This window comes from Niastella sp. OAS944 (assembly GCA_024809215.1).
In the GTDB taxonomy this organism is placed as follows: domain Bacteria; phylum Bacteroidota; class Bacteroidia; order Chitinophagales; family Chitinophagaceae; genus Niastella.
Genome location: JANUBW010000009.1, coordinates 57672 through 173014, shown reverse-complemented (window position 1 = coordinate 173014; position 115343 = coordinate 57672). Strand labels below are relative to the sequence as shown.

The following is a 115343-nucleotide window of genomic DNA, read 5'->3' as shown; positions in this document are numbered from 1 at the left end:
GAAAGGTGCTTACCACCGGTGAACTGATAGCCATGCAATTTATTTCCACGGCCATCTTCAACCCATTACAGGAGCTTGGAAATTTGATCATCCTTTACCGCGAAGCCGATGCCTCATTAAAAAGCTTCGACAGGCTTATGAATAAACCCATTGAACACCGGCCCGAAAACAGTATAGAGCTTGGCAAACTCGAAAGCCTGCGATTTGAGCAGGTGGTATTCAAACACAAAACAGCCAACTATAACGCCATAGATGGTATTTCATTTACCATAAAACCAGGTGAAACCATTGCCTTCGTTGGTCCTTCGGGGTCGGGCAAATCAACGCTGGTAAAATTGCTGGTAGGGTTGTATACGCCGGTTGAAGGCAACATCTACTTCAATGGCATCAACTCAAACCAAATAAGGTATAACCCGTTAAGAAGGCAAATTGGATTTGTAACACAAGACACGCAATTGTATGCCGGATCCATCAAAGACAACCTGTTGTTTGTAAAACCCAATGCTACAGAACACGAGATTACAGAAGCATTACGAAAAGCATCAGCCTCGGGGCTTATTGCAAAAGCTTCGCATGGGTTGAATACCATTCTTGGAGAAAGCGGCATGAAACTTTCGGGTGGTGAAAAACAACGACTCTCTATTGCCCGGGCTTTGTTGCGCCATCCAGAGCTGCTGATATTTGATGAAGCCACTTCGGCGCTCGATTCATTAACAGAAGAAGAGATATCCTCCACCATAAGGCAAATATCAGAGAGCCGGCAACAAATGACCATTCTTATTGCCCACCGGTTATCGACCATTATGCATGCCGATGTTATTTATGTGCTGGAAAAAGGGACAATCTCAGAGACCGGTACGCATAATGAATTATTACAACAACGTGGTTTGTACTACTCCATGTGGCGCCAGCAGGTTGGCGAACGCCGGTAAAAACATTTAATACACCCTTATAAACATTTGAAGAAGCATAAATGGCTATTGGTCCGAATTAACCTGTTTTGCATACAGTTTCGCTGTTTTTTTGCACGATACTAAACAAAACCAGGAGTTCATATATGTATAGCTATTTATTGAAAGTAGTAACTGCTGCAAGCCTGTTACAGCTGGCAGGCCATGTTGTTATTGGCCAGCAAAAGAAAGAAGGCTCTTTTTTAGGAAAAACAAATATTCATGCCCTTATAGAAGCTGCGCCACCAGTACCTTCCAATGCATCGGAGGCGCTTACCCGCAGTTTTGGCGCAGACGTCAATACCGTTAGTGGCGCAAAACTCACGGAATACTACAAACCATTTTACGATAAAATAGAAAGCGCACAAAAACAGATCAATCTTTTTTATGGCAATAAGATCCAGCAGTTCAATGAACAGCAGGGCGATGAAGGCATGCGCAAAATGGCAACGGCCGAGGTAGACCGTAATCCCATTGTAAGCAGAATGGGCGGTGCCGATAAAATATCGAAGATGAGCGAAAAAGAAGCCGAGGCAGCCGCCATGGAGGCTGCAGCCGAAATGATGAACAGCAATGCCGGCCAAATGCCCGGTATGAATGCCATGATGCAGAAATACATGAACGATAAGGAATATGCGGCGAAGTTTGATAAGATGAGCGACAAACAAAAAGAAGCCGAAATGAAAAAGTTCATGGAAGCCGAAAAAAAAGGCAGCAGTACTGCAGCTGTGCCAACAGACCATAGCAAATTTGAAAAAGAACAGGGCGAAGCCAATAAAATAAAAACAGCCATGGAGATCAACGATGCCATTACCAAAATGTGGCAGCAATTGAGCCAGATACAAACAGCTGTTGAAAACAACATCATTACATTAAAAGCCAGCGCCGGCAATCATGCTGAAATTGATGAAGCGCATCAAAAGGCTTTTAAAAAGCTGCCGAAAATTGTAATGGGTGAAGCTGGTTTAACCTACGACCCCGCAAAAGTGAAGGAACTTATGTTAAACACCGCAGCCAAACACCGCGCCCGTAGCGAGTATGAGTTAAGCCAGATACGTATATGGGTCAACGACCTGAAAGCAAAAAGCAAACTGGTGGTAAATGATTACAACGATTTCCTGTCGAAGTATTCAAAAAGCATCAATGGCAATATGAAAGACATGTATAACGGCACGCATACCGAAATACCGGTGGTAAACTTTGAAATGACGTTGATAGATGCGGCTGCCAAACTGGGCAAGTTCAGCGAAAACGCCACCAAAGATGCTGCCATGGTAGAATACGACCAGCGTCAAAAAACCAGTCCTTATAAACCCTAACCGACCATACATTAAGCAGGCCGGAACTTTCTCCCGCGCCTGCTTTTTATTTGATACTTAAGATCCAGTTTATATTATACCTGTCTAATACACTTATCAGCTTATCGTGATTCTGGCTATAAGCGCTTTTTTGATCAGATAAGAAACTGGTAAATCTGTCCCTCTCATTCAACGAAGCACATTCAACCAGTATACTGATATTATTTCCAATCACTATTCCTGCATCACCGGTTAAATCGGTAGCCACTAACTTAAAATAGTTATTGGTAAGCGTTGCACTGATCACTACATCACGCATTTGTTTATCGAGGTACATGCCGCTATATTCATCGGCCATGGTTTGCAGCAACAGGTCGCCGCCAAAACATTTTTTATAATATTTCAATGCCTGGGCGCACTCACCGCTAAAGGTGAGAAAGATGCCAAACCCTCGCTTTTCATCAGTCATCACAATAAAGTTTTATTTCACATACAAATGTAAAAACCTGCCGGCTAGCGAAGCGTGGGCAAAAACGACAAGTTAAGGGGTTGAACGTGACAAATGGTTTAGTTATATTTGGGGTCAAACTTATACCCAATGCAAGTATCTGTTTTTGTTCCTGAATGTGCCGTTATAGAAGCGCTAACGCCGGCGTACCGGACATTCAAAACGGCCAATGACTTTCTGAAGTCAATAGGAAAAGAGCCCATATTCAAGGTAGAATATGTAGGCCTGCATGAATATGTATCGGCCAACGATGGTGAGTATTCTATAAAAACAGATAGGTTGTTAAAAGACGTTAGCGAAACCGATCTGCTGATAGTGCCACCTGCCTATGGCGATATTCTGGAGGGTATAGCAGTAAATGCTGAGGCCATCCCCCACTTTCAACGCTTATATAAAAAAGGTTGTAGTATTGCCAGTTTATGCATTGGCGCCTTTTTGCTGGCAGAAACCGGTATACTGAATAACAAAAAATGTTCAACCCATTGGGCCCATATCAATCAATTTAAAGAAAGGTATCCCAGTGTTGAGGTGGTTGATGGGGCCATCATTACAGAAATAGATAATATTTACAGCAGCGGCGGTGCTACCAGCTTATGGAACCTGGTTTTATACCTGGTTGAAAAATTTGCCAACCGCGATATAGCAGTACTTATTTCCAAACATTTTGCATTGGATATCGACCGGAACAGCCAGGATGTATTTGCCATATTCAAAGGGCAACGGAACCATACCGATAACGAGATCCTCAGCATACAGGATTTTATTGAAAAGAACTATAACGAAAAGCTCACCATCGACGTATTGGCTGCAAAGATCAATGCAGGCCACCGCACCTTTGAACGCAGGTTTAAACAAGCTACTAACAATACGGTAAAAGAATATGTACAACGGGTTCGCGTAGAAGCCGCTAAACAATTCTTTGAAGCATCGCAAAAGAATGTAGTAGAAGTAATGTTCGATGTAGGCTATACCGACACTAAGGCCTTCCGCGACATTTTCAAAAAAGTGACCGGTATAACGCCTATCGAATACAGGAATAAATACGCTAAGGTTTCTGCAGAAATTTAGATCTGCTTATTTAAAAGCGTTTGGGGCAAATTTTGCAATTATGCCATGTTTGTTTTTATTGGCCTCGCTTGAGATATAGATATCGCCGCTTTTACTAAAGCAGATGCCTTCGGGTTGCGGTAAGATATTCTTATCTAATTCATATTTGGATATAATATTACCTTTCGGATCTGTAATGAACAACCTTGCAGAAGGGCCATCTAATATAAAGAAGTCGCGGGTGCCGGGCTGAATGGCAATTTCAGAAGGTTTTATTTCTGACTTCTCTTTTTTCTTTTTCTTACCCTTGCCATTCTTTTCCTCAGTATCATCAACGCTTACCTTGTCATCAATATAACAAACTGCGGTTGTGCTCATTTGTTTGGTCTTAAGATCGAAACTGTAAATACCCTTTTTGTCACTTTCGTGCAGGTCTTTTGTTTTTACGGCAACCAGTAACCTGTTATTATCACTATCGAAACATATTGATTCGGTCTCATTCTCTGCTTTTAGCGGCAGCTCATAGGTTTTAACGTGTGGCGCCTTCCCTTTTTGTGGCTGCACCTCGTACAACATACCGTCTGACCTTAGAACAAAGTAGGTATTTCGTACCAGGGCCAACCCTTCATAGTCACCCTTGCCGGCAAATTCTATAGTTTCATCAACAGTTTCACTTTGCAGATTATAGATGAAAATAAAGCCATCGTTATCCTGTATACAGGCCATACGAACATCGTCAACGAATACATTTCCCGAAATTTCTTTCAGCTCCTTTGGCATCTTCCACTCCTGTTTATCTTCAGGCAGCAGGGGTTTGGGGCCGGTAGTTGTTGAACGCACTTCAGTTGCCTGTTTGGGTTTGGGCTTAAAAATGTATTTCATGTAATAGTAAAACCCGCCTAAAAACACAACCGCTATAATACTAAGCCATATGGCTTCCTTTTTTGACATACTTATAGATTTAAGTCTATTTGAAACAACAACATTCATTTCAAACAATTGGTTTAAAACTTTGTTCCAGCCTGTTAAATATTACTTTGATTACCAGGGGCCTGCAATTTGCATAGCTAAGGTCTTATTCATACCCAATTACCTGAATTTTAAAAATATTTTAATGAGTAAAGAACATGTATTTAGCCGCCGGAACTTTATCCTGAATACAGGCAAGGCCGGACTGGGATTAGTGCTGGCCACACCTGCGCTGGCATCGCTGGCAAATAATAACAAATCTATTACCATTGAGGGTAGCGATATCGGCTGGCAGCAATCCCCCCTGGGCTATGCGTACAAAGCGCTGGAACCGGCTATAGACGCCACTACCATGGAAATTCATTATAGCAAACATGCCGCCACGTATGCCAAAAGCCTGGGTGAAGCGGTAAAAGACGAACAGGTAAATACAGGTTCAACGCGTATAGAAGAACTGCTGAGGAATATCTCAAAGTACTCCCCCAAAATGCGCAACAATGCCGGCGGGCATTATAATCATGAATTATTCTGGAAATCGCTAAAAGCCCCTTCGGGCAGTAACGCCCCTACAGGTAAACTGGCCGAAGCCATCACCAAAGACTTCGGGTCCTTTGATGCATTTAAGAACCAGTTTAACGAAGCAGCCAAAACCCGCTTCGGCAGTGGCTGGGCCTGGCTGGTGTTTACAAGCGATAATAAGCTGGTGGTTACGTCTACCCCTAACCAGGATAATCCGCTGATGAATGTGGCTGAAGTAAAAGGCATACCTGTTTTAGGTTTAGATGTTTGGGAACATGCTTATTATTTGAAGTATCAGAACAAACGGCCAGATTATATTAATGCGTGGTGGAGTGTGGTTGATTGGGAGAGTGTGGGGAAGCGGTTTCCGGCTTAAATACAATATATTCGTGTGACAGCCGATAAAACATGAGCGATAATTACTATGAGATGCACGCAGAAAACCTTTCTCACTTCAAAGCAGAAACGAGAAAGGCTTTTGCTACCATTTGCAACAACTTTGGGTTTCAGGAGGAAACCACTCCCCTTTCTGATACCGCCAATTTATTTCAGCTAACTTTTTCCAATAGTAAGATCAGGATCATTGTAGAAGGTATAAACTGGGGAATGAACGCCACCGTTCATATAGGCATAAACGAAAGCGGTGCTGCATTGTACAGCATTCATCGGCTGTTAAAAGAACGAAAACCCGAAGAACCGGTTACAGGCAGTCAGGTTGATCAGCTGTATGGTTATGCCCAATACCTGCTTACTAATGCAGCAGATATATTTCAGGGTGACACTCATTTTTTGGATAAATTGGAAGCTATAAGAAAGCAGGAGAAAGAAGACGCAATGAAAATCATAGAGGTGGAAAATGCCAGAAAGTTGGCGGAAGGATACATAAAGATAGAAACCTCTTATGGCGACACCATCTGGCGAAAGCCACGCCCCTCTTTATCTCCATTCAAAATAACTAAAGATAAATTTCCAAATTGCATTGAAGTGATCTTCAACGAAAGCGATCTTCTTTCTGGCGGTGCCCCAACAATCATTACCGAGTGGAAAGCCGAATTAGATTCAACAGTAATAAATGGCGATGTCATTTGCGAGGTAAGCACCGATAAAGTGTCGATGGAAGTTATTGCACCGCAAACCGGTCAGCTGGTTTGGCTGTTGGAAGAAGGTATTGCACTTCACGCCTCCCCCTGTATTGCACTGATAGTTCCGGTTTAAGACCTCACTTCAAAATGTTCTGTCTTCCGCTCCCGGCCATTGATAATGATCGATACTTTATGCAATCCCGGATAGTATGTGCGCGTAGTGATCATTTTAAAACTTTGCTTGCGCATGATAGTGGCTTTCTCCCCCGCCTTAAATTCCCTTTCGCTTATCTTAAATACTTTCTTTGAATGGGTTCCGTTTTTTCTCAGGTAATAAATACCATATTCAAGTCGAACAATCAGAGGCCGGTCATGTTTATTGTGCAGACTTACGGTAAACTTAAGATCTTCACCAATACGTACACGATCGGTACTCACATTATAGCTCAACAATTTAATATTGGTATTATCGCCCAAATTAAAGAGACCTAACACTTCCGCATTACCCTGCTTTAAAAGCGTTCTGCACCCATGTTTAACAATGGCATTGGTTTCTTTGCTAAGCCCTAACCATGCCTTTGCGGTTTTTATAGCCAGCTGCGGGTGATCTTTTGCCAGGTCGTTGAGGCAATTGGCCACACTTTTGCGCACCCACTCCGATGGATCGTTCTTTAATTTCTCCAACACCACCAACACTTCCTGCGGGTTCTTTTTAAGCGCTGGTACTGCCAATCCCCAGGGCAAACGTGGCCGCATGCCTTCACTGGCCAGGCGCCGCACTTTATGGTTTTCGTGATTGGCCCATTGTTGCATTTGGGCGATCATGGCTTCCGTGTATTTTAACAGGAAAGGCCTTACGGCAAATTCACAGCTTACGAATTGGGTGGTAAACTCCAACGCCTCAACAGATGTGGCGTAATCGTCGATGCCATAAGTTTCAATGTAGTCGGGAAGAAACATGTACTCCAGCTTATCTTCACCCAGGTTCAGTTTCCTAAAACTTACAATGGCTTTTTTCAACACCTTAGCGGCTTTGGCAAAATTGGCCGGTAAAAACTGATGCAACACTACAGAGGTATGCCGCATCCGCTCTTTTAATTCTTTGGTCTCAAAACCGGGGGCATAGATCTTCTTTATAAAAGCCTTCTTATCAAAGCCGGGCACAATGGAGGCAAACACCTCACCTATTTGGTTATAAAAGGCCCGCGAGTAGAGTTCTTTAAGTAAGGACATACTGTTTTTATTTGACAGCCACAAAGTAAAGCATCCGGAGTGACAACCCTATGTCAGGAGGTATAAAAAAAACCGCTCCGGCTAACCGGAACGGTCTACTTCTACACATCAGGTGCCATTGGGTAGATACAGGTACAGAGAGGGGTACAGGTTAAGGTTACAGGATCTCTTCCAATTTCTTTAAAAGGTTCTCGCCGCGTAAATGAACGGCCACCACTTTTCCTTGCGGATCTATAAGATAATTCATGGGAATGCTTTGTATACCATACAGCTTTCTCATATTCTCACTTTCTTCTTTTGTAAGCGTGGCTACCTGTGTCCAGGTAAGTTTGTCTTTAACAATAGCTGCCACCCAGGCATTGCGGTCGCCCGGCTTTTCGAGCGATACGCTGATCACGGTGAAGTTTTTGTCTTTATACTTATCGAAAGCTTTTATTACCGTTGGGTTTTCGGCGCGACAGGGTATGCACCAGCTTGCCCAGAAATCGAGCAACACATACTTGCCTTTGAATGAAGATAACTTCACCGGGTTACCTAAGGTATCGTTCAGTACAAAATCTTCAGCCGGTTTACCGGGGCCTAACTTAAACGCCGTTTCAATTAACTCGCCCAGTTGTTTACCAACAATCGTTGTCTTTAATGGCGCAGCCAGTTTTTTGTACAACGCCAACATGCCTTCTTTATCTTCTGCCAGCGACTTGGCCGTTACTCTTTCCTGTAACAGATCGAGCGATACCTGTGATGCAGGATTTGCTTTCATGAAAACCAGTTCAACGCTATCGATCTCATGTTTGCTTATATCATTAGCGGTGCGTTGTGTTTTTGCCAGTACCGAATCGCGTTTAATGATTGCATCCAGCATGGCATCATAAGTAGTCTTCTCTTTTTCCTCAAATGGCTTAAGCTTTGCCTGCAGTGCCTGAAAATCTTTTTGCGATTTGCCGGGCGCTTTTATAACAGCTTTGGGTAATGGATATCCTTCTATGATCACCTCGCCACCTTCAATAAAAAACTCGCATTTATCTGAAGTTCGCCAGGGCTTTGGCTTCCGCTCTTCTTTGGTTGTACTGATAGACAAAGACGTTCTGGCAGGATCTTTCACCGTTCCGTTGAAGGTAAATACGCCATCCTTTACAGGGGCAGTAGTATATATTTTCTTTTCGCCGTTGAAATAGTTCAGAAATACCTTCTCCCCATTCCTGGAGGTATCTTTCAAATTCCATTTTATTGTAAACGCGGTTTGTGCAAAAATGGAAATTGAGCTTCCGGTTAGTAACGCAAATGCAATTAGAGACTTTAGCTTATTGTTCATAGTATAAGATTTGATTAGTTTGTTCCTCTCCAGTTCATGTCTTTAATTTTTATCAGGCCATCCCAGTCACTTTTGTCAACCGGGGTAATATCCACGTAGTTCGGATTGGATCCTACTATATAACGGCGCAGCCTGCCCTTAGTAGTAGCATTATAGGTAGCAACATATAATGCATTGGTGCCGCCATCGATCTGGGTATCGAATTTAAGCATGGTTATTTCATCGGTCGATAGTTCGGGGAACTGGTAGAATTTCTCCAGCCCTTTGTTGTAATCGTATGCATATAACCTGTTACCAACTGAATAAAATATCACAGGGCGTTTTGATGAGAACGCATAGAAGTTGGCTTTATCAAAATCGGTAGCAATGGGCGATACCGTAAACAGATCGCGCTTGACCGGTGAAGCACCGTTTGCATAAAACTGATAAATATAATGTTGGCCGGTATTGTCTTTAACAATGGCGAATGAATTGCCATTGGTTGAGCCATAGTCGGTGTTACGCGTATTTTCCCCATATACCAGGCTTCGGTTCTGTGAGGCCAGGTTCCAGGAGTAACTATCGGTTGCTCCATCGGTCATTGTTGTAGAGTAATCGTAAGCGAAATTGGAATACGACATAAAACGCTGGTTTTCGGGATCGAACCACATAAATGCTCCCGAACCATAATTAATTACAGGATACCAAAAGTAGGGCGCTGCTTTGATGCGTTTGGGATAATTAGTTGATAACCGGTTGATGGGGTTGCCATAATAATCGCCACCGGTTAAAAATGAATGCGTAGCAAAAATATCGCCATCGGTAGTGATTGCCGCCCGGCAAAAGGTTGTAGGTGTAATCGTAGTGCTGGAACCAGCCCCCCCAGCTCTATCTTTTACCTGTGGCATAATAACAACAGGGGTAATAGCATCCCTGTTTATTTCGTTGGTGATACAAATATTGGCGAACTTTCTTGAGGTACTTCCAGCCATGGTATTACGGTCAAGATAGTAGGAGCCACTTTTTGTCAATACCCAAAGCCGGATTATATTGGCATTGGTATCACTTCTGCCACCCAGCATAGCAAAACTCATAGGATCGCGCAGGGTAGGCAAACCGCTTTTACTTAACATATTGTGGAATACGACCGTGTCTTTTACCATCGAGATAAATTCCGCTTCTGCATTGCTGTTATCGTCAGTACCTATGAGCAGCAGTCCTGTTGATAATAATGTGCTCACGGTTAATTTGGCACCTGCTTTAAATGCAACACCTGAAGCTTTGTCTATTACCCTTAACCAAAGCCTGTAATCATCAGCCGCCCTAACATTTATCCTTGTATCGAGCACTGGCGACCTGCCTAGGGTGTCAATGATAGTTGATTCGCCCTTGGTCAATATCCAGTAACAATTAACGGATGAAATGTCATTGACCTTCGTTTGTATATTGGGCGCAATATGCAGATCGGTGCCTAATACATATGTATAGCTGGCAGCTATTCCGCTGATCTGTACGTCATTAATGTCGTGATAGTCATAATTTCCCTTGTCTTTATAACAGGCCGAAAGGAAAGGTATGTAAGCAGTAAGTATGATTATGAAGGATCTTTTCATTGTAATTTTTGCTTTTAAGATTACGGATACGGTACACCAACGATGGAAACCCATGGAACGTTACCCACAAACATTAACCTGCCATCCTCTTCTTTCACCGGCGTGCCGGCATTGAACTGTTCAATCAGGTAACGTGCCATTTCCTGGGTAATAAGGCTTTGCAATACAAGCGGCATCGTTTCGGTAGAAGCAAAACTGTCATAAGTAAGACTGAACAGCCTATACATCAGTTCTATCTTTTTGCGGGTAAAACCACCCCATGAGCCCTGGTCGCGGTTAGTGGTGGCATTTACTGAACCGGGCCATATTTTCGGTTGTACAATATAGTCGTGTACGATCACTGTATGTATACTGTTGTCGAAAGCCGTGTCGGCGGGTGTAAGTGTGCCTTTACCAAGTTCGGGAATGGCTTTCCAGTTGGGAAAGGCAATACCAAAATCGCTATTGGCTACCAGCCTGAGACCGATCTTTTTACTGGTCGTTTGCAGGTCCTTTGATCGTTTTATTAGCAAGGGAACATAGGCAACAGTAGCATTGGCCGGTACCAGTATCTCTTCGGGCAGCGGCGCATAATGTACATTCTCTATTGCTGTTGTACTATCAGGATTGATCTCTACTTTAAAATAACGGTCCTTATCTATTACCCGCCCGGTGAACATCACTTTTATATTAGCGGTATATTCAGTTAAGGTACCGGCCACCTTTACCAGTTCCACGTTTGTGAATGGGCGATAAGGCCATTCGCTGTAAACCGGAGAACCCCATTGCTGCGCAAAATAAACTCCTTCCAGCCCCTCATAGGTCTTCATCTCCTTTTCACAGGATGCCAGCGTGAAACCAAATACCAGCATTATCGAATAGTATATGATCTTTTTCATTATATAAATTATTTGCTTTTATATCAATTGGCAATAGACAATAGGCAATACACGAAACTCCCGCCCCCCTTGCCAATTGTCAATTGCCTGTTGTCAATTGGTTCTGTTCGACACTTCACTTACCGGCAGCGGCACCACATAATTGAGCAGGGAAACTGTTTTTGTGAGACTTACACCTTGACCCCATTGATGATTGGGCAGGGTTGTCATAGCGTTTCGCTTGTAATAAAAGAACATCTGCCCTTCACCGATCATCTCTTTTCTAAACTCGTTCGTTATAAAGTCTTTTAATTGAGCCATGGTGGTTGGGTTCAGGTTAACGGCATTCTTTGACAAACGCAACTGGTTAAGATAGGCCTTCCCTTCATCAACCGTATTGCTGCATTCCGCTGCCATTAAAAGGATCTCACCCATTCGTATCAATGGCATCATGTTAGGGCTGGGATTGTAAGCCCCATATGAAAACTTTATATGCGTGAGGTACTTATTTGCGGGTGTCGAAAGTATTATCCATGATTTTTTGCGGTGGTCCCGCCCATCGTCAAACATTAAATTCAGGCGGTCTTCATTATCATTGTAACTATTAAAACTCAACCTCAGATTCTCCTGAATTTCGGGTGAGAAATAAGTATTATAAAGAGTTTGCCGGTTGGTTTTGTATAACCCGAATATAACCTGTGTTCTGAACATATGATCGAAATCGGCAGCTGTTATTTTTGAGGTATCGGTTTCAGGAGTAACCACTAAGGGGAATATGGGTTTGGCAGGATTAAGCGTTTCTGAAAGTAGCTGTCTTGCCTCCTCCCCGGCCTTTGTTTTGTCCTGCATCCACAGGTAAGCCCGGGCCCGTAATGCTTTTACTGCATAATAGTTCAGGCGGTATTGCCGGTACTGCAGGTCGTTACTGCCGTTGGCGCCGGCGCTATGCCGAACCCCATCAGTAATAACCGGGTCTACATCTTTTAATAAAGCAGCAGCGGCGTTCAGGTCATCTATAATGTGCTGCATTACTTCTGCAGAACCAAGCAGGGCCGATGATTGTGGGCGTGATGCGGTATTGTATGGAATGCAGGGCTTGTCTTTATCGGCCTGCGAATAAATGGGGCCAAACAACCGCAGCATGTCAAAATGCAGCATGGCCCGTAATGCCAGCGCTTCTCCTTTTACAAGGCCAAAGTAAGGACTGGTCAATACACCATTACCATCTTCACCACAACGCTCAATAATCACATTGCAGTTAAGAATAAGCTCATAAGACTTCTTCCACATATTATCGAAAACTACTTTGGGCGTATCAGCTGTAAACTCCCAAGTGGCATACTGGTTATACTTGTGTGTGGTAGAGTTCATCACATAATACTGGGCCATTATATCGAGGTTACTCACGGTCATCTTATCGCCATAAATAGCAGGATTGGTCAGTTCTATATATATTCCATTCAACGCATTCAAATACCCTTGCTGGGTAGAATAAAGCTGATCTTCTGTAAGCCGGTCATTGGGCTTTACATCGATCCACTTTTTGCATGCACCCAATAAAACAACAAGCAATAGACAATAAGCAATAGGCAAAGGTGCAATAGTGCGGAATGTCCGACTATACGCGGGCTTTGCCAATTGCAAATTGTCAATTGCCAATTGGCTTTTGCCAATTGACTTCAGTATCTTAAAAATGGAAACTATCTTAATTTTCATATTTAGTTTCATTTATAACAATTGGTTGTGTCATTTAAAATCTTACCCCTGCTGAAAAAGATACAGAGCGGGCAAACGGATAATCAATACCGCGTTCGTTCTTTACGGTTGAGATCCTGAAAATATCGAACGCATATACCCTGAAGGTCACTGATGATGCTCTTACTCTTTTCAGCCAGTTTGCAGTGGAATTTTCATACCCTACTGAAATAGTTTCGCCCGACAGTACATTGTTGTCCTGTACAAACCGTGAGCTCATTGGGTTATTGGCGATATCAGTTATTGCTTTGAATTTGGCGTTATCACCAGGCTTTTGCCAGCGATCATACAAGGCGCGTTTATCCTGGTTCAACCCACGGTTTTGAGCAGTAATGTGCTCCACTTTATCGAACAGGGTTTGCGCGAATATTTGTCCGCCTAGCCGGTAACGCAAGCCTATGTTGGCGTTAAAACCTTTGTACGAAAAGGATGTACCTATAATCCCTTCCAGGTCGGGATCGCTGTTGCCTACCACCTGTTCATCGCTGTAATTGTGAACGAAGGTGAGGTCGCCTCCTTTGGTAACAAATACTTCACGGCCGGTTGAGGCATCGATGCCATTTGAGCGAACGGCCCACAAATCACTTGGACTGCCGCCATCATAATAGCGGACCATGCTCGCTCCCTGATTTTTTTTATTGAAGTCGGCAAGCGCATTGCCAAAACCACGGTACTCCGATTTAAGCCGGCGTCCATTCAAATTCACTATCCAGGTGGTATTCTTTTTCTGTATCATTGTATAACTGGCCACAATAGTATATCCTGTTTGTTGCAGTCCACCCAGGTTACTGGTAACCGTGGTGGCTCCGGCAGAGGAAGGCAAACTGGCAAATACCAGCAGCGGGTCGGTGGTCTTTACAAAGTAATCGGCATTGATGCGCAAACGGTTCTTTAAGGTTATCAGGTCCATACCAATATTGCGGTCAATTGTCTTTTGCCATTTCAGGTACGGGTTTCCGTTGTTCGTTATCATTAAACCGGGGCCAAAAGGATTGCGGTTGGAGTTATTATACTGGTATACCCGCGTTGATACGTAATCGCTGAAGTTCTGATTACCAGGGTTACCTATTGATGCACGAAAACGCAGGCTGTTCATCCAGTCGAGTGAAGGTTTATCAAAGAAAGATTCTTTATGAACGTTCCAGGCAAGGCCCATTGACCAAATGGTGGTAAATTGTTTGTTGGCGCCGAAAACAGAGGCGCCGTCTGAACGAATGGTAGCATCTAACAAATAGCGTTCATCAAATGCATAACCGGTATTCAGGTAATAACTGGCGCTGCGTTTGGTTGCTTCCCGGTCAACAGGGCGGCTGTCGGAATAGTCATAGGCAAAAGCGGCATTGGGAAAATCTTCGCCCGTATACCCACGCACATCAAACGTACTGCTAACGGATGCTACCTGGTTCAACCGCGTACCCGCCACTGCGTTCACCATGTGTTTACCGGCAAACAGTTTTCCATAGGTAAGGGTAAAATCGCCATCGTAATTGTTTTGCCGGGCGTTCGACTCACTGTACGTGCCCCGCAGTAATGCGTCAGTGCTGGTAAATTCTGAATTAAAAGGAGAGCGAAACCTTTCATCATGCGTGCTCACACGGTTAATACCAACACGGGCCCTGGCCCTCAACTCGTTCAGGATGCGGTACTCGAGCTCAAAGTTGTTGGTGAAGCCCTGTGATTCAGACTTATCGATGTTATTATTTTGTTGATCGTAAAGCGGATTGTAATAAGTTTCAGTTTGGGTAGGTGCACCAAAATAGGCCGAATACTGGAATGTATACAGCACTTTATCAATACCGCCCGCGTCATTGTATTTTCTGAAATAAGGATTAGCGCGGGAGAACTGCGAGAACGCCACTTTTTCGCGGGTTACATTTAAGATATCGATGCTTAATGAGTTGGTGGCAGACAGGCGGCCTTTTCTATACATGAGGCGCACATTCCCCTGCGTTACCTTACGGCCCGAACCTTTCATTACACCCTGGTTATCGCCATAAGAAAGTGTTACGCCATAGCGCAGGTTGGCATCGCCACCTTCAGCAAACAGCGTATGCCGGTGAAACAATGCTGAACGCAATGGTTCATTCATCCAGTAAGTGTTTACACCACGCTTTACTTCAGCCAGCAATTCATTATACTTTTTGTCTGAAGCATCAGTAAGGAATGATCCATCGGGCCGGCGTGAGCCCAAAAATCCTGACAGTTTCTCAAACTCCAGTTTCTCTTCAGCATTCATCAGGTTATAATCACTGAGGTCGGGCATGCTGTAGGTACCGTTGGCAGTATAATTCAACCGTAACTTACCGGCCGTTGGTTTTTTCGTTTCCACCACCACTACCCCATTGGCAGCCTTTGAACCATAAATAGCGGTTGCCGCCGCATCTTTCAGCAGGGTAATACTTTCAATACGGTCCATACTATAATCACTGATAACCTGCAGCGTGCTTTCAAAACCATCGAGAATGAACAATGGCTGGTTGGGGTTGGTGCCATACTGTTCTGTTAAACCTATAACACTGCTTTTACCACGCACCTCAATATCGGGTAAACGGTTAGGGTCTGAACCAAAGGTGGAGTTCTCTATAATAGCAAAAGAAGGATCGAGTGTTTTTAATGCCTGCAACGGGCTTTGGTTACCTACTACTTTAAGCTCTTTAGCGGTGAAGGTTGTTGAAGAACCGGTAAAGCTTTCTTTTTTACGCTGGTAAATACCGGTTACCACCTGGTCTTTCATAGAGGTTATACTCTGTGCCATTTTAATGGTAAGTACATCGCTGGCCCTTACCCGTACTTCCATTTGCTCGTAACCCACGGCTGAAACAACAAGTACCTGGCCGGTAGAAGCGGGAATTGCAAATACACCTTTGCTATCGGCAGCAGCGCCTCTGAACATACCTTTCACCATTACGTTAGCGCCGGCTATTGGTTCGCCGGTTTCGGAAGTAATTACGCCCCTTATGATGCGGGTACTGTCTGCCGGAGGAACATCTGTTTTAGGGGTCTCCGCTACATTTGCAACCACCGCTTTACGGAAAAGGAAAATGGTTTTTCCTTCAATGCGAAAGTTCAGCAACTGGTCTTTCAATGCCGTTTGCAGAAACTCTGTAAGCGGCATGTTTTGCACCGAAAGCGTTACAGGCTTTGTATTGCTCAACAGTTGCCTGTTGTAGAAGAACACAAAACCGGTTTGGTCCTCAACTTTTGATAACACATTTTTTAACGACTGTTCCTTCGCATGCAGGGTTACATTCTGCGAGAAGGTGTTTGCCGAAACGGTCATCGAAGTGGCAAAAAGAAAAAAGATTACAATTCTCATAGCTTTTAGCATTGTAGCTGTGAGCAGTAATGAAGCGCCGCGGGGCTTTGCCTGGATCAGGTTTTCCGCACTACGCCGGTTACAGGGCGCATGTGGAAAGGGTTTGGCTAACAAAAAAGGCACGTCATACTGACCACAAGTAGCAGTTTTGGGCATACTTTTGTTGCAGTTTGGTTGATTAAAAAAATACTTACACGGTGTTTACAAAATCGACCCGGCTTTTATGCCGCCCCGATTGCAGTCGGGGCGGTTTTGCTTAGGTCAATTGGGTTTTTCAATTTTTCATGGCTGTACCTGAAACTATTAGGGCAATACAATCAGTTTGCGGCCTTCTAATCTGAAATGAACATCCGACTCCTGCAGGGACTTCAACAAACCCTGCAAGCTTACATCGTTACTCATTTTGCCGCCAAACTTTATATCGGGAACATTTTTTTCGTACACTACCTGTATATCGTACCAGCGCTCTATTTGCCGCATCACTTCTTCCAGACTGGCATCTTCGAAATTGAAAATGCCGCGCTTCCAGGCTACCACCTTATCTACGTCTGCATCGGCAACCTTTAATTGCGAGTCGGTAGTTATTACTGCCTGTTTGCCGGGCGTTAAAACAACGGAAGCTTTATTACCATTTGCAGGCAGGTTCATTACTTTTAAACTGCCTTCAACCAGCGTTGTTCTTACAGCTGTTTCGTTTTCATAAGCATTCACATTGAACTGGGTGCCCAGTACTTCAATCTCGGCGCCCGGCTCCGGCTCCCCCCTGCCCCCCCCCGGTGGGGGGGGAATAGTTATTCTAAAAGGCATTGAGGTATTTTTCGCCACTTTAAAGTATACTTCACCACTCACTTCAACTCTTCTTTCATTACCTACAAATGCAGTAGGATAACGAAGGGAGCTGGCTGCATTCAGCCACACCTTGCTGCCATCGGGTAATATCAGTTGAAACTGGCGGCCCTTGGGTGTTGAAAGGTTATTGTACACCGGCGTGATTGAGCCTGCATCTTTATCATAAGTAAGCGCGCCGTCTTTCAGTGTTACCCGGGCGCCGTTCTGAGTGGCTACTATCCCATTTCCCATACTATCAAGCACTACCTGGCGGCCATCGGCCAGGGTCAATATAGCGCCATCGCGGCCAGGGGGGATATCGGCCGTTTTAACTACCGGAGTAGTGTTGCTTTTACCTTTATTCATTATAAAGTAAGCAGCGCCAGCCACTACCAATACAATAGCAGCAACGGAACTCCAGCGCCATAGCCCATTCATTTTGCGAACCGGAGCTGCCATTATTCCCTGCCTGATCTTCGAAAGAATAATAGCTTCATTATTACCTGTGGTTTCAGTGGATGCATATAATAATACGAGCTGACGAATTTGTTCTTCATCGTTAACAGTGGCAAACAAGCGGCGGTTACGGTCACTTTGCTGAACCCAATGGTCCAATTGCTCCTGCTCAGGCTGCGAAAGGCTGCCTTGCAGGTGCTTTATTAAAAGGTCGGTAAGGTGTTCAATGGAAATCATATGGGTACACTACAATCGTGCGTCCCAAATCAACCAGTCGATTATTAACTTTTTTTTACTTTTTTTAAAAGGCGGGAAGATCAGAGCAGGTCTTTGTATTTAAGCAGTACAACCAGGGGGGCAATCAGCAGGTCGTTACCCAGCGCCAACTGTAATAGTTTCACAGCCGTTACGCGCTGATTGGTAACAGTTTGCGATTTAATTTGTAAGCGTTCGGCGATTTCGCCGGTCTTTAATCCATCGCGGTAAGAAAGCAGAAAGATCTCCTTCATGCGGGGTGGAAGTTTATCAACTTCAGCGTAAATACGCCTAACCAGTTGCAATTGCACCTGCTCTTCATAAAAATCGCCCTGCTCGCGATCGGCAAGCTGGTGCAATAGTTCTTCGCGCCGGCTGGCCTTCATTTTCCGGTGTTTGAGCAGGTTAAAACATTTATTGCGAACGGTTACATATAGGAATGCCGCAACGGCATCGATGGTGGGAAATGTATTGTTTTGCTGCCACAACTGAACAAAAGATTCAGCAGTAAGGTCCTGCGCCTCCTCAATTTCTTCAACAAATTTTTGAGCAAACCAGAATACACGCTGGTATAAATGCCGGTACACGGTGGTGAATGCCTCTTCGCTCCCATTACGGAACTGTTGCATCAGTACAACTTCATCCTGTATTTCATTCTCTATCAATGCCAAATCGTACGGATAATTCCGTTAAAAAGGTTCTTATTACAATTTTAAATATAGGACAAATAATAGGCTAATGGTACCAGCAGGAACGTGCAAGATAATAATTATTTAAGATGGAAGAAGGGAAAGGGTATTTTCATTCGCGACGTTGTTTGTTGTTTTCCGGTCGTTGCCGGCTTGCAGCGGTGCATTGTTTTGTTGTTTTCCCGACGTTGCTGCGCTGTTACGATGCATTGCTGACACGCTACATTGCACTGCCAGATGTTTTCTGATCGTTGCAGGCTTGATACTTCACATAAGCAGATGTTTTCTGATCGTTGCAGGCCCGATACTTTGCACAAGCAGATGTTTCCTGGTTGTTGCAGGCTTGCTTCCTGATCGTTGCAGCGCGTTTCCTGGTTGTTGCAGCGCGTTTCCTGATCGTTGCAGTACTGCAATGAGTCATTGTTGTACTGCTATCAGGTAATGTTGCACTGCAATGAGTCATTGCTGCGCTGCAATGCGTCATTGCAGTACAGATACGTCACGCTGCAGCTTGCATCGGCCAAGGAACGCGCCTGCTACGACACGTTACAGCTTGCATTGACCAAGGCACGCGCCTGCTACGCGACGGTGCAGCTTGCACATGCCAAGGAACGCGCCCGCTACGTCACGGCGCACCTCGCTTCCTGGTCGTTGCAGCTCTGCAATGAGACATTGTTGTACTGCAATGGGTCATTGTTGCGCTGCAATAAGGCAATGTTGTACTGCAATGAGTCATTGCAGTACAGATACGTCACGTTGCAGCTTGCCTCAGCAACCTCTAAGTAAATACACGTAATACCCGCCAACCCATTTTATTGTTCCCTTAACATTTATAGCAAAACAACTCATCCTCATTTCTTTTTCACTCTTACACCTAGGTCGTTTTTTCGGGTCGCACTAAGAGCTATTGCCTAATTGCAATAACCAACCAGGGTTTCATATCAGAAATGTGCTTTGCGCGCAGTTATATTTGCATCAGAAACGAACGAACAAAGTAATCCGAACAAAAGAGTAATCCGAGTTACTCTGTGAAAACCAAAAAAATCAATAACCTCAAATGAAAACTCAAATGCGTAACACTGCAAAATTTATCCGTACAAATCAACGTATCCTTGCCGCAACCTTATTAATGGCCTCATTTGCATCTTGTCAAAAAGGAGTAATAGAACCAGCCGCTCCTGCTTACGACGAAAGCGCTATGAATGCTAAAGTTTCAGCAAAAGCAACTGGTAACCTGGTTTGGAGCGATAACCTGGAAGGCAGCACTTTCTTCAGCACCGTACCAAGCGTGCAAACCGCCACTTCTTATGCTATCACCACTGTAACAAACCCCGTTTATCAGGGTTCTAAAGCCGCCCGTTTTGAATTAAGAGATACTGACCCTGAAAACCATAGCGGTACAAGATCTGAAATTTCGTTCGACGATCCTACAAACCTGAACCGCTGGTATTCTTATGCGCTGTATGTACCATCTGCTTATTATAAAGCTGATGCCGAAGATGAGATCATCACGCAATGGCACCAGGGCGGCAGCTTAACACCCGCACTTTGTTTAAGAGTAAAATCTGACAAACTGTACATAAGAATACTTGGTACTACATGGGTTGAACTGGGTAACTGGGATAAAGATGCATGGCATGCTTATGTAATGCACGTTAAACACTCTTCAGGTTCTGATGGTTTAATTGAGATCTGGAAAGACGGTGTAAAGATCATGAACCGCTCAGGCGCCAATATGTATAAAGTAGAAGGCGATCTGCATAACCCAAGTGTTAAAATGGGGATCTACAAATCTGACTGGAATGGCAGCGGAACTACTGCAACCAACATAAGAGTAATTTACATGGATGATATTAAGATCGGTAACGAGAATGCCACTTATGCCGATATGGTCCCAACTAAAAATGGTACAACAACTACTACCACTCCGCCAACAACCACTACACCAACTACCACCACACCAATACCAGTTACCACCTCAGGCGTTACTGACTTTAAACTGGTAAATTCCGAAACAGAAAAAGATGTGGTATCTATCACAAATGGCGCTACCATCAGCCTCAGCAAGTACGACCTGTCAAAAGCAAACATTCGTGCGGTTGTTACTTCTGATGTAAAAAGCGTGAAGTTTGAATTAAGCGGCAAACAAAGCAAAACATCTACCGATGATGCTGCTCCGTTTGCTCTGCATGGCGATGATGGCGATGGCAATTTCTTCTATGGTAACTGGGCGCCGCCTGCACTCGGTACTTATACCCTGAAGGTTACCCCTAATGTAGGTGCTGTTAAAACCATCACTTTCACAATTGCAAAGTAAAATTTAATAATATATCATACAAAAAACGGTCTGGCGAGTAGCCGGACCGTTTTTATTTTATGACATGTCTGCGAACTCAATAACCATTATTTCCAAATTCACTGGCGTTATTGATCTGGTTCAGGAAAGAGAAAGGTATAGGACGTTTATAATGTTTGGCAGGGATGAAATTTGCAAATGCTTTTTTGTTATAGGTCTGCAATCTGCTTTCAAACGCTTTGTTGCGTTTTAACAGGGCCCAGCGGGTAAACTCACCGCACAATTCACGGGCATATTCATCAAATACATCGTTCATTGTAGCGGTTGTCAGTTGCATACCGGTGGCCACACTATAGTCGGCAACATTGCGGCATGCGCGTTTACGCAATACGTTCAGATAATTAGCGGCGGCGGCTCCATCATTTGTTGTATGCATGGTGGCTTCTGCTGCAATCAAATACACTTCGGCCATACGCATGATCATAATATTACCCAGCTTACGCTGGAAATCGCCACCCAACCAGCCGCCATCGAAGTTATGATTGAACTTCTGCATGGCAGGGAACTGAGTTACAAAAGCGGGGTTTGCAAACCCATTACCTGCCGCATTGGCTTTGTATGTACTTCCTGTAGGATCTGAGGCATCGAACAGATCGTCGATATTGATAGTAACATAGGCGCGCTCTGCTTTCTCTGCATCAGTAAGTTTGTCTTTGCTCAGATAAAGAAAAAACCGGTCTTCATCCTTTGCTATTGGATAGGGATGTACATTGGCATTTGCAACCGTTGTTAAATTTCCTGCGGGTACGCCTGTAGTAGCACCTTTGTTCCACACCTGCGGAATGTATTGCCAGGTAGCGCCTTTAGAAGCATTTTTTGCATCTACATCAACATAAGGATAGATCTTCTTGCCTATGTGAACCGGATCTATTCCATACTTATCGCACATAGCTTTTGTAATGGTAATAACGGCATCGGCGTACTTTACGTTGGCAGGTGCCGGTGGGCCTCCGCTGGCTATTGCCCTTACACCTGAATAGTTGGCAAATGCTGTTTGAAAGGTATTTTCCCAGCGTTTATCATATTTTGCATCGAAGCAATTGATAAGGTATTTCGTGGGCGCAACAAATGCCTGGTTCAAACGGCCATAGTAGGCGTTGGAGGTATTCGAGTTTACTGTTCTTTTAAAATAATTGTCCTTAGGATCGAATGCATCATCCAACTTCGGGTAATAATGCAGGTATAAGTTGGGTTTTGAATTGGCCGTGGATACATCGTATGAAGGACTATAGGGGTCGAGCCCATACGCTGTGAATAAAACTTCCTGGTTAATTCTATTGTTGGCTGAGGCAAACACTTTAGCAAAATCATCATACATGGCGGCGCCATATGTGCCCATACCATTGATCAGGCTGTCGGCACATTCTTTTGCCCGCACCCAATATGATTTTCCGCCTTCTTTCAAATCTTCTCCTGCTCCCTGGGCATATACCCGGGCAAGCAATCCAAGAGCCGCCTTTTTAGACACACGCTGCGGATTATTATCAAGTGGCGCTACCCCCAGATTATTGAAAGCATCACGCAGGTCGGAAATGATCTGTGCATAGATCTCAGCAACACTATTCCGGGTAGGGTTCAGATCCTTTATAGGATCATCAGTCAATATCAATGGTAGTTCACCAAACTGAACCACCAGGGTAGAATAATAATAAGCCCGCAGCAATTTAGCCTCGGCTACCAATGTATTAATGTCTGAAGCTTTGCCATCCTTCAAATCAGGCGCAAGCTGAATGGTCTTATTACAATCTTTAATAGAACCCCAGGCATAGTTCCAGACGTTGGTTACCAGGTTGAAATCGGTAGTAAGGTCCTGGTAATAGATGACCTGCCTGTAATTAATGCTGTTCGAAGGATTCGTCCACAGATCGGTGCCAACTTCTGAACAAAGTCCGTAGGGCATACTAATAAGTGTTCCCCAAAGACCTGTATAACAGTTCGACTGATATGCTTTCCAGCCATCATATTTCGAAAGCACATCCTGTTCCGATAAAGAGATAGGGTTGTATTCATCGAGCTTACACGAGGTAACGGATAATGCTACACTTAACCCAAATATTGATTTATATAATAGATTCTTCATTTTCATATAACGCTGTTTTTAGAAAATTCCAAGTTCCAAATTCCAAGTTCCAATTAAATTCCAAAGCTCAAGTTCCAGGTTCCAAATAAATCCCAGATTTCAATCACCATTGTTTTCTTTGGTTTTGAGATTTGTTTTTTTTGTATTTATTATTTGGTTCTTGGAATTTGGTATTTGGAATTTGGTATTTGCTATTTGCATTTAAAATGTTACATTCAAACCCACCACCAGTTGTTTGGTCAATGGATACTCAAGCGAACCATTCATTTCAGGATCATATTGTTTTAACAATGGGCTCTTTGTAATGATCAAAGGATTGGTAATAGTGCCATAGATCCGGAATTTCTCGAGCGATACTTTTTTAACCAGCCCCCTGGGCATATTGTAACTAAGCGTGATATTTTTAATTTTAAAGAACGACCCATCCACATAGTTCAAACCAGAAAAACCAGTCAATGTGCCCGAACCTTCCGCAAAATTCATTACAGGGAAGTCGTTCGAAGGATTGGTGGGCGTCCAGTAATTGAAGTATTCAGGAATGGTTCGTGAAGGGCTTGCAGTAGTAGCAAATCCATTTGGCTGATACCAACCCAACATATTGTAACTGATGGTTTGTCCCCATCTGAAATAAGAATAAACAGAAAGGTCCCAATTCTTGTAACTGAAACCATTTTGAAATCCAAGCGACCAGCTGGGAGAATTATGTCCCACGATCTGATAATCGGCGGAGCTTACTAAATACGTACTTTTTGCAGCCGTAAGTGCAGGATTAAATTTTTGCGCTTCAGCCAGATCGGCATAGTAGTAATTGGTGGTACCGTCGGCCAGTGTTTTTGAATATACACCTTCTGCAAGGCGGGTTAAACCAGGCACATTAACATGAATGTCGCCGGGACGCCTGCCAAATGCCGCCGCATCTTTCTCCTCACCTATCTGCCAAATGCCATCCAACTTATAGTTACGATAAGAGTTTACCGGCTGGCCTATGGTAAGTGAGTATTGATTATTATCACCGTTAGTGATGTTATTGGCAACACCACCGGTTAATTTTAGAATCTTTTCCTTGTTGTAAGAAAAGGCGATCGCCGAGGTCCAGTTGAAATCTTTGGTAACAACATTACGGGTGTTCAATGCCAGCTCTATACCCCTGTTCTGCGTTTCAACCACATTGATATTGGTTTTATATTGCTGCGAAGCAGTGTACTGTCCGTAAATAATAGGTGTGGTTACACCATAAATAACACCTTTGGTCTTTGTGTTATACAGGTCTAACGCCATATCTATGCGGTTATCCAAAAATGCCGCATCTACACCAATGTTTGTATTGTACGATTTTTCCCATCCCAACTGGGGGTTGGTAAGATAGGCAGAGTTGCGGTAAGTAGGTACTAATAAACCACCCAGCGACATGTTAACTGACTCCAGGTTGGCTACAGAGCTGTACGGATCGATCTTGGCCGTGCCGGTAACACCCCAGCCCACACGAACTTTCATACTGTTCAACCAGTTTTTTGTTCCTTCCATGAACGACTCGTCGGAAATGCGCCAGCCGGCTGAAACCGCAGGGAAGTTATCCCACCTGTTATCTTTATACAATACAGAAGAACCATCGCGGCGTAAAGTAGCCGAAAATAAATATTTACCCAGGTATGAATAGTTAAGACGGCCGATAAAACCAAGCGTTTTCGACATGCTGAACTCAGAACTTGAAGTGGTGTTCAAATCTCCTGAAAACCTGTACCATTTGAAATTGTTAGATACAATATTGCTTTGGAACATTTTGGTTTTCGTATTCTTGTTGTCGTACCAGGTAGTGATACCGGTAACGGTAAATGCGTGATCATGCGCCACTTTAAAATTATAAGTCAAAATGTTCTCCCATTGATAACCAATGGAACGGTCCTGATCTATTTGGGCTTTTGCTACCTGGGCGTTATTATACGTATAGGCTACAGAACCTATACCATCGAACCGGTAAGTATTATTATAAGTAAGGAAGGTACTCAAACGGCTTAAAAAACTTAACCCTTTCAATGGTTTGATCTCGATGTAAGGATTGATATACAACTTCAGGTTGTTATCAACATTACCATATACACCAGGCTGCTGATTGAGCAGCAGGTTATATACGTTGTTACCAAGATCGGGGTTCAGCGTTCCATCGTCTTTGTAAGGCCTTACCAGCGGATCTGTCACCAACGCGTTCTCCAGTTTATCCTGCGCTTTATTCCTGTCTACATACGAACCGGTGAGGTTAGCGCCTACAGACACCCAGTTCTTCACTTTATGATCAATGCGCATGGTAGTAGAAAAGAGCTTATAGTCGTCGCCAACATACTGGCCTTTTTCGTTGGTGTAGTTGAATGAGATATAACCTTTGGTTTTTTCATTACCACCAGAAACACCTAAACTATAGTTTTGTGTATTGGCAGTTTTTTGCAGGAAAAGATCGGCCCAGTCGGCAAACTGTCCTTGTTGATAAAGGGCCCATCTTGATGCACCAAAGATCTTTTCATCATCGGCAGGTGATTGCCATTGAGCGCCGGTTGTTGTCCATTGACTATTGGCTGCATCCCACACATAGCTGTAAGCATCACGTTTGGTTTGCAGATAAGCCTCGCCCGTACGCATTTTCGGTGTTACAGACCAGCCATTGCTACCATAATGGGTATTGAAATCAATGGTCAATTTTCCGTTTTTACCACTTTTGGTAGTAATGATAATTACACCGTTTGAACCGGCAGAACCATATACGGCTGTTGAAGAAGCGTCTTTCAGTACTTCAATAGATTCAATATCGTAGGGGTTCAGGGTTGCATAATCGCCAGGCAAACCATTAATGATAAATAACGGCGTGCCACTCGCATTGATAGATCTGTTGCCACGCAGTTGTATATTCAAATTGGCTCCGGGCTGACCCGAGGGGCGGGTAATATCCAAACCGGCCACCCTTCCCTGCAACGATTCCATTGGGTTGGGCCCGGGGCGGGCAGTGATCTCTTCAGGTTTTACAGATACAACGGCACCTGTAAGGTCGCGACGTTTAGAGGTACCATAACCAATCACAACAACTTCTTCAAGCTTTGCATCGATAGGGTTTAAAGCAACATCGATCTTCTCACTCTTTCCCACAGTAATTTCTTTCTCTGTATAACCAACAATAGAAAAAATGAGTATATCACCCACTTCTGCGTCGATCTTAAATTCGCCCGATGCATTGGTGGTTGTACCCACTTTATTTTTACCCTTTAGTACAACAGATACATTAGATAGTGGCTGCCCGGCCGCGTCAACAACTGTTCCCGTTATAGGTATACGGGTTGCTGCAGCGTGATCGGCAACTGGCATGAATTTGCGCGAGAGTACTATTGTTTTGCCTTTGATGGAATATTCAAGAGGCTGGTCTTTGAGTATAATATCAAGCACATCTTTCAGCGGAAGGTTGTTGGCTGATATTGATACCGTTTTTTCTTCATCGACGTCGCGCTTATTATTGAAAAAAACGTAACCCGATTGTTTTTCAATTGCGGAAAAAACAACCTTCAACGGAAGGTCTTTTCCCGTGATGGTGATGTTTTGCGCTGTTCCCTTAGCCTGGGCCGAGAACATGGCAATGGCAATAAAAAAGATTGTCAATTTCATCGCTAGAACTGTAGTTTTTCCGATGAAGCGATAAGATCTCATGACGTTCAATCGTATCGCAAGCAGCGTTCTGGTGATGGCTCCGGAATACCCGTTTCTACCATCTGGCAGGTGATCAGGAAAAGAGGCCAGGTAACCATAGGTCATAGAAAATCCGGAACCAAATGATTTTTTTTGCATAGTTTGCAAACGTTTGGTTGTTAATAAATGGAGGTTTGAGACTTTTCGTTATGGGCAACTAAACTTTCTTCCGGAAGTGGTAACGACACTTCCGGTTTTGGTTTTACCCACTATGTATTATGTTTTGTGTGCTTTTAGCATAGCAATCGTTTTTAAAGGCAGAAGAATAATCTTTATTATATATAATTACCGGGCCACTCAGTCGTGAAACGGCAAACGTGAAACGTGAAACGTGAAACGGCAATCGGCAATCGGCAATTGAATACAGCCTAAAGCGAGGCCTGCAAAAAATAGCGAGCTCCGAATAAAAGAACTAAAAACTTAGAACTAAGAACTGCATTTACCTTTATCAACGTTATCACCTCCATCACCTTTTCAACTCCTTGTTAACTCGTCAACTTGTCAACTCATTAATCAACTATCACCAACTTCCTCCCTTCCAACCTGCATTTCACACCTATCTTTTCAAGGATAGTAACCAGATCGTTAAGCGTAACATCTTTTGTCATTTTCCCGCTCAACTCAACATTTGTTGGAGGAACACCTTTTTCATAAACAACCTGAATATTATACCAGCGTTCGAGCTGATACATAGCATCTTCAAATGCGATATCATTAAAGTCGAACACATTGTTTTTCCAGGCCATCACTTTATCTACATCAGTATTGTTAACCACAGTAAGTTCGGGTTCGTTTATGCCCGCATTTTTTGCAGTACTCACCTGCATTTTGTTTTGTTCAAACTGTATTTGCGCCTGCTGACCGGGTTTTAGAATAGATTGTTTTCCAATCTTTCCGCTTTTATCGTCCTTTAACCTGATGGCAATTGAACCTTCCAGCAAAGTGGTATTTATCACCGGCTCGTTCTCATATGCCTTCACATTAAAATGCGTTCCCAACACTTCAATTTCAGCCTGGTTATTCACGTTTAAACGGAATGGCATTTTTTTATTCTTAGCCACTTCAAAATACACCTCACCGGTTACGCTAACCTTACGCTCATTGCCGGTAAATACAGTAGGAAATTGAATTGAACTGGCGCTGTTGAGCCAGGCCCCGGTCCCGTCGGGCATTATTATATGAAACTTTCGCCCTTTTGGCGTTGACATAATATTATATACAGCTTCACCGCCATTGCCATCGTATATGAGTGTGCCGTTGACAATTTTAGCGGTGGCGCCGCCTTGCAGGGCCACAACGCCGTTCTTTATAGTATCTAATAATATTTGGGTACCATCGGCAAGTGTAAGAATAGCGCCATCTTTTCCGGGTAAAATTTTAGCAGCGGCGGTAGTTTGCCGGGTAGATCTTGTATTAACTAAGAGATAAGCCCCAACAGAAAGAAGTAAAAGAATTGAAGCGGCTATCAGCCAGCTGCTCGCAGCAGGCAGGCGCCTTACTTTAGCCGGTTGTATATTTTGTTGTTGCCAGACTTCTTTTATTTCAAGGAAGGCCTGTTGCCAATGATTGTAATTATAGGGTTCAATATGTAATGAAGATACCGGCGGTTCCTGAGCAAAAAAAGCATCTGCCTGAGCTATCAGTTCCCCGGTTTCATCGGCATTAATGATCGCTGCTATCCGGGAATAATCATTTCCGGTGGCATTGCCGGCTTTGGCTTTTTCCAGTAGTGCAAGCAGTTCGTCTTTTAGGAATTTCTCCATGACATTATTGAATTATGGGGTTACCCTCCTTAATAATGTACAATGGGAAAGAAAAACATACCTATGGTTTTGAAAAAAATTTTAAAGAAAATTTAAAATCAGCAAAGTTGGTAGTAGTATACCATTTTGAGCCAGGTATTCTTTGATGAATTTTACTGAGCGAACGAGTGAGTTACGAACGGTTTGAACAGAGATCTCGAGTTTGTCGGCCACTTCCGCAGCTTTAAGCCCCGTTTCGCGGCTTAGCTGAAAGATCCTTCGGGCCTGATCGGGCAATAATGAGGTTGCCTCGTGAATAAGCCTCGCCGTTTCGTTAAGGGCAACGGTATGTTCCAGGCTCTCCTCCCCCTCAGCGGCATTTTGTTGCCGGAATTCGTTGTACTTGCGATTGCGGGAGAACTGGCGGGCCAGCCAGCTGTAAGAGCGATTATAAGCGATCTTAAAGATCCAGTTCTGGGGCACATCTACCGTGGCAAGTGTTTCGCGGTCGATCCATAAATACAGAAATACCTCCTGAATGATATCTTTTGCCACAGCTTCGGATCTGGTCACTTTCATCACCAACGTATGCAACCGGGGAACATAAGCGTGAAACAAGGTATTAAATGCTTCTTCATCTCCCTGGGCAACGCGCGAGAAAAGCTCTTTTTCGATATTTATTTGCTTACTATCCAATACTTTATCCTTCCTGGGGCGGTGTAAACTTACTTTAATTTTAGGATAAAAGGAACTTATGTACGGCCATAAAGTTTTCTAAATACCGTACACTAACTGTTCGGTTTCGTACACTTATAAAAACTATTATTCTCAAAGCCCTTGCCGGTAAAGCCTTTAACGGTTGGCACAAAGGTTGACCCGGATTTGAAGCTTACAAACCGTCTTTATGTTAAAGAATTACATCAGGATCGCATGGCGTAACATAACCAAAGCCCGCTTTTATTCGTTTGTAAATATTATCGGTTTATCAACTGCTATTGCATTTACCCTGGTAATTGCCGCCTATGCCTGGAGCCTGTTTCAGGTAAATAAAAACCTCAAACATGCCAACCGGCAATATATATTGACCAGCAAGTGGAAAGACCCTAACCAGGGTTACGACCTGGCAACATTGGGCCAGTTGGCAAAAGCCCTGAAAGATAATTACCCCAACCTGGTAGCGAACTATTACCGGTACGATGGTATCACATCTACGGTGTCAAAAGGCGAAAAGAGTTTTAGGGAAACCATGCAGGTGGGCGACAGCACCATGCTTACCATGTATGGGTTCAGCCTGTTGCAGGGCGATGTAAAAACCGCTTTAAATGGCCCCTTCACTGTTGTTATTACAAAAGAGAAAGCGATAAAATATTTTGGCAAACCAAATGTAGTTGGCGAAACCGTTACTATTGAAAGCTTTTCCGGCTCCAAACATGATTTCCTTATTACCGGTGTATTAAATACTTTACCTGCCAATTCGGTTACAACGCTAACTGAAACTTATCCGGGGCATTTTTTTGTATCAACCGACAACCTTACTTTTTTTGGCAGGGACATGAACTGGCAAAACGCTTTCATTGTAAATTATGTTGAGCTAAAAGAAGGAGTAACGCCCAAAGACCTGGAAGAACCCATTGCCTACCTGCAAAAACAACATACATCATCGCAGTTTGTTGCCGATCTGAAGATAATACCGGTGGCTTTGAGCGATTATTATTTATCTGCCAACAACGGTCTTGTTCGCAAAATGATATATGCATTATCAGCTATTGCGCTTTTTATTTTAGCTATGGCTATCATAAACTTTATCAATATGAGCGTGAGCCGTTCGGCTGCGCGAATGCGTGAAATGGGCATACGAAAAGTGGTGGGCGGACTTAAACGCCAGCTGATAGTACAATTCCTTACTGAATCAATTATCCTCGTGGCGTTTGCCATGCTGGCAGCTTTTATAATATACATTACAACAAAAGATCTGTTCAGCAGCATACTGGGCCGCGAAATTCCATCATTGAATAAATTCCCGGCCTATTTCATCGCATTCCCATTTATATTCACTGTGATCATTGGTTTTATTGCCGGCATTTATCCTGCATTTATTTTGTCCTCTTTAAACTCTATTGAATCGTTAAAAGGAAAACTGTCAGTAAAAGAGAATGTGCTTTTTCGAAAATCACTCATCGCTTTTCAGTTTGTTACTGCAACCATTGCCTTTACCGGCGCTATCATTATCACCAAACAAATAGACCTGTTTTTAAAAAGCGACCTTGGTTATAATAAAGACTATATTCTAAGTGCGCAGGTACCACGTAACTGGTCGAAACAGGGTGCGAATAAAATGATAAGCATCCGGAATGAATTAGCAGCCATTCCAAAGGTTAACCATGTATCTCTTTCTTATGAGGTACCCGATGGTAATAACAGCGGCAGCGCCTCTCTTTACCGGTTTGGAGCAGATTCTACATCGGCAGTTACCGCACAGGCTTTAACCACCGATGAAAATTATTTGAAAGTATATTCAATGCAGTTGAAAGCCGGTTCCTATTTTGAGGGTCATGCCCTCGATTCGGGCAAAATGGTTATCAATGAAGCAGCCATTCATGCACTTGGTTTTAAAGATGCATCTGATGCCGTTGGCAAACAGGTAAGGGTAATAAATGACCCAACTATTTTCACTATTAAAGGAGTTACCAATGATTTTCATTTCGGCTCCATGCAACAAAGAATTGCCCCTATAGCTATTTTCAATGTGCAGTTTGCTACCATTTACCGCTACTTATCATTTAAAATAAACCCCGCAAACATACCTGCCACCATCAGTGCGTTACAGTCAAAATGGAATGTTACAATGCCCGGCGCAGCTTTCGAATATAAGTTTATGGATGATACCCTGTTCGCCATGTACCAAACAGAGATACAATTAAAGAAAGCAGCTTATACCGCAACGGTGCTGGCGCTGATCATTGTTTTGCTGGGCGTTATTGGATTGATATCGCTTAGCATTCAAAAACGCACCAAAGAGATTGGTATAAGAAAAATACTGGGCGCATCTGTTTCGGGGATCGTATTATTATTCCTGAAAGAATTTTTAGCAGTGATGGCATTAGGCGCACTGGTAGCATGTCCACTGGCTTATATGATCATGAATAACTGGTTACAGAACTATGCATACCGCATAGATATTACGGCAACGCCATTTATTATTGCCATGGTTATACTGGTGCTTGTTACCGCCCTGTTAATATGTGCGCAAACAATTAAATCGGCACTACTAAGTCCGGTAAAGAATTTAAGAACAGAATAAAAAAAAGGATCGCACAATGAAGGGCGATCCTTTTTATAATGTATCTACGCGATACTATGCTGCGTTCTGTGTTGCGATGTCTTTTAGCCATGCTTCTGTTTCAGCATTATAGGCAAGGTGGTTTTCAAGTACAGTGAGACTATAATACAATGAAAAGCCATCTACTTGTTGAAACTGCGCACCTTTTAGTTTTTCTCTCCAGTCGGCTGCTCCAAATTTTGCAACATATGCTTTTTTCAATTTCTCAAAATGACTGGCCACGTCATGATCGTGAAGCCAGTGCGGCATAAAATAAAGCCCAAACACATCGCCCAATTGTTGCCTAACAAACCTTTCGTGTTTGGTAGTTTTACCAAAGAAGAACCAGCAATAAACGAATAAAGCAGTTGAAATGATTGCCGGCCCCAGCAGCCATAACATAGTATCATAATTTCCAATAAAAGCGCCAATCGCAAAAACCCAGGCAATTGTAACAATGGGTCGAATAATGGCTGCAATGATACTGATGCTGTTTGTTTTGATCTCTACTCCACGTCTTCCTCTTCCGGTTACATCGGTAACCAACATAGTGTTTGTAACATATAACGGAATACCCAAACAAAAGACTTTCGATTCAATCCATTGTTTATTCTGTGTTTTAACATGACCGGTAAAAACTGTTCCAAATATCATTTTTTTTCATATTTAGGGGTTCAGGATCAAATAATGACGAGACATAACGCTTATGAATATTTTTTATTATCAGCTTAAAGCACAAAGCCACCTCCCTGTTAGGAAGACGGCTTTGGTACTTCCGCCAGCATCTCTTTACCGGTCCATATTTTCATAAATACATCCATTACCAGTTCTTCGGCAATTTGTTCCGACTTGGTAATGCGGGTAATATAAAAAAAGAGGCGGTCGCGGTAAAGGGCAAACAATTGCCTCATGGCCTTTTCATTACCACAGGCAAGTTCCTGTAACAATTGGGTTTCAGTATATGAAGCGTTCATTTGCATACCAGCCCCAAAATAAAAGAACGTGTGTTATAAAAAAGGAAATGATAAATTAACCTGGCATACGGTAGTTGTGTAATTAGATTTATATTGCGAGTAATTTAACTACCAATCACTTAGTGAAACTTGCTCAACAGGAGATATTGAATTTGCAGAAAAGAATGTCTTATTTACAGGATGAGGATTCTTACAAGCAGTTATTCTATCATTTCTATCCCATTTTATTAAGTTTTTGTGTTACCATCCTCAACAATAAGGAGGATGCCGAGGAGGTAGTGTCGGAGGTATTGCTGAAGGTTTGGACCATGGGTGAAGACCTGGACCAGATCGAAAACCTAACCGTTTATTTATTTACAGCCGCCCGTAATAAAGCGTACGATGCCTTAAGGAAGCAAAAACGCCATGCCCCTACAATTGCCATTTCAGACCATATACAGGAATATATCGCCGACGAAAATTCCCCTGAAATTTTGTATACCAGCGGCGAACTGGAGCAATACATTGGTAAAATAATCCGCGCACTACCAACCCAGGCCCAACTGGTATACCGTTTGGTAAAAGAACAGGGATTGCCCTATAAACAGGTGACCGAAATACTTGGTATTTCGCTCAATACGGCAGAAACTCATATGCGCCTTGCGTTAAAAAAGATCCGCACGGCCCTGAATGCGTATTTGTCTGACAAAAAATAATTTTCAACCATTAACGGTAGGCGTCTTTTTATACGTCTATTTAACTATAATTCTGTATGCACCCATCTATAGAAAATAGGTTTTATGATCTGCTCGGCCGTAAACTTGCGGGTGAGTGCCAGGCGGCTGAACAGGAAGAGCTGGAGGCAATTCTTCAACAGCATCCCGAACTGCAGGTATTTTATGACCAAATATTGACCCACACTTCCGAAACGCCCGAGGCAGACATTGACGCAGCCTATACAGCGCATCAGGCTAAAATGATAAAGCCGGCATCCCGCAGCAGTGGGGGAAAGCGCATTCTAATGAGGGCGCTGCTGGTTGCAGCATCAGTTATTGTAGTGTTTGGGGTAACCTGGCTGTTCTTACAAAAAAATAATGCGCAAACGATTGTTGAAACCGGCACACAAAAAGATTCAAGGTCAACTATGACCCTGCCCGATGGTTCTATTGTACGACTTAATGCAAAAAGTAAAGTAAGATATGCTGAAGATTTTGCCAAGAACAGAGAAGTATATCTCGAAGGGGAGGCGTACTTTGAAGTAGCACATAATGAAGCCGTTCCTTTTATTGTTCATACAGGCGATGCAGACATTAAAGTACTGGGTACCAAATTCAATGTACGCAACTATTCAAATGAACACAGAATGGAAGCCGCGTTACTCACCGGCAGTATAGAGTTAACTTTACGCATCGATGCCCGGCATAAGATCCTTCTAAAACCATCGGATAAGATCATTGTTAAAAAAGATGGTGATGCCGCTTTAACCCCTGCAGCGGACGATAAAAAAGTTGAATTAACCAGTATAAAGGTGCAGGATAGCGTGATTGTTGAAACTTCGTGGCTGAACGATAAGATGGCCTTTGTTGATAAACCCTTTTCAGAAATAGCATTGGACCTGGAGCGGCAATTTGATGTACATATTGAATTTAAAAATGAAGCTGTAAGCGGGTTTAAATACACCGGGGTTTATGATGAAGATAACGCAGAAGATATTTTAAAAATACTACAAATGATCAAGCCGTTTCAATACGCTGTTAATAACAAACAAATTACCATCTACTAATACAAACGCATGCGCCTATATGATACGGGCATCCATGCAACTTAATTTAAAAGAGTGCGCCCGTGCCGGTCGCACATAAAAAAGTGAGGAATGTCGCCACATCCCCCACTTCAGTTTCAAACGAATTTCTAGTCTTTTAAAACCAACCAAAATTATGAAAATTAGCGATTGCTTTTTTTCTGTAAGGGCCTTTTTATGCTTACGGAAAATTAAACTGCTTATGAGATTATCCACGGTCTTTTTTTTTATAGCATTACAGGTATCGGCTAAAAGTAACCATGCGCAAGAGACTATTAGTCTTAAAGTTGTGAATGGCAGTATGCAGGAGATCTTTAAACGAATTGAAGGTCAAACGAAATACCGGTTCTTTTACAGTAGCGACGACCTGCCCGCCGGCCAGCGATTCACCCTCGATATCACCAATAGCGGCATTCATCAAACACTTTCTACCCTGTTTAATGGCACCCATCTTAAATGGAAACTGATACCAGATCACAAGGTAGTGGTGTCCCTTTCTGACCAGCCATTTATTGCCAGTGCAGTTTATAAAAGAGTGAGCGGCGTGGTGCGTGCCGAAAGCGGAACGCCGGTTCCGGGGGCCTCCATAAAAGTAAAAAATACCACCCGGGGCACCAGCACCGATAATGAAGGCAATTTTACCATTGAGGTGTCAGAAGGTGAAGTACTCGAAATTTCTGCCATCAATTTTGAACCGGTGGAGATCACGATTGGTAATCAATCCCAGCTTTCGGTAAACTTAAAGCTGAGTGAGGCAGTTATGGGCGATGTGGTAGTGGTAGGTTACGGTACAAGAAAACGCCAGGATGTTACCGGCGCAGTAGTGAAGGCCAACTTACAGGTGCAAAAGCAGGCGCCCAACTCAAATGTAATGTCTGCACTCAGAGGCACTGTTCCGGGGCTTACTGTTGGGCAAACCACAACTGCGGGCAGCGACCCTACGCTGATGGTGCGCGGCAGAAATTCAATCTCCGGCGCTACAGCCCCGCTTATTGTGTTGGACGGGCTTATTTACAGGGGATCAATGACTTCCATTAACCCGGCAGATATTCTAAGTATTGACCTGCTTAAAGATGCAAGCGCAGCGGCCGTTTACGGCTCACAGGCCTCGAACGGGGTAGTACTTATTACTACAAAAAGCGGCGCCAGCGGAATGGATAAGATCTCGGTTGATTATACCGGCTCCTATTCCATTCAGGAAATGACAAAAAAAGAAATGAAGCCCATGACGGGCGATCAATACATACAAAAATTGGGCGACTGGTATTTGTCAGAAAGCAGGGATCCCGGCGACCCCACCAAAATGAACCCTAACTGGGACCCCAGCACTAAACTGGCAGCAGTGGAGGCCAGCAATTATAAGAACGGTTATACGGCCGACTGGTGGAGCCTGATGACCAACAGCAGCCCACGCATCCAGAATCATTCGATTGGCGTTAGCGGCCGGTCAAAAAAGACAAAATTCTATTTTGGCTATGGTTATTTTGATCAGAAGAACCTGATCATGAATGATAATTACAGAAGGCACAGCATTCGACTAAACCTCGATACCAAAGTGCTGGATTGGTTCACTATCGGTGCGCAAACGGGTTTATCTGTTAACGATTTCAGTGGCGTTTCGCCCACCTTCAGCGATATTATGTACCTGAAGCCTTTCACCCTGCCATTTGATCCCACAACGGGCCAGATGCTGACCTTTTATCAAAACTCTACCACTCCTACTGCGCTGGAAATACTGAGAAGATCGCGCGACAAGGACAGGAACCTCAACTTCATAGGTAACGTGTACGCCAGTGTTGACATTCCTCATGTGAAAGGCCTGAACTACCGGGTGAACTTCGGGAACAATTTCATACTGTATAATAGATTTAACTACAATCAGCCCACAGTTGAAGCTACCGCCTATAGAACAAACATGACCGATTATTTTCAAACCATAGATAATATCCTCACCTATAAAAGGGAGTTTGGCCCCCATGGCGTGGATGTTACCTTGTTATACGGTGCTGAGGTAAACAGGCATGATGGCTCTAAAGATTCAGCGGCTGGCATTCTCAACGGGGTGTTATCTTTCAACAGACTGGATGTTGGCGATCCCTCGCGGCTTACCGCATCAAACGACATTTCCGTACTGCCGTGGAAGGAACAGGCGTTGTATCAAATGGCGCGGGCTTCTTACTCATATGATGGAAAATACATTTTAACCGGTACTATAAGAAGAGATGGCTTTTCTGGTTTTTCGAGTAAGAACAAAACAGCCACCTTCCCTTCTATTGCTTTTGCCTGGCGGGTAAGCAAAGAAGATTTTATACAACCCTTTTCCTGGATAAACGATCTTAAACTGCGGGCATCGTATGGGTCAACCGGTAACAGAACGGTAGGCAGGTACCAAACCTTGTCGCAAATGACGGTTGGGTTAGGTAGCGGATATTTATATGGCAGCACGGGCAATGCACAGCTTGGGTCATACGTGTCGCAATTCCACAATCCGAATTTACAATGGGAAACCACTAACTCCACCAATACCGGCCTCGACTTTTCATTCTTCAATAACCGGCTTTCGGGATCGTTGGATGTTTATTTCTCCCAATCGAAGAGTTTGCTGAACGCCCGCGCTACGCCAACTATTACGGGCTTTAGTAGTTACCTTATTAACATTGGTAAAATTCAAAACAGGGGCCAGGAGCTGAACATCACCGCCGTTCCGGTGGCTACAAAGGATTTCAAATGGGATATAACGGCTAACTTTTTCCGGAACAGAAATAAGGTAGTAGATATAGACGGCACCGGAAAAGACCTCATCAATGCCGCAGATCCCATACTGAGTGTGTTTGCCGGTCAGCCATATGGTATAGTGTATGATTATAAGATCACCGGCATGTATCAAATAGGCGAAGACATTCCTTCAACATTGGCAGCACAGGGCTTTAAGGCAGGACAATATAAGATCGAAGACGTTAAAAAAGATGGCCTCATTACAACCGACGACAAACAAATAATAGGAAAGCTTGACCCCTCATACAGTTTTGGTATCTCCAATAGCGTTACCTACAAAAATTTAAATTTAAAATTCTTTATCAATTCTATTCAGGGTGGCAAGAACGGTTACCTGGGTAAACCCGGCGCCATGTTGCAAAACCCTGATAATATCAGGAACAACAATACTTTTGTTTTCGATTACTGGACGCCCAATAACCCGGGCGCTAAATACAGAAGCATAGCTGCCTATGTAGCTACCCTGGGCGAAAATTTCTGGCATTATATGCCAAGAAGTTTTGTACGCCTGCAGGATGTAACGCTTACCTATACTGTGCCCGATTGGTTTCTGCGGCGCATAAAAGGAATAAAAGCATTTAGTGTTTATGTGAATGCGCAAAACCTGCTCACCATTACCAAATGGGATGGTTGGGATCCCGAAGCTAATCCGGGTGCCAGTCAAAGGACCTCCACAGGGCAAAGAATTGCCGGTGGACTGGGCTTAGACCCCAACGGATACCCGGTTATGAAGAACTATTCATTGGGAGTAAACTTATCATTTTAAGGGTTATACAATTAAACTGTAAGACATGAAAAAAGTATTGATCAGCATATATATCCTTACTATGGGAACCGTTTTGTTCTCATGCAAGAAGAGTTTTTTAGATGAAGAACCACTATCAATATATACACCAGACAACTCGCTGGAAACGCCGGCGCAATTTCAACAGGCTGTAAATAATCTTTATAACGGCGTGCGGAATATTTACATGGGCAATATGAACGTTCCCAGCGCCCTCGATACTTATTTCGGTTTGTACTATGCCACCGATTTCGCTTTCAATGCTACGGACTATGAGCCGGCTGCAAAACTGAATGCTTATAAGGCCACCATGGTGCCCAGTTATTTTATTCCTCAAAACATTTGGACCACCTATTATAAGGTCATCACCAACGCCAATGTGATCATTTCAAGAGTGGCCAACGCCACGCAGCTTTCAGATGCCGAAAAAAATAGTTTCCTGGGGCAGGCGCTGTTTTTCAGGGCCTACTCATACAACGTGCTCGCCAATTTATATGGCGGGGTACCGCTTGAGCTGAACGAATTAACAGAGCCTCGCTATGATTATGTGCGGGCTTCAAGAAATGAAGTATACACGCAATGCAAAAAAGACCTGCAACAGGCAGCAAGCCTGTTAAAGAACATCGCAGACGTAAGCGACGGCGTAGTAAACAAACAAATAGCGAACCATGTACTCACAGAAGTATTGATCTCCCTGAAAGATTACGATGGTGCCATTGCCAGCGCATCGAGCGTTATCAGTTATTCAGGCGTATCGTTGATGACAAACCGCTTTGGAAGAAGGGCCGCTACGCCGGGTGACGTATACCGTGACTTATTTGAGTATAATAATCAGAATTACAGTACGGGCAACCGCGAAGGGCTGCTGGTTATTCAAACAGCATTGAACAACCTTGCGTCCGTGGGCGATCAAACAGCATGGGCAGTGGTGCCGGGCATAAACAGCTTAAGGTTTGTGGAAACAACATCTAAAGCCAAAACAAACGTATTGTTTAACGGAAATTTTGTTGATAGTATTTGTTCCTACGGCATTGGCTGGATACGCCCAACATCGCATTTCCTGTATGAAATATGGACACCCGGCGATATTCGTAATTCATCTTATAATATTGTAAGGGACATTCGTATCTCCGGTGCGCCATCAACTTCGCCCGATTATGGTAAATGGTATGTAAAAGATGGGTATAAGGCTAAAACATCATCGGCAGATTTCAGGGACACCATCCGCAATTTTTACCCCGTGATAAGAAAGGCCTCGCCTTCGGCGGGAGACTTTGCAGCAGCAGCCGGACCCGCAGCTATAACCAACATGATGAATCCGTTTGGTGGATTTTTGCTCAATAACAATACAAAGCTGTTTATGCAAAAATATATGGCCCGCCTGGCAGAAACTTACCTGCTAAGAGCAGAGGCTTATTTGGGCAAAGCGCAAACCCAGAAAGCGGCAGACGATATAAACGTATTAAGAACAAGGGCCAATGCTACCCCGGCTACAGCTGCGGAAATGAATATAGATTATATTTTAGACGAACGCCTGAGAGAACTGTACTTAGAAGAGTTCAGGGCTGTTACACTTACCCGTTTGGGACTACTATATGATCGCGATAAGAAATACAATCCCAAATCGGGTTTAAGTATTGAAACGTATCACAACCTGTGGCCCATACCAACCACTGAAATAACCCAGAATACCGGGGCGGAGTTAACACAAAACGACGGTTATACCAAGTAGTGCAACACACAAGAATAATTTGGAAAAAGGATCGCTGACCGCGATCCTTTTTTTACGTATAATTGGCAAAACAGTAAGATCTTCACATCATGAGAAATAATATATTTTTAACGGCAGCCATAATAACCCTTCTCTTTGCCAGCGAGGCTCAAGCCCAACAACAAGCGCTTACCGAAAAAGGAAAGCTTGTTTACAGTGCAGATTTTACAAAACCCCTCGACAAAAAAGTTTGGATAACAGAAATTGAACCCAAGGCCCCTGCTTCTGTTTATACAGAAAAAGACAGATTGATATTGGATACCAAAGGCGGCGTTACCGTTTGGTTGAACAAACACCTTACCGGCAACATTCGAATAGAATATGACAGAACGGTGATGATGGAAGGCGGCGTAAATGACCGCCTCTCGGACCTAAACCAGTTCTGGATGGCAACCGACCCGCGCAACAAGAACCTGTTCACCCGCTCCGGGGTATTGGAATCATATGATTCGTTAAGTCTTTATTACGTAGGCATGGGCGGTAATAGCAACAGCACCACCCGGTTTAGAAAATATAACGGTAATGGAGAAAGACAATTACTACAGGAGTATACCGATACCGCACATTTGCTAAAACCAGGGATCACCTATCATGTTACTACAATAATAAAGGGCAATGAAACAAGTTTTTGGGTGAATGGTGAACTTTATTTTTTATACAAAGACACCAAGGTCTTAAAAGAGGGTTATTTTGGCTTTCGATCGACCAAATCGAGGCAGGCGGTTTCGGGTTTAAAAATATATCAATTGTGATCCTTTTCAATTGAAAATCAAAAGCGGATGCATATCTTTTTAGCATCCGCTTTTTTATTATCACCTATTCTTTTTAAAAAAATCAGCTATTACAATAAAGGCGTCAGCCCTTTCTGTGTACTTCACTCAATAACAATAAAAAACAGAAAAAAGTAGCGCAGCAAATAGTCTATCATTCAAATGGACTATATTTACTTTCAAAATTCTTCTCGTATCTAACCGAAGGGAACCTCCGTTATAAACTATTTTGGTAAAATATAGTGTACTGCCAGTTTAGCAGCAGTAATTATATTTATTACAGTAAAACCTTACCTACAATGATACAGGAAAGACTTGTGATTAGAGCCGCGGCCATTGCCATACGCGATGCTATCATTGCCCATCCTTTGAGCAAAAAAACGCCATCGAGCTTCGCAACAGAACTCCGTGTAGACCGAAACAAGGTATTACCAGCTTTTAAAGAACTTACCGGCACTACTATAAGGAGGTTTCAATTAGAGCGTTTGATGGAAGCGGCCAGCAGGATGCTACTTGACGGCATGAGTGTTAAAGAAGTGGCTATCGAATGCGGCTATAAAGATTATCAAAATAACTTTACCAGAGGTTTTAGAAAAGTATTCAGAATGGGCCCGGAGGAATGGTTACGCCTTCAGTTAGTAGCAAAAGAGAAAACAAAACCGAATCGCGACGACTAATGCATTCAGGATAGCAACATATCCTATATATTTAGTAGGTTATTACTAGTTTTGTTTAGAAATATTTTACCATGAAACAACGAGCAGACATAGCCATCATAATTTCCCCTTCTGCGCTTTCATGCCTCCAAGAGTCTTTTGGCATGCTTCTACCCTACCGTTGTTGTTGCTGTTAACTTTAACTACCAGACTACATATCCTCACATCATTAGTACCATATTCTTTATGGCACAGGTCAATCTATTAAACCATCCTACAAATGAATCAGAAGAAATTCAAACGAAGAGTACTTCGGGTAGTATCCGAAGTAAAGCAAACATTGAATGAAAATAACAATGCCGCTAAAGTAATTGAACTAGCCACAAACTTTAATGTAAGTCGAAACTCATTGCAAAGTGCTTTTATGCAGGAGTGCGGCGAAAGTATACGTGGATATAAATTAAGAATCAGAATGGAACAGGCGATGCGAATGCTTGAAGCGGAAAAAGACATAAAAGAGATAGCCATTACTCTTAACTATACACATAGCCGCAATTTCAGCACAGCGTTTAAAAAGTATTACGGCGTTGTTCCAACCGAATGGCCAACAATTGTGCGAAACCAGAGTAGTTTGTGCGAAAGCAGACCTGATAAATTTGGAATGGGGTGATGTTCGGTTGTACATTTACTATACAAAACAGATCGACTATAATAAAAGAAATACCCTAATCTCTAGGTCGTACAAACAATGATAGATTGATTAAATTCTAAAATATGGAAAATGCCCTATCTCTTACTTACAACAAACGCTTAATCGCTGTTGATTTCATTTGTTTAATACTCATGGCCAATTTCATTTATGAAGGATTAATAAAAATACTTGCATTTCAACAATACGGGATATGGCTTTACTACGCCCCGTTCTTAACATCTGCATCCTCGTATTTAAAATACATAATACCAATTTTTGAAATAACACTTGGTGTTATGCTTGTTATTCGCCAGTTTAAACAATTTGCATTATACCTGAGTATAATAAGCCAATTAATTTTCCTGGCTTACACTGTTTCATGGATTGTATTCAGCAGTCGTATTTATTGGACGTTTCACGGAATATGGTCATTTAATCGTGTGCCATGGTTTGAAAAAATGATATATACACTGGCCATATCCTGGTTATGCTTAGTGTGTTTAATTATAATGCGAAAAGACAAGCCCAATATTGTAAGGAGAAAACTTAGTGATATTACTTAAACGATTTGCCAGTAAAGCTAGCTAATTACGGCATCGCGGTTAATGCCAACCACCGCTATTCATGCAAAAGGAAGGCAAAGGGTATACCGAAAACCTTTAAATAGAGTAGGTAATTTTTTAAAAAAAATGAAATTATGAAAAGTGTAAAAATGCTTGTTGCTGCTGCAGCCTTGTTTGTAGGTACTGCTACATTATTTGCTTTTAAAAGCAATAGCAAAATGAAAACTGTTACTGCATTGTACTTCGGTGCAAGTAGCACTCAAATTGCTACTCCTGTTACAGGTTTCTGGTCTGAAACATCTACAGGAGGCTTTCAGCTTGCTAAAATAAAATATGGCACAACAGAAGAAATCATTACCTACGATCAAGCAAATCAGGTTTACTTCAAGCCATAATAATATTCTTCTAAAATTCTTTGGAAGATTTCAAATGACAGAGGCCGTATTTAAACCAGAATACGGCCTCTATAAAAATAAAAGAAAAATCAATTTATATGTAGAGTCAAACCCGTTTCTGACAAACATGATTCCACATAATATTTAAGTGCAGCTCCGCTTACATCCCAAGCTATAATAGTCCCGCTTTTATCTATTAAAACATTAGTCGTTGACTTTTCAGGAACTTCCTGAAACACTTTTTCAACTATACCTCCTTTGCCTTTGAGGTCTGAAACATGATACCATGGTAGTTCGGCGGCAGACATCTTCCACTTTGTAATATTTGTTCCGGAATAAACCCCTACTATATTTAACCCTTTGCTTTTAAATTCATTATAAATTTTCAGCAGCTCACTGTTATTTTGGTCTACATATTGAGAATTCCAACTCCAGATGTTTACAAGTGTTAATGTACTTTTTTTCACCACTTCATCAAGAGCAAGAAGCTTTCCATCTATGTCAGGTAGAGAAAACATCGGAAATGCCTGGCCCGAGCATAGTTTAACAAAATTCTTAAGCCAATTATCCTGGTAGCAAGTATCATTCAACATCTTCTTTGATTCCAAAGTGTCGTAAACTGACTTAAAAAGGGTGGAGTGATAATTGTAATTTCTGATATCACGCATCACCCTTGGTAAACTGGTATTGATTGGTTTCCTAAGTAAAACACTTGACAATAGACTTTCATCAAGCATTTTTTTACATTTTATTAAAGTGCCTATTATTTTGTTATCATATTTTGTTGAATCTGAAAAAGCTTGTTGAATTTCCTGATTTATCTTTACCTGATAACTTTGATAAAGTAAGTATGCGCTTCTAAGGTTGTAATAATCCACCTGTGTAAGGCTACCCCAAATTTCGACAGCTTCATTAACGAAGGCCTCATCGTTCATATCCATTAAACTTATGCCTCTTTTCCATTTAATATCTATTTTTTGATCATTGTTCAGGTACATTAACACAAACCTATGACCGTATGGTAATCGTAAAATAAGCCAGTAAAACCTTGGCCCGCCTGGCACATTTCCATGAATCTGAAATTTCCCATGCTTAACTATACCAGAGTCGCAATTTGTCCCACCATTCTCATCCCAAAGTCTCATGATGACTTTACTATCCTCAACAAGACCAGATAAGTCGCCTTTAATTTCATATCCCAATTTATTTGTTGTTTGTGCTATAAGGCCATTAAATAAACCTAAGCACAGAAAGCTTTTGAGTAGAATAAATTTCCCAAAATCCATTATAGTTATTTTTTTTACATTTACTATTTTACTAACTGTAGAGGACTCCAAAATTCAACCAACATACATAATCTTAAGGTTTCTAATAATCAGGATTTTGCTTGAGGTTCGGCGCTACCTGAATTTCAGAATATGGAATTGGATATAACGTATCATTGTTTGTCCAGCCTGGCTTAATAGGACCTAAGACACCTGAACTTCTTCCTGTTCTTTTTATATCGAACCATCGATCTCCTTTTTCGGAAAACAGCTCTACTTGTCTTTCCTGATAAATAGCCGCCATGACCTGGCTTTGTGATAAGGAGGCTGATAGATTAGTCAATCCGGCTCTATTTCTCAAAATGTTTAAATCAGATACCGCGCCAGACAAATCATTTAGATTTGCCTTTGCTTCCGCGCGTATTAAGTATTGTTCGGCTAAACGTAAAATCATATCATATTCGGTTACGCTACTAGCGGTTCTAACTTTATATTTATACGGGTAATAGTATACAGTCGTTATGCCACTTACCGTATATTTTGTACTGTCGACCCATAATCGCCTTCTCATATCTCCTGCTTCAAAAGCTGACATTAGTTGATTAGTTATATACCACGTTGGTGCCGATGTTCGTGAAGCTGGAATCAATCTCAATCCCTCCACACAGGAGAAAGGTGATTGAGGATATACTTGAATTTGCCATATCGCCTCCTTATTTATATTGCTGGCATTGCTAGCCAAAAACACCTTATTAAGATCGCTTTGAAGGGCATATAAGGCGTTATTACTAATAACTTCAGAACTATTTTGCAATGCTTCCTGCCAATCTTGCTGGTATAGATAAATTTTAGCTAATAATGCAGCTGCAGCCCATTTTGTAGCTCGTATTCGTTCGCCGGAGGAAATTGAATAATCGCCCGATAATTTATCTTTCGCATCTAATAGATCACTAATAATTCGCTGATATATTTGTCCCTGACTAATTCTATAAATCCCTGAGGATTGCACCCAGGACGTAGTGGTTATTAGAGGTACATTTCCAAACAGGTTGGTTAAATAAAAATAACAGAGTGCCCTTAAAAACTGCGCCTCACCTATAAGCTGATTCTTCACTGAATCACTTACTGAGGTAGATTGTGGTAAAAATTCAATTACTGCATTCGCTCTATATATTGTAGAATATACAGGAGTCCAAAAATCCTGCACAAACGGATTTGTTGCATCCAGTGAGTTGTTTTGAAACTGAATAACATTGATATCTGTTCCATTAAAAAAGTTTAATTCATCGGATGATAACCCTGCATAAAGAGACAACATATTTTGAATTCCTAATGAAGCGTTGCTCGGACGAAAACTATTATAAATACTTATGACACTTGAAATTGCGGTCGCTTCGTTTTCAAAAACTTCAGACGTTGTAATTGAATCCACAGGTTCGGTAACGGCAACTAATTTTTTACAGGAAATAATTACAAATAGTGATGATGAAAAAATCAAAATAATGAATGCAGAAAAAATATTACAAGGGTATCTTTTATTGGAAAAGAACTTCATAATGCAAAATTTAAAAGTTAAGTGAAATACCAAAAGCAATAACTTTTGAAGGGGGCATACCTCCAAAATTTTGTGTTTCGGGATCCACGCCTTTGTACTTCGTTATTACAAATAGATTTTGTGCGTGAATAAAAAGACCACCTTTTTTTATTCCCGCTTTACTTAACAGGCCAAGAGGCAGATTGTAAGACAACGAAACGTTCTGTAAACGAATAAATGATGCATCAGTGAAAATACCGTCAGATTGTGATCTAAATCGTGAATCATCAGTCCCTGGCAATGTTGTATAACGTGCAAATTCTGAAATGTCCCCGTTTTTTTGCCATCGTGACAATACTGCAGTAGGCATATTGTTCAAAGTACCCGCCTGCAATCCAAAGAAAGCATTTTGACCAATCTGTTTCATAAAATTGAAAAACAGGCCCAGTTGCCAGTTTTTATATGAAAAGTTGGTTCCAAATCCTCCTAAAAATTTCGGATTCAAATCGAAAGGAATTAAGTCGCTTGTAGTATCGACCGAAGAAGTATTAATTACACCATCCCCATAAGTGTCTTCGAAAGTATATTGACCAGTTTGCCCGTCTACACCAGTATAATGTAGCACTCTTCTTATGTTCAGGGATTTTCCTATTATCAGCTTTCCGTAATATGGGCTTTTTTCAAAATAAGGATAATCCAATAATTTATTTTTGTTAATCGCTACATTGAAGTTAATATCCCATTGGATACTTTTTCCCTCCCAAATTTTCGCCCTTAAACCTATTTCGTAACCGGAATTCTCCACATAAGCGGGAGAATTGGAAACTACCGAAGAGAATCCTGTATAAGAGGGAACTGGAAATGCAACCAATTGATTGTCGCAGCGATTCCTATAATAAGCTGTCGATATGCCAATGCGGTCGTTGAAAAAGTTTAAATCAATTCCGGCCTCGAGCTTTCGATTTTCCTGCCAGCGATAATCCGGGTTTGCATGTTGGTCCGGTGCTAAAGGTACAATACCGTTATATGCAGGGTTTCTGGCACTCCACCTGGATAGGTAACCATAGGCTGGCCCTTCGCTTCCTGTTGTTCCGTAACTAGCTCTAATTTTTCCATAGCTCAAAAACTTCAAATTGTTTTTAAGCCAACTTTCCTCTGAAAATATCCAGGCGACTCCTAATGCGCCAAAGTTGCCGAATTGTCTTCCCTCACCAAAATTGGATGAACCATCCCTTCTGCCCGAAATATTCAATAGGTACTTATTTTTAAAGTTGTAACCAATTCGCGCAAAAACAGCTGAGTATCGATATGATCCTACATTTTCACTTGCAGCTTGAGTGGGTGCATTTGAAATTGTACGAAGCAAAGCATCATTAGTATAACCAGTTCCTGAAATTAATTGACCTCGGGAAGTCGTTCCCTGAGCAGTTCCCCCAATTAGGACATTAAATTTGCTTTGCCCCAGGTAACGGCTATATTCCAGTTGAGGTTCTATTATCCAGTTCCTATTTATATTATTACCGAACGCTGCACTGCCGGTTGGGTTTGTGTTTGGATCTTGGGAAGCAATTGGAGTAAAAGATTCTTGGATAGCCTGGGCAGTATTAAAACCGAAACTAGTACGGAAAATGAGGCTTTTAATCACTTCATAGGTAATGGTTAAGTTGCTATTTAAGAAATGGGTTTTTGCATTATATGGCTGCAAAAGGCCGGCAAATCTAAATTGCGACCTGGCCGGATTCCAGCCATTATAGTTTAACTTTCCGAATTCATCAAAAACATCAGGCGCATTAGGAGGCAGAATAACAGCCGTACCAGGTAAACTTATCATATTTGACTCTGAAAATGAATACCCTGTAGTAAAACCGATATTAAGCTTTTGATTGCTGCTGCGTTGGTTTAAATTAAAAGCTATTGACCCCCGTTGATCTGCACCACTTACAACAAGAATATTAGTTACTCTGCTATATCCTGCGCTTAATCGAAATGAAGTAGTTGCATTTCCGCCCGTTAATCCAACTTGAATTGCGGTGTTTTTGCCGGTACCACCCCAAATATATTTTTGCCAATCTATATAGTGTGTAGAATCCCAAACTAACAGGTCTGGTGCGTTTCCGGTAGTAATTGTTTGACCGGAATTTTTAAACGCTTCTCGTCTCATTTCGAGGTATTGTTCTGTATTTAACATATCCCAAAATCTTGTAATTCTGGAAATTCCTTGTTGAAAATTTATATCCAACTTAGCTTTGCCAGCTTTGCCTTTCTTTGTAGTAATAAGAATAACTCCGTTAGCCGCCCTTGACCCATATATCGCTGTAGCATCAGCATCTTTTAAAACCTCAATACTTTCAATGTCTGAAGGGTTTAAGCTAAATAATGGGCTTTGGCCGTTTGCAGGGCCAAAAAGTCCATTTTGCAAAAAACCACTTGTACCATTTACATTTGAAGCCCTATTTGATGATATATCCATAATAGTTAGGGGAACGCCATCAATTATATACAATGGATCTATTACTATTTTGGGATCTATTGAATTTCTGCCCCTGAGCTCGACTTTATAAGGAGCGCTTGCAAAGCCGTTCGTTTGCGAAACAATCAGTCCGGGAATACGCCCCTGAAGAGCTTGCAGCGGATTGATGACTGGTTGTTTACTTATTTCATCAGAAGTAACTCTTGCTATATTTCCAGTATTAAATCTTTGAGTTGTTGTCCCATACGCCTGCATCACCACCTGGTCTAACTCATTCACAGCCGGCTCCATCACTAACGTAACCAATAAAAACTCACTCACCTTAATACTACGTTGTGCATAACCTGTATAAGAGATCACCAGTATATCGTTGAGACTTACATCGTGAAGCAAAAAATTACCATTGGCATCTGTAGAGGTTCCCTTACCGGTACGTTTATTCACAACATTGGCAGATACTAAAGGTTCCCCATCTTTTGTAAGTACCCTTCCCTTGAAATCCCCATTGTTTACGCTTACAGTTTCGGCCTGCCTCACATTTATAAACTCCTTCCTCTTCACAAACACCGTACTCTGTACAATCTTATACTCAAAAGGCTGCCCGCTAAAACAAAGCTCCAGTGTTTGCTGTAATGTTAATTTGCTTACCGAAAGTGTAACAGGTTTTGCATCCCGAAACAGCCCTTCTTCATAGAAGAAGTTAAACTTTGATTGCCGCTGAATTTCTTTTACCACTTTATCAAGTGGCGCATTCTGCAAATTCAGCGTTATGGTTTGCGAGTAAGTCTTTGCACTTACCTGCAATACTGCAGTGAGCAATAGGACAGCTGTAAGTTTCATTGCCGGAAGAATTGTTTTGTTGCTGCGCAACTGTGTTTTGGTTACACCCCATAGCATACAGGGTTTCCTGTAATCCCGGTAACAGGATCTACAAAGAGCACTTAAATACATACCTTTGCAATTGTTTAGGTTAAAAAATAGCAGTCTCCAGATTGTTTATGTTAACCTGATACTTACCGCTCCGGCTCCTAACCCGGGGCGGCTTTCTTTTAGCAGTTAACCCAATAACTAAAAATGTTTGTGATCAATGGCGGGGATGAAGGCATAATGATCATTTCATCGTAGGAAGCCTCCGTTAGCTGCAAATGAGCTTGTAATCATTTGCTAAGGTTGTATAATCTGAAAGTGCTTATGGCAGCACCAAAATCTTCTTTCCGTCAATTTTAAAATGAACGCCTACATACTCAATTCCTGAAAGCAATTCCGATGCTTTTAGGTTACGTGAAACCCGGCCGGTAAACCGCTTTTCCGGTATACGATCATCATAACTTACTTCTACATCGTACCAACGGGCTACCTGCCTCATAACGGTCTTTAGATCTGCATTATTAAATTGAAAAACGCCATTCTTCCATGCTATTGCTTCTTCAACATCTGCATCGGTATTAATTCGCACAGGAGTATTGATATTACCTGTCACCGATAACGCCTGCTGGCCTGGCTTTAACCTTGCTTCAGAGGAGCCGTTTGAAACTATTACAGCGCCTTCTATTAGCGTTGTTCTGGTATCATTTTCCTCGCTATAGCACATCATATTAAATTGAGTGCCCGTTACTTTCACAATCATGCCATTCTTTGATCTTACAATAAAAGGCATGTTGGCATTTTTAGCTACTTCAAAATAAGCTTCACCATCTAACTCAACCAGGCGTTCTTTACCTGTAAAAGCAGTAGGGAAATGCAGAACGGATGCAGCATTCATCCATACATTTGAACCATCGGATAGTTTCAACTGATACTGGCCACCTTTGGGAGTAGAAACGGTATTATAATAAACATCGGTAACAGGCCCCTGGGCATCATAAGTTAGTTGTCCGTCGGCTGTTTTAACGATGGCAGTTTTGCCTTGCATTGCTAGACTACCTTTGTTAACACTTTCTAAAACAATTCTTTTACCTCCCGATAAAGTAAGTATGGCCCTGTTGCCACCGGGTGGTATATCATTTTGCCCCAATGTGGAATGAGGTGCTACTGTAGCAACTTCTGCTTTTTTATTCCGGCTAATAAACAAGTACGCCACAAGAGCCGCAATAAGAATAACAGCAGCAGCATATTTTAATGAGTTCCGTAAAATAAAGATCCTGCCCTTTTGCAATTTGGGAGTAGCTGCCACAATATCTTTCCACATAGCATTAGAATCAACCGCATAAACTGCCTCCAGGTTAGCGTTTAAATTGTCACTGCTGGTCAACTTTTCAAAAAACAGGCGGTTGTCCGGTGAAGCTGCCAGGTATGCATTTAACTCCTCGGTTTCCACAGCATCCAGTTCCCCTTTCAGGTATTTAAATGCCAGTTCCGATAGGTTATGTAAGGAGCTATTCATCCAATAACAGGAATTAATGGTTAATAAAGGAAGAAAATATACCCTTATATATTAAAGACAACCAACTATGAGGTTTCATCTAAAACACAACAAAAAAATAATATAGTTTTTTCCGGCTGCTATCCTGGGAGAATCTCGTGACAGAATATTATAATATCAATTTTGGCTTTTTTGGGAAAACAAGCTAATCAAAATGGAAACAATTGCAAGCGCTCGGGAAAGGTCTTTTTCATTTAAAAGCGCTATACGTATCAATTTCAAGCCACGCGCTTTTTGATTGCGAACAGTGCTAATTGAGATCTTATAATGATCGGCAATTTCTTCATAGCTATAACCCAGCAGCGTCATCTTAAACACGTTGCGGCATTTTTTAGGCAGCTTTTCAATAGAGCAATAGACCATTTCTACCAATTCTGCTTCAACTTCATCTTTGAAAAGCTCCTCCTTATCTTCCATCAAATACCGTAATTGCTTATGGCCATGGGAATGCGTCGCTTGCTTTTTTAATGAATTGAGGCAGGCATTACGAGTGAGCGTAAATAGAAAGGCTTTAATATTTTGAATACTTTCAAACTTTTCACTTGTTTGAAACAACTTAATGAAACTATCTGTACAAATATCCTGGGCTTCCTGTGTATTACTTACAATTTTATTGGCCACCACAAGTATTGAAGGATATAGCTGTTGGTACAACCCACGAAAAGCTCTTTCATCACCTTTATTGAACAGGGCAACCAGATTATATCCAGAATCGTGTTTCATCTACGCTTATGTTCCTTTTATTATATGCGCTGAAAACCCAAACCGAAAATATTAAATCATTGCGTTTTTTAAAACAATTTGAAGAATTTAATCAGTTGCAAAGCTAATAATAACCGTTTTTGAATGGTTTTGTAAGGTTTTCACCTCTCCTTCTCAGATTTTTACCTTTCCCATCGGGTTTTTGACATTACCGTTAGGGTTCTTCCATAACCCCATTCGGTTATTGACGTTACCTCATGAGTTTGTTGACTAAACCTATTGGGTTCTTCGCTTTCCCCACCAGGTTTTCAGTAATACCTGTTGGGTTATAGTCATAACCCAACAGGCTTTCGTCATTACCCGACTGGCTTTCATTATTACCCGGCAGGCTTTCATTATTACCTGATAGGAATTCATCATAACCCGGCAGGTTATCGCCACTACATAATCGGCTATCGTTATTAACTGACAGGCTATATCACCCCCCGATAGCTGTAACGCCTAAGGTTGACTGGTGAAGGCCATAACCTTATTAACGAACACCATAACCTTATTGGAAAAGGCTATTACCTGGCCGGGAAAGACCATAACCTGATTGGGAGAGGCGTAAACCTGATTGGTGGAGGCCTAAACCCTGATTGGTAATGTTCGTAGCCTGTTTGTGCCAAGCAGAATCCAGGAAGAACAAGTTAAAAAATGAATTGGTGTAAGTAAATTCCTGCCAGGTGATCTTAATACCTGAGTGTGTTGCCTCAATACCCGGATAGGCAGCAGTAAATAATGAGTTGGAGTCTTAATCGGGCACATAGGCATCATCCCCAATTCCAAATGCATCCCTTGAATCGGGATAAAAATAAAACAGCTTTCTTACCACCTGGCCGTTATTATATCGCATCTCAATTGAATACCCATTTAGTTTATATGTTCCCGCAGAATTTGAGTTTGAATATGTTGAAGTACTAACGTCAAAATCGGTATTGGAACCGCCCGCCACTTTCTTCATGGTGAACTGCCCCTTATCATTAAAGTTGATATTGTTCGAAACTACGATCATCGTATTTCCTCCCATGGCCGTGTTACCGCCACCGCCAATGGTCATAAAGGCCCCTTTTAATTTTTCGTTGGCAACCGGGGCTTTTGCAAAGAACCAGCCACTCGTCCAGCGTTCCGTTTTCATAACGCCTTTTTCAGGTAAGGTTACCGTTAGGGTTTTACCTTCCTGTTTCCAGGTACCCCATCTATTTGGTTCAGCAATTTTTGATGCAGCCACGTCTAAATCATAAGGCGCCACTGTAGGATACCTGTAAATGCTTCCATTTTGCAACAACAGATAAGGCCGGTATTCAATGATCACCATTCCCCCTACCCCAATGCCGGTTTCGCCATTTATAACAATGCCTTTGATCTCTGCGGGTTTTAAGCCCTGCCCCGGGGCTGTTACAGGCGTTGTTTTTTGCTGCTTAATGGTTGTCGTTGTCGTTTCTTTTTGTTTATTGTCGCTGCTACTAACGGTGTTGCCTGCATTCACTGTAATACCTTCCTTTTTTGCCAGTTCGGCAAAATGACTCATCGCAACATTCAGGTTTGTATTTTTGGGGCTGCCCGGATAAATAACCCTTGCATAACGTACTGTATTGTCTGCTTTGCGATAAGCCACCAGGAAGAAATTCTTCACCTTTCCCGCCTTATCTTCTGCATATGTCCCAAATATGTGTATTGATTGTAAAGTTCTTCGTTGTGGGGTGGCCGATGCCGGAATGCTATAACCTGCTTCCTGAATGGTATTCATGGCCATATTATCAAGCCAACCTGCCAGTTCCGCATCAATATTCTTTTCAAGCGGCATTATCTCATAAGTAAAGTTGCTTTGTAATATCGTATTGGGAGTAAAAATATACCGGTCACCTTGCATATGTTGTTTCCAGCCATCAGGTGGAGTTATGGTATTTTGTGCCAGGGCAGATAAGGATAAAAGTAAGAACAAGATAGGTAGAACGCTTCTCATACTTTTTTTACATGTTCAGCAAAATTCAGACCAGCGATCTGCCCATTAAGTTAATTTCCTTTTAACCACTGCCACCGTTTTGCCCAATCCATCATCACATCATTACGCCATTTCTTAATGGTAAGGCCACCCTGTATTTTGCCATCATATAACTTAGGATCACTACGATCGGTATACCAATGCGGCCCTAAACGGTAATCGGTTGTACGGGTTTTACCCGGCCATATATTGTCTACTACAAATTCCCCTGCCTGTTCAGTAAAGCCCGGGATTGCTGAGGTAATTGTATAAGAAATGTTCTCTGCCTGTTTAGGTGTATACCGAACTACATAATTTCCTTCGCCGGCATAATACCCTGCCCATTTTTGTTCACCAATACCGGCTTTTACATTTAATGAAAAACAAGCTGAATCTGCCGGGATCTTTATTTTAGGTCCCTTTATATGAAATTCCAGTAATGAACATACGGTAACAGTATCGGCCAGGCTGGTATTGCGGTTAAAAATAAGGCGTGGACTGTGATCGAATTTTTCAAAACTTCCGCCCCACCCTTCTTTTGTTGGATCGTTGGGATCGCCATCCATCATATATAACAGCGAAGGGGTATCGCCCATTTTTACATTTCCACCATAATAGTTTTTGAAATCGGGTCCCATATGGCCGGCACCTGCCATATACTTTTCATAATAGTTAGTGGTAATTACACTGTCGGGCAAACCTTTGTTGCCTGAAAAGAAACCGTAGTAAGATGAATTTACTTCAATAAACCACAGGTCGGCAAAGTTGGCAACAATGTATGCATAACTGTTGGTGCTCCATTTTTTATTTGGTCCGCCTATCCAGTATACTTTAATTTTCTTTCTGATATCGGGTGCATCATGTAATGCCTGCGCCACATCTTCCAGTCCGCCCCATACCAGCACCCAAAGGGGTTCGCTGCTTTTCTTCCGGGCGCATTTAACGATCCAGTCAGATCCTTCGGTAGCTTTTGAATAACCGGCAAATGGTGCTGCACCCTGTTTGCCCTGTTTACAAATGGCGCGTAATGCATCGGCCTGGGGAAAGCCTTCGCTATGCATTTTAAGTTTGGGCAGATCTTTTTCGTACAAATCAATCATGGTAAGCAAACTCTGTTTTGTACCATGGCCATACGAAGGCGAAGAAATAAGGCCTTCGGTATTGAAAATATTGCTGTACATCAGAAAATGGATCATTGACTGATTATCGTCGGGGTCGGTACCGCCAATATCGGTACTTATAAGAATACGCGGCTTTATGGGAACTGGCTTTTGTGCAGTTGAAACCAGGTAACAAAATAAAATACCGGAAATGACAAACATTTTTTTCACTCGTTAGAAATTTATGTAAAAAACTTAAAAACGCTTCTCGCCGTTAACCGTTACATTCTTCAGGGTAAAACGCTCTATCACGGAGGTATCAATATCCAGGAACTTCTTCGCTTGTAAGTTCAGGTTCTCAAATGTAAAATCAGATAACTTATACGTGTAAGCATTTGCATTGCCCTTATTTTCTGAAGCACCTACATTAAAGAAGTTTTCACAGTTCAGTTTTATGTTGCGCATGGTAATATTTCGGCTAAATGAACTTCTCGACGCTTTTTCACCTTTGAGGTCGAAGAACTGTGTCCATGGGCGCACAAATAAAAAGTTGCCAATATCACTGCCTTCAATATCTTCAACCAAAACATATTCATAATCCTGCGGTGTATCGGGGCGCATCTTTAACCACAGCAGGCGCTCTGCATTATGCACTTTCAGGCGGCGCAAAATAATATTCCGGTTATGAATGCTTTCACTTCCCAATGTTAACACACCATGACAAAAGCCATACGTACAATCTTCAATAATGATGTTTTGGTTCTCGCCATTTCTTTCATCCTTATCGGCAAGCGGACCTTTACCACCTTTTAAAGCAACGGCATCATCATTCACCGACATGTAGCAATTTTTTATCAGAAAGTTTTTACAACCGTCTATATCTACCGCATCGGTACTGGGTGCTTTTACGGGTGCTTTTGGAGAAGAGATATGCAGGTTAAGCAGCTTTACATTTTCACATTTATAAAAGTGGGTTGTCCAAAAAGGCGAGTTCATACATGTTACACCTGATATTTGAACATTTTTACTTCTTGATACATATAACAACCTCGGGCGCATTTCATCCATATTGGTACAATTGGGGTTGAACTCGCGTCTTAACCAGAAAGATTTCCAGTAACGAAGTCCGTTACCATCTATAGTTCCCTTGCCCGAGATCGTGAACCCATCGAGACTATCGGCATTCACCAACGCCGCAAAGTATTTAAGGGATTGGCCTTCCATACGGGTCATAAGAATGGGAAAATTGCTGATATCATCACTGCCCTTCAATTTGGCGCCTTCTTCAAGATACAGATGGGTACCCTGTTTAAAAAAAAGCGAACCGCTGAGGAAGGTGCCCCTGGGAACAATAACCACACCGCCGCCGTTCTTATGGGCCTTATCAATTACGGCCTGTATTTTTTGTGTTTGTAATAATGCACTATCTGTTTTCACACCATTGTCGGTAATACGATAACGCTTTCCCTTATTAATATCGGTAACGTTATTTTGCCTGAACCAATCGGGTATCGGTGTTCCGTCGGGAAATTGTTCCTGGGCAAATACGTAGAGGTTAGGCAAAATGGCAATAATGAGCAGGATGGCCAGCTTAACTTTTTGATTGATCATAATCCTTAATAATGTTCTCGTTAGAATATGGTAAGTACCTGTAAAAGCACAAAATAGCTATTGTTTGCCGAAACGGCATCCTGTACATACCATGGATTATGATGAAAAAAAGGAACACAAAGTTGCCCCCATGTTCCTTTTTCTTTATTACGATTGTGGTAACCCATAACCGTTTGTAACCTGCCCTTTCGATTTACTGATGGTTTCAAAAGGAATTGGCCAATAATACCGGGGCGGATCATTTGGGGAAGTTATTCCGGAAAGGATATTCCGGTCATAGCTTGCTGCATTATCTACAATATCAATTGCCCACCGGGTTTTAATATATCCTTTGCTTTTCAGGTCTGTAGTATCTATTTTATCGTTGAATAAACCTGCAATGGCCAGGTTGTGACTGGTACCTGTTACTTTAACAGTACCTAAAGCACTGTAATTATATTGCCCCCGCCAGCCGGGATAAAGCGCCTGGTTGGTGCTGTCGGTAACATCGTAGGTCAATGGATTTGTTAACTGTACCATTTTTGTCCAGATATAATTGGAGATCACATTACCATTGGCAAATGTATAAGACCCATTCGCTGCGAGGCCACTGATCATATTGGCCATCTGCGTGCGAATGGCTACCGCCTTTTCAGAAAATTTACCTGAACGTATCAGGTCCCAGCGGCGTGTTCCTTCGCCCACCAGTTCCAGTTTGCGTTCCTGTAAGATCGCTTCTTTTAATACATCACCAGACAGTGCACTTAAGTTATGGGTGGCATTTCCAAATGCTCTTTGGCGTATCTGGTTCACCAGGGTAATAGCCTCACCATCTTTACCTAATTCAGCTTTAGCTTCGGCCAGCATCAAAATAACATCGGCCATTCGCAACATGGTCCAGTTCATACCCGATGCTCTTTGACTTACCACGTATGGCGGGCTCATGCGATTATCGTCCCATTTGTTGGTTGAAATGCCTCCGGTGCTTTTATTACCCGGTTTAAAAGAAAGCATCATTTCGTTTCCGGTACCAGTGCTACCAGTAACGGTCACGCTTACGTCTCTACGTTTATCACCATTTTCAAATTCGCTGTAGTAAAAGGAGGGAATAATACGAATAGCGCCAAACACTTTGGTCGGAGCGGCATTGTTGCTGCCACCATCTGATGGCCGGCCAAAAGCATATGGATATTCGCTGGTAGTTGCCGGTGTTCCGCCCTGAATATTACCTATTTCAAACAACGATTCAGGACTCACTTTCAAATTGGCAAAATATTGGAAATGCAATTGGAATGGATTGTTTGCAAACCCTCTTGTGTCTGTAGTAATTAAACCAGATGCGCCTTTATTATCAATAGCTGCCTGAAGGTATTGTTCGGCAATTTTATAATAATCCAGATAATCGGTACGCCGGGCATATACGCAGCCGTATACATCAGCACCTTTTTTAGTAAAATTCACGCCGCCATATAAACCTGCTACATCGGTACGTATGGTTTGATACCCGCCCGAAAAAAGCGCCAGTTGCCCAATGAGTGCATTACAGTACGTTCTTGACATACGCTCGGCATTTATTCCACCCTCACCTATTTTGTACATCAGGGGTTCGGCATTTTTAAGATCGGCTATGAGGCTATCGTAAATGGCGAAACGTGAAGTAAGCGAATAATCATCTACAGTGCTGTTTTCATAACCATAAGGAACATCGCCAAAATGTTTTATCAGATCAAAATAACACAATGCTTTTATGGTCATTGCTTCGCCATACAAATGCGTCCATTCGGTAGGTTTACCGGCAGCTACATCGGCCTGGTAGGCTGGTTTTGCAGCAATAAGCCCGGCTACTTTAGCCGCGCGGGCCAGTGTGGTATAAAGATTATTGAACCCGCCCGAAGCATTATTAACCTGTAACAGATCGGAACGTAAAATAGCATTCAGGTTATTAGTGGAAGTTGCCTCGGGATACATTTCGGCATCAGAACCTACAGGGTCATTCCACCTGTAACCGCCCATAATACAGTTCTGCCGGTAATTGGCATAACACCACGAGAGTGTTTTAAATGTTTCAGAAGGTGTAGAGGTAACAAAGTTATCGTCTACATTAGACGGAGAGGTAGCGTCAAGGAAATCTTTTTTGCATTGTGAAAAGGCAACACACAATGCTATTCCAATTATATAGTTGGTTAGTTTTTTCATTTTTTGTGCTTTTGATCGTTAGAAACTAAGGTTTACACCTACCACATAAGAACGTGCCCGGGGATATGCTCCAAAATCGAGCCCCGTGGTGGGATATATGGCATTGTTATGCGATGCATCGACGTTTACTTCAGGATCGAGGCCCTTATACCCTGTTATAGTAAACACGTTATAGATACTGCCATAAATACGCAGGTTACTGATCTTCGCCTTCGACACAATTGCCTTGGGAATAGTATATCCCAACACAAGTGTGTTCAGGCGCAGGAACGAACCGTCTTCAATACCCAGGGTGCTGGTTATGCCGGCCTCATTATAGGCAAGTGGTAACGTAGCATTCGCATTGGCCGCATTTAACTGATCGGGTGTAGTGAGGCGCACCAGTTGTCCGTTCACTACATCGTATATCTTATACGCGTCGCGTTGAATGGCCAGCTTATTTTCATAAACACCCGCTTCTTTGGGTCCATATAAAGAAGCCAGTTTATTGGCATTATAAATTTGATTACCGTAGCTCCAGTTAAAGTACAATCCAAAATCAATGCCTTTATACGAAGCACTTACATTGAAGCCGCCTGTATGCTTAGGATACATTTTACCTATAACGGCCACATCGTTTGCATCGATGATACCGTTGGTATCAAGGTCTTTGAACTTAGGCAGACCGGGATATGCACCAGTTGTGGAAATACCATGCACAACACCATAGAAGCTACCGAGATTAGGTACATCTTTTTTTAAGGTATATGCCCCATTATTGTAATTAAAATCATCGGGCGTATAAATGCCATCATAGATCCATCCACGAACCAGGCCAACAGGCTGCCCCTGTTTCAGAATATAATCGGTAGCCGGGTTTGATGCACTACCAGCCCAGCTTGCGCCATAAAGACCAGTCACGTTTTCAGCCAGTTTATCTATGTTGTTTTTGTTGAAGTTAATATTACCGCCGGCAGAGATGTTCCAGTCTTTGTTTTCGAAGATGGTTCCGTTAAGTGAAAGCTCGATGCCTTTGTTACTTGTTTGCCCAATATTGGCATATGTAGAGGTAAAACCTGTAATGCCGGGAATGGTGGTCAACATCAGCAGGTCTTTGGTGGTGTTATGATACACATCAACAGTTCCCGACAAACGGTTTTGGAACAAAGAGAAATCGACCCCAATGCCTCGGGTAATGGTTGTTTCCCATTTCAGGTTTTTATTTTCCTGGGTTGATGAAGCCAGGTCATAAGTAGTCAATCGTTGGCCATTGATGGTATATTGCATTCGCTGATCGGTAACCGAGGTCCACAATTGTGACCACGAATTAGCAGGGATGCCGTCATTACCAACCTGACCCAAAGCAAGCCGCAGTTTCAAATTGTTCAACCAGTTAATGTTGCTCATAAAAGCTTCATCGGATACTTTCCAGGCAAAAGCTGCTGCCGGGAAATACCCCCAGCGATTATTGGGCGCGAACTTAGATGAGCCATCGGCCCGGAAAGTGAACGTAAATAAATACTTGTCGAGTAAGGTATAGTTGGCCCGGCCAAAATAAGAAGTGAGCCGGTTAGGCGTAGCTACACTTGAAGAAAATGTAGAAGTACCAGTTGAATCATACTGGTTAATTTGCGCAAATGCAGTTTTTTCATCAAAATTGGAAGGGAAACGGTTCGCCTGTATCGACATACCGGTTCCACCCGAATTGGATACTTCGTACCCACCCATCACATTAAACCGGTGGATATTAGCGAGCTTAAACTGATAGCTCAACGTATTTGACCAACGCATATTCCAGCTGTCGGATTTTCGATAGTCAGCATTGCCGGCAAACTTTTTGTTACCGTCGTCATCAAGATAATTGTTGTAAACAGCCCCCGACCAATATTTCCGCTGGTCCCACGACCGGCTATAAAGCAGGTCTGTATGATAGGTCAGTCCTTTGATGATCTCCCAGTTCAAAGATCCTATATTACGAAGTGTTTGATTTAATATAAGCGGGTTGTAATCTGCAATACGGGCTGCCGGATTATATTCATCCCACAAAGAATTTTTTCCGTATTGTTCTAAGCTTCCCTGCCTCAGTGCATTCAAATCGCCTAAAATATTGGAGGTAGCAATGGGGCGAAAGCGATAAGAAGTGGAAAGCAACGAACCGCTGCCGTTCGTTGTACCTTCATCGCCCAGTGTTTTCAGATCTATAAAACGGGTATCGAGGCTAAGGGTAACATTATCAAACAGCTTGTGGCTTACTTTAAACGATATGTTGGCCCGTTTTAAATAAGAGTTCAGCTTCATGCCCTGTTCGTCGAGATAGTTAGCCGATAAATATATTTTTGTTTTTTCGGTACCGCCGGTAATGGTGAGATCGTGGTTATGTGATACGGAACTATTATATACCTCACGTTGAATGTCGGTAGATCCAAGGTTCCGGTAACTTTCAATTCCGCCGGTGTTACTACCTGCATTTGCGCCCAAACCATACAATTTTTCAAATGGGGTTTGAAATGCCGCACCGTTGGCCGCAGCATTGGCCCATACGTAAGCCAGGTAATCATAAGGGCTTAGCGTTTCGAGGTATTTTGTGGGCGTATTGTATTTATTGTAGCCATTATAACTAATGGTTGTTTTTCCCGCCTGTCCGCCTTTTGTGGTAACCACAATTACCCCATTGGCGCCGCGTGCACCATAAATGGCAGTAGAAGAAGCATCTTTCAATACATCTATGCTTTTTACCTGGTCGGCCGGAATATCACTCAGTGAACCGGGCATTCCATCAATAAGCACCAACGGTTGATTGCTTTGGGAAACAGAACCTCCGCCCCGCACCCGAATACCTACTTCTGCATTAGGACGGCCGTCCTGCGAAATAATGCTTACCCCTGGTAACTTTCCCTGCATGGCCTGGGCAATATTGGGAACCGGCGCTGCGGCAATGGCTTTTCCACTCACCGAAGCTACCGAACCGGTTAAGTTCTTTTTTTCAACAGTGCCATATCCAATAACCACCACTTCGTTCAGGCTGGCTGACTCTTTTTCTATGGAAATGCTCAGCGGCTCGGTACCTTTTACCGTCACTATTTTTTTACCGTACCCAATTAAGCTTACTTCCAATTCTATATTACCCGCCCCGGGTACCTTGAAAGAAAAATATCCCTTGTCATTTGTAAGGGCGCCAATAGTAGTTCCTTTAACTGTCACGGAGACATCTGCCAGGGCCGCCCCGGTACTTTTTTCTGTAACGGTGCCCGATACTTTTTGCTCCTGGGCAAACAAACTACAAGTCCATAGCATCAGTGTAAGAAGAAGCAACTTACGTTTCATACTGCAATCGTTTTGGTGAATGTTAAATGTGGGCGATACTTAATCTCTAATTAACTGTTCTTCAAAACTATATGTAAGTGCCTGGAGAGGGGTTCAATAAATGACCTACTTGGTTCAAATTTTGGTCATGCAGCAATAATTATCTTTAAAAAAGACTGTACGCCAGTTGTTGAACGGTCTTTTTCCCAGGCATTGAGCTGCTGCAACCGGGGTTAACCCTATGAGAGCGTTCACCAATCAGCCGCCCTATAAAAGATCTGATTGAAAAGGAAAACTGAATTTACTATATTTGCCATGTCCTGTTTTTACGTCAAACCAGCCTCCTTTCTTTCTGACGTATTGTGCTTTTCGTTTTTAAAGTGTCGATTTTCAGTATCACGACTTTTTGACTTTTTATCAGTAGTAGTTTATTGTATCACGAATTTGTTCCCGTTCATCAGTTTTGTTAAAGTTTAAGTAAGCCTTTATTAGTTAACTTTTAAAATTAACGTTATGAAGCTTTCTGAATTTATTCTGTTAAATGAGGAGGAAAAAAAATGCGCTGTAATGAATAAGGCAGTTGCATTAGCTCAAATAGCCTACCCCGAAACTATTATTTTTCTCTTTCAACTTGACTCTTATTACATAGAAGCTTATTGCAACAAAGCCGACAAGAGCATTGATGAGTATCGGATATTGCCAGATACGAATGCAATAAGTCATTATTTGGAGGCCATTTCGATAAATGACCTAATAAATTAATAAGTTTGTAAACGCAAAGGCCAGCACTGGTTTCTTAATCCGGTGTTGGCCTTTCTCATTTTAATTATGAAATGTAAAAAATAAGCATTAACTTTATGTTGTTAATTTGAGTCTCGCATTAGTATTCATTAATTACATTGCCTAGTATATCTGCATTTTAGTTAGTCTCTTACTTCTTGCCTTCCTCGAAATTATTTATCAATTAATTATTACAAATGAACATTTATGTTTCAAATTTAAGCTTCGACGTTCAGGACGAAGACTTAAAAGATTTTTTCGCTCCCTATGGAGAAGTTACTTCAGCCAAAGTTATTACAGATAGGGAAACTGGCAGATCAAGAGGTTTCGGATTTGTTGAAATGAGCGATGAAGCCGCTTCAAAAAAAGCAATTGCTGAACTTGATGGTGCTACAGTAGAAAACAGAACTATCAGTGTATCTGTTGCTAAGCCAAAAGAAGACAGGTCTTCCCGTGGTGGTGGTGGCAGAACTGGTTTTAATAGTGGAAATAGTTATAATAAAAATAGATACTAAATTCATTTCGACCTAGGTCAAAAGCCCCGAAAGGGGCTTTTGTATTTACTTAAACTATATTTTAAAATCAGTACTATGACCGTTGAACAAATTGATACATTTCTTCGTAAGCATAAATTTGATCAGAAATCTGTTAAAGTAAGTTTCAAATCAAGAAATGCGCTTATAGGTATGTTTGTTAAAACTGAAGATTATGACCAGTTGAAAGGAAAAAACTTCTGGCGTATTATCATTGAATCAAATAAAAAACAGTACTTATCTTCAAAAGATATGAACCTGACCCGCATTTTTCATGGTACTGCTTTTGTTAAATTATCGGTGGTTGATACCATTGGTTAATGGTTCAATAACATTTGCCAGTTTACCACCTATGAAACTTTGCGTACGTAAATACAAGCTTATTGTTTGCAAAAATGATCGCGAAATGCGATTCTTTTACAAACAAATTTTTGCAGCATGAAAAAATAATGCTATATTACATGAGTAGTTATCTTCTCTCTCGTTTTAGTTCTTATTGTTTTTTATTTAGATTTTTCTAACAAGTCAAGTTTACATTTAATTCAGTTTTTATTATTTCGTCTTTAGAAGATAACTATTTAGAGGGGGCAGGTTCAAATCTGCTCCCTTTTTATTTAATTCTGGCGATTAATCTAATTTACTCGACGTCCGGTTGTATAAACCAATCGCATAGCCGTGATGACAAGACTCAAATTCCAATCTAATTCCGCCTGGCATAATTTTTTATGTTTGTATAAATTGCCCCAAAGTTATCAAAATGCTCAAATCATCATTCCTATAATAGCCGTGTTAAATGCTCAATCCGACAAATACAAATTTGCATACATATAAAAGTATGCAAAGCGAATTCGCAGATTTAGAATTTCTTATAAACTCCATTCCTGCTCTTGTTGCGTATATAGATTGCAACATGGTCCTTCAATTTTGCAACCGGCCTTTCAAGAGCTGGTTCGGTATAAACGGTAACCCAGCTGGTCAAAAGTTTCAATTGATAGCCGGCTCACACATATTTGACCAGGTGCAACGACATTTAGGTAAGATTTTAGTGGGTGATTGTGCTCATTTCGAAATTTTAGTAAATACTCAAAATGGTATTCAATATCTCGAGGCTACACTTAGTCCTGATTTTGATCAATTTCGGCAGGTGAAAGGGTTTTTATTTCACTGTTTGGATATTACTGAAAAAAGCAAGACAGAAAGGGCCCTTAAAGATTACTTTGAAAATGCCTCCATTTGCCTGCATTGGGTAAATGGTGACGGAATTATTGTTTGGGCCAACCTTGCAGAACTAAACCTTCTGGGTTATACGGAAGATGAATATATAGGCCGCCATATTTCAGAGTTCCATGTCAATAAAAGCGCTATTGAAGATATCATGTGGCGTTTAACAAATAAGCAACGAATCGAAAATTACGATACACAACTTATATGTAAGGATGGTTCTATAAAACATGTGACTTTAAATTCATCGGCGTTATGGGAGGGAGAAAAATTTGTTCATACCCGATGTTTTACAATTGACGTTACTGAACAAAAATTGGCTGCAAAGAAAATTAAGGAAAGCGAAGAACGCTTCAGGCAGATGGCCAACCTTGTTCCGCTGGTGATATGGAGCACCGATGAAAATGGCGATTGTAACTTTCTAAGCTCTAAATGGGAGCATTTGACAGGAAAATCAGTCGAGGAGGGGCTCAAAGCCTTATGGTTCTCATTCATTCATCCCGATGACCGGGGCAAAGTGGTCACTTCATGGATGAGTTCTTTTCGTGCAAACCAACCTTTTGAGGGAAAATTCAGGTTCTTAAATGCATCAGGAGACTATATCGTTGCGTATGCAAATGCAAGTCCGATATACGATAACGGAAAGAAAGTCCTAGGCTATATAGGAATTCTTCAAGATATTTCAGCCGAAGAACAGATAAAGTATTCACTCGAAAAAATGGTGTTGGATAGAACTGAAGACGTCAGGAAAAGAAATTTAGATCTTAAGCAGGCGAAAACAGTGTTGAAAAAAAAGAATGAAGAACTTGAAAAAATAAACAACCAGCTATCGTCATTTGCACATATTGCAAGCCACGACCTGCAGGAACCGTTAAGAAAAATCCAGTTAAACCTGGGAAAACTTTTTGCCATGGATGGTGAAAAGATATCGGAAGAAGGCAAGGATTTATACCGTCGTATTATAGATTCAACAAGCCGCATGAGAAACCTGATTCAGGATTTATTAACTTATGCAAGGAGTAACGACTATGAAGGTAAACTGGAAGAAGTTGACCTAAATTCAATTCTTAAAGAGACGATAAATACACTCGATACGAAGATCGCCGAAAAGAACGCAACGATCAGGAGCGAAAAATTGCCTATAGTAACAGTAGTTCCTTTCCAGTTTCACCAATTATTTTTAAATCTCCTGAGTAATGCACTAAAATTCGCGAAGCCAGATAAACAGCCATACATACAGGTTAGCTGTGAATTAGTTGAAGGTAGCGGTCAGAAGAAAGGCCTCGGAGACACTTATAAATCTTATTATCACATTAGCGTTTCAGACAACGGAATAGGCTTCTCTCCCGAGTTGTCAGAAAAGATATTTGAGATGTTTTACCGGTTACATGGGCGCGCGAAGTATGAAGGAACAGGACTGGGTCTTGCAATATGCAAGAAAATAGTAGAGAACCACCAAGGGACAATATTTGCGGATAGCCGAGAGCATGAAGGATCAGTTTTTCACATCTATTTGCCGAATAAAAAATAAGAACAGAAAGTAAAACGAAATAATTTAACGAAAAGTCAAAATAATGAATTCGCTGAAAAATGATAATACCGGATGGGAAACAAGTTCAAATGAAGTTTTTTGGGGCGAAATTGCCCCCTGTGAACACGTGGTTCAAATATATGAACATGATGAAGATTTTCTTGACCTTCTGACAGGTTTTGTTAACGATGGTATCAACGCTGGCGAATGTTCCATGGTTATAGCGACTGCCGCTCATTTGACGGCTTTAAACGAACGACTGATTGCTTTGGGCCACCATATTCCATCTTTAATGTCAAAAACTCAATACATTCCTCTGGATGCGGAAGAAACGTTGTCTAAGTTTATGATAAATGATTGGCCCGATCAGCACCTCTTTCAGAAAGTTATAAGTGAGCTACTAATAAAGGCGAAAGGTAACGGCCGTAGGGTGCGTGCTTTTGGTGAAATGGTAGCAATCTTATGGGCTAAGGGCCAGATAGGTGCTACTGTTAGGCTGGAACACATTTGGAACAAGTTCTGTGAAACTGAAACCTTCTGTCTGTTTTGCGCATATCCTCAGAGCGGTTTTACCCACGACGCCGCTGAATCCGTCATGCATATATGTAGTGCCCATACAAAAATGATTAAAGGTGCAGCGAAAGGTAAAACAGGCGTTTCATATAAAATAATTGACAAAAAGCTGTAATTTGACTCTTGCAAAAACGAGTTATATCAGGCTATGGTCTCAAATATTTTATCAATTATCAGGTATCGTAAAGAAAAATGTTGAACCCAACCCTTCTTACTTTCGACAAATGCTTGGCCTCCATGCTGATGAAAGCGCAAGTGTTTCCTAAAGATCCGGTAAGTACAATTTTCAGGACGAGTAATAATAAGTTACTACCGCAGCATAATTAGTAACTAACGTGTCATAAATAGCTACTAACGACGCATAAAAAGCGGGAAGCGCTTCAATTTTTGATACATTGATAAATGTTGACAACATACGGTCTAAAAATAATGTCTCCCAAGAATTTGACATGATCCAAGTATGGATCATGTTGAATTCTTGGGAATTAGTTACTTCTAAAAACTGTATCGTTGGGCTATATGCGTAGTTAGCATAAATGGCCGGTTAGTTAATAATGCGGGAGAATAAGTGTTGTCTGTACTCAATTGATGCCAGGCAGACCGGGACAAATACGATTCTTTATAAAGAACAGCCGTGCCGATGGCTTAAGTGCGTGAAAATCAATATATTTCTATTAAAGGGAAGCTTATGCAATTGAAAAAAATGTAAATTCTTTTTAATTGAAAGAACTTCTAATTGAAAAAAGTCCTCATTCTTTTTAATTGGAAGCGCATTTGATTGAAAAAACTGCACATTATTTTTAATTGAATGTGCATGCAATTGAAAAAACTGTACATTCTTTTTAATTGATTGGGCTTCCAATTGAAAAAACTCTTCTTTTTTTTCAATTCAAAGAACTTCTAATTGAAAAAATTCCTCCTTTTTTTTAATTAGAAGAACCTCCAATTGAACAAACAGTTCCTTCTTTTTAATTCAAAAGACTTGTAATTGAATTATTCCCTCTTTTTTAAATTAACCCCTGCCCTAAATTTCAACGGACGGGCAATAAAAAAGACCGTTGCCAGCCCCCTGAATTTGACTTGATCCTAAAACAAAGCGGTAACTGTAAAGTTGCGTAAAAATAAAAAAGGACCGCTTTTCAGCGATCCTTGATTCTGAGGTCCCGACCAGATTCGAACTGGTGTAGGAGCTTTTGCAGAGCTCTGCCTAGCCACTCGGCCACAGGACCATATTTCTTGAAATGGTTTAGAGGCTTTTCGACCTCTGCCTATCCGCCAGCTGGCGGACACAGGACCATTTGTTGTGGGGTGTGCAAAAGTAGGATATTTGTCGGATATTTACAGCAATCTTTTCAATCCTTTTTATGCAAAAAATTCAGGAATCGGAACTGATTATCAATAAACGCGGAGCCGTATACCATCTTGACCTGCGCCCCGAGGAATTAGCGCCCACAATTATTACCGTTGGCGACCCCGACCGTGTGGCCGCCGTAAGCAAACATTTCGACCGTATAGAACATAAATGCGCTCACCGCGAATTCATATCCCATACGGGTTACATCGGAAAAACCAGGCTTACCGTCATATCAACTGGTATTGGTCCCGATAATATTGATATTGTCCTCAACGAGCTCGATGCCCTGGTTAATATCGACCTTCAAACGCGTACCGTAAAACCCCAGCTCACCCAGCTGAACATTATTCGCGTAGGAACCTCCGGCGCTCTTCAGGCCGATATTCCTACCGACAGTTTTGTAGTTAGTACACATGGGCTGGGTATCGACAACCTGCTTAATTTTTACAGGTACGAAGAAAATGAGGAAGAAAAAGCCTTGTTACAGTCATTCGTTACCCAAACCCAGCTGAACCATCGCATTAGCCAACCATACATTTGCGGCAGCAGCGCCCATCTTATTAAACATTTCGTCAATAACTTTCATCATGGCATTACGGTAACCTGCCCCGGTTTTTATGGCCCCCAGGGCCGTATTCTTCGACTGGGATTAAGCCATCCGCACCTTATTGACCGCCTTACCCAGTTTACTTTTGGCCCCCACCGTATAACCAATTTCGAAATGGAAACCAGCAGTATTTACGGACTGGGCAAATTACTTGGCCATCATTGTTTGTCGATAAGCGCTATAGTAGCCAACCGGGTCACCAAACAATTTTCAAAAGATAGCCAGGCGGCTATTGAAGTTCTTATAAAAAGAACGTTGGATACGATAAGCGAGTGGTAAGTGGGGAGTGGCTAGTGGGAATACAGGGAAGCGAATGAGGAAATAGTCAATCTATTTTCTCAACTCAATCTTTTATGGAATGTTAAACCTTTCTCACAAAAGCCTGGATGTTTATCAAATCGCGCTTAAACTTGTTAATGATGTATATGGTGTTACTCAACGATTTCCTAAAGAAGAACAATATGTTATAGTCAGCCAGCTACGCAGGGCTGCTATTTCAGTATGTAGTAATATTGCTGAAGGCTAAATCAGAGAAAAAGAGGCTGTATGAAGTAGCCAGAAGTTCAGCAGTAGAGATCGATACTCAAATTGAAATTGCCATCAATTTGAGATATTTACAAAATATCGATATTAAACCCCTTGAAAGTCACTTATTATCGGTATTTAAGATCCTTTGTAAAATGATAGATAATTTAGATAAATAACCCTTGGCCTTTACCTACTAGCAACTCGCTACTAGCTACTGGCCGTTTACAACAGCATATGGAATTGATCTTTCACAAATACCAGGGCACAGGAAACGACTTTGTAATTTTAGATAACCGCGACGAACGCTACAATGGCCTTACCAATGAACAGGTGCGCTTTTTATGCAACCGGCGCTTCGGCATCGGTGCCGATGGACTGATGCTGCTGAACAATGCCAACGGATTCGATTTTGAAATGAAGTACTACAACGCCGATGGCCGTGAAAGTACCATGTGCGGCAATGGTGGCCGCTGCCTTGTAAAGTTTGCCTATAATATTGGGATCAAAAAAGATAAATACTTCTTTATTGCTGCAGATGGTCCCCATGAGGCCGAAATTGACGACGATGGCATCGTGAGCCTTAAAATGAAAGACGTTGATGGCGTTAAAGACTACCACAGCGATTTTATTTTAGATACCGGTTCGCCTCACTACATCAAATTGACCAACGATGTGTGGAATTACGATGTATATAAAAAAGGAAAAGACATTCGCTATAGCAACACCTTCGCCAAAGATGGTATTAATGTAAACTTCGTTGAGCAGAAAAATAACGACGAAATAATAGTACGTACTTACGAACGCGGGGTTGAAGACGAAACCCTTAGCTGTGGTACCGGCGTTACCGCCAGCGCCCTGGTGTGCTATCATAACGAACGGGGTTTCAACGATGTAACAGTACAAACCCGGGGCGGAAAGCTAACCGTTGAGTTCGACCGCACCGACGATGATACCTATCGCAACATTTGGTTATGTGGCCCTGCCGAGAAGGTTTTTGAAGGAAGCGTAACAGTGAAATAGTTTCAGGTTTCAAGTTGCAGGTTGCAGGGTAAAGGAAATCCATGAAACCTGAAACCTGGAACTTGCAACAGCCCCTTTTCAACTCAATTTCCCCTTTTACCTGTTAGCCAAAATTTAGCCTTCGTGTATTGTTTTGCGGCTTACCTTTGCGCCGCCTATGATTCAGTACTTCAAAAATATTAATTATCAAACCGTAGCGATTGATAAACCTGAAAACGGTTCCTGGGTGAATGTTTTACCGCCCCTAAAGCAGGAAGAGTTTTCAGAGTTATCGAATAACCTGGATATACCCCTGGAATTCCTGACCGACTCGCTGGATATTGATGAACGTACCCGTTTTGAAGAAGCTGACAATGTAAAGTTGCTGGTAATTAAAACCCCTACCGAAAACAACTCGTTCAACGAAAGCGACGCTTATTATATCACCATCCCTATCTGTATTATCATAACCCACAACCAGATAGTTACGGTGAACTCGTTCGAGAATGGCGCCATTAAAAAGTTCCTGAACACTTTTCAGAACCGCCACCCCGATAACCGGAAAATGATGGTGCTGAAGATCATTGAAAAGATCACCCAAACCTATCTCGAATCGCTGAAAGAGATCAATCAACGCAGAAATATACTGGAGCAGAAGTTGTACGCCGCCAGCCGTAACGAACACCTGCTGCAACTGATGCGCATACAAAAAAGCCTGGTGTATTTTGTTACCGCCCTGCGATCGAACGAAATGCTGTTGATGAAAATAGAACGTACCAACTTCCTGGCATTGAATGAAGATGAGAAAGAGTTCCTGAATGACCTTATCATCGACAACTCACAGGCGTTGGAAATGTCGAATATTTACACCAACATTTTAAGTAGTACGCTCGATGCATTTGCCAGCATCATTGCCAATAACCAGAACGAAGTGTTGCGCCGCTTATCGGTGATCACTATTGTATTGTCGTTCCCGGTACTGGTGGCAAGTATCTACGGAATGAACGTGCCTATCCCGTATAAGGACTCTCCTTATGCGTTTTATGTTCCGGTTTCATTATCACTTATTATATCACTGGTCATTGGCTGGTTCTTCCTGAAGAAAAAGTTATTTTAACCTATTCCACTATGTTTAACGTAAGAGTATACGGTATCCTCATAAACGAGCATAACCAGGTATTAGTTAGTGATGAATACATTCGCGGCGACTATATTACAAAGTTCCCGGGTGGTGGATTGGAATTTGGAGAAGGCACCCGCGATTGTTTGAAAAGAGAGTTCCAGGAAGAAATGTCGCTCGATGTTCGCGTTGGCGATCACCTGTATACCACCGATTTTTTTCAAATGAGCGCATTCAACCCGGCGCACCAGATCATTTCTATATACTACTACGCTCACGCTCTTGAAGCAATAAAAGTTCCGCTTCGCACAAAGCCTTTCGACTTCGACGAACAACAACTGGCTGTATATGCAGAAAAAAAAGAAACAGAAACTTTCCGCTTCATCAACTGGGATGAATTTTCAGAAGCCTCTGTTCACTTACCCATCGACAAAGTGGTAGCTAAAATATTGAAGTCGATGTAATGTTTGGTTGGGTCACTCGCCCGTTAAAATAAATACGGTAAATGTAACGCCGGTACAATGGCCGCGTACCAGGAATCGATCTGTTTCACTTTCTGATTGGGTAACCTGCGCATTTTCTTTACAAAAGAAATGGGTAACGTGGCTTTAACGCCTTTTTTATCATAGATGTAAATCATTCCACCCTCGGCCCGCATCCCAAAAACATAACCGGTTCCCTCTCCTACCGCTTCCTGGTCCTGCTTCGAAGGCCCCTGTATATAGCTGATCTGCTGCACCTGGCTCGTTTGTAAGAACCGTACCTTGTTAGGGTCATACATGGCCGATCGATCGCCCCGTAAGTTGCTCTCAACAATAGCATCGGGATGACTATGATAATACACCATTGCCTTTTCTTTCAACAAAAGCGTAGCGCCTTTTAACCAACGAGGATCACTCAACTCACCTGAAACACAGGTAACCGTACCATCAGGAAATACAACACCGCCATGCTCTTTATATTTATGCGCATTACTGGTTGCGCATTTGGCGACAATGTTGTTGTACATCTGGCGAATGATCCGTTCATCCTGTAGTGTTACTAAATTTTCAACAACCAACGGATGTTCTGTTTTACCATGCTTCAATAACCGCTGTACTTTTCTTGCTGTAGCACGTGAAATAGATTGTACTTCGGCAGTATTATAATCATCACTTAATCTAACTGTTGAATCACTGGCAGGTATATCATCAAAGATCTGACGGTATGTTTTTTTTGTTTTTAATACATAGGTTGACCGTTTTATGGCATTCACATTACGCCACAATAACTTACCTCGCTCATTGTAGTAGTATGCAGTATCATCAAAGGTGATGGCTGCAACAAGCTTATCGGAATACAGGATTGAAACAGCAAGTAAAATGAAAAAGATGGGGTGAACGCGGATGAATGAGAAAAGAAACTTCTTCATAATGATAAGGTTTACAGTGAAAAATAAATACAGGGCATTACCACCGGATATAAGTGATAACGGTAACTGATTTGTTGGAAAATATGAGTAATTCCTGGTAGTGTAGCAATTCCTGGCTAAGCTATAAAACAGTGCAGTAGTGTAACTAACGGGCTGCAATATTATGCTGTATAAATTGTTCAGCCAAATTTACAGCTTACAGAAAACACTTTTGTGAACTACTCATTTCTTAATATTATTATAAGAAACTGATAACGATTTATTATTACATTTCGATTTCCAATATTTAAAAGGCAGTGTGGCTATTATGCCGGTTGAATCGTACATACACAGGCGGGCACAGTATTAATTCTCAATGGTGGTTCTGCATGTAAAGCAACGGCTTCTCTGAAGATTGGTAATAAGGTACGCGGTAACCAAACTAACGGTAAACAATATTAGATTTTATACCCCATGCCACCAAATTAATTGGTGCTTTAAAAAAGTCACGTTGTCACTGCCAACATTATTAAAATATAATATTCTTTTTTTTCGCTACACACAATCATTTAAACAAGAACTTACCGATGCCGCAAAACGAGGCAACTGCACCACTTCTTTCTTCGTACTATAATAAAGGCACGCAAAAATGGGTGTTTTCACCCTCCTAAAACCGAACAACTATTGTGATAGCAATTCTTATAAAAGCATTATCAATTTTAACTACCCGCGAAAAGAAACAGTGGGCCTGGCTCACCGCACTCACCCTGTTTGTAAGTATAGCAGATATTGCCTCGCTGGCTTTATTGGTTTATATCATTCATTTTTACACACAACCTGTAGATGCTGTAAACGCCTTTTCAAATTATATAGGCGAACCGCTGGCCAGGGTATTGTTCAACCGCTCCTCATTACTACTCATAACCCTGTTCTTTATTTTCTTTAGTGTAAAGAACCTGGTCGCCTGGTTTGTTCATACCTGGCAAACCCGTTTTGTTCACCAGGTAGCAGCCCGCATTTCGGGCAACAATATGTTGCAATACCTCCAGGGAAACTATGCAACCTATATTCACACCGATTCATCTGTACTCACCCGCACCATTAGTTTGCAACCGCTTGAATTTAGCCAGCATGTGTTAGCCCCCATACAACAGGTATTTACCGAAGTGGTGCTTATAGTATTGGCCATTACGGCCATTCTTATATTTAATGCCCAGCTGTTCCTGGTACTATTACTTATTTTATTACCACCCGTATTTTTAGCCGCATGGCTTACCAAACGTAAAGGGCATGCAGCCCGCAGTTATCTTAAAAGCAGCAGAACCAGTATGTGGCGATACCTGCATGAAGCAATTACCGGCTTTGTTGAAAGTAATTTGTACAACCGTAATCAATTCTTTACCGGTCGATATGCCGCATCGCAACAATTGCTTAATAAACACCAGGCCGATCTGCAATCGTTACAGGCATTGCCGGCGCGACTGGCCGAGGTATTTGCGGTGTTAGGGCTACTGGCCTTAATAGCCATTAGCCAATGGTTGCAACAGGGACATTTCACTATTCAACTGGTAACGCTGGGCGCCTTTATGGCCGCAGCCTATAAAGTAATTCCAGGCATCGCACGTATTATAAACGCTGTTGGGCAAATTCGTACCTTCTCATTCACTACTCACAACCTGGTGCAACAACCATCGGGCGAGAAACATGCCACTGATATTCCTGCAAACACTATACAGTCGATCACGTTCGACCAGGTTAGTTTTAATTACGAGCACAAACCAGTGTTGCATAATTTTTCCTGTAGCCTGCAGGCTGGTGAACTTATTGGCATCGATGGGCATTCGGGCAAAGGCAAAACCACCCTTATAAATATTCTACTTGGTTTTTGTACCCCGCAGGGCGGACAACTTCTTATCAATAACATACCCCTCAATAACCTTAAACAATACTGGCCACAAATAGCTTATGTAAAACAGCAACCCTTTTTTATGTACGATACGGTGCTGGCCAATATTACACTCAATGCACAGCATCTTCATGCCCAACAACTGCAACAGGCGCTTGAGCTTACAGGCATTACAACCAGTTTGCCTGCCGGTATAGATACCATGCTTACCGAAAGTGGAAAGAACCTTAGCGGCGGTCAGCGACAGCGTATTGCCCTTGCGCGGGCATTGTATAAAAACGCCAGCGTTCTTATTCTCGATGAACCCTTTAGCGAGCTGGATGAAAAAGCCGAAGAACAATTACTCCTTAACCTTCAACAATTAGCAAACAGTGGGAAAATGATCGTTTTGATCACCCATAATAAAAGAAGCCTGCAAAAATGCAGTAAGATTATATCGTTGTAGCCGAATACAGCCAAAAGCTTAAAGCGGGCAGAAGATATTATTGAAAAGCTGGATGCCTTACTACAACATTTGAACGAGCCCGAACCTGTTGAAAGCTATGAGGGTTTGGGTATTCGCCGCAATGCATAAAACTTAAAGCCGCGGTTTTTGTCACTCAGATAAATGATATCGGTACCATTTACAAGTAATACCTGCTGTTTTCGATCGGGCGATGCAGTAAGCTGTTTATCCTTATAGTACAACTGGTTGTTTTTAATATACACATCCTCTGTAGTAGCCGTTTGTACCTCGTAATCTGTTTTGGTTTCATGACTGCCCTTTTCATCCCAATAATAATACACCAGCCGGTTGTTCTTTATGGTATACTCATACAACAACGGCAACTTTTGCTTTAATAAATAAGTACTGTCATCCTTTGGCGCAATTAATTTCGGAAGATCTGCAAAAAGCAATACAGCCCAAAAAACAAAACCAACCTTTAATGGAAAACGCACCCTGGCAACCAGTAATAACACCACGAAGAACAATAGCATTAAGTACAATCGGGGAAACTTCAGCAGCAATGGCCATTGCGCCAATGCCTGTATTGGAATAGTACAGATCAAAAAAATAAGGGCCATACCAACATAAACATACACTGGTTTGCTATTGCCCAGGGCCAGTAAAGGTATCAGCAATAATACCAACGAATAAGAACTTCCGTTTGGCGATAACAACAGGCTGGCAATTATCCATGCTGCAAAGGCAATAAAACTGCTTGTTTTCTTATTTAAAGTAATGCCCACACAACAAGCCAGCAGCGCCCCTTTAAACAGCGCCATTATAGTAATAAACAGAGGCAGGCTATTATACAATACCTGTGGGTTCTGTACCTCATCGTACACAAAGAGGTTCTTCATTAACATCAATGCCGATTGATGCAAATAAATATAGCTGTTATTCAGCTCGCCCATGTTCGCCCTAGGGAATATGGTAAATACATAGTATTGCCATGATGCCAGTGTATTCAACACCACCGATGCCGTCACCAACAAAATACAAGCGGCAAAACAATACATAGCCTGCTTATATTGCTTCTTTGCCAATAAAAAGAACAGCACCAACAGCGGGAACACCTTAAAAACAATAGCTATCGCCCACAACAACGATGCAGCAATTGGTTTACCCTTTTTGTATGCAATAAAACCTTCTAACAATAAAGCAAACAGTAGCAGGTAGGCTTGTCCAAAAAAGATGTTATTACGTAAGGGAATAAAAAAGAGAATGGGTATAAACCAAACGACCCGGCTGGGAATGGAAAAATATTTAATGGTGCGCACTAATACCCATACAAATAGCGTAGCGGAAAATATATTGAACACGATCTTCGATGCCACCACCGGTAATAATAAAAATGGCGCAATTACTACCGACGTAAAAGGAGGAAAGGGAGTACAACTGGCAAACACCCTGGTAAAACCTTTTTCTGCTATCATTACGTTTAGCGAATAAGTATCATACACCTGCAGGTAATTACCATGCAACAAAGCCTGACTGCCAAAATAATAATTGGCATAGTCAGAAAGGGGCGCACCAGCTGCGGCATATATAAAATAGCCCAGCAGTACAACCAGAAATGCTATTGGGTAATATGAAGTATTGCGTGCAATGATTTTCAATACGGTAAATGACCAATTGCGGTTGTTTAAAGCAACTTATTTACTTAAAATCCCGTACCAGGTAGCATGGTTAGCGTTATTCTCACCACCTACAACCGGGCACAGCTGGTAATGGAAAGCATTTACAGTGTGCTGAACCAAACCTATGCCGATCTGGAACTGATCATTGTCGACGATGGTTCAACCGACACTACCGAAGAACTGGTAAACGCCCTACCCGATCCCCGTATCAGGTATTATAAAATGCCGCATACCGGCCGCACAGCTGTTTTAAAGAATGCCGCCATTCGCCATGCAAAAGGCAACCTCATTGCCTTTATTGATTCTGACGATACCTGGATGGAAAACAAACTCGAAAAACAGGTGCAATTACTCAACCGCCATCCGGAGATCGGTTTTACCATTACAGATGCTATTACATTTAGATCGGGTAAGGTACTATCGCCCCGCACCTACACCAAACGGCAAGGCATTGAGTACGCCAATATTTTCAACCGGCTTACAGAGAACCGTTTTGTAGTGTACAATCCCACATTGGTGATGCGCCGCTCCTGTGTTGATAAAACGGGCTGGTTTAATGAAGACATGCTTTTTTGCTCCGACTATCATTTCAATATGCGGTTAGCTTACTATTTCGCAGCCGGCATTATTTATGAATCGCTTATTTGGCGCCGCATGCACGATAACAACAGAACCACCAGCATATCGGTTGAAAATTATGAAGGCTTTGTGCAAACCTTCGAATACCTGTACCAGCGAAACATGGTAAGTAAAAAGTACCTGCAAAAGGCCAAAAGCCACGCCTACTTAAACATTGGTCACGCCTTTAAACAGCAACAGAACCTGCCCGCCGCCCGCCATCATTATTGGCAATCGCTGAAATATAACCTGCTGCAGCCATTTTGTTACTGGCAGTTGCTGACAACATTTCGCGCCTAAAAAACAACATTTCAAAGAACATAACCGGTTACTGCAAATGTACATCGGCTTTTGCTCCTTTATTCCCAATTTGTGATGGCCTCCGGCGTATGGTGTGACGAGGTCCTCAAAACGGTGTGACGAACAGCATTTTTACCTCGGAATGAATAGTCCAGGTGTGACGAACTCCTCGAAATGGTGTGATGACCCCCTTAAATTGATGGGACGTTCGGCATATTTTCAAACTTTGGCCTCTTTGCTATCTCGAAACCATCTTTATGTTACCTATGTACAACCTCGAAATGTCCGCGGCTTCTCCGCGAATCTCCCCATTGGGTCCTCGGGTTCCGAGGACCCAATGAACTAGCATAAGGGTTATAATAACGTGCTACTAAGGCAACAGGAAACTATTAATTCAGCAGGCAACTGAACCAGTTAATTATCCGTATGATTCTCAATGGTCTTGCATTGGCCAGAATTATTGGATAGTCGGAGGGCCTTAAGTTTCGCCACCATTCACCATTGACCATTGGACCATTCACCATTCACCATGAAAGTATTATTATTCAATCCGCGTAGCGCTAAAACAAAGCCCAGGATCCCCAATTCCATTCTTTCCATAGCAGCTGCTATTGAAGGCTTATATGGATATGTTATTGTAGATGGTAACCTGGAAACCGATCCCTGGCAAAAAATAAACAGCTACCTGGCCACGGGCGAGTATGGTTATTTTGGTTGTACCTGTATGCCCGGCCCGCAGTTGCGACAGGCGATTCCTATTTCAAAACAAATACGCTCATTATACCCGGCAGTAAAAATTATTTGGGGTGGTTACTTTCCATCGAACCAACCCAAGGTAGTGTTGCTTTCAGGTTTTGTTGATGTAATTGTAAACGGCCCCGGTGAAAAATGTTTTCCGGCACTATTGCAGGCATTGGAGAATGGAGAATCGTTCACCACTATTCCCAATCTTATTTATAAAAGCGAACAGGGTATTATAAAAACCGGTAAAGATGAGTTGTACGATCAGGATGCATTGCCCCGGTTGCCCTATGAAACACTGAATAATTTTTATCCCTTACGCCGTTACCTGGGCAAAACATATTTAGGCACCCGCACCATTGCTTATCACAGCAGTATGGGTTGTCCGTTCAAATGCTCGTTTTGTGCCGTAGTGCCCATTTACAATGCCCGCTGGCGGGGCAAAAGCGCGCAACTGATCTATGAGGATATTAAATACCTGAAAGATAAACATGGCGGCAACGCCATTGAGTTTCACGATAACAACTTCTTTGTATCGGAAAAAAGAACGGTTGAGTTTTCAAAACTCATTCAACCCGAAAATATGATATGGTGGGGCGAAGGAAGAATTGATACCATTGATAAATACAGTGATCACTCACTGCAATTGATGCGGGCATCTGGTTGTAAAATGATCTTCTTTGGCGCGGAGACCGGCAATGATGAAATACTGAAACGGATGGACAAAGGCGGCACTCAAAGCAGCGCACAAATAAGGGCCTTTGCCGGGCGTATGGCCAAATTTGATATCATTCCCGAATATTCTTTCGTGTTAGGTACCCCGGGCGATACGCCCGAACAGGTAATGAAACAAATTGACCAGGATATTGCTTTCATTAAAGAGATAAAACAAATAAACCCCAAAACCGAGATCATTATTTATTTATACAGTCCGGTGCCAACCGAAGGATCGGAGCTCTATAAAAAAGTATTGGAAAGCGGTTTTCATTTTCCCGATAAGCTCGAAGATTGGATCAGTCCGCACTGGGAAAACTTCGATCTGCGTAAGAACCCATTAACGCCTTGGCTAACGCCGGAAATGGTTGACAAAATACAAGACTTTGAAACGGTGTTGAACAGCTACTACCCTACAGTTTCAGATATAAGGCTAACCGGTTTTAAACGCAGCATTATGCGTAACCTTTCGGCCGTACGATATAAAACCGGTTTGTACTGGAAACCCTATGAATTAAAAATATTGCAATTGCTGTGGAAATACAGACAACCCGAGATAGAAGGATTTTAATGCGCCGGACCATAAAACATATAACAACAAGGTTATACAAACCGCTGCTGGTAAAATACCTGTCGGCCACAAGAACGTATACGTTCAAAGGCATCAGGTTGGTAATACCACCGGCAGTATTCCACCCGGGCTTTTTCTTTAGCACAAGATTGTTATTACGGTATATAGCAAAGCTTCCGTTAAAAGACAGATCGTTTCTGGAGCTGGGCGCCGGAAGCGGGTTAATTGCCCTATATGCGGCCCGTGAAGGTGCGCAGGTAACGGCAAGCGATATAAACCAGGTGGCCATTCATTCATTGGAAATGAACAGCAGCAGCAACCGCATTCCCCTTACCGTTATACATTCAGACCTGTTCAAAGATATTCCATGGCAGCAGTTCGACATAATTGCCATTAACCCACCGTACTATAAAAAGCAACCACAAACCCCGGCAGAGTATGCCTGGTATTGTGGTGAGCAGGGCGAATACTTTCAACAACTGTTCAGCAGCCTGCGATCTTATATACATGCCCAATCGGTGGTATTAATGGTGTTAAGTGATGGGTGCGATCTGAATATGATTGTTGAGATAGCGTTGAGTAATGGATTTAAGTTGAATTGCGTGTTGCAGAAAAAGAATTGGATAGAAGTGGATTATATATTTCAAGTTAACGAGTGAAGTTGAAAAGGTGATAGAGTTGATAAAGAAAAACGGGGCGGGCCATTGCCGATTGCCGATTCACGATTGCCGTTTTAAGCCCACTAGCCATTTACCACTAACCACTAGCTTGTACCCTAAAAACTATAAGATCAATTGTAATGAAGAATATTCTTTTCTCACATAGTTACTTCCTTCGTTTCGATCCCAAACAATGGGCTACCGGACAACCTTATCCTCCGCTGGCTACCCTCTATGCCGCTGCCCTGATGCGCGAACACGGTTATTCCGTTTCCCTGTTCGATACCATGTTTGCGCATAGCGCACAGGATATACAAAACACGCTGAACAACAATACACCCAACTTCTTTGTGCTGTACGACGACGGGTTCAACTACCTTACCAAAATGTGTCTTACCAATATGCGTGAGGCTGCTTTTGACATGATAAAGCTGGCCAAAGCAAAAGGATGCACCGTAATTGTTTCCAGCTCAGACAGTACCGATCATTTTGAACAATATTGTTCCGAGGGGGCCGACTTTGTTATTCTTGGCGAAGCCGAAATAACATTGCTCCAACTGGTTGAAGCAATCAATAATAAAGAAACCAATTTTCAACACATACCCGGGTTGGCATTTCGGCACAATGACCATGTAATTAAAACCCCGGGGCGTATGGTAATGAAAGACCTCGATGCTTTGCCCTTACCCGCCTGGGACCTGGTTAATATAACGCCGTACCGTTCTATGTGGTTAAAAAGCAGTGGCTACTTTTCGCTGAATGTAGCAACAACAAGAGGCTGCCCCTTTAAATGCAACTGGTGCGCCAAACCAATTTATGGCAACCGCTACAATGCCCGCTCACCCGAAAAAGTAGTAGCAGAATTAAAACTATTAAAAGAGAAATTCCAGTTCGACCACATTTGGTTCTGCGACGATATCTTCGGTTTAAAACCCGGCTGGGTAAACGCTTTTGCCAATATTGTAGAGAAAGAACAATTACAATTCCGGTTCAAGATACAGGCAAGGGCCGATTTGCTGTTACAGGAAAACACCATAAAAGACCTGGCCCGTGCCGGTTGTCATAATATATGGATGGGCGCCGAAAGTGGTTCGCAAAAAGTGCTCGACGCTATGGATAAAGGCACTACGGTTGAACAGATCTACCAGGCCACTACCCTGCTGAAAAAAAATGGCATTCATCCATCCTTCTTTATACAGTTTGGCTACCCCGGCGAAACCAGGGAAGATATTGCCAAAACCATTCGAATGATCAAAGACCTGTTGCCCTATGAAATGGGTATCTCTGTGTCGTACCCTTTGCCGGGAACGGTGTTCTATGAACGGGTAAAAAATGAGTTGAAAACAAAAAGCAACTGGACAGATAGTGATGAACTGTTACTGATGTTTCATAACACCTATCCGCCCCGTTATTATAAAAAACTACATCGTTATGTGCACCATGTTTTTCGAAAACAACAAGGCTGGGTAGCGTTTCGCAATGCCATAAAGAATCCATTGGCAACTACCATACATGACTATAAGAAAATAGCATCTGCCTGCTGGCATATGCCGTCGCTGTTATTACAACGGATGCAGTTAAACCGGTATGCACATGAATAAAGCAAGCACATTTGATGTACTGGCCGGCGGTTATAATGCCGGTTTTGTTGAAAGCCTTACCGGCTCGGCCCAACGACGCACCACCTATAAATGGCTACGTCCCATGCTTGCCAACAAACCCAACATGCAGTTGCTGGAGATCAATTGCGGTACCGGCGCCGATGCATTCTGGATGGCGCAAAAAGGACATACTGTAACAGCCACCGATGCTTCGCCCGCCATGATAGAACAGGCGCAACGAAAAGCCGTGTTAACACCGGCGCCCAATCAACCTGTGTTTCAAACCTGTGCATTCGATCAATTGCAAACAACCTTTTCCGGGCGGCAGTTTGATGGCATTGTAAGCAACTTCGCCGGATTGAACTGTGTTTCACCTATGGCTATGACCGGGTTGGCAAAACAGTTCTATCAACTGTTAAAACCCGGTGGGCAGTTTGCCGTAGTGCTGTTTGGAAAATGTTGCCTGTGGGAAACCATGTATTACCTGTTGAAAGCACAGCCACGCCAGGCTTTTAGAAGATGGACCAATAAAAAAGTGATGGTACCGCTAACCGCACAGGTGCAACAACCGGTTTATTACTATTCAATAAAAGCATTTACGAAACTAATGGCGCCGCTGCAATTTATTGAAAAGAAACCGGTGGGTCTTTGCATTCCACCATCATGGATGGAAGGGCATATGCAACAACACCGGCGGTTTTACCAAACACTGGTGCAGTGGGAAGAAAAAACCGGTCACCTTTCTTTTGCCACCAGCCTGGCCGATCATGCATTCCTGTTATTTAAAAAAGAAGAACAATGAAGATCCTGTTAACACATGGATATTTTTTGGCAGAAGATGAAAAAGAAAAGGCCATCATGCGGCCGTATGTGCCATTGGGCATTTTGTATATTTCTGCCTGGCTTGAACAACATGGGTACGATAACGAAGTGTTCGATAGTACATTCTCTTCTTTCGATTTATTATGCGCCCGCCTTATAGATCAACAGCCACAGGTTATTGGTATTTATACCAACCTGATGACAAAGCTGAATGTATTGCGCATTATACAATTTGTAAAAGCAAACGAACAACTACAACATACTAAAATAATACTGGGCGGGCCCGAAGTAAGGAACCACGCACAAAAGTTCTTAGAACACGGTGCTGATTATATTGTGTTTGGCGAAGGGGAGCAAACCATGTTAGAGCTGGTACAATTTATTGACGGAACATATGAGGGCACCATAAATGATATTGAAGGCGTATCGTACCTGGATGCAGAAAAAGGATTACTGCAAAATAAAGAACGCACCAAATTAAAAAGCATCGACGCCCTGCCTTTTCCTAACCGGCATAAGGTTGATCTGCAATTATACTTTGATGCCTGGAAAGGTCGCCATGGTACCAGCACCATATCTGTAAGCACCATGCGCGGATGCCCCTACAGCTGTAAATGGTGCAGTCGCGCCGTATACGGACAAAGCTATCGAAGAAGAAGTCCCAATAAGGTAGCTGATGAAATAGCGCATATAAAAGCCAACTATGCAGTTGACAGCATTTGGTTTGTTGATGATGTATTTACAGTAAGTCATCAATGGCTTGAAAAATTTACCGAGGAAATGACCAACCGTAACCTGGTTATGCCATACGAGTGTATTAGCCGGGCCGACAGAATGAATGAAGAAGTGATCATCAATTTAAAAAAGAGTGGTTGTTTTCGGGTATGGATAGGTGCTGAAAGCGGTTCGCAAAAGGTCATCGATCTTATGGACCGCCGCGTTGAAGTGGAACAGGTGCAACAAATGATACAACTGGCCCGCAAACATGGCCTGCAGGCAGGCACCTTTATTATGGTTGGCTACCCCGGCGAAACCAAGGAAGATATTTATGCTACCGTGCAACACTTAAAAAATGCCGACCCCGACCTGTTTACCATAACTGTGGCCTATCCCATTAAAGGCACGCCTTTATATGCAGAAGTGGAAGACCGGTTTGTAACCAGCCTTCCCTGGGAAAGCAGTACCGACCGTGATATTGATTTTACAAGGACCTACAACCGGAAGTATTACGATTACGCCATTCAAATGATAAATTATGAAGTGAATTATCATAAAGCGCTCAAGAAGCCAGTGGCTAATTTATTCAAACTGCCCATGTTAAAACTAAGATCAACGCTGGCTAAAGGGCATATGTGGATGGAAGAAAGAAGAAGAATTAGCTAATGTGATAATTAGCTAATGTGATAAGAATACAAATACCTGTATTTCCATTATCACATTATCTCATTATCGAATTATCACATTATGCCTTCTTTGTTCCAAAAGTTTCTTCTCTAACAAATTCAATACTTTTTTCTGAAAGAAGTCTGGATTCGGCCTGGCAAAATGTTTACCGGTACACAAACCCATACGCACACCATGATCATTGGTTTTATGCATTTGTTCTTTCTTTTTCCAACGGCGGGCAGTAATACGCATGAGTATATTATCAATAGCATTGCCTAATTTGTTATCGAGCAGCCATTCTGCAGCCCGCTTAAATAAACCGGGGCGCCTCACTAATACCGATTGGCGGCTTACTATCTGGTGGGGAAAATAATCAGCAACCCAATTATTTTGATGATAGAAATTGTGTAAAGCGCCATTGCCACAAACGGGTATCAGTGTTATTAGTTCGGTAGCGGTAAAAATATTTTGCTCATCAATACGCAAAGCCTCTTCGTCAATATAATAGTTCATACAATACCAATGCTGGTGCCCGGTAATGTATGTTAATTTCTTAAACAGGTGCATTAATGTTCGGGCAATCCATAAGCGGTTGCTACGGGTGATAATAAAGAAATCGATATCAGTATCCCGATCGGCAAAGTTCTTCGATAATGAACCAGAGATACCAACCCCACGCACAAAGGGAAACCGGTACAAAAAGCCGCCTACCTTATAGGCCGTTTTTAATAATACTTCCGCTTTATAATTGCCCATAGTTCTTCTGGTATGCAAAGCCACATCTGGCTGTAGCGAATAAAAGCTTCCCAGCCGGAAAATGCGTTTTTCTTCAACAAGCTGTAATATCGTTGCCATTACCACCTCTATTGGCAAGGGCTGATCTATAAAATTATAGATCTCTTCCTGTGTAAGCGGGTAATTAAAAATATCAAAATAGGCTAATGTTTTAATAACGCTTTGTTCGGATTGACCATGCATGCGTAAGTATTGTTAATTAAAGGCAACTTTATAAAATGATTGGCCGTATACTTGTATTAAGAATACTATGATTCAGGAAAAAAGGTTGCCTTTACGCAAAACGACCGTTCTACGGAAGTATGTTGATAACAAACGAAGTTATTTCGTTTGCAAACGAATAGTAGATATACTGTTTGCAACGGTCATTATAATTACTGTACTCAGCTGGCTTTTACCGGTGCTTGCTTTATTGATAAAGCTTACATCAAAAGGGCCTGTGTTCTTTTTGCAAAAGCGTACCGGTCGTGGGGGACGATCATTTATCTGTTATAAACTACGCACACTGGAACATAACCCGGTAGGGCAAACTAAGCACACAGAGATAAACGAGGATTCAGTAACACCACTGGGGTGGTTTCTTCGACAATCGAACCTCGATGAACTGCCTCAGTTTTTCAATGTGCTGCTTGGTCATATGAGCGTGGTTGGTCCGCGACCGCATATGCACGCCGATTGCGATACTTTTTCAGCACTTATTCCCGGCTATAAATTCCGCAATCTGGTTAAACCCGGCATTACCGGGCTGGCCCAGGTAAAAGGGTATCATGGCAAGATCATTAGCCAGGAATGTATTTATAAAAGATTTGAATGGGATGCCTGGTATGTTCAACAGGCCGGTATGCAGCTCGACATATATATAATATATAAAACCGCCTGGCAACTGGTGAGGTTTTTGGTAAAAGGGCGCAAGGGAAATGAGGGCGCGGCGGCAAACGTGAAACGTGAAACGGCAAACGTGAAACCGGCAAACACAAAGTCGGCAATCGGCAATCGTGAATCGGCAATGATTCCCGAATTTTCAAGCCTCGCCAATATTGAATCAACAAACGGCAGTATGCAATCGGCTATGGTTTCCGAAATTCCGGGCCTCGCCAATCGTAAAACTGAAATACAATAGGGGTTATCCAGCCCTCGGCACCCGGAAGCCATTAATATTCACCCAAATCCAAAGTTTCAGAGCTCACCAGGCCCGGAACTGAACCGCGAACTAAAAACTGAGAACCTGGAACTAAGAACTTGAAACCTGAAACATGGAACCTGAAATCCAAAACTGGTAACCGGCAACCTGAAACTCACTCATTTATAGTAATTTTACACAAACACTTGGGGTTCCGGTGAACTTTCAGGTAAGAAACTGGCAATTTTTGCCATTTTTTTGCATTTACCTTTACCTGTTTGCCTTAGAATCCCTACCTTTGCAAACTCTTTAAAAGGGTAGTTCATGAACAGCCGACGGAATTACGATATAGCTTTTGTAGGATTGAAACCGGGCACTCATGAGTTTGAATATACCATCGACGATAAGTTCTTTGTAGAGTACCAGGAGCAGGATTTTCGCAATTGCACAGCGCACGTAAAACTGACGTTGGATAAGCAAAACGGCTTTATGCTGCTGAAGTTTGAAATTGGAGGAAAGCTGGAAGTTACCTGCGACCGTTGCGGCAATAATTTGCCACTGGAGTTGTGGGATGATTTCAACCTGGTGGTAAAAATGTCTGATGAGCCCGATGTAATGAATGAACAGGAAGAAGATCCTGATGTTTATTATATTTCAAAAGGCGAAAGTCATTTACACATTGCCGACTGGATATATGAATTCATAAACCTGAGTATTCCTATGCAACGGATGTGTTCTGATGATGAAATGGGCGGCCCGCACTGTAATAAAGAAGTGCTGGAAATGCTGAAAAAGTTAGAAGAACAAAAACCATCCACCAACCCATTATGGAAAGGGTTGGAAAAGTTTAAAGACTTGGGAGACAATTAATTATTTATTTAATTTGACGTTATAAATTTGAGGTTATGCCTAATCCAAAACGGAGACACTCACAACAACGGGGTGCTAAAAGAAGAACACACTATAAGGCTGAGAAAGTAACATTAAGCAAAGACAGCACTACAGGTGAAACGCATGTACGCCATCGCGCTCACGTGAGTGAAGGCAAATTATTCTATAAAGGAAAAGTAGTGGTAGAAAAGGCTTAATAACAATTAAGCCCCTTTTTTTATTCCTTTATTAATAACATAAGCCTCGTTGCCGGAAATGACTATCTGTTTAGACATGATGGGCGGAGACTTTGCACCACTGGAAGCAGTGAAGGGCGTCCGCGATTACCTGACAGAAGCTGAAGATCCGGCTCTGTTGTTTTTAGTGGGCGATGAAGCGCAGATAAATCCATTACTGCAGCAACATCAGGTACCAGCCGATAAGGTTAAGGTTATTCATGCCCCCCAGGTAATAGATTATAATGAATCTCCTACCAAAGCATTGAAGGAAAAACAGCAATCTTCCATTGCTGTTGGCTTTCACCTGCTGGCCTCAGGAAAAGCAGGCGCATTTATAAGCGCCGGCAACACCGGAGCCATGCTTGTGGGCGCTATGTACAGTATTAAACCCATAGAAGGCGTTCAACGTCCTACTATTTCTACCATTATCCCCAAAGACAACGGTAAAACCGGTTTATTGCTCGATGTTGGTCTTAACGCCGACTGTAAACCCGAGCACCTGAACCAATTTGCCCTGTTGGGTTCGCTGTATGCAAAGCACATTCTGGGTATTGACAATCCACGGGTGGCCTTGTTGAATATTGGCGAAGAAGAAGGTAAGGGCAACCTGCTGGCACAAGGCACCTATCCCCTGCTCAAAGAAAATACCCAGATCAACTTCACAGGTAATGTGGAAGGACGGGATGTTTTCCTCGACAATGCCGATGTAATAGTTTGCGATGGTTTTACCGGAAATGTGATCCTGAAAATGGCGGAGTCTATTTATGAGATCACCCACCGGAAAGAAATAAAACACGAATACCTCGATCGTTTTGATTTTGAACAATATGGAGGTACACCGGTACTGGGTGTTGCCAAACCAGTGATCATTGGTCATGGCATCTCTAAAGCCAAAGCGTTCAGCCAAATGATCCACCTGTCGCAAAAAATGATAGCTACCGATCTGATGAGTAAACTGAAAGAAAGCTTCGAGAAAAAATAACAGGTTCAAATTCCAAGAACCAAATCTCAAGCTCCGGGAAAAAGAACCAAATCTCAAGCTCCAAGCTCCAAATAAAATACAAAAAGCAAGCACCAAAATAATGGTCTTGCTTTTTGTATTTTTAGACTTAGCTTGAGTTTTGGCTTTTATTTTTTGGTTCTTGGAATTTGGGATTTATTATTTGGAGCTTGAGATTTAGGTTTTGGGTTTTATTCTTTGGATCTTGAGATTTGGAATTTGGGTTTTATTATTTGGATCTTGGAACTTGAGATTTGGGATTTATTACTTGGAGCTTGGAATTTGGCTTTTATTTTTTGGTTCTTGGAATTTGTATTTTGGAATTTTATGAAAGAAATCATCGGCTACCTGCGGAATTATCTGCAATCAATTAACCGCACCATATTTCTGCTTACTACCCTGTTTGTAGCCATTGCCATTTTCTTTAATTATAAGCTGGGCATCAATACCGCTATTGTATCAATAGATTCATGGCCCTTTCGTATAGCCGCCTTGTTTGTACTGTTTGGTTTTGTATTCTCCCTGGCCTGGCTTCTTCAATTCCTCGTTGCATCAGAAACTATACCCGATAACCGGTTCTTTTTTGTGCTGTTGCTGGCGGCGCCCGCCATCTTCGCCATAAAGATCACCTTCGATGAAGTAGCCAGCTTCATCACCCTACACTTTCCCGATCCCTGGAACCGGTACTGGTACAGGGTGATTGACTGGCCGTTAAAACTATTGGTAACAGGTTTGCTGGTTATAGCCCTTTGGAAATGGGGCCGGTTCGAAAAACCTATAGCCGGCGTACAGGCCAAAGGTTTTAATGTTCGCCCCTATTTACTTTTGTTGCTGGGCATGCTGCCATTGATAGCTTTTGCAGCCACCCAGAACGATTTTCTGCGTACGTATCCCAAGGTGCAGCGTATTGCTTTTATTGATCAATACGTGCAGCATAGCTTTTCCTGGAAATTGCTCTATGAGCTTTCCTATGGGATTGATTTTGTGACGATCGAGTTTTTCTTTCGCGGATTTCTGGTACTTGCATTTGCACGCTTTGCCGGAAAACATGCCATATTACCGGTGGCGGCATTCTACTGTTCCATACATTTTGGGAAGCCCCTGTTTGAATGTATAACCTCCTATTTCGGTGGTATTATTCTTGGCGCTGTGGTTTATAATACCCGTAGCATCTGGGGAGGATTAATAGTACACCTGGGTATTGCCTGGCTTATGGAGCTGGCAGGTTACCTGGGGCATGTTTACAAAAACTTACAGTAAATACAGGTTCTTCTGTTTCATATAAGCACAAAAAGGATATTCCCGGCCTATTGCATTTAAACGGGCAACAGTTTCTTCACTGGGTGGTGCAGGAAATGAGGTAGCTTCAATTAAAAGCCTTTCTGCTGTAGTGTTGTTCTCGAAGGTGTGGGTAGTAGTAGTAGTGGTAGCATTTACCAATTTGAAAGTGTTCTTTTTCATGCGCCAAAATTTACAGGTAATAAATAGATGTAATTAAATAGGCTTTCCGTTGGATACGAACGCTACATAAAATCAGACGACAGGGTCGTTCATATGGCAGAAAAAGAATCAGATCGTTATCGTTAATTCAATGGCAAGCGAGAAAAAGGAAGAAAGTTGTATTGAGATTTGCTATCTATTCAAAGATAGACCAATTTTTATTCAAAAGCTAGCTTTTGAATAAAATTCTCAGGGCAATTTCTTCAAAAAATTAACTGCTAATGAAAAATACTTACGATGATCATTAGCTCTGTCATATATAGGTAAAATCATAATGTATCGTATGCTTTGGCCTTAAAGCATACACAAAAAGGATACTCCTGCCCTATGCGGTTCAGCTCTGCGATCAACGCTTCACTTGGGGGCGGAAAAATATTGTTTACAGGTTCTGCAGGTTCAACTTCTTTATCAAACCGTCTTCTTTTGTTGCGGCGAATAAACCTAGTAGTAATAACAGGCAACTCCATTGCAGGAGAATAAATGGTTGCCGATGATCTTTTCATACGTTCTAACTTTTAATGGTTATCAGATGGTGGCCGAGCTCTTATAGTAAATGAAAATATGTACTGTGAAACTGCTACGAATCAAACATCCTAGAAACCAAAAAGTTCATCGAGTACAGATCCTGAAAATGAAAATGGCGAGACTTAACATTTCTCTATAAAATTCAAGAATCTGGTTGTAAAATGGGCGTATAAAAAGTTATCTAAAAATTAAATCTTTTTCTAATACTCACCAAATAAAAAACGCCCGGTGATCATATATTATCACCAGGCGTTCTTTTATAGAAACTCGTGCGTATTAATTTGCCGCGGCTACCAGGTAGCCAACTGATGGCGCAAGGGTACCTGTACCACCCGATACGCCTTTCAAATACAATGTAATAGCATCACCCGAAGTAAAGGACACTACAGAAGGTGATGTTGCCACAACAACATCAGTACCCGCTTTTTTCACAGTTACGGTATAGCTATTAGGCGTAACCGGAACATACTGGTTATAATAATCACTTAAGTTAATGTTGTCAACGTATGAACGTGAAGATGCAACCATATTATTGTCGAAATAAACATCAACATCGCCAACATCAGGGCTCATATGATAGAACCGGTAAAATGACTTATCGCTTGTTAAAACGGTATAATCATCTTTTATACGCGCAGCCGCAACATGGGTTTGATCGGTGTTGTACAACAAAAGCGTATAATATTTTAAGGAATCATACAAAGCAGGAGGTAAGCTGGCTACCAGGCTATCGCTACCTGCCTTTTTAAAAGTGATGCCAAAAGCAGCAGGTTCAATAGAAGAATAATTTGGAGATACCATACCAAAACCGATTGCGGTGGTAGTAGCTTTACTGTTATCAAAATAAACATCAACAGATGGAGACCATGGCGCCAGATCTAAAAGTGAAACATAGGTTCTTGGCGACACTGTTGTGCTTTCCGTGTTCTTTAAACAGCCGCTTAACATTACCATTAAAAAAGCCAGTGTTCCTAAACTTAAAAATGCTTTTTTACTTACTTGCACAGTTTTCATTTTTTTGTTTACAAATAATTCCCCGCACTCAGACTACAAAAATACCAATAAGTTTATCCAGATACGGTGGTTTTCCGGGTTTTATGACAAGTTCAGAAACCCTTACGTTGCACTGGCTACGCTCATTAACCTCATTATAATGTAAAAAGGGCCCTGGGGCCCTATTATGATTGAAAAACAGCGTTTTACTACATATTTCTACGCCATCCACCCCTTCCCTGGCCCCGTTCGCGGTTTTCGCCACCTTGTTGGGGCGCCTGTTGGGCCTGGGGCTGTGGTTGTTGGCGGTTACCAGGTTCGTGGTTCCTTCTCTCAAATTGAGGTTGTTGCTGGCGATCGCGCATTACGCGCTCCTGCTGCTGGCGGCGCTCTTCAAACTGACGGCGGTTGTTCTCTGCCTGGTCATTGCGTTCACGCATCATACGCTCCTGCTGTTGCCGCCGTTCTTCAAACTGGCGACGATTATTTTCTGCCTGATCATTGCGCTCACGCATCATTCGTTCCTGTTGTTGCCGGCGTTCTTCAAACTGGCGGCGGTTATTGGCCTCGTCGTTCCGTTCACGCATCATTCGTTCCTGTTGTTGCCGGCGTTCTTCAAACTGGTGGCGGTTATTGGCCTCGTCGTTCCGTTCACGCATTCCCCTCTCCTGCTGTTGGCGCCGTTCTTCAAACTGGCGGCGGTTATTGACCTCATTGTTCCTGTCGCGCATCATGCCTTCCTGCTGCTGACGCCTTTCGCCAAAACCGCGGTTATTATCGCCCCGGCGATCATTACTATTATTATCAGGCCTGCGGAAACCGTTATTTCTGTTATCGGCTATGTTGTTCCGTTGGTCGCGGTTGAACCGTTGCACCCGCTCAGGTGCATAGCGATCATTATCGCGATTCACTCTTGGGCGGTAAATCGACACTTCATTACCCCTAAAGCCTGCCCGGCCTGGTCTGTTGGCATCTCTTACAGCAACTGAACGTATGGGCGACCGGCTATAGCGCTCCACATCGCGACGGCCCGGGCCCCCGGTCACAAACACATTGCGTTCGTTACGATAATTATTGATGATGGTTGTGTTGTTGATAATGGTAGTGTTGCGTTGTACGCCTACGCAGTAGTCGTACACCCGAGGCGAAGCAATATACTGCCGGTCAACAAAACACCAGTAATTAGCAGGCGGGTTATAACGACCAAAGGAAAAGTTTACGTTGATGCTGAATTGCGGTCCCAATGGCGCCCAGCCATAATAATCACCACCGGTACGCCAGCAAACCCATGCGGGCGACCATTCATAACCCGGCATCCAAAGCCAGCCATAATAATCGTCATAAAACCAGCGGCCATAGTGAAAAGGCGCCCAGCCCCATTCGTAATCAGAGGCCCACATCCATTGATAATCATCGGTGTAAACCCAATGGCCATTAGTGTTGTAAGGTCTGAAACCGGGCCCCACATCAGGGCGCCAAACGTAACCATATTCAGGATAATCGATCCAGTATCCATATGGCTCCAGTTCATTGTAGAAGGTTTGGTAAGAAACCTGTACCGATACCTGGGCTGTAGCTTTATTTTGGGCACTTTCAAACAATAATAACAATAGTATTACTGTAGTGCTAACTGCTGTGAATCGTTTCATTTAGGTGAGTTTAAGCATACACAATCGATCGTTTGGAAACTGGCCTGCCGGCCTGTTTCTTTCTTATCAGGTTAAATCGATTATTATGCCATCACTCAGGCAGTTACACCTTTTAGTAATACTTTATCTGAAGGAAAAATTAAAACAACGCTTTAACAAAACGTATATGCAACTTAAGGCCAATGTGCTAATGTGCAAATATGCAAATGTGCTAATATTTGAACAATGAGATCGATAGTATTAAAAGCAACAGGCACGAAGATTACTCTTTGTGCCTGTTGCTATATAGAAATTCCAACAATAAAACTTTTTGTAAGCCCCCTTTTGGGGGTTTGGGGCATTAGTAAGCTGAAAAGCCCTGGCGCATTGATTTATACAAAGCAGCGGGTTTCATAGCCGGAACAATAATGCGACGAATGGTATACAAAGGATCCTGCTCGTCGCGCGGTGCATACAACTGGAATGCAGCGATCATGCCTCTTTTCTTCAGTTCAGGTATTGCCTGTGGGTTCCACAAACCAAACGGGTAAGCAAAGTACTGGATCTTTTTGCCAGTGATTGTTTCCAGTTGTTTGGTAGGCTTCTCAATTTGGGTTACCCAATCGGTACCCTGGTACTTTTTCACGTTGTGATGGTCCCAGGTATGTGAACCAATTGCATGGCCTTTATCAGAAAGATCTTTGATCTGTTCTTTGCTCATGTATCTGGGACGGCCAATTGAAACCGTCATTATAAAGAACACTCCTTTGAACTTATACTTTTCCATGATAGGCGTAGCCACTGTATATTGGTCAAGATCGGTATCATCGAAAGTAAGCATTACCGGTTTTGAAGGTAATGGAGTGCCTTCATTCAAATAAGCATATAACTGATCGGGTAATATTGCATGATAACCGCTATCGGCCAGCATTTTCATTTGCTCGGCAAAAGCAGCCGGTGGACAAATATATGCCTGGGCGGTTTTAGAATCGGTAGGTTTCCAGTCGCGGATCTGGTGGTAACAAAGTATAGGCACTTCGGGCCGGCCCAACACAGTTTTAGGGTCAGCTACTTTCATGCCTTCAATGTTAGGCATTTTGGTTTCGGGGGAATTGGCGGTTTTGTCGCCATCAGATTTAGCTGGCTCAGGAGCAGAACCAGCATTAATATCTGCAGTCTTCGCTGAAGAACTGTGGCAGTTGGCTGCCATAAAACAAAAGAAAGCAATTACAAGAATCGCTATCAACTCAGGCTTCGATCGGAATGTGTGTGTTTTCATAGAACGCCGCAAACTTACGTAAAATAGACATTGCATAAACGGGTAAAACCGTACAAATGTTGTAAAATGTACTATCCTCACATAACTTTTTTTGCACATTTTGTATGCAACTGATCGCCTCGCAGTTTTTACGATAAATGGATACATATTTCCCCCAATGCAAAGTTCAGAAAATACTATCATCACTTCGATGACGGGTGTCACATACATAAGTTAATTTGCGGTAAAGTGAATGGTGAGTGGTGAGTAGGCTCGCGAACTTTATAATTAATAAACGATCTTGCACAGCCTGAAAATTATTGCCAATTGCCGGGACAACGCAAGCCTCGAATTTGAGCGCCCCTTTTCACGTTTCACGTTTGCCGTTTCACGATTGCCAATATTGCCGATTGCCGATTGCCTTTTCATGACTATTGAATTAAATGAACAATATAAAAGACTACTATAAAATCCTGGAACTCCCAACTACCGCATCCCTGCAGGAGATCAAACGTGCTTTCAGGCGATTGGCCCAACAATATCACCCCGATAAAAACGACGGCAGTAATATAGCTACAGCCCGGTTTCGCGAAATACAGGAAGCATACAAGGTTTTAAGCGATCCCAAAAAACGGGAAGCCTATCACTACCAGCGCTGGTATGTTCGCAGTACAGGAAAGCCATTCGCCAGTGCACCACTTACCCCGGCTAACATTTTACAGGAATGCCGCGTATTACAACAATATGTTGCATCCATGAACATCTTTCATCTTCGGTACGATGCGGTAAGCCTGCACATTAGGGAGCTGTTAACACCCAATGCTATAGGTATTTTGCACGAACAGCATAATACAGCCATTAATCACCAGATCATACAAAGCATTCTCACCTCGGCCCAGCCTTTACCAAAGAAATTCTATATACCTGTTGCGGAACTGCTTATGCAGGTGGCTGGTGACGATACTACGGCTCAATCAACTATAGAACAGGCGCTGCTACAAAAAAAGCAACGCCATTTGTGGGATAAATACAAATGGGTGGTAATGCTGATCATTACCGCCACCATTTGCTGGTTAATGTACCGGTACGGGAAGTAGTGTTATCTTTAATAAAACTTTGCTTCAAATATGGCTCGTACACCATCTGTAATGACACCACTGGGAAAACCAGCCTTCGATTTTACCTTACCCGATACAGTAAGCGGTAACAATCTGTCGCTGCAAACATTAAAAGGCACAACGGCTACAGTGATCATGTTCATTTGTAATCATTGTCCGTTTGTAAAACATGTAAACGCAGCACTTGTACAATTAGGCAACGACTATAAAGACAAAGGCGTTGGCTTTATTGCCATCAGCTCTAATGACGTAGCCGGTTACCCGCAGGATGGTCCTGAACAAATGAAGCAGGTAGCAGAAGAATTACATTACCCCTTCCCCTATTTATACGATGCTACCCAGGAAGTAGCCAAAGCATACCAGGCGGCCTGTACGCCCGACTTCTTTATTTTCGATAACAACCTGTTGCTGGCATACCGTGGTCAGCTCGATGATAGCCGCCCCGGAAACGAAAAACCGGTTACGGGCGCCGATATTCGCAATGCGCTTGACCACCTTATTGCAGGTAAGCCTGTGCCGGCCGATCAAAAACCAAGTATAGGCTGTAACATTAAGTGGAGGGAAAGTTAACGAGTTAACAGGTTTACGAGTTAACTGGTAAGGCAAGTTAAAATCGGGGTATTAACATTGGGACCTGCCTTTTGTATAAAATGTACTGTTCCCCAAATTGTTTTACCAGCTTCTTTTCTTCAAGTATCGCACCTGTTATGGTATATAACGTAATCATAATACAGGCCAGCAGGTTGCTTACATAAGGAAAAACAAAGAACAAGGCCCAAACAAACAACAGGGTGCCAAAATACAATGGGTGCCGAACGTACCGGTTCAAACCACCCTGCTCCAGCACCACCGGTGGCTGATGTTTGTAAAAAACGCTGATGCCGCTAAGCGAAAAGAAATACTTCTTTATCACCACGGCCATGATCAATAAACCGGCAAGCACCGGCAGCCATAACAATATATTCACCCAACGCGGGGCAACATATAACAAATGGCTTTGTATGTTTAGTTGAAAAATCAAAATGCCACTAAGGGTAAGCGCCGCGAAAACCGAATAAGTAAAAGGATAATATTTATACCTGCTGCCCAGCCGGCGCTGCATAAGGCGCTTAAACCACTCCGCCGCCAGCACACTATGCAATACGCCAAACAGCAGCCAAAGCACTACGAGGATGATATGGTTAAGAATGTACATGTTTGATCATTGTAATTTACGAACCAGGGGGCAACTCACAATGGGCAGTTGGCTGAGTATTATCGGCAATCCTCGAAAAGGAGAACTGTGAACTGAGAACTAAGAACTGAGAACTAAAAACTTATCTTTGCGCCATGCATTATGTATCCGTAGAATCGCTCACGAAGTCGTTTGGCGTAAAACCATTGTTTGAGAATATTTCCTTTCACGTTGAAGAGGGTGACAAAATTGCGTTGGTAGCCCGTAATGGCAGTGGCAAAAGTACCCTGCTGCGGATATTGGCGGGTAAAGAAACACCCGATAGCGGCACTTCGTGGATCAATAAAGAAGTGACCGTTGCCCTGTTTGAGCAGGATCCCCAATTTGACGAAAGAGGCTCCATTGCCGATAATATCTTCTTTCATAACCACCCGGTAATGAATGCCATCAGGGAATTTGAAGCCATAAGTGAAGAAGGCGATCCCGAAAAACTAAGCCAAGCCATTGTAAAAATGGATGATTTGGGAGCCTGGGATTTTGACGCCAAAGTGAAGCAAATTCTGGCCAAACTGAATATCCACCACCTGAACCAGGCAGTGAACACCCTTTCGGGCGGTCAACGCAAACGGGTGGCGCTGGCCAAAACACTCATTGATATTGGTTTTGAACATAAACATGTGTTACTGATCATGGACGAGCCTACCAACCACCTCGATATTGAAATGGTGGAATGGCTCGAAAACTACCTCGACCAGCAAAATGTAACCTTATTGCTGGTTACGCACGACCGCTATTTTTTAGATTCGGTATGTGATGAGATCTGGGAACTGGATGGCAGCGACCTGTTTGTTTACAAAGGTGATTACCAGAATTACATTGAAAAGAAAGCAGCCCGCCAGGAAAGCGAGGCAGCCAGCATAGATAAAGCCCGCAATACCTACCGCAAGGAACTGGAATGGATGCGTAAGCAACCCAAGGCCCGTACTGTAAAAAGCAAAAGCCGCCAGGATAACTTTTATAAAGTAGAAGCCAAAGCAAAACAACGTATTGAAGAGGCCCAGTTAGAATTATCAATGAAAATGAGCCGGCTTGGCGGCAAAGTAATTGAACTGAAAAAAGTGTATAAAAGCTTTGGCGATAAACCTATAACGAAAGGCTTTGATTACACCTTCAAAAAAGGAGAACGCATTGGCGTAGTTGGTAAAAACGGCGCCGGTAAATCTACCTTCCTGAATATGCTGCAGGGGCTTGAACCGGCCGACAGTGGCAAGATCAACATTGGTGAAACTGTGGTGTTTGGCAATTACTCGCAACAGGGCCTGGTAATAAAAGAAGATATGCGGGTAATTGAATTTGTAAAAAATATAGCCGAAAGTTTTCCCCTGGCAAGTGGTGGAGCTTTAAGCGCTGCGCAGTTCCTACAATTATTCCTGTTTCCGCCAGAACAACAATACACCTATATTTCTAAACTGAGCGGTGGTGAAAAAAGACGGTTGCATTTATTATCTATTCTTTTCCGCAACCCCAACTTTTTGATCCTTGATGAGCCTACCAACGACCTTGACCTTCCTACCCTGGGCGTGCTGGAGAATTTCCTGAGCGACTATCCCGGTTGCTTACTTATTGTTTCGCACGACCGGTATTTTATGGACCGCCTGGTTGATCACTTATTTGTATTTGAAGGTGAAGGTATGATCCGTGATTTTCCTGGCAACTATTCACAGTACCGGATATGGTTAAAGGAAAAAGAAGAAGAGGAAAAAACAGAGGTAAAACCTGTAAAGCAGGAAGTAGTGGCAGCACCCGTTAAAGAAGAAAAACGGAAGTTGACTTACAAGGAGAAAAGAGAATTTGAACAAATTCAACAGGATATTGCCAACCTTGAAAAAGAAAAGGAAACCATAACAGAAAAAATGAACGATGGCTCGCTGCCCTTTGATCAATTGCAGCAGTTATCGGTACGTATAAGCGAAATCACCAATTTACTCGATGAAAAAGAGCTTCGCTGGCTGGAGCTCAGTGAATATGAAGCCTAGTACAAAGCGCCAGCTTATTAATATTTAGCCGCTGTTACAAGTTTCAGGTTACAGGGAAATGCAAAAAGCTTCCGGTTCGATGTCTTTACCCTGCAACCTGAAACCTGTAACATGCAACACCCCCCTGTATCCACTCACCATTCACGATTCACCACTCACACTATGTAATTTTTTTATATTCGCAACTCGGTTATTTTTGACCTTCAACAAAAGACATACTATGAGAAGGATGCTCCTGGTAATGGCTATGGCCGCCTCTACAGCGGCTTCGGCACAAAAAATTGCCGACCCCAGGCCATTTGCCACCACCATCACCCCCGACGATCTAAAGAAACACCTGTACATTGTAGCAGGCAAAGAAATGCAGGGCCGCGAAACAACAACCGAAGGCCAGCGCAAAGCAGCTGCTTATATTGAGGACCAGTTCAAAGCATTAGGACTGACACCTGGCAACAATGGTAATTTTCAGCTTGGCTTTCCCGTGTACCAGGATTCGCTGGTAGAAGCTACAATAGAAGTGAACGGTAAACGCTTTGATGGAAGCAAGGATTTTTTTGTGAACTTAAGTGCAGCCAGCTCAAGTACCCTGCTCAGCAGCGAGGTTGTTTATGTAGGATACGGTATAAACGATAGTACCCGCAACGATTTTAAACCCATTAACGTACAGGGTAAAATTGTGTTGGTAATGCCAACGCAGGCCACTTCAACTGGTGGTACCAGCTCCGGATCACATTTTCGTACCAGTCCTTTTTTAATAGTAAGAGAAGCACAAAAGAACGGCGCCGCTGCAGTATTACTGGTACAAAATAATATCATTCGCCGTGGCGCGCCCTATGTAAAAGGACCGCTTTATACAGAAGCATATAAGCCGAATATCAATCTTAACTCATATTCAATTTCTGAAGACATAGCAAAAGCCATTATAGGTGCTGATTTTGACGCGGTAAAAGAAGCACTTAAAAACGGTAATCCAACACCCAAAACGTATACGGCAAACGTAAAGCTCGACTTTAAAAAGAGCGTAAATGAATTATCAAGCACCAATGTGATCGGCTTTTTAGAAGGCAGCGACAAAAAAGACGAATTCGTATTTATTACCGCACACTACGATCACCTGGGCAAACGTGGCGACTCAGTAATATACTATGGCGCCGATGATGATGGCTCAGGGACCGTAAGCGTAATTGAACTGGCAGAAGCGTTTACAAAAGCAAAAGCAGCCGGTAAAGGCCCACGCCGCTCAATTGTATTCATGACCGTTTCTGGTGAAGAAAAAGGCTTATGGGGTTCAGAATACTACAGCGATCATCCGGTTTACCCACTCGAAAAAACAACGGTTGACCTGAACATTGATATGATTGGCCGTACCGATCCAAAACGTACAACGGGTGACAGCACCAATTATGTATATGTGGTAGGTGATGATAAACTAAGCTCAGACCTTCGCCCCATCAGCGAGGCCATGAATAAAAAATACACCAAACTGGAGCTTGACTATAAATACAATTCACCCAAGGACCCCGAACGTATTTATTACCGCAGCGACCATTATAATTTTGCCCGTAAAGGCGTGCCTATCATTTTCTACTTCAATGGTACGCATAAAGACTACCATCAACCCAGCGACACGCCCGATAAGATCGACTATAAACAAATGGCTAAAAGAGCACAGCTGGTATTTTATACCGCCTGGGAAATGGCCAATAGAAATGAGATGTTGAAAAGAGATATTCCGCTTCAATAGTTCTTAGTTCTTAGTTTTAAGTTCTTAGTTAGGGGTCACAGCTACGCTGTGCCCCCTTTTTTATGTTCGGGCAACCTGCCTGCCAATAAGGTCGTATACTTTACAAAACCTATTCAAAACATTATTTATGATACGATTACTGCCTGCAAAGGTAGCCTGCATTGTATTGCTTGCTATCGGTATTCAAAGCTGTGAACACGATAAAGACGATGGTCCGTCAACGGTTAAAAGATGGACGGTAGAAATAAAATCGATCTATGAAGTGCCTGCACCTGCCAATAGAGATGAAGAAGGCGAAGCTACCATCGAACTGTTCTCAGACAATTCTTTAAAGTTCGATTTACACATACATAACCTGTCGCCCAGCGATGCCCTGACCAATGCCCATATTCATATTGGTGATGCGGGTACTTCAGGCGCCATCTTTATTCCCTTCAATCCCACCTTTACCGGGGCGGGAACAAGCGGCATCGTAACTAACTTACGGCAGGGGCAAATAGACACGTTGTTGGGAAAACCCGTGTATGTAAATGTGCATTCAACACAGGCGCCCGCTGGTTTGGCGCGTGGCCAGCTTGATAAAACAGTTGTCCTTGCCCAGGACATCACATTGCTTGGCTCCGAGGAAGTTCCTCAGGTCACTACCACTGCAACCGGTAAAGCCATACTGCGCCTAACCAGCGATAAAGTGCTGTATTCAGTAGTTACCGTTAATAATCTTGAAAGCAACGACACACTAACGGTATCACACATTCACCCTGGCGCAAAGGGAGCAAACGGATCGCCACTTATATTTCTTTGCAGTAGCCTAAGCGATTTTGGCGTAGTGAAAGTTTCGGACCCGCTTACAGATGCCCTTTATAACCAGCTAACAAAAGACCCTATGTATGTAAATGCACACTCACGCCGTCATGGGGCAGGTTTAGTAAGAGGACAAATAAGATAGTTGACAAGTTGACAAGGGCTTCAATTCGAGACTTATGATAAATAAAAAAGCCTCCGGCTATTCTGTACGGAGGCTTTTCCATGTATTACTTTTTTAGTTTGAAGCAGTACCTAAAGAGTTTTCCTTCAAAATCGAAGGGCGTGGTGGCCCGTGTAATATCTTTTATATCTGGGGTATTGATCATTTCGTTGTTTAGCTCAAACTTTCGATAGTTGGTGCTGAAATAAACAACGCCACCGGGCGCCAATGCCTGCAGCGTCTTATTCAACAGTTCGGCATGATCGCGTTGAATGTCGAGAAAATCTTTCATGCGTTTGCTGTTACTGAATGTAGGCGGGTCCATCACCACCAGATCAAAAGAAGCGGGCGCCAATGTATCGAGGTATTGTTTTACATCGGCATGTATAAAATGATGTTTCTTTTCATTGAAGAAATCATTCAGCCGCATATTTTCTTCGGCCCATTGCAGGTAGGTTTTCGACAGGTCAACCGAAGTAACGTCGGCAGCGCCGCCTGCTGCAGCGTATACTGAAAATGAACCGGTATAACAGAACAGGTTCAACACCCGTTTATCTTTTGCTTCATCACGCACCATTCCCCGGGTAATACGGTGATCGAGGAACAATCCTGTATCGAGGTAATCGCTTAGGTTCACTTTAAATTTCAATCCGGCTTCTTCCACTACAAAGTTGGCACCTTCCTCTGCCACCCGCTGATATTGGCCCAGCCGGCCCGGTTTACGTTGACGTTCCTTAATGAACACATTCTCTACCGGCATTTGCAGCACATCGCAGATCAGTACAATGCATTCTTCCAGCCAGGCTTCGTGTTCAGCTTCAGCCATTTCAAATTTCCGTTTGTATTCGGCCAGGTAAAGATTATCGCCATAGCGTTCAATACAAAGCGCAAACTCAGGCAAATCGTGATCATAAATGCGATAACAGGTGATGCCCTGGCGCCTTGCCTGTTTACCAATATGCCGGTACACTTTGGTGAGCCGGTTACGGAACATGTCGAATTTTTCGGGAGAATGCATGGCGCGAAGGTAATCTATACTTCCAATTTTCGTTTCAACCACATAAATCCAATAGCAGTAATAACACTCATTCCACCTAATACCCACCAAAGGGTATCAAACCCGGCGCGTTCGGCCAGTTGTGATGCCAGAAAGGGACCGCCCGTTTGAGCTATTGACCATGCAATGGTATATAACCCCGCATACTGACCCCGATTGTGATCGGCGCTGCGAGCTGTCCAAAAGGTATTCATAAAAGGCAGAACGAGAATCTCTCCCATGGTCATCACCAGCATCATCAGCAATGCCAGGGCATGAGTAATGTGAAAGATGTTCAGCATAAAATAGGCTGTACCTACCAGCAAAGTTCCGCGGGTAATATAAAATAAATTCGACCGCCGGCCTTCCAGCTTAAACACCAACACCATTTCAATGATGGCGATCATTACGCCATTCAATGCACCTATTAACCCAATGAATTGTTCGTTAAAATGACATTCAATTTTGTAGTAGGCATTAAGGTTAGTGAACAGCTGAAAAAAGCAGGAGGCAAATAAAATGGTGAGCAAAATGAACCACAGGTATATTTTATCGCGGTATGGCGAATGCAAAGGATCGGCAACCGTTTTTTTCTTTTCCTGCTTCGGTTGTTTCTTAGGGTGCAACAAATAAACCAGCAGTAAAGCAGCCATAATATTGGTAGCCCCGTCAACCCAAAACAGCAATTGATAACTTTTTGCAGCCAGTATACCGCCAATGGCGCTGCCTACTGCCCAGCCAAGGTTAATGGCCAACCGGTGCAGCGCATACGAACGGGTACGGGTATTTTCTTTACTATAAGCAACAATAGCTGTTGAGTTGGCCGGCCTAAATGCATCATTCACCATACTTAGCAAAAAGGTGAATAAACAGATCAATGGGTAGGTTTGCATTTGCCCTAACACCATAAACAAAACACCACCACCCAGCAACGTGATCAATTGTACTTTGTGAAACCCTATACGATCGGTAAGCTTTCCACCCAAAAAGGCGCCGGTAACTGCACCCAGGCCAAACAATGCCATAACAAAGCCAGCCTTACCAATACTATACCCCTTGGCGGTAGTAAGATATATGGTCATAAATGGCAATACCATGGTGCCGCTGCGGTTTACTAACATAATAAACGACAGCCACCAAATTGAAGGAGACAATCCACTATAAGCATTCTTGTATAGAGAAAGCGTTCTTGAGATCATGTGACTGTAGTATTATAAAAAAACAACCCCGACGTTTGTCGGGGTGCAATTTATAATAAATCTCCAAGCAGACGAGGGAAAATTAACTGCCGAACACCTTCTTCAGGATATCAGTAACACGGGCAGCAGGATCTTTGCGGATCTTTTGTTCTTCCTGAGCAACCTGATAAAACATACCGCTCAATGACTTCTCTGTAACATAACCAGCCAGGTCAGGATTAATTTTATTAAAAGTAGTTGGAAGCTTATTGTAAGCATCAAACACTGTTTTCCAGTATGAAGTAGCTGCTGTTTTCGATAAAGCAGTATCTATCACAGGGCGGAAGGCGCTTGTAAGAGCAGCTACAGTTTTACCACGCAGGTAACCGGTAGCAGCAGTATCGCTTCCTTTTAAAATATTCAATGCATCTGTAAAGCTCATGCTTGTAATAGCATTCACGAAAATAGGCGCGGCAGATTTGCTGGCCTCTTCGGCGGCACGGTTCATAGACAAAATAGCGTTATCAACCAGCTTGCCCATACCAGCAGTACGTAAAGCAGTTTCTACTTTCTTTGCTTCGGGCGGCATCAATACTTTAATGGCGGCATTAGCGAAAAATCCGTCAACCGACGACAATTTATTAGCGCTGTTCTTTGCGCCTACAGATAATGCTTCTTTTAAACCGGCCACAATATCATCATTGCTTAATGAAGTAGTACCAGTGCCACTCTTAGCCTTATTCAGAACACTGCTTGCTTTTTTCAAAAGGCTGCTTTGACCAAATGATGCAACACCGGTTAACAGTAAAAGGGGTAAAACTATTCGTTTCATAGAGATATTCGTTAAATAATTCAGCTAAAATAACGTGTTAAATCGTAAAAAGTTGTTAAGTCTAATGGTAATTTAATCCCACACAAACTGCTCAGCCTTAGGCATTTTCTCAAATACATGTTTTACCGTATCGGGCGGAACCGTGAGTTTGCGCTGCACCACATCCATCCAGGCGCCATCAACAGTTATAATGGCAGCAACCTCATTGCCATTTTTCATTATACGATGTTGAATGGTCCATCGTGAATGATCGGGCCGTGATTTAAATAACTGCACATCGATAGTTAATTGTTCGCCCATTCTTATTTCCCGCTTAAAAACACATTCTTCCCTGAAAATGATGGGTCCAAACTGATGCTTTAACATAAAAGCCGGCGTTAATCCATGCTCGTTCAAAAAAGCAATCCGTATAAAAGCCCCAAAATCATAATATACGGAATGCCGCACATGAAAGTTGGGGTCAAGATCAGACCAGCGAATTTCCAAAGGTTTAATATATGCACTCATAAAATATGTTAAAATTGAAGAGGGCAAAATTAGAGAGTTATCAGTATTATTAGTATTTTTTCGCTAACTAATCAAATTGCGTGCGTTCACTGACCGCCATCATATGCCTTACCGCCTTTTTTGCCCTTCAATATGGCAAACTGGTAAGCTATTGGCAGTGTCGCTTTGCCTCGCTATACACGTCAACCCGATGTGATTGTATTCAGCAACTACTCGATAAGAACACCGATACCACACAACAAACAGCCGCAACATTAAAAGAAAAAACAGTTGAGATAACATTGTTTCATGAACAGGCACAAAGCTGGCAATCACCCGCCACGCCTGTAAAACATGAAATGGCTTATACTGAAGTCGTTCCTGAGCTTCACCCTCCTGCTATATTTCAACCTCCCCGGAAAAGGCTGAACGCCTAACGCTGAACATCTAGAACGTAATACAAGCTGCAAGAGCAGCCTGGCCATCTATTTATTGTCCTGCATCAATGATTGTGGGCAGATGCACTGTTATGCACAGTATGCGCTGCAACATAATCATTATGCACAGGCATTCTATTCTAACCACATACAACTACATCAAATGAACACCACTTATATAACAGCGATAGCCACCTTATTTTTTATATTCATTTCCTGCACACCCAAACTAGCCAACCAGCAATCACATCCCGTTAATGTTACAGCCACCGACAAAAAAGGCAACCTTATATTGCTTGGTAAAACCGATCGCGAACGACTTGCGCAAGCGCCCTTCGATACCTGGTACACTAAAAACTACGACAGCTATGTTGTTGACAGCACCACGGCCATCCAGGTAAAACCACTACTTCGCAATAAACGTTTCCTTTTGTTTATGGGCACCTGGTGTGGCGATAGCCGCCGCGAAGTACCCCGTATTTACAAGATCCTCGATTACTGCCGGGTAAAACCAACACAAATACAGCTAATCAATTTAAATAACAGCGATACCGCCTATAAACAAAGCCCGCAGCATGAAGAACAGGGTTTGAACATTCGTAGGGTGCCTACCCTGTTGATATTTGAAGATCAGCGCGAAGTAGGCCGGATGGTAGAATCACCGGTAACCTCACTTGAAAAAGATATACTGGCCATTGTTACCAATCAGCCCTATGAGCATCGGTATAAACACCTGACACCCCAACCTGCTAAAATGGCCGACAGTACCGTTAAAGCCAGTGCGTACGGCAATAATCCCCCGGTGAATTCGTTTCTTTCACCTACTGGTGAATTCAATTCATTCACTTACTTTTGGTGCCTAAAATTTATATAATGAAAAAATATGTGCTGTTGGCTTTAGCCAGTTTACCAGCCACTGTAATGCTGGCCCAGGCTCCAGCTAAAAAAAAGCCGGTTGCAGCTGCGCCTAAGAAAACGACTACTACCGCAGCACCTGCTGCCCCCGCTTTGAAAAATTCAGTCGATTCATTTAGTTATGCCATTGGCTTAAGTATCGCCAGTTTTTACAAAGCCCAGGGCATAAAAGACATAAATAACACATTAGTGGTAAAAGCGCTTTCTGATGCCAAAGCCGACAAACCACTGATGAACGAAGCACAAGTAAACAGCTGTATCGTTAACTACATGCAGTCTGCCGCAAAAGCCAAAGCCGGCCCAAATAAAAAAGCAGGCGAAGCATGGTTGGCAGAAAACAAAAAGAAACCAGGCGTGGTTACTTTGCCCAGCGGCCTGCAATATAAAATAGAAAAAGAAGGTACTGGTCCCAAACCAAAAGCCGAAGACCAGGTAAAAGTACATTACCATGGTACCCTCATCGACGGTACTGTATTCGATAGCTCTGTTGAACGCGGTGAACCTATTAACCTTTATTTAAGCAGGGTAATTCCCGGTTGGACAGAAGCGTTACAATTAATGCCTGTTGGCAGCAAGTGGAAATTATTCATTCCTTCAGAACTTGCTTATGGCGATCAGGATGCCGGTAAGATACAGGCAGGATCTGCGCTGATCTTCGATGTAGAACTAATTGAAATTGTTCCTTAATAAAAGCAAAGAGCCGCTCTGTAATAAGCGGCTCTTTTTTTTATAAGTTTATTTCTTTATCCTTCGGGTATTTCACACTGTAGCTAACGCGGTATTTCTTTATTTCCCCCGGCGCTAATTGCATTTTCCAGGTTAAGATACCGGTCTCCGTATTTACCGATGCGCCATCATGCTGCAGTAACTCTACCTCAATGTCCTTATTGGTTGAAACGGGATATTGATCTCTTAGCTCCATTTGAACCGCTTCTTTCTTATTATTACGAACCGTTATTTCAAATGTCAGTGTCTGTTTTTTATTGGTACCAAGGAATTTCACGCTGCTGAAATCGGCCAGCCTTTCCCTGTTCACTACTACCCTTTTATCGCGGCCCAACGTAAGGTTTAAAGTATCCTGTACAGAGTTGGCGTCGATGTTTGTTTTACCAATATATGTACCTTCAAAAATGATATTCGCCTCACCCGGTAACAGGTTCAATGCCTCCCAGTCAACTATTTCACCCAACAGGTAGGCATCTTTATCTAAGCGCGGCGCGCTGTAATATTTAAATTGCGCAGGTATTTTAAAATCTTTCAGACTAACATTCTGCTCTTTACCATTCGATGGCACATCGTAAGGCAGTTCAATTTCAAATACAACATTCAACTGATTATCTTTCACGCCTACATAATCGTTCATTTGTTTTGTGGTAACAACCACAACACCATTGCCTGCCCGGCTACCATATATTGCCAACGATGATGCATCCTTTAATACATCCATACTTTTGATGGCCCTCTTATCTATCTTGTTAAATTCATCTTTACTAATAACAGCACCATTTACTACATAAATAGGTTCTTCACTCCGGCTATCCGTCTTATATTCTTTAATGCTGGCATAGCCTCTCACTCTAACTTCTTCCATGGCAGGAGCAGGAGCAGCAGCCACTCCGGCAATTCTATTACTGAACGCGTCCGGTACGCTGTTGTAAGCATTAACATAATCAAGAAACCAGGCCTTAACATCGGGCGCATTATTATGTTGTGATGGTACAGAAGTAGATAACGATAATTTCACATTATCCCAGTCGAGCCCTGTGCTTTGTGCCAGTTTGGCTTTATAAGCCAGTGCAACCGGTTTATTTATATTTTCCACCCACAGGTCGTACGCGGGATTCCAACTGGCAGCAGGCGTTACATACGATATGGTGAAATCGTACTGGCCTGCTACCGGGCAATATAACTGCAATAACAATTTGCCAATGGTCTTGCTGTTCTTTTGTTCTTCCTCTGTTATCTGCTGGTGTATTTTAGCAGTAATGGCTTGTAACTTTTTTTCTTTCTCTTTATACCGGCTCATCTCATTCTGCAACTCCAGCGTTTTTGTTTTATAATACTCCATCATCTTTGTTAGCTCAGCTACGCTCACCCCATTTTGATCGCCACGAATTTCTTTGTTGGCCTTTAACAGGTCTAATAATTCCTGGTCCGTCTTTAATATCACCTGTACTCTGGTTATTTCTTCATTCACTGCCTCAAGCGAATCTTCCAGCTTTTTTACAACGGGCAGCTTTACTTCGGGCCGCAAAAAATTGGTTGAGAACTCTACCGACAATATGGTCACATTGCCATTACTGCCTATTTGCAAACTGTTTACATCGATTCGGTTGCTGATATTATCTATCACTAATTCATTATTGCCCTGGTGTAGTGAAGCCTTGGCCGTATGCGCCAATTCGGCGCCAATGCGGTATACCATGGCCGACTTCAGGGTTGAGCTAACAATGTTCTTATCGTCACCGGCATGGGTGCTGGCTGCCAGTGAGGTTAATATCAATAGGGTTAAAATGCGTTTCATGTATTGTTGTTTATGAATAGATGCATGTTTTGAGAAAATTGCATAAGTTGACGAGTTGACGAGTTGACAAGTTGACGAGGAAGTTGAAAAGTTGATATGTTGATAAAGTTGATAAAGGCTTTCTGTTGAGCCCACTGAGCAAATGCATGCCTGAGTCTCCGCGAGGGCCTTTCACAAAAAAGGACCACCTGCATAACAGATGATCCTTAAGATTATTTTAACAAACTACTTTTCTGTATTACCTATATCAACTCTATTACCTTCATCAACTCTATCAACCTGTCAACTACTAGTTAACCAGTCAACTCGTTAACTAGTCAACTACTTATAGAGTAACTCATAATACTCATTCGCCATCCTGCCCGAATCGAACTGAAACCTCACATCACGCATTCCATTCTTGGCAATCTGACGCCAGGTATCGTAACGCTCGTAATACATAGGCAGAACATCTTTTTCGAGCATTTCGTACATTTTATCAAGGTCGTATTGGTCCTGGTCCTGCACGCTCATTTTGGCGTAATCGGCTTTCGGTACAACAAAACCATTATGGCCCTGATCAATAAATTCAGGTATCCAGCCATCGTCGGTACTAAAGTTGATGGCGCCGTTCATAGCAGCCGTCATACCACTGGTACCCGAAGCTTCGCGTGGAACGCGTGGATTGTTTAGCCAAATATCAGCCGCCTGTTTCAGGCGTTTTGATAATCCCAATTCATAACCTACAAGCACAGCTATATTTTTATTGCCTTTGCTTAAATGTATCAGGTTATTAAAATCATTGATAGCGGGGTAATCCATGGGGTATGGTTTACCTGCCCAAATGATCTGTACGGGATATTTGGTATTCCTTAATAACTTTTCAAAGCGGGCTTTATCGCGTGTAAGTAATTCCGCTCTTTTATACCCGGCAAAGCGGCGTGCCCATACAATTGTAAATACATTCGGGTTGAACAATTTGCCGGTTTGATCGGCCACTATTTCAAATGCCCTGCGCTTAAGGTATTTCTTGCGATCATCCCACCAGCTATCGTTACCTTCTTCTGCAGCACGATACAATTGTTTATCGGCCCAGTAACGCCAGTTCTGTGCGTTGGTTATTGAAATGATTGGACAAATATTCTCATACCTGCCCCACATTTGGCGCGATACTTCACCATGCAATTTAGATACACCATTAGCCAGGTGAGCAAAACGTAAAGCTACCAGCGAGTGGTTGAACAAATCGTCCTGAATACCTGTGAGCTTACGTACTTCATCGAGACTTAACCCGCAGAAGTAACTCATTTTATGACAAAGGTGAATATCATGTTTTTCATTACCTGCTTCTTCGGGTGTATGCGTAGTGAACACCAGGCGCTTCTTCACTTCATCAACCTTATTGCCGAACTTCTTGTATAAATAGAATACTGATGATACGGCATGCGCTTCGTTCAAATGATACAGGTCGGGGTTGAATCCTATTTCATCCATCAACTTGGCGCCACCAACACCCAATAAAATAAACTGGGCTACTTTGGTTGCCACGTTGGCGTCGTATAAACGATGCGTAATGGTTTGTGAAACATGATCATTCTCTGGCAAATCAGTGCTCAGCAAAAAGAGCGGCGCTGTTTTAAATGTTTCCGGGTTCAAATAATACGCTTTCACCCACACCAGGTGATCGTGAATGGTTATTTGAAATTTAATACCGGTATCTTCTAAAAAATGATAATATTTTTCGAGCCAGGTTACCTGCAGGGAATGGTCCTGGTTACGGGCCTGATCATAATAGCCATACTTCCACAAGATGCCAATGCCCACCATATTTTGTTGCAACTCATATGCGCTGCGCAAATGCGAACCAGATAAAAAACCCAAACCTCCACTATAAATTTTCAATGGCTGATGTACTGCGTACTCCATTGAAAAATAGGCCACTCGTTTACTGTACTTCCCTTCTATTTGATAAGGAACTGTAAAATTGGTAAAACTCATATACACTGTTCATTTTAAGCTTACAGAACTAATATATATAAATCAATAGTTCTGTTATATACAAAGATGCTAAAGACGGGGCGAATATAACGTATAATTATAAATTCACCGGCTTGGGCGATGCAGCTATATTAAGGAATTAACAACTAATGAATGTTAGCCTGTAACATCAGCTACTTCTTTTCATCAGCTGCCTTCTTTTTCTTTTTCGGGTAGCTTCCGTTAAAAAAACACTGAATATCACGGTACGACCCACATCCTCCTTTTTCTTTCATAGTCACCTTACTACCGCTGAAGGTAAACTCCAATGCACAGGGATTGTCGCTTTTGGTAAACTGGGCCACCGTGGGTGAAATAAAACGTGCAGAACCTTTTAACTCACCATTACACTTACCCCCGTTTTTTTCAAAATGCACAAAGAATACTATTTCAGAAGCATTTTTTCCGTCACGTATAGAAACGAAGTTTCTGTCGTTCTCTACATAATCGCCCGAATATTTATGACTGGCTGCCAGGGTATCAATGGGGTTGAAAACATCCTGAATAATATCTTCATTTGGTTCGGTTACAATAAGGGTAAAATTATCCCCGTTCCGGTCGTAGAAATAAACGTTCCTTTTGAACAGCAGATCGCCGCCTGCTTTTTTTGTATCGTGGTAAGTTGTGATCTGAAATTTTGCATCGAGCGCACCATATGCCGAACTGTAATTTTCAAATCCCGTCTTCAATACCGGCATGGCCTGCAGAAACTTATTATCCTTGCTAAAACAAGCCAGGTAAGCCACCCGCTTGCCGCCGGCAACTACAGCAGTGAACAAATAACTCTCTTTCTCTTTTTCTACAGCCCGGCCAAGCGCATAGAACTTTGGCGTTGCGGTCTTTCCAAAGTCTTTTCGCCAAATGCTGTCAGGTATAAATTGTGAGAACGTTTTAATGTCAATGGCATTAGAGTCTTTCTGTTTTTTTACCAGGTTGGTATCGGCTACTGAAAAAGGAAGTTCCACTTCAGGATAAAAGGCAACAAAATCTGCAGCTGTAACTATCTCACCTGCTTGTATAGTTTTTTTATCGTCTTTACATGCAAATAAAAATAAAATTAACCCTACGCTTAAAAGGTACTTGTTCATAAAAGGTTCCAAAAGGCTGTTGATGAATAAAAGTAAGCATTCAAATCCACTTGCAAAACTAATCACACCTGCCTAAAAATTAATGCCACAACAACGCGGTATTTAACAACCCATTGCTTGGAAGTAGGCTATTTATTTTTTAGATTTGTCTAAATTTTATTTTAGATAAGGAAAGAAATTGCTGATTTTGAGATCAATCCCAAAATCGTAAATCAGAAATCTCCAGTATGGTCCCCAAATATTCGAGCAGCAGAGAGAATTACGTGAAAGCCATCTTTCACCTGCAGGAAATACATGGTACTGTTACCACCAACGATGTGGCCAGTGAAATGCAAACCCGGCCTGCATCGGTGACAGATATGCTGAAGAAGCTGAAAGCGCAAAAATTATTATTGTATGAAAAATATAAGGGCTTTAAACTGAACACGGAAGGACGAAAAGTAGCCCTGCAGATCATTCGTAAACACCGGTTGTGGGAGTTTTTTCTGGTTGAAAAGCTGCGTTTTGGCTGGGATGAAGTGCATGAAATTGCCGAAGAACTGGAACACATCAGCAGCAAAAAGCTGATCGACAGACTCGATGAATTTTTAGGCTTCCCTAAAACCGACCCCCATGGCGACCCCATTCCCGATAGCCAGGGCCGCTATACCATCAGCCGCCAGGTTGATTTGCTAAACCTGCCTGTAAATCAAATAGCCGAAGTAAGTAGTATTGGCGATCAATCGGTAGAAATTCTTGAATTATTGAACCACAAACATATTGCCCTTGGCACCAGGCTGGAAGTAAAGAAAAAGTTCGCCTTCGATAATTCGCTCGAACTGAAGATAAAGAACCAGTCGACAGTAACTATTAGTGAACATGTAGCAAAAAACGTATTTGTGAAATATGATGATGAATAAAATTAAAGGGGAATCTTCGTTGAGCGAAGTACATGAATCGGTAGATATCAATAAAAAAGGTATAGGCTGGAAACGTGTGCTGGCTTTTTTTGGCCCCGCTTACCTGGTAAGCGTAGGTTATATGGACCCCGGTAACTGGGCTACCGATCTGGCCGGTGGCAGCCGCTTCGGTTACTCCCTTATCTGGGTTTTATTAATGAGCAACCTCATGGCCCTGCTTTTACAAACCCTCAGCGCCCGGCTTGGCATTGTTCGTGGCCGCGATCTTGCACAGGCTAACCGCGAAACCTATCCCCGCTCTATAAACTTTCTGCTGTATATACTGGCCGAAATTGCCATTGCCGCCACCGATCTGGCCGAAGTATTAGGTATGGCCATTGGTATTAATCTGTTAACTGGTTTACCGCTTATTTGGGGCGTAAGCATTACCGTGCTCGATACCTTTTTATTGTTGTTCCTGCAACGGCTAGGTATTCGTAAAATGGAAGCGTTTATTATTGCACTGGTTGCTATTGTAGGCCTATCGTTCCTGGTAGAGATAATTATAGCCAAACCTAATTTTGGAGAAATGGCTACCGGCCTTGTACCTACCCTGCCAAACGAACAGGCATTATATATTGCCATTGGCATTATTGGTGCCACCGTAATGCCACACAATTTGTATTTGCACTCGGCACTTGTGCAAACCCGTAAAATTGCCAAAACCAAAGAAGGCATTAAACAGGCGCTTAAATGGAGTTTTATTGATTCGGCAATAGCCCTAAATGTGGCCTTTTTGGTAAATGCGGCTATACTGGTTCTTGCCGCAACCACCTTCTTTAAAAAGGGAATGGTTGAAGTAGCGGAGATAAAACAAGCGCATCAATTGCTATCGGGGTTATTGGGCTCATCGGTAGCACCGGTGTTATTTGCAGTAGCGCTTATTGCGGCCGGACAAAGTTCTACCGTTACCGGAACCCTGGCCGGGCAAATAGTAATGGAAGGTTACCTGCGCTTACGCATCAATCCCTGGATGCGACGTATGCTTACACGTTTGCTGGCCATTGTGCCCGCTATACTCGTAATAGCCATTGCCGGCGAAAAAGAAGTAGATGCCTTACTGGTGTTAAGCCAGGTGATACTTAGTATGCAACTGGGTTTTGCCATTATTCCCTTGATACATTTTGTTAGCGACAAAAAGACCATGGGTGCTTTTGCCATAAAACCCTGGGTACAGGCCATTGCCTGGTTGGTGACAGCCATTCTGGTATACCTAAACCTTCGTATGCTGGTAAATGAAGCCGGTTCATTCTTTGCCCAATCATCGAGCATGTTCTGGAAGGTATTGATCATTGCTGGTGGCGTCGGTTTCCTGGCATTGCTGGCGTATATCATCTTCTACCCTGTTTTCAGCAAATCGAAAAACGCCTCCATTCAAATGCATCCGCATATGGAAGGCCTTCAAAAACTTACCATTCCTGCATATAAAAAAATAGCCGTCGCTTTGGATTTTGGCGAGCACGACGATAAGTTACTGGCCCACGCCATTGGGCAGGGACAAGGCAATGCCGAATACCTGCTGATACATGTGGTTGAAAGCCCATCGGCCCGGTTGTTGGGTAAAGAAAGCGACGATTACGAGACGCGGGCCGACGAAGCGCGTTTACAATTGTATGTAACACAATTACATGAACAGGGGCTTACCGCCACCAGTCATTTGGGTTTTGTGAACCGTGCGGGAGAAATAATAAGAATTATAAATGAATCACAAGCCGATATGCTGGTAATTGGCGCTCACCGCCACAGTGGAATAAAGGATCTGTTGTATGGAGAAACAATTAACTCGGTACGGCATGTGTTGAATATTCCGATCCTTGTAGTGAACTTATGAGTTATTGAGTTCTTAGTTTTAAGTTTTAAGTTAACTACATAAGCTCCTGTACAAAAAACCAAGAACTTAAAACTAAAAACTATTTCTTTTGTAGCAGTAAGTGTTTTAGCCTGGAAAAGGTCTCCGGTTTAATATTAAGGTAGCTAGCAAGTACCTTTTGCGGCACCCGCATAAGCATTTCAGGGTGGTTATTGATGTATTCGAGAAAGCGATCGCGGGTGGGGGTTTTCAGCTGATCGAAATAGCGGGCATCTTTTTTAATGAACATTTCCATAATAATGGCGCGGCCCATTACTTCAAATTCAGGTATCATTTCAAATGCCTCCTGTAAACGGTCGTGTCGTATTGAGATCAGTACTGTAGGCTCCAGGGTTTGAACGACCACTTCGGATGGAGCGCGGTGGTGAAAGGAAATTTCTGATTGAATAAAATGGCCTTCGGTGGCCAGTTGCAGGGTTACTTCGCCCCTGATGGATGAGGGAACGTATTTGCGAACAAGACCTTTTATAACAATGTTCAGGTAATCCTCCAATTCGCCCTGGTTAACCAGTTTCTTCTTTTTTTCGAAACGGCGGATCTCCAGATAAGGTATTAGTTTCTCAACCGATTCACGACTAATTGGTGAAAATCGCTTAAGGTGAACCAGCAATTGCTCATAACATTCCCGGGCTGCAATATTTTTTTCCCCCATAAATAAGCATCATTTAAGATACGGAGCATCTGAGCCCTTTTTCGACCTCAGTAAATGCTTTAACCGGCTGAATGTTTCAGGTTTTATGTTCAGGTACGAGGCCAGGTATTTTTGTGGCACTCGTTGAAATAGATCAGGATTATCGGTCATAAAACGCAAAAAACGCTCTTTGGTACTAAACCTTATACGTTCAAGCTCCCAAACCTCTTTCTGCAAAAACAATTCGGTGATGATCAACCTGCTCAAACGTTCCAATTTCGGATATCGGCTATAAAGCTGTTCTGCTCTGTCGTGGTGAAGTGAATAAAAAGTGGTTGGCTCAATGGTTTCAACCACATAGCTGGAAGGAACTCCCGAAAAATACGATACAGAAGAAGAGATCAGCTCCCCTTCTTTGGCAATTTGGGTAATAACCTCTTCCTTTCCCTTGTAGAAAAACTTTCTGGCAAGCCCTTTTATAACAAAATACAAATGCTTTTCGGTTTCGTTTACATCGGTTAAACGAACCTTTTTATCTACCGATCTTACTTCTATGGAATTAATCAGGGCTTCCAGTTCTTCAGCCGGAAGGTCAATAAATTGGTCTATATACTTCTGTAATATAGCAACCATACTGCAAGTTATGTTTTATCAACAATTAATAGTTGGTGTTTCGCCGGGAGCCTCCGTTTTTTAGGTACATCTATGTAGCAAGCAATGG

The 115343-nt window shown here is 42.4% G+C and carries 93 protein-coding genes and 1 tRNA gene (1 of these 94 only partly in view); 49 read left to right on the top strand and 45 right to left on the bottom strand.

What is annotated here, in order from left to right; all coding sequences use genetic code 11:
* Both GGD38_RS28970 and GGD38_RS28965 read left to right on the top strand, forming a co-directional pair.
* On the top strand, positions 1 to 932 hold the 3' portion of the coding sequence (locus GGD38_RS28970; RefSeq protein WP_375302764.1) for an ABC transporter ATP-binding protein. It extends 811 nt beyond the left edge of the window; the window shows 932 of its 1743 coding nt (coding positions 812-1743); the start codon falls outside the window, past its left edge; the stop codon is at positions 930 to 932.
* A 125-nt stretch (positions 933 to 1057) separates the two neighbouring features.
* Positions 1058 to 2269, top strand: coding sequence for a hypothetical protein (locus GGD38_RS28965; protein WP_375302765.1), 1212 nt, complete (start codon positions 1058 to 1060; stop codon positions 2267 to 2269).
* Positions 2270 to 2315: 46 nt separating this feature from the next.
* On the opposite strand, the gene GGD38_RS28960 is transcribed toward GGD38_RS28965, so the two are convergent.
* Positions 2316 to 2717: a hypothetical protein gene (locus tag GGD38_RS28960; RefSeq protein WP_375302766.1), complete on the bottom strand. Its 402-nt coding sequence runs from the start codon at positions 2715 to 2717 to the stop codon at positions 2316 to 2318.
* 129 nt (positions 2718 to 2846) lie between these two features.
* Between GGD38_RS28960 and GGD38_RS28955 the strand changes: the two genes are divergently transcribed.
* Positions 2847 to 3824 carry a GlxA family transcriptional regulator gene (locus GGD38_RS28955; RefSeq protein WP_375302767.1) on the top strand — a complete coding sequence of 326 codons (978 nt, stop codon included), beginning with the start codon at positions 2847 to 2849 and terminating at the stop codon, positions 3822 to 3824.
* Positions 3825 to 3830: 6 nt separating this feature from the next.
* On the opposite strand, the gene GGD38_RS28950 is transcribed toward GGD38_RS28955, so the two are convergent.
* Positions 3831 to 4754: an SdiA-regulated domain-containing protein gene (locus tag GGD38_RS28950; RefSeq protein WP_375302768.1), complete on the bottom strand. Its 924-nt coding sequence runs from the start codon at positions 4752 to 4754 to the stop codon at positions 3831 to 3833.
* Positions 4755 to 4917: 163 nt separating this feature from the next.
* Here GGD38_RS28950 and GGD38_RS28945 point away from each other — a divergent pair, with 163 nt between their 5' ends.
* Together GGD38_RS28945 and GGD38_RS28940 are read left to right on the top strand one after the other, a co-directional pair.
* Positions 4918 to 5667, top strand: coding sequence for a superoxide dismutase (locus GGD38_RS28945; protein ID WP_375302769.1), 750 nt, complete (start codon positions 4918 to 4920; stop codon positions 5665 to 5667).
* A gap of 53 nt (positions 5668 to 5720) precedes the next feature.
* Positions 5721 to 6506 carry a biotin/lipoyl-containing protein gene (locus tag GGD38_RS28940; RefSeq protein WP_375302770.1) on the top strand — a complete coding sequence of 262 codons (786 nt, stop codon included), beginning with the start codon at positions 5721 to 5723 and terminating at the stop codon, positions 6504 to 6506.
* On the opposite strand, the gene GGD38_RS28935 is transcribed toward GGD38_RS28940, so the two are convergent.
* The 8 genes from GGD38_RS28935 to GGD38_RS28900 all read right to left on the bottom strand — a co-directional run bounded on the left by GGD38_RS28935 (position 6503) and on the right by GGD38_RS28900 (position 18648).
* Positions 6503 to 7606, bottom strand: a complete 1104-nt coding sequence (locus GGD38_RS28935; protein ID WP_375302771.1) for a DNA alkylation repair protein — start codon at positions 7604 to 7606, stop codon at positions 6503 to 6505. The two genes, GGD38_RS28940 and GGD38_RS28935, sit on opposite strands and share 4 nt — an antisense overlap.
* Before the next feature lie 157 nt (positions 7607 to 7763).
* Positions 7764 to 8918, bottom strand: coding sequence for a redoxin domain-containing protein (locus GGD38_RS28930; protein WP_375302772.1), 1155 nt, complete (start codon positions 8916 to 8918; stop codon positions 7764 to 7766).
* Between the two features lie 14 nt (positions 8919 to 8932).
* Positions 8933 to 10510, bottom strand: coding sequence for a PKD-like family lipoprotein (locus GGD38_RS28925; protein WP_375302773.1), 1578 nt, complete (start codon positions 10508 to 10510; stop codon positions 8933 to 8935).
* Positions 10511 to 10530: 20 nt separating this feature from the next.
* Positions 10531 to 11388, bottom strand: a complete 858-nt coding sequence (locus GGD38_RS28920) for a DUF4843 domain-containing protein (protein ID WP_375302774.1) — start codon at positions 11386 to 11388, stop codon at positions 10531 to 10533.
* 93 nt (positions 11389 to 11481) lie between these two features.
* Entirely contained in the window at positions 11482 to 13083 is a 1602-nt protein-coding gene (locus tag GGD38_RS28915; protein WP_375302775.1) for a RagB/SusD family nutrient uptake outer membrane protein, read from the bottom strand.
* Between the two features lie 34 nt (positions 13084 to 13117).
* Complete coding sequence (locus GGD38_RS28910; RefSeq protein ID WP_375302776.1) at positions 13118 to 16594, bottom strand: SusC/RagA family TonB-linked outer membrane protein; 3477 nt, start codon at positions 16592 to 16594, stop codon at positions 13118 to 13120.
* A 147-nt stretch (positions 16595 to 16741) separates the two neighbouring features.
* On the bottom strand, positions 16742 to 17959 hold the full coding sequence (locus GGD38_RS28905) for a FecR family protein (protein WP_375302777.1): 1218 nt from the start codon (positions 17957 to 17959) through the stop codon (positions 16742 to 16744).
* An 80-nt stretch (positions 17960 to 18039) separates the two neighbouring features.
* The gene (locus GGD38_RS28900) at positions 18040 to 18648 is read right to left on the bottom strand and encodes an RNA polymerase sigma factor (RefSeq protein ID WP_375302778.1); all 609 of its coding nucleotides are present in this window, start codon (positions 18646 to 18648) and stop codon (positions 18040 to 18042) included.
* Positions 18649 to 19723: 1075 nt separating this feature from the next.
* Between GGD38_RS28900 and GGD38_RS28895 the strand changes: the two genes are divergently transcribed.
* A complete protein-coding gene (locus tag GGD38_RS28895) occupies positions 19724 to 20983 on the top strand; it encodes a polysaccharide lyase (protein WP_375302779.1) in 1260 nt (419 codons plus the stop codon).
* Positions 20984 to 21059: 76 nt separating this feature from the next.
* Here the strand turns inward: GGD38_RS28895 and GGD38_RS28890 are convergent, their stop codons facing one another.
* The 4 genes from GGD38_RS28890 to GGD38_RS28875 form a co-directional block, all read right to left on the bottom strand.
* Positions 21060 to 23108 carry a RagB/SusD family nutrient uptake outer membrane protein gene (locus tag GGD38_RS28890; protein WP_375302780.1) on the bottom strand — a complete coding sequence of 683 codons (2049 nt, stop codon included), beginning with the start codon at positions 23106 to 23108 and terminating at the stop codon, positions 21060 to 21062.
* 195 nt (positions 23109 to 23303) lie between these two features.
* Positions 23304 to 26924, bottom strand: coding sequence for a TonB-dependent receptor (locus GGD38_RS28885; RefSeq protein WP_375302781.1), 3621 nt, complete (start codon positions 26922 to 26924; stop codon positions 23304 to 23306).
* Between the two features lie 410 nt (positions 26925 to 27334).
* Complete coding sequence (locus GGD38_RS28880; RefSeq protein WP_375302782.1) at positions 27335 to 28588, bottom strand: FecR family protein; 1254 nt, start codon at positions 28586 to 28588, stop codon at positions 27335 to 27337.
* Positions 28589 to 28669: 81 nt separating this feature from the next.
* Positions 28670 to 29263: an RNA polymerase sigma factor gene (locus tag GGD38_RS28875; RefSeq protein WP_375302783.1), complete on the bottom strand. Its 594-nt coding sequence runs from the start codon at positions 29261 to 29263 to the stop codon at positions 28670 to 28672.
* A gap of 208 nt (positions 29264 to 29471) precedes the next feature.
* Between GGD38_RS28875 and GGD38_RS28870 the strand changes: the two genes are divergently transcribed.
* Positions 29472 to 31868: an ABC transporter permease gene (locus tag GGD38_RS28870; RefSeq protein ID WP_375302784.1), complete on the top strand. Its 2397-nt coding sequence runs from the start codon at positions 29472 to 29474 to the stop codon at positions 31866 to 31868.
* A gap of 54 nt (positions 31869 to 31922) precedes the next feature.
* On the opposite strand, the gene GGD38_RS28865 is transcribed toward GGD38_RS28870, so the two are convergent.
* The gene (locus GGD38_RS28865) at positions 31923 to 32540 is read right to left on the bottom strand and encodes a hypothetical protein (protein ID WP_375302785.1); all 618 of its coding nucleotides are present in this window, start codon (positions 32538 to 32540) and stop codon (positions 31923 to 31925) included.
* Positions 32541 to 32638: 98 nt separating this feature from the next.
* The gene (locus GGD38_RS28860) at positions 32639 to 32866 is read right to left on the bottom strand and encodes an RNA polymerase sigma factor (protein ID WP_375302786.1); all 228 of its coding nucleotides are present in this window, start codon (positions 32864 to 32866) and stop codon (positions 32639 to 32641) included.
* Positions 32867 to 33024: 158 nt separating this feature from the next.
* On the opposite strand from GGD38_RS28860, the gene GGD38_RS28855 reads away from it, so the two are divergent.
* The 9 genes from GGD38_RS28855 to GGD38_RS28815 all read left to right on the top strand — a co-directional run bounded on the left by GGD38_RS28855 (position 33025) and on the right by GGD38_RS28815 (position 43045).
* A complete protein-coding gene (locus GGD38_RS28855) occupies positions 33025 to 33555 on the top strand; it encodes an RNA polymerase sigma factor (protein ID WP_375303917.1) in 531 nt (176 codons plus the stop codon).
* 56 nt (positions 33556 to 33611) lie between these two features.
* Positions 33612 to 34622, top strand: coding sequence for a FecR family protein (locus GGD38_RS28850; protein ID WP_375302788.1), 1011 nt, complete (start codon positions 33612 to 33614; stop codon positions 34620 to 34622).
* 220 nt (positions 34623 to 34842) lie between these two features.
* On the top strand, positions 34843 to 38181 hold the full coding sequence (locus GGD38_RS28845; protein WP_375302789.1) for a SusC/RagA family TonB-linked outer membrane protein: 3339 nt from the start codon (positions 34843 to 34845) through the stop codon (positions 38179 to 38181).
* Between the two features lie 25 nt (positions 38182 to 38206).
* Positions 38207 to 39931, top strand: coding sequence for a RagB/SusD family nutrient uptake outer membrane protein (locus GGD38_RS28840; protein ID WP_375302790.1), 1725 nt, complete (start codon positions 38207 to 38209; stop codon positions 39929 to 39931).
* 89 nt (positions 39932 to 40020) lie between these two features.
* The gene (locus GGD38_RS28835) at positions 40021 to 40722 is read left to right on the top strand and encodes a DUF6250 domain-containing protein (RefSeq protein WP_375302791.1); all 702 of its coding nucleotides are present in this window, start codon (positions 40021 to 40023) and stop codon (positions 40720 to 40722) included.
* Positions 40723 to 41039: 317 nt separating this feature from the next.
* Entirely contained in the window at positions 41040 to 41417 is a 378-nt protein-coding gene (locus tag GGD38_RS28830) for a helix-turn-helix domain-containing protein (protein ID WP_375302792.1), read from the top strand.
* Between the two features lie 259 nt (positions 41418 to 41676).
* Positions 41677 to 42066 carry a helix-turn-helix domain-containing protein gene (locus tag GGD38_RS28825; RefSeq protein ID WP_375302793.1) on the top strand — a complete coding sequence of 130 codons (390 nt, stop codon included), beginning with the start codon at positions 41677 to 41679 and terminating at the stop codon, positions 42064 to 42066.
* Positions 42067 to 42170: 104 nt separating this feature from the next.
* Positions 42171 to 42650, top strand: a complete 480-nt coding sequence (locus GGD38_RS28820) for a MauE/DoxX family redox-associated membrane protein (protein WP_375302794.1) — start codon at positions 42171 to 42173, stop codon at positions 42648 to 42650.
* A gap of 134 nt (positions 42651 to 42784) precedes the next feature.
* A complete protein-coding gene (locus GGD38_RS28815; protein WP_375302795.1) occupies positions 42785 to 43045 on the top strand; it encodes a hypothetical protein in 261 nt (86 codons plus the stop codon).
* An 89-nt stretch (positions 43046 to 43134) separates the two neighbouring features.
* Here the strand turns inward: GGD38_RS28815 and GGD38_RS28810 are convergent, their stop codons facing one another.
* The 10 genes from GGD38_RS28810 to GGD38_RS28765 all read right to left on the bottom strand — a co-directional run bounded on the left by GGD38_RS28810 (position 43135) and on the right by GGD38_RS28765 (position 61650).
* Positions 43135 to 44331: a DUF4369 domain-containing protein gene (locus GGD38_RS28810; protein ID WP_375302796.1), complete on the bottom strand. Its 1197-nt coding sequence runs from the start codon at positions 44329 to 44331 to the stop codon at positions 43135 to 43137.
* Between the two features lie 82 nt (positions 44332 to 44413).
* Entirely contained in the window at positions 44414 to 45865 is a 1452-nt protein-coding gene (locus GGD38_RS28805; RefSeq protein ID WP_375302797.1) for a RagB/SusD family nutrient uptake outer membrane protein, read from the bottom strand.
* 10 nt (positions 45866 to 45875) lie between these two features.
* Positions 45876 to 49154 carry a SusC/RagA family TonB-linked outer membrane protein gene (locus GGD38_RS28800; protein ID WP_375302798.1) on the bottom strand — a complete coding sequence of 1093 codons (3279 nt, stop codon included), beginning with the start codon at positions 49152 to 49154 and terminating at the stop codon, positions 45876 to 45878.
* A gap of 349 nt (positions 49155 to 49503) precedes the next feature.
* Positions 49504 to 50697 carry a FecR family protein gene (locus GGD38_RS28795; protein ID WP_375302799.1) on the bottom strand — a complete coding sequence of 398 codons (1194 nt, stop codon included), beginning with the start codon at positions 50695 to 50697 and terminating at the stop codon, positions 49504 to 49506.
* Between the two features lie 156 nt (positions 50698 to 50853).
* Positions 50854 to 51459: an RNA polymerase sigma factor gene (locus GGD38_RS28790; protein WP_375302800.1), complete on the bottom strand. Its 606-nt coding sequence runs from the start codon at positions 51457 to 51459 to the stop codon at positions 50854 to 50856.
* A 772-nt stretch (positions 51460 to 52231) separates the two neighbouring features.
* The gene (locus tag GGD38_RS28785; RefSeq protein ID WP_375302801.1) at positions 52232 to 53443 is read right to left on the bottom strand and encodes a hypothetical protein; all 1212 of its coding nucleotides are present in this window, start codon (positions 53441 to 53443) and stop codon (positions 52232 to 52234) included.
* Positions 53444 to 53493: 50 nt separating this feature from the next.
* Positions 53494 to 54783 (bottom strand): nucleoside hydrolase-like domain-containing protein, encoded by a 1290-nt coding sequence (locus tag GGD38_RS28780; protein ID WP_375303745.1) that lies wholly within the window; start codon positions 54781 to 54783, stop codon positions 53494 to 53496.
* Positions 54784 to 54816: 33 nt separating this feature from the next.
* Positions 54817 to 56172 carry a glycoside hydrolase family 28 protein gene (locus tag GGD38_RS28775; RefSeq protein WP_375302802.1) on the bottom strand — a complete coding sequence of 452 codons (1356 nt, stop codon included), beginning with the start codon at positions 56170 to 56172 and terminating at the stop codon, positions 54817 to 54819.
* 147 nt (positions 56173 to 56319) lie between these two features.
* A complete protein-coding gene (locus tag GGD38_RS28770; RefSeq protein WP_375302803.1) occupies positions 56320 to 58347 on the bottom strand; it encodes a RagB/SusD family nutrient uptake outer membrane protein in 2028 nt (675 codons plus the stop codon).
* Positions 58348 to 58365: 18 nt separating this feature from the next.
* Entirely contained in the window at positions 58366 to 61650 is a 3285-nt protein-coding gene (locus GGD38_RS28765) for a SusC/RagA family TonB-linked outer membrane protein (RefSeq protein ID WP_375302804.1), read from the bottom strand.
* Positions 61651 to 62142: 492 nt separating this feature from the next.
* Here GGD38_RS28765 and GGD38_RS28760 point away from each other — a divergent pair, with 492 nt between their 5' ends.
* From GGD38_RS28760 to GGD38_RS28740, 5 genes are all read left to right on the top strand, one after another.
* Positions 62143 to 62391, top strand: a complete 249-nt coding sequence (locus GGD38_RS28760; RefSeq protein ID WP_375302805.1) for a hypothetical protein — start codon at positions 62143 to 62145, stop codon at positions 62389 to 62391.
* A 215-nt stretch (positions 62392 to 62606) separates the two neighbouring features.
* On the top strand, positions 62607 to 62924 hold the full coding sequence (locus tag GGD38_RS28755; protein ID WP_375302806.1) for an RNA recognition motif domain-containing protein: 318 nt from the start codon (positions 62607 to 62609) through the stop codon (positions 62922 to 62924).
* Between the two features lie 75 nt (positions 62925 to 62999).
* The gene (locus tag GGD38_RS28750; protein WP_375302807.1) at positions 63000 to 63263 is read left to right on the top strand and encodes a short-chain dehydrogenase; all 264 of its coding nucleotides are present in this window, start codon (positions 63000 to 63002) and stop codon (positions 63261 to 63263) included.
* A gap of 514 nt (positions 63264 to 63777) precedes the next feature.
* Positions 63778 to 65694, top strand: a complete 1917-nt coding sequence (locus GGD38_RS28745; protein WP_375302808.1) for a PAS domain S-box protein — start codon at positions 63778 to 63780, stop codon at positions 65692 to 65694.
* 43 nt (positions 65695 to 65737) lie between these two features.
* Positions 65738 to 66382: an MEDS domain-containing protein gene (locus GGD38_RS28740; protein ID WP_375302809.1), complete on the top strand. Its 645-nt coding sequence runs from the start codon at positions 65738 to 65740 to the stop codon at positions 66380 to 66382.
* 1043 nt (positions 66383 to 67425) lie between these two features.
* Here the strand turns inward: GGD38_RS28740 and GGD38_RS28735 are convergent.
* Positions 67426 to 67496, bottom strand: a tRNA-Cys gene (locus GGD38_RS28735).
* Positions 67497 to 67631: 135 nt separating this feature from the next.
* Here GGD38_RS28735 and GGD38_RS28730 point away from each other — a divergent pair.
* The 6 genes from GGD38_RS28730 (at position 67632) to GGD38_RS28705 (ending at position 71339) form a co-directional block, all read left to right on the top strand.
* Positions 67632 to 68507: a nucleoside phosphorylase gene (locus tag GGD38_RS28730; RefSeq protein ID WP_375302810.1), complete on the top strand. Its 876-nt coding sequence runs from the start codon at positions 67632 to 67634 to the stop codon at positions 68505 to 68507.
* Between the two features lie 79 nt (positions 68508 to 68586).
* Positions 68587 to 68754, top strand: coding sequence for a four helix bundle protein (locus GGD38_RS28725; protein ID WP_375302811.1), 168 nt, complete (start codon positions 68587 to 68589; stop codon positions 68752 to 68754).
* A complete protein-coding gene (locus GGD38_RS28720) occupies positions 68741 to 68932 on the top strand; it encodes a four helix bundle protein (RefSeq protein ID WP_375302812.1) in 192 nt (63 codons plus the stop codon). The genes GGD38_RS28725 and GGD38_RS28720 overlap by 14 nt, the downstream gene beginning before the upstream one ends.
* A gap of 58 nt (positions 68933 to 68990) precedes the next feature.
* Positions 68991 to 69776, top strand: coding sequence for a diaminopimelate epimerase (gene dapF, locus GGD38_RS28715; RefSeq protein WP_375302813.1), 786 nt, complete (start codon positions 68991 to 68993; stop codon positions 69774 to 69776).
* A 157-nt stretch (positions 69777 to 69933) separates the two neighbouring features.
* Positions 69934 to 70872 carry a magnesium transporter CorA family protein gene (locus GGD38_RS28710; RefSeq protein WP_375302814.1) on the top strand — a complete coding sequence of 313 codons (939 nt, stop codon included), beginning with the start codon at positions 69934 to 69936 and terminating at the stop codon, positions 70870 to 70872.
* Between the two features lie 11 nt (positions 70873 to 70883).
* On the top strand, positions 70884 to 71339 hold the full coding sequence (locus tag GGD38_RS28705; protein ID WP_375302815.1) for an NUDIX hydrolase: 456 nt from the start codon (positions 70884 to 70886) through the stop codon (positions 71337 to 71339).
* A gap of 23 nt (positions 71340 to 71362) precedes the next feature.
* Here GGD38_RS28705 and GGD38_RS28700 read toward each other — a convergent pair whose 3' ends face one another.
* Positions 71363 to 72286 carry a hypothetical protein gene (locus GGD38_RS28700; protein WP_375302816.1) on the bottom strand — a complete coding sequence of 308 codons (924 nt, stop codon included), beginning with the start codon at positions 72284 to 72286 and terminating at the stop codon, positions 71363 to 71365.
* Between the two features lie 665 nt (positions 72287 to 72951).
* On the opposite strand from GGD38_RS28700, the gene GGD38_RS28695 reads away from it, so the two are divergent.
* Positions 72952 to 74616 (top strand): ATP-binding cassette domain-containing protein, encoded by a 1665-nt coding sequence (locus tag GGD38_RS28695; RefSeq protein WP_375302817.1) that lies wholly within the window; start codon positions 72952 to 72954, stop codon positions 74614 to 74616.
* A 95-nt stretch (positions 74617 to 74711) separates the two neighbouring features.
* Here the strand turns inward: GGD38_RS28695 and GGD38_RS28690 are convergent, their stop codons facing one another.
* A complete protein-coding gene (locus GGD38_RS28690) occupies positions 74712 to 76274 on the bottom strand; it encodes a glycosyltransferase family 87 protein (RefSeq protein WP_375302818.1) in 1563 nt (520 codons plus the stop codon).
* A 66-nt stretch (positions 76275 to 76340) separates the two neighbouring features.
* Here GGD38_RS28690 and GGD38_RS28685 point away from each other — a divergent pair, with 66 nt between their 5' ends.
* The 6 genes from GGD38_RS28685 (at position 76341) to GGD38_RS28660 (ending at position 83704) form a co-directional block, all read left to right on the top strand.
* Entirely contained in the window at positions 76341 to 77213 is an 873-nt protein-coding gene (locus tag GGD38_RS28685) for a glycosyltransferase family 2 protein (protein WP_375302819.1), read from the top strand.
* A gap of 529 nt (positions 77214 to 77742) precedes the next feature.
* Positions 77743 to 79239 (top strand): B12-binding domain-containing radical SAM protein, encoded by a 1497-nt coding sequence (locus tag GGD38_RS28680; RefSeq protein ID WP_375302820.1) that lies wholly within the window; start codon positions 77743 to 77745, stop codon positions 79237 to 79239.
* Complete coding sequence (locus GGD38_RS28675; protein ID WP_375302821.1) at positions 79239 to 79898, top strand: methyltransferase; 660 nt, start codon at positions 79239 to 79241, stop codon at positions 79896 to 79898. The genes GGD38_RS28680 and GGD38_RS28675 overlap by 1 nt, the downstream gene beginning before the upstream one ends.
* Before the next feature lie 140 nt (positions 79899 to 80038).
* Positions 80039 to 81499, top strand: coding sequence for a B12-binding domain-containing radical SAM protein (locus GGD38_RS28670; protein WP_375302822.1), 1461 nt, complete (start codon positions 80039 to 80041; stop codon positions 81497 to 81499).
* Entirely contained in the window at positions 81492 to 82301 is an 810-nt protein-coding gene (locus GGD38_RS28665; RefSeq protein WP_375302823.1) for a class I SAM-dependent methyltransferase, read from the top strand. The genes GGD38_RS28670 and GGD38_RS28665 overlap by 8 nt, the downstream gene beginning before the upstream one ends.
* Positions 82298 to 83704: a B12-binding domain-containing radical SAM protein gene (locus GGD38_RS28660; protein ID WP_375302824.1), complete on the top strand. Its 1407-nt coding sequence runs from the start codon at positions 82298 to 82300 to the stop codon at positions 83702 to 83704. Before GGD38_RS28665 ends, GGD38_RS28660 begins: the two co-directional genes overlap by 4 nt.
* Positions 83705 to 83767: 63 nt before the next feature.
* On the opposite strand, the gene GGD38_RS28655 is transcribed toward GGD38_RS28660, so the two are convergent.
* On the bottom strand, positions 83768 to 84685 hold the full coding sequence (locus GGD38_RS28655; RefSeq protein ID WP_375302825.1) for a hypothetical protein: 918 nt from the start codon (positions 84683 to 84685) through the stop codon (positions 83768 to 83770).
* A 67-nt stretch (positions 84686 to 84752) separates the two neighbouring features.
* On the opposite strand from GGD38_RS28655, the gene GGD38_RS28650 reads away from it, so the two are divergent.
* The 5 genes from GGD38_RS28650 (at position 84753) to GGD38_RS28630 (ending at position 88991) form a co-directional block, all read left to right on the top strand.
* On the top strand, positions 84753 to 85622 hold the full coding sequence (locus tag GGD38_RS28650) for a sugar transferase (protein WP_375302826.1): 870 nt from the start codon (positions 84753 to 84755) through the stop codon (positions 85620 to 85622).
* A gap of 324 nt (positions 85623 to 85946) precedes the next feature.
* Complete coding sequence (locus GGD38_RS28645) at positions 85947 to 86492, top strand: DUF177 domain-containing protein (protein ID WP_375302827.1); 546 nt, start codon at positions 85947 to 85949, stop codon at positions 86490 to 86492.
* 35 nt (positions 86493 to 86527) lie between these two features.
* Positions 86528 to 86710, top strand: a complete 183-nt coding sequence (rpmF, locus tag GGD38_RS28640) for a 50S ribosomal protein L32 (protein WP_375302828.1) — start codon at positions 86528 to 86530, stop codon at positions 86708 to 86710.
* 58 nt (positions 86711 to 86768) lie between these two features.
* Positions 86769 to 87713 carry a phosphate acyltransferase PlsX gene (gene plsX, locus GGD38_RS28635; protein WP_375302829.1) on the top strand — a complete coding sequence of 315 codons (945 nt, stop codon included), beginning with the start codon at positions 86769 to 86771 and terminating at the stop codon, positions 87711 to 87713.
* A 345-nt stretch (positions 87714 to 88058) separates the two neighbouring features.
* Complete coding sequence (locus GGD38_RS28630; RefSeq protein WP_375302830.1) at positions 88059 to 88991, top strand: CPBP family intramembrane glutamic endopeptidase; 933 nt, start codon at positions 88059 to 88061, stop codon at positions 88989 to 88991.
* On the opposite strand, the gene GGD38_RS28625 is transcribed toward GGD38_RS28630, so the two are convergent.
* From GGD38_RS28625 to GGD38_RS28605, 5 genes are all read right to left on the bottom strand, one after another.
* A complete protein-coding gene (locus tag GGD38_RS28625) occupies positions 88983 to 89192 on the bottom strand; it encodes a hypothetical protein (protein ID WP_375302831.1) in 210 nt (69 codons plus the stop codon). The genes GGD38_RS28630 and GGD38_RS28625 overlap by 9 nt on opposite strands.
* 308 nt (positions 89193 to 89500) lie before the next feature.
* Complete coding sequence (locus GGD38_RS28620) at positions 89501 to 89734, bottom strand: hypothetical protein (RefSeq protein ID WP_375302832.1); 234 nt, start codon at positions 89732 to 89734, stop codon at positions 89501 to 89503.
* 298 nt (positions 89735 to 90032) lie between these two features.
* Positions 90033 to 90770, bottom strand: coding sequence for a DUF4397 domain-containing protein (locus GGD38_RS28615; RefSeq protein ID WP_375302833.1), 738 nt, complete (start codon positions 90768 to 90770; stop codon positions 90033 to 90035).
* A 188-nt stretch (positions 90771 to 90958) separates the two neighbouring features.
* Positions 90959 to 92398 carry a DUF6600 domain-containing protein gene (locus GGD38_RS28610; protein ID WP_375302834.1) on the bottom strand — a complete coding sequence of 480 codons (1440 nt, stop codon included), beginning with the start codon at positions 92396 to 92398 and terminating at the stop codon, positions 90959 to 90961.
* A 340-nt stretch (positions 92399 to 92738) separates the two neighbouring features.
* Positions 92739 to 93656, bottom strand: a complete 918-nt coding sequence (locus GGD38_RS28605) for a polysaccharide deacetylase family protein (RefSeq protein WP_375303916.1) — start codon at positions 93654 to 93656, stop codon at positions 92739 to 92741.
* Positions 93657 to 94078: 422 nt separating this feature from the next.
* Here GGD38_RS28605 and GGD38_RS28600 point away from each other — a divergent pair, with 422 nt between their 5' ends.
* Both GGD38_RS28600 and GGD38_RS28595 read left to right on the top strand, forming a co-directional pair.
* Positions 94079 to 94732, top strand: coding sequence for a DnaJ domain-containing protein (locus GGD38_RS28600; RefSeq protein ID WP_375302836.1), 654 nt, complete (start codon positions 94079 to 94081; stop codon positions 94730 to 94732).
* A gap of 30 nt (positions 94733 to 94762) precedes the next feature.
* The gene (locus GGD38_RS28595; RefSeq protein WP_375302837.1) at positions 94763 to 95323 is read left to right on the top strand and encodes a thioredoxin family protein; all 561 of its coding nucleotides are present in this window, start codon (positions 94763 to 94765) and stop codon (positions 95321 to 95323) included.
* A gap of 37 nt (positions 95324 to 95360) precedes the next feature.
* Here the strand turns inward: GGD38_RS28595 and GGD38_RS28590 are convergent, their stop codons facing one another.
* Positions 95361 to 95948: a methyltransferase family protein gene (locus tag GGD38_RS28590; RefSeq protein WP_375302838.1), complete on the bottom strand. Its 588-nt coding sequence runs from the start codon at positions 95946 to 95948 to the stop codon at positions 95361 to 95363.
* A 134-nt stretch (positions 95949 to 96082) separates the two neighbouring features.
* Between GGD38_RS28590 and GGD38_RS28585 the strand changes: the two genes are divergently transcribed.
* The 3 genes from GGD38_RS28585 (at position 96083) to GGD38_RS28575 (ending at position 100653) form a co-directional block, all read left to right on the top strand.
* Positions 96083 to 97963 (top strand): ABC-F family ATP-binding cassette domain-containing protein, encoded by a 1881-nt coding sequence (locus tag GGD38_RS28585; protein ID WP_375302839.1) that lies wholly within the window; start codon positions 96083 to 96085, stop codon positions 97961 to 97963.
* Between the two features lie 220 nt (positions 97964 to 98183).
* On the top strand, positions 98184 to 99707 hold the full coding sequence (locus GGD38_RS28580; protein ID WP_375302840.1) for a M28 family peptidase: 1524 nt from the start codon (positions 98184 to 98186) through the stop codon (positions 99705 to 99707).
* A gap of 127 nt (positions 99708 to 99834) precedes the next feature.
* Positions 99835 to 100653 (top strand): CHRD domain-containing protein, encoded by an 819-nt coding sequence (locus GGD38_RS28575; protein ID WP_375302841.1) that lies wholly within the window; start codon positions 99835 to 99837, stop codon positions 100651 to 100653.
* A gap of 85 nt (positions 100654 to 100738) precedes the next feature.
* On the opposite strand, the gene GGD38_RS28570 is transcribed toward GGD38_RS28575, so the two are convergent.
* The 4 genes from GGD38_RS28570 to GGD38_RS28555 form a co-directional block, all read right to left on the bottom strand.
* Positions 100739 to 101689 (bottom strand): class I SAM-dependent methyltransferase, encoded by a 951-nt coding sequence (locus GGD38_RS28570; RefSeq protein WP_375302842.1) that lies wholly within the window; start codon positions 101687 to 101689, stop codon positions 100739 to 100741.
* A gap of 14 nt (positions 101690 to 101703) precedes the next feature.
* Positions 101704 to 102906, bottom strand: a complete 1203-nt coding sequence (locus GGD38_RS28565; RefSeq protein ID WP_375302843.1) for an MFS transporter — start codon at positions 102904 to 102906, stop codon at positions 101704 to 101706.
* An 82-nt stretch (positions 102907 to 102988) separates the two neighbouring features.
* Positions 102989 to 103717 (bottom strand): DUF4197 domain-containing protein, encoded by a 729-nt coding sequence (locus GGD38_RS28560; RefSeq protein WP_375302844.1) that lies wholly within the window; start codon positions 103715 to 103717, stop codon positions 102989 to 102991.
* Between the two features lie 72 nt (positions 103718 to 103789).
* Positions 103790 to 104224, bottom strand: coding sequence for an acyl-CoA thioesterase (locus GGD38_RS28555; protein WP_375302845.1), 435 nt, complete (start codon positions 104222 to 104224; stop codon positions 103790 to 103792).
* A gap of 80 nt (positions 104225 to 104304) precedes the next feature.
* Here GGD38_RS28555 and GGD38_RS28550 point away from each other — a divergent pair, with 80 nt between their 5' ends.
* The 3 genes from GGD38_RS28550 (at position 104305) to GGD38_RS28540 (ending at position 106242) form a co-directional block, all read left to right on the top strand.
* Positions 104305 to 104640 (top strand): hypothetical protein, encoded by a 336-nt coding sequence (locus tag GGD38_RS28550; RefSeq protein WP_375302846.1) that lies wholly within the window; start codon positions 104305 to 104307, stop codon positions 104638 to 104640.
* Between the two features lie 163 nt (positions 104641 to 104803).
* Positions 104804 to 105514, top strand: a complete 711-nt coding sequence (locus GGD38_RS28545) for a thioredoxin family protein (protein WP_375302847.1) — start codon at positions 104804 to 104806, stop codon at positions 105512 to 105514.
* A complete protein-coding gene (locus GGD38_RS28540) occupies positions 105514 to 106242 on the top strand; it encodes an FKBP-type peptidyl-prolyl cis-trans isomerase (protein WP_375302848.1) in 729 nt (242 codons plus the stop codon). Before GGD38_RS28545 ends, GGD38_RS28540 begins: the two co-directional genes overlap by 1 nt.
* 40 nt (positions 106243 to 106282) lie before the next feature.
* On the opposite strand, the gene GGD38_RS28535 is transcribed toward GGD38_RS28540, so the two are convergent.
* From GGD38_RS28535 to GGD38_RS28525, 3 genes are all read right to left on the bottom strand, one after another.
* Positions 106283 to 108079, bottom strand: a complete 1797-nt coding sequence (locus GGD38_RS28535) for a DUF4139 domain-containing protein (protein WP_375302849.1) — start codon at positions 108077 to 108079, stop codon at positions 106283 to 106285.
* A 321-nt stretch (positions 108080 to 108400) separates the two neighbouring features.
* Entirely contained in the window at positions 108401 to 110056 is a 1656-nt protein-coding gene (glgP, locus tag GGD38_RS28530; RefSeq protein ID WP_375302850.1) for an alpha-glucan family phosphorylase, read from the bottom strand.
* 173 nt (positions 110057 to 110229) lie between these two features.
* Positions 110230 to 111183, bottom strand: a complete 954-nt coding sequence (locus GGD38_RS28525) for a hypothetical protein (protein ID WP_375302851.1) — start codon at positions 111181 to 111183, stop codon at positions 110230 to 110232.
* A 227-nt stretch (positions 111184 to 111410) separates the two neighbouring features.
* On the opposite strand from GGD38_RS28525, the gene GGD38_RS28520 reads away from it, so the two are divergent.
* Positions 111411 to 112082 (top strand): metal-dependent transcriptional regulator, encoded by a 672-nt coding sequence (locus GGD38_RS28520; RefSeq protein ID WP_375302852.1) that lies wholly within the window; start codon positions 111411 to 111413, stop codon positions 112080 to 112082.
* Entirely contained in the window at positions 112069 to 113952 is a 1884-nt protein-coding gene (locus GGD38_RS28515) for an Nramp family divalent metal transporter (protein WP_375302853.1), read from the top strand. Before GGD38_RS28520 ends, GGD38_RS28515 begins: the two co-directional genes overlap by 14 nt.
* 79 nt (positions 113953 to 114031) lie before the next feature.
* On the opposite strand, the gene GGD38_RS28510 is transcribed toward GGD38_RS28515, so the two are convergent.
* Positions 114032 to 114643, bottom strand: a complete 612-nt coding sequence (locus GGD38_RS28510) for a Crp/Fnr family transcriptional regulator (protein ID WP_375302854.1) — start codon at positions 114641 to 114643, stop codon at positions 114032 to 114034.
* A gap of 9 nt (positions 114644 to 114652) precedes the next feature.
* Positions 114653 to 115255, bottom strand: coding sequence for a Crp/Fnr family transcriptional regulator (locus GGD38_RS28505; RefSeq protein ID WP_375302855.1), 603 nt, complete (start codon positions 115253 to 115255; stop codon positions 114653 to 114655).
* Positions 115256 to 115343: the final 88 nt, after the last annotated feature.

Bases quoted from the DNA above. Each gene is read 5' to 3' on its own strand.
- GGD38_RS28545 (WP_375302847.1), top strand. From the start codon at position 104,804: ATGAACACCACTTATATAACAGCGATAGCCACCTTATTTTTTATATTC.
- GGD38_RS28930 (WP_375302772.1), bottom strand. From the start codon at position 8,918: ATGAACAATAAGCTAAAGTCTCTAATTGCATTTGCGTTACTAACCGGA.
- GGD38_RS28585 (WP_375302839.1), top strand. From the start codon at position 96,083: ATGCATTATGTATCCGTAGAATCGCTCACGAAGTCGTTTGGCGTAAAA.
- GGD38_RS28645 (WP_375302827.1), top strand. From the start codon at position 85,947: ATGAACAGCCGACGGAATTACGATATAGCTTTTGTAGGATTGAAACCG.
- GGD38_RS28620 (WP_375302832.1), bottom strand. From the start codon at position 89,734: ATGAAAAGATCATCGGCAACCATTTATTCTCCTGCAATGGAGTTGCCT.
- GGD38_RS28615 (WP_375302833.1), bottom strand. From the start codon at position 90,770: ATGAAAACTGTGCAAGTAAGTAAAAAAGCATTTTTAAGTTTAGGAACA.
- GGD38_RS28850 (WP_375302788.1), top strand. From the start codon at position 33,612: ATGCACCCATCTATAGAAAATAGGTTTTATGATCTGCTCGGCCGTAAA.
- GGD38_RS28510 (WP_375302854.1), bottom strand. From the start codon at position 114,643: ATGGGGGAAAAAAATATTGCAGCCCGGGAATGTTATGAGCAATTGCTG.
- GGD38_RS28700 (WP_375302816.1), bottom strand. From the start codon at position 72,286: ATGAAGAAGTTTCTTTTCTCATTCATCCGCGTTCACCCCATCTTTTTC.
- GGD38_RS28655 (WP_375302825.1), bottom strand. From the start codon at position 84,685: ATGCATGGTCAATCCGAACAAAGCGTTATTAAAACATTAGCCTATTTT.
- GGD38_RS28770 (WP_375302803.1), bottom strand. From the start codon at position 58,347: ATGAAAAAACTAACCAACTATATAATTGGAATAGCATTGTGTGTTGCC.
- GGD38_RS28870 (WP_375302784.1), top strand. From the start codon at position 29,472: ATGTTAAAGAATTACATCAGGATCGCATGGCGTAACATAACCAAAGCC.
- GGD38_RS28670 (WP_375302822.1), top strand. From the start codon at position 80,039: ATGAAGAATATTCTTTTCTCACATAGTTACTTCCTTCGTTTCGATCCC.
- plsX (WP_375302829.1), top strand. From the start codon at position 86,769: ATGACTATCTGTTTAGACATGATGGGCGGAGACTTTGCACCACTGGAA.
- GGD38_RS28565 (WP_375302843.1), bottom strand. From the start codon at position 102,906: ATGATCTCAAGAACGCTTTCTCTATACAAGAATGCTTATAGTGGATTG.
- GGD38_RS28685 (WP_375302819.1), top strand. From the start codon at position 76,341: ATGGTTAGCGTTATTCTCACCACCTACAACCGGGCACAGCTGGTAATG.
- GGD38_RS28755 (WP_375302806.1), top strand. From the start codon at position 62,607: ATGAACATTTATGTTTCAAATTTAAGCTTCGACGTTCAGGACGAAGAC.
- GGD38_RS28830 (WP_375302792.1), top strand. From the start codon at position 41,040: ATGATACAGGAAAGACTTGTGATTAGAGCCGCGGCCATTGCCATACGC.
- GGD38_RS28800 (WP_375302798.1), bottom strand. From the start codon at position 49,154: ATGAAACTTACAGCTGTCCTATTGCTCACTGCAGTATTGCAGGTAAGT.
- GGD38_RS28580 (WP_375302840.1), top strand. From the start codon at position 98,184: ATGAGAAGGATGCTCCTGGTAATGGCTATGGCCGCCTCTACAGCGGCT.
- GGD38_RS28555 (WP_375302845.1), bottom strand. From the start codon at position 104,224: ATGAGTGCATATATTAAACCTTTGGAAATTCGCTGGTCTGATCTTGAC.
- GGD38_RS28610 (WP_375302834.1), bottom strand. From the start codon at position 92,398: ATGAAACGATTCACAGCAGTTAGCACTACAGTAATACTATTGTTATTA.
- glgP (WP_375302850.1), bottom strand. From the start codon at position 110,056: ATGAGTTTTACCAATTTTACAGTTCCTTATCAAATAGAAGGGAAGTAC.
- GGD38_RS28520 (WP_375302852.1), top strand. From the start codon at position 111,411: ATGGTCCCCAAATATTCGAGCAGCAGAGAGAATTACGTGAAAGCCATC.
- GGD38_RS28740 (WP_375302809.1), top strand. From the start codon at position 65,738: ATGAATTCGCTGAAAAATGATAATACCGGATGGGAAACAAGTTCAAAT.
- GGD38_RS28965 (WP_375302765.1), top strand. From the start codon at position 1,058: ATGTATAGCTATTTATTGAAAGTAGTAACTGCTGCAAGCCTGTTACAG.
- GGD38_RS28605 (WP_375303916.1), bottom strand. From the start codon at position 93,656: ATGAAAACACACACATTCCGATCGAAGCCTGAGTTGATAGCGATTCTT.
- rpmF (WP_375302828.1), top strand. From the start codon at position 86,528: ATGCCTAATCCAAAACGGAGACACTCACAACAACGGGGTGCTAAAAGA.
- GGD38_RS28705 (WP_375302815.1), top strand. From the start codon at position 70,884: ATGTTTAACGTAAGAGTATACGGTATCCTCATAAACGAGCATAACCAG.
- GGD38_RS28680 (WP_375302820.1), top strand. From the start codon at position 77,743: ATGAAAGTATTATTATTCAATCCGCGTAGCGCTAAAACAAAGCCCAGG.
- GGD38_RS28625 (WP_375302831.1), bottom strand. From the start codon at position 89,192: ATGAAAAAGAACACTTTCAAATTGGTAAATGCTACCACTACTACTACT.
- GGD38_RS28950 (WP_375302768.1), bottom strand. From the start codon at position 4,754: ATGTCAAAAAAGGAAGCCATATGGCTTAGTATTATAGCGGTTGTGTTT.
- GGD38_RS28785 (WP_375302801.1), bottom strand. From the start codon at position 53,443: ATGAGAAGCGTTCTACCTATCTTGTTCTTACTTTTATCCTTATCTGCC.
- GGD38_RS28795 (WP_375302799.1), bottom strand. From the start codon at position 50,697: ATGAATAGCTCCTTACATAACCTATCGGAACTGGCATTTAAATACCTG.
- dapF (WP_375302813.1), top strand. From the start codon at position 68,991: ATGGAATTGATCTTTCACAAATACCAGGGCACAGGAAACGACTTTGTA.
- GGD38_RS28810 (WP_375302796.1), bottom strand. From the start codon at position 44,331: ATGGATTTTGGGAAATTTATTCTACTCAAAAGCTTTCTGTGCTTAGGT.
- GGD38_RS28855 (WP_375303917.1), top strand. From the start codon at position 33,025: ATGTCTTATTTACAGGATGAGGATTCTTACAAGCAGTTATTCTATCAT.
- GGD38_RS28590 (WP_375302838.1), bottom strand. From the start codon at position 95,948: ATGTACATTCTTAACCATATCATCCTCGTAGTGCTTTGGCTGCTGTTT.
- GGD38_RS28925 (WP_375302773.1), bottom strand. From the start codon at position 10,510: ATGAAAAGATCCTTCATAATCATACTTACTGCTTACATACCTTTCCTT.
- GGD38_RS28920 (WP_375302774.1), bottom strand. From the start codon at position 11,388: ATGAAAAAGATCATATACTATTCGATAATGCTGGTATTTGGTTTCACG.
- GGD38_RS28630 (WP_375302830.1), top strand. From the start codon at position 88,059: ATGAAAGAAATCATCGGCTACCTGCGGAATTATCTGCAATCAATTAAC.
- GGD38_RS28780 (WP_375303745.1), bottom strand. From the start codon at position 54,783: ATGTTTGTCATTTCCGGTATTTTATTTTGTTACCTGGTTTCAACTGCA.
- GGD38_RS28665 (WP_375302823.1), top strand. From the start codon at position 81,492: ATGAATAAAGCAAGCACATTTGATGTACTGGCCGGCGGTTATAATGCC.
- GGD38_RS28575 (WP_375302841.1), top strand. From the start codon at position 99,835: ATGATACGATTACTGCCTGCAAAGGTAGCCTGCATTGTATTGCTTGCT.
- GGD38_RS28890 (WP_375302780.1), bottom strand. From the start codon at position 23,108: ATGAAAATGAAGAATCTATTATATAAATCAATATTTGGGTTAAGTGTA.
- GGD38_RS28935 (WP_375302771.1), bottom strand. From the start codon at position 7,606: ATGTCCTTACTTAAAGAACTCTACTCGCGGGCCTTTTATAACCAAATA.
- GGD38_RS28835 (WP_375302791.1), top strand. From the start codon at position 40,021: ATGAGAAATAATATATTTTTAACGGCAGCCATAATAACCCTTCTCTTT.
- GGD38_RS28710 (WP_375302814.1), top strand. From the start codon at position 69,934: ATGATTCAGTACTTCAAAAATATTAATTATCAAACCGTAGCGATTGAT.
- GGD38_RS28955 (WP_375302767.1), top strand. From the start codon at position 2,847: ATGCAAGTATCTGTTTTTGTTCCTGAATGTGCCGTTATAGAAGCGCTA.
- GGD38_RS28910 (WP_375302776.1), bottom strand. From the start codon at position 16,594: ATGCCCAAAACTGCTACTTGTGGTCAGTATGACGTGCCTTTTTTGTTA.
- GGD38_RS28505 (WP_375302855.1), bottom strand. From the start codon at position 115,255: ATGGTTGCTATATTACAGAAGTATATAGACCAATTTATTGACCTTCCG.
- GGD38_RS28675 (WP_375302821.1), top strand. From the start codon at position 79,239: ATGCGCCGGACCATAAAACATATAACAACAAGGTTATACAAACCGCTG.
- GGD38_RS28660 (WP_375302824.1), top strand. From the start codon at position 82,298: ATGAAGATCCTGTTAACACATGGATATTTTTTGGCAGAAGATGAAAAA.
- GGD38_RS28525 (WP_375302851.1), bottom strand. From the start codon at position 111,183: ATGAACAAGTACCTTTTAAGCGTAGGGTTAATTTTATTTTTATTTGCA.
- GGD38_RS28750 (WP_375302807.1), top strand. From the start codon at position 63,000: ATGACCGTTGAACAAATTGATACATTTCTTCGTAAGCATAAATTTGAT.
- GGD38_RS28945 (WP_375302769.1), top strand. From the start codon at position 4,918: ATGAGTAAAGAACATGTATTTAGCCGCCGGAACTTTATCCTGAATACA.
- GGD38_RS28940 (WP_375302770.1), top strand. From the start codon at position 5,721: ATGCACGCAGAAAACCTTTCTCACTTCAAAGCAGAAACGAGAAAGGCT.
- GGD38_RS28805 (WP_375302797.1), bottom strand. From the start codon at position 45,865: ATGAAGTTCTTTTCCAATAAAAGATACCCTTGTAATATTTTTTCTGCA.
- GGD38_RS28825 (WP_375302793.1), top strand. From the start codon at position 41,677: ATGAATCAGAAGAAATTCAAACGAAGAGTACTTCGGGTAGTATCCGAA.
- GGD38_RS28815 (WP_375302795.1), top strand. From the start codon at position 42,785: ATGAAAAGTGTAAAAATGCTTGTTGCTGCTGCAGCCTTGTTTGTAGGT.
- GGD38_RS28840 (WP_375302790.1), top strand. From the start codon at position 38,207: ATGAAAAAAGTATTGATCAGCATATATATCCTTACTATGGGAACCGTT.
- GGD38_RS28535 (WP_375302849.1), bottom strand. From the start codon at position 108,079: ATGAAACGCATTTTAACCCTATTGATATTAACCTCACTGGCAGCCAGC.
- GGD38_RS28895 (WP_375302779.1), top strand. From the start codon at position 19,724: ATGAAAACTCAAATGCGTAACACTGCAAAATTTATCCGTACAAATCAA.
- GGD38_RS28765 (WP_375302804.1), bottom strand. From the start codon at position 61,650: ATGAAACGTAAGTTGCTTCTTCTTACACTGATGCTATGGACTTGTAGT.
- GGD38_RS28650 (WP_375302826.1), top strand. From the start codon at position 84,753: ATGATTCAGGAAAAAAGGTTGCCTTTACGCAAAACGACCGTTCTACGG.
- GGD38_RS28790 (WP_375302800.1), bottom strand. From the start codon at position 51,459: ATGAAACACGATTCTGGATATAATCTGGTTGCCCTGTTCAATAAAGGT.
- GGD38_RS28880 (WP_375302782.1), bottom strand. From the start codon at position 28,588: ATGGAGAAATTCCTAAAAGACGAACTGCTTGCACTACTGGAAAAAGCC.
- GGD38_RS28730 (WP_375302810.1), top strand. From the start codon at position 67,632: ATGCAAAAAATTCAGGAATCGGAACTGATTATCAATAAACGCGGAGCC.
- GGD38_RS28540 (WP_375302848.1), top strand. From the start codon at position 105,514: ATGAAAAAATATGTGCTGTTGGCTTTAGCCAGTTTACCAGCCACTGTA.
- GGD38_RS28570 (WP_375302842.1), bottom strand. From the start codon at position 101,689: ATGCATTCTCCCGAAAAATTCGACATGTTCCGTAACCGGCTCACCAAA.
- GGD38_RS28865 (WP_375302785.1), bottom strand. From the start codon at position 32,540: ATGATATTTGGAACAGTTTTTACCGGTCATGTTAAAACACAGAATAAA.
- GGD38_RS28905 (WP_375302777.1), bottom strand. From the start codon at position 17,959: ATGATTTCCATTGAACACCTTACCGACCTTTTAATAAAGCACCTGCAA.
- GGD38_RS28775 (WP_375302802.1), bottom strand. From the start codon at position 56,172: ATGATCAATCAAAAAGTTAAGCTGGCCATCCTGCTCATTATTGCCATT.
- GGD38_RS28845 (WP_375302789.1), top strand. From the start codon at position 34,843: ATGAGATTATCCACGGTCTTTTTTTTTATAGCATTACAGGTATCGGCT.
- GGD38_RS28560 (WP_375302844.1), bottom strand. From the start codon at position 103,717: ATGAAACGAATAGTTTTACCCCTTTTACTGTTAACCGGTGTTGCATCA.
- GGD38_RS28725 (WP_375302811.1), top strand. From the start codon at position 68,587: ATGTTAAACCTTTCTCACAAAAGCCTGGATGTTTATCAAATCGCGCTT.
- GGD38_RS28820 (WP_375302794.1), top strand. From the start codon at position 42,171: ATGGAAAATGCCCTATCTCTTACTTACAACAAACGCTTAATCGCTGTT.
- GGD38_RS28860 (WP_375302786.1), bottom strand. From the start codon at position 32,866: ATGCAAATGAACGCTTCATATACTGAAACCCAATTGTTACAGGAACTT.
- GGD38_RS28595 (WP_375302837.1), top strand. From the start codon at position 94,763: ATGGCTCGTACACCATCTGTAATGACACCACTGGGAAAACCAGCCTTC.
- GGD38_RS28515 (WP_375302853.1), top strand. From the start codon at position 112,069: ATGATGATGAATAAAATTAAAGGGGAATCTTCGTTGAGCGAAGTACAT.
- GGD38_RS28885 (WP_375302781.1), bottom strand. From the start codon at position 26,924: ATGCAAAAAAAATCATTTGGTTCCGGATTTTCTATGACCTATGGTTAC.
- GGD38_RS28600 (WP_375302836.1), top strand. From the start codon at position 94,079: ATGAACAATATAAAAGACTACTATAAAATCCTGGAACTCCCAACTACC.
- GGD38_RS28915 (WP_375302775.1), bottom strand. From the start codon at position 13,083: ATGAAAATTAAGATAGTTTCCATTTTTAAGATACTGAAGTCAATTGGC.
- GGD38_RS28960 (WP_375302766.1), bottom strand. From the start codon at position 2,717: ATGACTGATGAAAAGCGAGGGTTTGGCATCTTTCTCACCTTTAGCGGT.
- GGD38_RS28745 (WP_375302808.1), top strand. From the start codon at position 63,778: ATGCAAAGCGAATTCGCAGATTTAGAATTTCTTATAAACTCCATTCCT.
- GGD38_RS28760 (WP_375302805.1), top strand. From the start codon at position 62,143: ATGAAGCTTTCTGAATTTATTCTGTTAAATGAGGAGGAAAAAAAATGC.